Origin of the sequence: Corynebacterium singulare (genome assembly GCF_000833575.1) — a bacterium.
GTDB lineage: Bacteria > Actinomycetota > Actinomycetes > Mycobacteriales > Mycobacteriaceae > Corynebacterium > Corynebacterium singulare.
In genome coordinates this window covers 2639125-2751956 of record NZ_CP010827.1, presented here as the reverse complement: position 1 = coordinate 2751956, position 112832 = coordinate 2639125, and the positions used below count along the sequence as shown (strand labels likewise).

At 60.2% G+C, this 112832-nt stretch carries 107 protein-coding genes, 3 rRNA genes and 5 pseudogenes (2 of these 115 only partly in view); 67 read left to right on the top strand and 48 right to left on the bottom strand.

Features of this window, described 5'->3' with window-relative positions; genetic code table 11:
* The 7 genes from kdpA to metS all read left to right on the top strand — a co-directional run.
* On the top strand, positions 1-1132 hold the 3' portion of the coding sequence (gene kdpA, locus CSING_RS12600) for a potassium-transporting ATPase subunit KdpA (RefSeq protein WP_407637955.1). It extends 581 nt beyond the left edge of the window; the window shows 1132 of its 1713 coding nt (coding positions 582-1713); its start codon lies beyond the left edge, outside the window; it ends in the stop codon at positions 1130-1132.
* Positions 1129-3198, top strand: coding sequence for a potassium-transporting ATPase subunit KdpB (gene kdpB, locus CSING_RS12595; protein ID WP_042532840.1), 2070 nt, complete (start codon positions 1129-1131; stop codon positions 3196-3198). The genes kdpA and kdpB overlap by 4 nt, the downstream gene beginning before the upstream one ends.
* 30 nt (positions 3199-3228) lie before the next feature.
* Positions 3229-3780, top strand: coding sequence for a potassium-transporting ATPase subunit C (locus CSING_RS12590; protein WP_042532838.1), 552 nt, complete (start codon positions 3229-3231; stop codon positions 3778-3780).
* Positions 3781-3803: 23 nt separating this feature from the next.
* A complete protein-coding gene (locus CSING_RS12585; RefSeq protein ID WP_042532836.1) occupies positions 3804-6401 on the top strand; it encodes an ATP-binding protein in 2598 nt (865 codons plus the stop codon).
* A complete protein-coding gene (locus tag CSING_RS12580; protein ID WP_042532834.1) occupies positions 6398-7129 on the top strand; it encodes a response regulator in 732 nt (243 codons plus the stop codon). Before CSING_RS12585 ends, CSING_RS12580 begins: the two co-directional genes overlap by 4 nt.
* 153 nt (positions 7130-7282) lie before the next feature.
* Complete coding sequence (locus CSING_RS12575; protein WP_042532832.1) at positions 7283-8935, top strand: sodium-dependent transporter; 1653 nt, start codon at positions 7283-7285, stop codon at positions 8933-8935.
* Between the two features lie 25 nt (positions 8936-8960).
* Entirely contained in the window at positions 8961-9125 is a 165-nt protein-coding gene (gene metS / locus CSING_RS12570) for a methionine/alanine import NSS transporter subunit MetS (RefSeq protein ID WP_042532830.1), read from the top strand.
* 6 nt (positions 9126-9131) lie between these two features.
* Here metS and CSING_RS12565 read toward each other — a convergent pair whose 3' ends face one another.
* A complete protein-coding gene (locus CSING_RS12565) occupies positions 9132-10097 on the bottom strand; it encodes an acrylyl-CoA reductase family protein (protein ID WP_042532828.1) in 966 nt (321 codons plus the stop codon).
* A gap of 87 nt (positions 10098-10184) precedes the next feature.
* Between CSING_RS12565 and CSING_RS12560 the strand changes: the two genes are divergently transcribed.
* Complete coding sequence (locus CSING_RS12560) at positions 10185-10757, top strand: VanZ family protein (protein ID WP_042532826.1); 573 nt, start codon at positions 10185-10187, stop codon at positions 10755-10757.
* Positions 10758-10761: 4 nt separating this feature from the next.
* Here the strand turns inward: CSING_RS12560 and CSING_RS12555 are convergent, their stop codons facing one another.
* Genes CSING_RS12555 through CSING_RS12545 form a run of 3 tightly spaced genes read right to left on the bottom strand, consistent with a single transcriptional unit; the run spans position 10762 to position 13545 of the window.
* Positions 10762-11781, bottom strand: a complete 1020-nt coding sequence (locus tag CSING_RS12555) for an NAD(P)-binding domain-containing protein (RefSeq protein ID WP_042532823.1) — start codon at positions 11779-11781, stop codon at positions 10762-10764.
* A gap of 5 nt (positions 11782-11786) precedes the next feature.
* Complete coding sequence (locus CSING_RS12550) at positions 11787-12404, bottom strand: response regulator (RefSeq protein WP_042532821.1); 618 nt, start codon at positions 12402-12404, stop codon at positions 11787-11789.
* The gene (locus CSING_RS12545) at positions 12397-13545 is read right to left on the bottom strand and encodes a sensor histidine kinase (protein ID WP_042533487.1); all 1149 of its coding nucleotides are present in this window, start codon (positions 13543-13545) and stop codon (positions 12397-12399) included. The genes CSING_RS12550 and CSING_RS12545 overlap by 8 nt, the downstream gene beginning before the upstream one ends.
* A 115-nt stretch (positions 13546-13660) precedes the next feature.
* On the opposite strand from CSING_RS12545, the gene CSING_RS12540 reads away from it, so the two are divergent.
* The 3 genes from CSING_RS12540 to CSING_RS12530 all read left to right on the top strand — a co-directional run bounded on the left by CSING_RS12540 (position 13661) and on the right by CSING_RS12530 (position 16207).
* Positions 13661-14656 carry an ABC transporter permease gene (locus tag CSING_RS12540; RefSeq protein WP_042532819.1) on the top strand — a complete coding sequence of 332 codons (996 nt, stop codon included), beginning with the start codon at positions 13661-13663 and terminating at the stop codon, positions 14654-14656.
* Positions 14656-15303, top strand: a complete 648-nt coding sequence (locus CSING_RS12535) for an ABC transporter ATP-binding protein (protein ID WP_042532817.1) — start codon at positions 14656-14658, stop codon at positions 15301-15303. Before CSING_RS12540 ends, CSING_RS12535 begins: the two co-directional genes overlap by 1 nt.
* Positions 15304-15430: 127 nt before the next feature.
* A complete protein-coding gene (locus CSING_RS12530; RefSeq protein ID WP_236683986.1) occupies positions 15431-16207 on the top strand; it encodes a YwaF family protein in 777 nt (258 codons plus the stop codon).
* A gap of 142 nt (positions 16208-16349) precedes the next feature.
* Here CSING_RS12530 and CSING_RS12525 read toward each other — a convergent pair whose 3' ends face one another.
* Together CSING_RS12525 and CSING_RS12520 are read right to left on the bottom strand one after the other, a co-directional pair.
* Entirely contained in the window at positions 16350-17921 is a 1572-nt protein-coding gene (locus tag CSING_RS12525) for an NAD(P)H-hydrate epimerase (RefSeq protein WP_042532813.1), read from the bottom strand.
* Positions 17922-17932: 11 nt separating this feature from the next.
* On the bottom strand, positions 17933-18748 hold the full coding sequence (locus CSING_RS12520; RefSeq protein ID WP_042532812.1) for an Fpg/Nei family DNA glycosylase: 816 nt from the start codon (positions 18746-18748) through the stop codon (positions 17933-17935).
* A 93-nt stretch (positions 18749-18841) separates the two neighbouring features.
* Between CSING_RS12520 and CSING_RS12515 the strand changes: the two genes are divergently transcribed.
* The 3 genes and pseudogenes from CSING_RS12515 to CSING_RS14125 all read left to right on the top strand — a co-directional run.
* On the top strand, positions 18842-20338 hold the full coding sequence (locus CSING_RS12515) for a DUF1846 domain-containing protein (RefSeq protein ID WP_042532810.1): 1497 nt from the start codon (positions 18842-18844) through the stop codon (positions 20336-20338).
* A gap of 73 nt (positions 20339-20411) precedes the next feature.
* Positions 20412-20843, top strand: a pseudogene (locus tag CSING_RS14215) (hypothetical protein); the annotation flags it as partial.
* Positions 20844-20880: 37 nt separating this feature from the next.
* Positions 20881-21065 (top strand): annotated as a pseudogene (locus CSING_RS14125) (IS30 family transposase); the annotation flags it as partial.
* Here CSING_RS14125 and CSING_RS14120 read toward each other — a convergent pair.
* Entirely contained in the window at positions 21065-21190 is a 126-nt protein-coding gene (locus CSING_RS14120) for a hypothetical protein (RefSeq protein WP_236684078.1), read from the bottom strand. The pseudogene CSING_RS14125 and the gene CSING_RS14120 sit on opposite strands and share 1 nt — an antisense overlap.
* Here CSING_RS14120 and CSING_RS14115 point away from each other — a divergent pair.
* Complete coding sequence (locus CSING_RS14115; protein ID WP_236684081.1) at positions 21180-21479, top strand: hypothetical protein; 300 nt, start codon at positions 21180-21182, stop codon at positions 21477-21479. The genes CSING_RS14120 and CSING_RS14115 overlap by 11 nt on opposite strands.
* A gap of 15 nt (positions 21480-21494) precedes the next feature.
* Positions 21495-21998: an SHOCT domain-containing protein gene (locus CSING_RS12505; protein ID WP_012714870.1), complete on the top strand. Its 504-nt coding sequence runs from the start codon at positions 21495-21497 to the stop codon at positions 21996-21998.
* A gap of 149 nt (positions 21999-22147) precedes the next feature.
* Here the strand turns inward: CSING_RS12505 and CSING_RS13425 are convergent.
* Positions 22148-23243: pseudogene (locus tag CSING_RS13425) on the bottom strand (IS256 family transposase); the annotation flags it as partial.
* On the opposite strand from CSING_RS13425, the gene CSING_RS13685 reads away from it, so the two are divergent.
* Both CSING_RS13685 and trhO read left to right on the top strand, forming a co-directional pair.
* Positions 23235-24305 carry an IS30 family transposase gene (locus tag CSING_RS13685; RefSeq protein WP_321969368.1) on the top strand — a complete coding sequence of 357 codons (1071 nt, stop codon included), beginning with the start codon at positions 23235-23237 and terminating at the stop codon, positions 24303-24305. The pseudogene CSING_RS13425 and the gene CSING_RS13685 sit on opposite strands and share 9 nt — an antisense overlap.
* 118 nt (positions 24306-24423) lie before the next feature.
* On the top strand, positions 24424-25374 hold the full coding sequence (trhO, locus tag CSING_RS12490; RefSeq protein ID WP_042532805.1) for an oxygen-dependent tRNA uridine(34) hydroxylase TrhO: 951 nt from the start codon (positions 24424-24426) through the stop codon (positions 25372-25374).
* Here the strand turns inward: trhO and CSING_RS12485 are convergent.
* The 3 genes from CSING_RS12485 to CSING_RS12475 form a co-directional block, all read right to left on the bottom strand.
* Complete coding sequence (locus CSING_RS12485) at positions 25337-25813, bottom strand: membrane protein (RefSeq protein WP_042532803.1); 477 nt, start codon at positions 25811-25813, stop codon at positions 25337-25339. The two genes, trhO and CSING_RS12485, sit on opposite strands and share 38 nt — an antisense overlap.
* A gap of 22 nt (positions 25814-25835) precedes the next feature.
* Entirely contained in the window at positions 25836-26816 is a 981-nt protein-coding gene (locus tag CSING_RS12480) for a universal stress protein (RefSeq protein WP_042532801.1), read from the bottom strand.
* A gap of 85 nt (positions 26817-26901) precedes the next feature.
* Positions 26902-27381, bottom strand: a complete 480-nt coding sequence (locus tag CSING_RS12475; protein ID WP_042532799.1) for a MarR family winged helix-turn-helix transcriptional regulator — start codon at positions 27379-27381, stop codon at positions 26902-26904.
* Positions 27382-27578: 197 nt separating this feature from the next.
* Between CSING_RS12475 and CSING_RS13420 the strand changes: the two genes are divergently transcribed.
* From CSING_RS13420 to dnaB, 8 genes are all read left to right on the top strand, one after another.
* Positions 27579-27956 (top strand): DUF5318 family protein, encoded by a 378-nt coding sequence (locus CSING_RS13420; RefSeq protein WP_236683985.1) that lies wholly within the window; start codon positions 27579-27581, stop codon positions 27954-27956.
* Positions 27957-28032: 76 nt separating this feature from the next.
* Complete coding sequence (locus CSING_RS12465; protein WP_042532795.1) at positions 28033-30264, top strand: transglycosylase domain-containing protein; 2232 nt, start codon at positions 28033-28035, stop codon at positions 30262-30264.
* 15 nt (positions 30265-30279) lie between these two features.
* Complete coding sequence (locus CSING_RS12460) at positions 30280-31683, top strand: glycosyltransferase family 87 protein (protein ID WP_042532793.1); 1404 nt, start codon at positions 30280-30282, stop codon at positions 31681-31683.
* Positions 31680-31871, top strand: a complete 192-nt coding sequence (locus tag CSING_RS12455) for a hypothetical protein (RefSeq protein WP_042532791.1) — start codon at positions 31680-31682, stop codon at positions 31869-31871. The genes CSING_RS12460 and CSING_RS12455 overlap by 4 nt, the downstream gene beginning before the upstream one ends.
* Positions 31872-32009: 138 nt before the next feature.
* Positions 32010-32300: a 30S ribosomal protein S6 gene (gene rpsF / locus CSING_RS12450; RefSeq protein ID WP_186302234.1), complete on the top strand. Its 291-nt coding sequence runs from the start codon at positions 32010-32012 to the stop codon at positions 32298-32300.
* A gap of 62 nt (positions 32301-32362) precedes the next feature.
* Positions 32363-32962 (top strand): single-stranded DNA-binding protein, encoded by a 600-nt coding sequence (locus CSING_RS12445; RefSeq protein WP_042532787.1) that lies wholly within the window; start codon positions 32363-32365, stop codon positions 32960-32962.
* 46 nt (positions 32963-33008) lie between these two features.
* The gene (gene rplI, locus CSING_RS12440; protein ID WP_042532784.1) at positions 33009-33461 is read left to right on the top strand and encodes a 50S ribosomal protein L9; all 453 of its coding nucleotides are present in this window, start codon (positions 33009-33011) and stop codon (positions 33459-33461) included.
* A 640-nt stretch (positions 33462-34101) separates the two neighbouring features.
* On the top strand, positions 34102-35541 hold the full coding sequence (gene dnaB / locus CSING_RS12435) for a replicative DNA helicase (RefSeq protein ID WP_042532782.1): 1440 nt from the start codon (positions 34102-34104) through the stop codon (positions 35539-35541).
* Between the two features lie 20 nt (positions 35542-35561).
* On the opposite strand, the gene CSING_RS12430 is transcribed toward dnaB, so the two are convergent.
* From CSING_RS12430 to CSING_RS12415, 4 genes are read right to left on the bottom strand one after another with little or no spacing between them, the layout of a single operon-like run.
* Positions 35562-36026 carry a VanZ family protein gene (locus CSING_RS12430; protein WP_042532780.1) on the bottom strand — a complete coding sequence of 155 codons (465 nt, stop codon included), beginning with the start codon at positions 36024-36026 and terminating at the stop codon, positions 35562-35564.
* 28 nt (positions 36027-36054) lie between these two features.
* Entirely contained in the window at positions 36055-37389 is a 1335-nt protein-coding gene (locus CSING_RS12425; RefSeq protein WP_042532778.1) for an MFS transporter, read from the bottom strand.
* A gap of 11 nt (positions 37390-37400) precedes the next feature.
* The gene (locus CSING_RS12420; protein ID WP_042532776.1) at positions 37401-39620 is read right to left on the bottom strand and encodes a heavy metal translocating P-type ATPase; all 2220 of its coding nucleotides are present in this window, start codon (positions 39618-39620) and stop codon (positions 37401-37403) included.
* A gap of 5 nt (positions 39621-39625) precedes the next feature.
* Positions 39626-39826, bottom strand: a complete 201-nt coding sequence (locus tag CSING_RS12415) for a heavy-metal-associated domain-containing protein (protein ID WP_042532774.1) — start codon at positions 39824-39826, stop codon at positions 39626-39628.
* A gap of 144 nt (positions 39827-39970) precedes the next feature.
* On the opposite strand from CSING_RS12415, the gene trxA reads away from it, so the two are divergent.
* Positions 39971-40345, top strand: coding sequence for a thioredoxin (gene trxA / locus CSING_RS12410; protein WP_042532772.1), 375 nt, complete (start codon positions 39971-39973; stop codon positions 40343-40345).
* Positions 40346-40505: 160 nt separating this feature from the next.
* Positions 40506-41318 carry a PspA/IM30 family protein gene (locus CSING_RS12405; RefSeq protein ID WP_042532765.1) on the top strand — a complete coding sequence of 271 codons (813 nt, stop codon included), beginning with the start codon at positions 40506-40508 and terminating at the stop codon, positions 41316-41318.
* Between the two features lie 165 nt (positions 41319-41483).
* On the opposite strand, the gene CSING_RS12400 is transcribed toward CSING_RS12405, so the two are convergent.
* Positions 41484-42797 (bottom strand): NYN domain-containing protein, encoded by a 1314-nt coding sequence (locus CSING_RS12400; RefSeq protein WP_042532763.1) that lies wholly within the window; start codon positions 42795-42797, stop codon positions 41484-41486.
* Between the two features lie 226 nt (positions 42798-43023).
* Between CSING_RS12400 and CSING_RS12395 the strand changes: the two genes are divergently transcribed.
* The 6 genes from CSING_RS12395 (at position 43024) to rrf (ending at position 51106) form a co-directional block, all read left to right on the top strand.
* Positions 43024-43398: a GntR family transcriptional regulator gene (locus CSING_RS12395; RefSeq protein WP_042532761.1), complete on the top strand. Its 375-nt coding sequence runs from the start codon at positions 43024-43026 to the stop codon at positions 43396-43398.
* Entirely contained in the window at positions 43395-44198 is an 804-nt protein-coding gene (locus tag CSING_RS12390; RefSeq protein WP_042532760.1) for an ATP-binding cassette domain-containing protein, read from the top strand. The genes CSING_RS12395 and CSING_RS12390 overlap by 4 nt, the downstream gene beginning before the upstream one ends.
* On the top strand, positions 44195-45181 hold the full coding sequence (locus CSING_RS12385; RefSeq protein ID WP_042532758.1) for a hypothetical protein: 987 nt from the start codon (positions 44195-44197) through the stop codon (positions 45179-45181). Before CSING_RS12390 ends, CSING_RS12385 begins: the two co-directional genes overlap by 4 nt.
* Before the next feature lie 593 nt (positions 45182-45774).
* Positions 45775-47293: ribosomal RNA gene (locus CSING_RS12380) — 16S ribosomal RNA — on the top strand.
* Positions 47294-47791: 498 nt separating this feature from the next.
* Positions 47792-50866 (top strand): 23S ribosomal RNA (locus tag CSING_RS12375).
* Positions 50867-50988: 122 nt separating this feature from the next.
* Positions 50989-51106: ribosomal RNA gene (rrf, locus tag CSING_RS12370) — 5S ribosomal RNA — on the top strand.
* Together the 16S, 23S and 5S rRNA genes form the textbook arrangement of a ribosomal RNA operon.
* A gap of 384 nt (positions 51107-51490) precedes the next feature.
* On the opposite strand, the gene CSING_RS12365 is transcribed toward rrf, so the two are convergent.
* Both CSING_RS12365 and CSING_RS12360 read right to left on the bottom strand, forming a co-directional pair.
* The gene (locus CSING_RS12365; protein WP_042532756.1) at positions 51491-51739 is read right to left on the bottom strand and encodes a hypothetical protein; all 249 of its coding nucleotides are present in this window, start codon (positions 51737-51739) and stop codon (positions 51491-51493) included.
* A 122-nt stretch (positions 51740-51861) separates the two neighbouring features.
* Entirely contained in the window at positions 51862-52914 is a 1053-nt protein-coding gene (locus tag CSING_RS12360; protein WP_084226221.1) for a pseudouridine synthase, read from the bottom strand.
* Between CSING_RS12360 and CSING_RS13870 the strand changes: the two genes are divergently transcribed.
* From CSING_RS13870 to CSING_RS12345, 4 genes are all read left to right on the top strand, one after another.
* Positions 52850-52996: a hypothetical protein gene (locus CSING_RS13870; RefSeq protein WP_168162211.1), complete on the top strand. Its 147-nt coding sequence runs from the start codon at positions 52850-52852 to the stop codon at positions 52994-52996. The genes CSING_RS12360 and CSING_RS13870 overlap by 65 nt on opposite strands.
* Before the next feature lie 41 nt (positions 52997-53037).
* The gene (locus CSING_RS12355; RefSeq protein ID WP_042532752.1) at positions 53038-53934 is read left to right on the top strand and encodes a universal stress protein; all 897 of its coding nucleotides are present in this window, start codon (positions 53038-53040) and stop codon (positions 53932-53934) included.
* A gap of 133 nt (positions 53935-54067) precedes the next feature.
* A complete protein-coding gene (locus CSING_RS12350) occupies positions 54068-54328 on the top strand; it encodes a GlsB/YeaQ/YmgE family stress response membrane protein (RefSeq protein WP_042532750.1) in 261 nt (86 codons plus the stop codon).
* Positions 54329-54396: 68 nt separating this feature from the next.
* Positions 54397-55005: a TetR/AcrR family transcriptional regulator gene (locus CSING_RS12345; RefSeq protein ID WP_042532748.1), complete on the top strand. Its 609-nt coding sequence runs from the start codon at positions 54397-54399 to the stop codon at positions 55003-55005.
* On the opposite strand, the gene yidC is transcribed toward CSING_RS12345, so the two are convergent.
* Positions 54962-56056 (bottom strand): membrane protein insertase YidC, encoded by a 1095-nt coding sequence (yidC, locus tag CSING_RS12340; protein WP_236683983.1) that lies wholly within the window; start codon positions 56054-56056, stop codon positions 54962-54964. The genes CSING_RS12345 and yidC overlap by 44 nt on opposite strands.
* Here yidC and CSING_RS12335 point away from each other — a divergent pair.
* Positions 56010-56777, top strand: a complete 768-nt coding sequence (locus tag CSING_RS12335) for a class E sortase (RefSeq protein ID WP_042532744.1) — start codon at positions 56010-56012, stop codon at positions 56775-56777. The genes yidC and CSING_RS12335 overlap by 47 nt on opposite strands.
* Positions 56777-56929, top strand: a complete 153-nt coding sequence (locus CSING_RS13865) for a hypothetical protein (RefSeq protein WP_042532743.1) — start codon at positions 56777-56779, stop codon at positions 56927-56929. Before CSING_RS12335 ends, CSING_RS13865 begins: the two co-directional genes overlap by 1 nt.
* Here CSING_RS13865 and CSING_RS12325 read toward each other — a convergent pair whose 3' ends face one another.
* Positions 56930-57559 (bottom strand): DUF2020 domain-containing protein, encoded by a 630-nt coding sequence (locus tag CSING_RS12325; RefSeq protein ID WP_042532741.1) that lies wholly within the window; start codon positions 57557-57559, stop codon positions 56930-56932.
* Between CSING_RS12325 and CSING_RS12320 the strand changes: the two genes are divergently transcribed.
* Positions 57558-58730: a sensor histidine kinase gene (locus tag CSING_RS12320; protein ID WP_042532739.1), complete on the top strand. Its 1173-nt coding sequence runs from the start codon at positions 57558-57560 to the stop codon at positions 58728-58730. The two genes, CSING_RS12325 and CSING_RS12320, sit on opposite strands and share 2 nt — an antisense overlap.
* Before the next feature lie 36 nt (positions 58731-58766).
* Positions 58767-59405, top strand: coding sequence for a LuxR C-terminal-related transcriptional regulator (locus CSING_RS12315; RefSeq protein ID WP_042532736.1), 639 nt, complete (start codon positions 58767-58769; stop codon positions 59403-59405).
* On the opposite strand, the gene CSING_RS12310 is transcribed toward CSING_RS12315, so the two are convergent.
* Both CSING_RS12310 and CSING_RS12305 read right to left on the bottom strand, forming a co-directional pair.
* A complete protein-coding gene (locus CSING_RS12310; RefSeq protein ID WP_042532733.1) occupies positions 59402-59719 on the bottom strand; it encodes a histone-like nucleoid-structuring protein Lsr2 in 318 nt (105 codons plus the stop codon). The two genes, CSING_RS12315 and CSING_RS12310, sit on opposite strands and share 4 nt — an antisense overlap.
* Before the next feature lie 345 nt (positions 59720-60064).
* Positions 60065-60697 carry a DUF6474 family protein gene (locus tag CSING_RS12305; RefSeq protein WP_042532731.1) on the bottom strand — a complete coding sequence of 211 codons (633 nt, stop codon included), beginning with the start codon at positions 60695-60697 and terminating at the stop codon, positions 60065-60067.
* Between the two features lie 74 nt (positions 60698-60771).
* Between CSING_RS12305 and CSING_RS12300 the strand changes: the two genes are divergently transcribed.
* A complete protein-coding gene (locus tag CSING_RS12300) occupies positions 60772-62208 on the top strand; it encodes a TM0106 family RecB-like putative nuclease (protein ID WP_084226220.1) in 1437 nt (478 codons plus the stop codon).
* Between the two features lie 133 nt (positions 62209-62341).
* On the opposite strand, the gene CSING_RS12295 is transcribed toward CSING_RS12300, so the two are convergent.
* Both CSING_RS12295 and CSING_RS12290 read right to left on the bottom strand, forming a co-directional pair.
* The gene (locus tag CSING_RS12295; protein WP_042532729.1) at positions 62342-63634 is read right to left on the bottom strand and encodes a hypothetical protein; all 1293 of its coding nucleotides are present in this window, start codon (positions 63632-63634) and stop codon (positions 62342-62344) included.
* Positions 63635-63645: 11 nt separating this feature from the next.
* Positions 63646-64797, bottom strand: a complete 1152-nt coding sequence (locus CSING_RS12290; protein ID WP_042532728.1) for an MFS transporter — start codon at positions 64795-64797, stop codon at positions 63646-63648.
* A 70-nt stretch (positions 64798-64867) separates the two neighbouring features.
* On the opposite strand from CSING_RS12290, the gene CSING_RS12285 reads away from it, so the two are divergent.
* On the top strand, positions 64868-65758 hold the full coding sequence (locus tag CSING_RS12285; protein ID WP_042532725.1) for a LysR family transcriptional regulator: 891 nt from the start codon (positions 64868-64870) through the stop codon (positions 65756-65758).
* Here the strand turns inward: CSING_RS12285 and CSING_RS12280 are convergent.
* The 5 genes from CSING_RS12280 to CSING_RS12265 form a co-directional block, all read right to left on the bottom strand.
* Positions 65706-66671, bottom strand: coding sequence for an ArsA family ATPase (locus CSING_RS12280; RefSeq protein WP_042532723.1), 966 nt, complete (start codon positions 66669-66671; stop codon positions 65706-65708). The genes CSING_RS12285 and CSING_RS12280 overlap by 53 nt on opposite strands.
* The gene (locus tag CSING_RS12275; protein ID WP_042532721.1) at positions 66662-66919 is read right to left on the bottom strand and encodes a cory-CC-star protein; all 258 of its coding nucleotides are present in this window, start codon (positions 66917-66919) and stop codon (positions 66662-66664) included. Before CSING_RS12275 ends, CSING_RS12280 begins: the two co-directional genes overlap by 10 nt.
* Positions 66909-68615: a carbon starvation CstA family protein gene (locus tag CSING_RS12270; protein ID WP_042532719.1), complete on the bottom strand. Its 1707-nt coding sequence runs from the start codon at positions 68613-68615 to the stop codon at positions 66909-66911. The genes CSING_RS12275 and CSING_RS12270 overlap by 11 nt, the downstream gene beginning before the upstream one ends.
* Before the next feature lie 853 nt (positions 68616-69468).
* A complete protein-coding gene (locus CSING_RS13410) occupies positions 69469-69702 on the bottom strand; it encodes a replication protein RepA (protein ID WP_239181277.1) in 234 nt (77 codons plus the stop codon).
* 290 nt (positions 69703-69992) lie between these two features.
* The gene (locus CSING_RS12265; protein ID WP_042532717.1) at positions 69993-70595 is read right to left on the bottom strand and encodes a superoxide dismutase; all 603 of its coding nucleotides are present in this window, start codon (positions 70593-70595) and stop codon (positions 69993-69995) included.
* A gap of 176 nt (positions 70596-70771) precedes the next feature.
* Between CSING_RS12265 and msrA the strand changes: the two genes are divergently transcribed.
* Positions 70772-71422, top strand: a complete 651-nt coding sequence (gene msrA, locus CSING_RS12260; RefSeq protein ID WP_042532715.1) for a peptide-methionine (S)-S-oxide reductase MsrA — start codon at positions 70772-70774, stop codon at positions 71420-71422.
* A 25-nt stretch (positions 71423-71447) separates the two neighbouring features.
* Here msrA and CSING_RS12255 read toward each other — a convergent pair whose 3' ends face one another.
* On the bottom strand, positions 71448-73289 hold the full coding sequence (locus CSING_RS12255; RefSeq protein ID WP_084226217.1) for an alpha/beta-hydrolase family protein: 1842 nt from the start codon (positions 73287-73289) through the stop codon (positions 71448-71450).
* Positions 73290-73430: 141 nt separating this feature from the next.
* Here CSING_RS12255 and CSING_RS12250 point away from each other — a divergent pair, with 141 nt between their 5' ends.
* The 3 genes from CSING_RS12250 to CSING_RS12240 are packed head-to-tail and all read left to right on the top strand — an operon-like array spanning position 73431 to position 76033.
* Positions 73431-74378, top strand: a complete 948-nt coding sequence (locus CSING_RS12250) for an L-lactate dehydrogenase (RefSeq protein WP_042532713.1) — start codon at positions 73431-73433, stop codon at positions 74376-74378.
* Positions 74378-75082: a glycerophosphodiester phosphodiesterase family protein gene (locus CSING_RS12245; RefSeq protein WP_042532711.1), complete on the top strand. Its 705-nt coding sequence runs from the start codon at positions 74378-74380 to the stop codon at positions 75080-75082. The genes CSING_RS12250 and CSING_RS12245 overlap by 1 nt, the downstream gene beginning before the upstream one ends.
* 21 nt (positions 75083-75103) lie before the next feature.
* Positions 75104-76033: a DUF5926 family protein gene (locus CSING_RS12240; protein WP_042532708.1), complete on the top strand. Its 930-nt coding sequence runs from the start codon at positions 75104-75106 to the stop codon at positions 76031-76033.
* A gap of 14 nt (positions 76034-76047) precedes the next feature.
* Here the strand turns inward: CSING_RS12240 and CSING_RS12235 are convergent, their stop codons facing one another.
* The 3 genes from CSING_RS12235 to CSING_RS12225 form a co-directional block, all read right to left on the bottom strand.
* Complete coding sequence (locus tag CSING_RS12235) at positions 76048-77454, bottom strand: LCP family protein (RefSeq protein WP_042532706.1); 1407 nt, start codon at positions 77452-77454, stop codon at positions 76048-76050.
* Between the two features lie 76 nt (positions 77455-77530).
* The gene (locus CSING_RS12230) at positions 77531-78232 is read right to left on the bottom strand and encodes a CPBP family intramembrane glutamic endopeptidase (protein WP_042532704.1); all 702 of its coding nucleotides are present in this window, start codon (positions 78230-78232) and stop codon (positions 77531-77533) included.
* A complete protein-coding gene (locus tag CSING_RS12225; protein WP_042532703.1) occupies positions 78229-79374 on the bottom strand; it encodes an amidase in 1146 nt (381 codons plus the stop codon). The genes CSING_RS12230 and CSING_RS12225 overlap by 4 nt, the downstream gene beginning before the upstream one ends.
* A gap of 33 nt (positions 79375-79407) precedes the next feature.
* Between CSING_RS12225 and pheA the strand changes: the two genes are divergently transcribed.
* Both pheA and CSING_RS12215 read left to right on the top strand, forming a co-directional pair.
* Positions 79408-80316, top strand: coding sequence for a prephenate dehydratase (gene pheA / locus CSING_RS12220; protein WP_042532701.1), 909 nt, complete (start codon positions 79408-79410; stop codon positions 80314-80316).
* A 10-nt stretch (positions 80317-80326) separates the two neighbouring features.
* Complete coding sequence (locus CSING_RS12215; RefSeq protein WP_042532699.1) at positions 80327-80974, top strand: histidine phosphatase family protein; 648 nt, start codon at positions 80327-80329, stop codon at positions 80972-80974.
* Here the strand turns inward: CSING_RS12215 and CSING_RS12210 are convergent.
* The 3 genes from CSING_RS12210 to CSING_RS12200 form a co-directional block, all read right to left on the bottom strand.
* Positions 80971-81318, bottom strand: a complete 348-nt coding sequence (locus CSING_RS12210) for a metallopeptidase family protein (protein ID WP_042532697.1) — start codon at positions 81316-81318, stop codon at positions 80971-80973. The two genes, CSING_RS12215 and CSING_RS12210, sit on opposite strands and share 4 nt — an antisense overlap.
* Positions 81319-81347: 29 nt before the next feature.
* Positions 81348-82460: a septum formation family protein gene (locus CSING_RS12205; RefSeq protein WP_042532695.1), complete on the bottom strand. Its 1113-nt coding sequence runs from the start codon at positions 82458-82460 to the stop codon at positions 81348-81350.
* Between the two features lie 81 nt (positions 82461-82541).
* Positions 82542-83273, bottom strand: a complete 732-nt coding sequence (locus CSING_RS12200) for a GntR family transcriptional regulator (RefSeq protein WP_042532693.1) — start codon at positions 83271-83273, stop codon at positions 82542-82544.
* Positions 83274-83339: 66 nt separating this feature from the next.
* Here CSING_RS12200 and serS point away from each other — a divergent pair, with 66 nt between their 5' ends.
* From serS to CSING_RS12165, 7 genes are all read left to right on the top strand, one after another.
* Positions 83340-84605: a serine--tRNA ligase gene (serS, locus tag CSING_RS12195; protein WP_042533475.1), complete on the top strand. Its 1266-nt coding sequence runs from the start codon at positions 83340-83342 to the stop codon at positions 84603-84605.
* Between the two features lie 87 nt (positions 84606-84692).
* A complete protein-coding gene (locus tag CSING_RS12190; protein WP_042532691.1) occupies positions 84693-86417 on the top strand; it encodes a lysophospholipid acyltransferase family protein in 1725 nt (574 codons plus the stop codon).
* A 356-nt stretch (positions 86418-86773) separates the two neighbouring features.
* Positions 86774-88498, top strand: coding sequence for a glycerol-3-phosphate dehydrogenase/oxidase (locus CSING_RS12185; RefSeq protein ID WP_042532688.1), 1725 nt, complete (start codon positions 86774-86776; stop codon positions 88496-88498).
* 77 nt (positions 88499-88575) lie between these two features.
* Positions 88576-89313, top strand: coding sequence for an MIP/aquaporin family protein (locus tag CSING_RS12180; protein WP_042532686.1), 738 nt, complete (start codon positions 88576-88578; stop codon positions 89311-89313).
* Between the two features lie 24 nt (positions 89314-89337).
* The gene (gene glpK, locus CSING_RS12175; RefSeq protein WP_042532684.1) at positions 89338-90885 is read left to right on the top strand and encodes a glycerol kinase GlpK; all 1548 of its coding nucleotides are present in this window, start codon (positions 89338-89340) and stop codon (positions 90883-90885) included.
* Between the two features lie 83 nt (positions 90886-90968).
* Positions 90969-91805 (top strand): HAD family hydrolase, encoded by an 837-nt coding sequence (locus CSING_RS12170; protein WP_201773957.1) that lies wholly within the window; start codon positions 90969-90971, stop codon positions 91803-91805.
* A gap of 45 nt (positions 91806-91850) precedes the next feature.
* Positions 91851-92915, top strand: coding sequence for an HNH endonuclease signature motif containing protein (locus CSING_RS12165; protein ID WP_042532679.1), 1065 nt, complete (start codon positions 91851-91853; stop codon positions 92913-92915).
* 91 nt (positions 92916-93006) lie between these two features.
* Here CSING_RS12165 and CSING_RS12160 read toward each other — a convergent pair whose 3' ends face one another.
* Positions 93007-95043, bottom strand: coding sequence for an N-acetylmuramoyl-L-alanine amidase (locus CSING_RS12160; RefSeq protein WP_052471431.1), 2037 nt, complete (start codon positions 95041-95043; stop codon positions 93007-93009).
* Positions 95044-95198: 155 nt separating this feature from the next.
* Here CSING_RS12160 and glf point away from each other — a divergent pair, with 155 nt between their 5' ends.
* Together glf and CSING_RS12150 are read left to right on the top strand one after the other, a co-directional pair.
* Positions 95199-96395 (top strand): UDP-galactopyranose mutase, encoded by a 1197-nt coding sequence (gene glf / locus CSING_RS12155; RefSeq protein WP_042532677.1) that lies wholly within the window; start codon positions 95199-95201, stop codon positions 96393-96395.
* Between the two features lie 25 nt (positions 96396-96420).
* A complete protein-coding gene (locus CSING_RS12150; RefSeq protein ID WP_042532675.1) occupies positions 96421-96747 on the top strand; it encodes an ArsR/SmtB family transcription factor in 327 nt (108 codons plus the stop codon).
* On the opposite strand, the gene CSING_RS12145 is transcribed toward CSING_RS12150, so the two are convergent.
* From CSING_RS12145 to CSING_RS12110, 8 genes are all read right to left on the bottom strand, one after another.
* Positions 96744-97622, bottom strand: coding sequence for an urease accessory protein UreD (locus CSING_RS12145; protein ID WP_042532673.1), 879 nt, complete (start codon positions 97620-97622; stop codon positions 96744-96746). The genes CSING_RS12150 and CSING_RS12145 overlap by 4 nt on opposite strands.
* A complete protein-coding gene (gene ureG / locus CSING_RS12140; RefSeq protein WP_042532671.1) occupies positions 97623-98237 on the bottom strand; it encodes an urease accessory protein UreG in 615 nt (204 codons plus the stop codon). It lies immediately after the preceding gene.
* Positions 98238-98285: 48 nt separating this feature from the next.
* Positions 98286-99005, bottom strand: a complete 720-nt coding sequence (locus CSING_RS12135) for an urease accessory protein UreF (RefSeq protein WP_042532669.1) — start codon at positions 99003-99005, stop codon at positions 98286-98288.
* Positions 98986-99462, bottom strand: a complete 477-nt coding sequence (locus tag CSING_RS12130) for an urease accessory protein UreE (protein WP_042532667.1) — start codon at positions 99460-99462, stop codon at positions 98986-98988. Before CSING_RS12130 ends, CSING_RS12135 begins: the two co-directional genes overlap by 20 nt.
* A 107-nt stretch (positions 99463-99569) precedes the next feature.
* Positions 99570-101282 carry an urease subunit alpha gene (gene ureC / locus CSING_RS12125; RefSeq protein WP_042532664.1) on the bottom strand — a complete coding sequence of 571 codons (1713 nt, stop codon included), beginning with the start codon at positions 101280-101282 and terminating at the stop codon, positions 99570-99572.
* Positions 101283-101350: 68 nt separating this feature from the next.
* Positions 101351-101662: an urease subunit beta gene (locus CSING_RS12120; protein ID WP_042532662.1), complete on the bottom strand. Its 312-nt coding sequence runs from the start codon at positions 101660-101662 to the stop codon at positions 101351-101353.
* Positions 101663-101711: 49 nt separating this feature from the next.
* Positions 101712-102014 (bottom strand): urease subunit gamma, encoded by a 303-nt coding sequence (locus CSING_RS12115; protein ID WP_042532659.1) that lies wholly within the window; start codon positions 102012-102014, stop codon positions 101712-101714.
* Positions 102015-102170: 156 nt separating this feature from the next.
* Complete coding sequence (locus tag CSING_RS12110) at positions 102171-103307, bottom strand: DMT family transporter (RefSeq protein ID WP_042533471.1); 1137 nt, start codon at positions 103305-103307, stop codon at positions 102171-102173.
* 401 nt (positions 103308-103708) lie between these two features.
* On the opposite strand from CSING_RS12110, the gene CSING_RS12105 reads away from it, so the two are divergent.
* From CSING_RS12105 to CSING_RS12085, 4 genes and pseudogenes are all read left to right on the top strand, one after another.
* Positions 103709-103978: a hypothetical protein gene (locus tag CSING_RS12105; protein ID WP_042532657.1), complete on the top strand. Its 270-nt coding sequence runs from the start codon at positions 103709-103711 to the stop codon at positions 103976-103978.
* A gap of 114 nt (positions 103979-104092) precedes the next feature.
* Complete coding sequence (locus CSING_RS14110) at positions 104093-104332, top strand: hypothetical protein (protein WP_042532656.1); 240 nt, start codon at positions 104093-104095, stop codon at positions 104330-104332.
* Between the two features lie 45 nt (positions 104333-104377).
* A complete protein-coding gene (locus CSING_RS12095) occupies positions 104378-104986 on the top strand; it encodes a three-helix bundle dimerization domain-containing protein (RefSeq protein WP_042532654.1) in 609 nt (202 codons plus the stop codon).
* Between the two features lie 354 nt (positions 104987-105340).
* A pseudogene (locus tag CSING_RS12085) lies at positions 105341-106534 on the top strand (IS3 family transposase).
* A 39-nt stretch (positions 106535-106573) separates the two neighbouring features.
* Here the strand turns inward: CSING_RS12085 and CSING_RS12080 are convergent.
* From CSING_RS12080 to CSING_RS12070, 3 genes are read right to left on the bottom strand one after another with little or no spacing between them, the layout of a single operon-like run.
* Positions 106574-107350: an ABC transporter ATP-binding protein gene (locus tag CSING_RS12080; protein ID WP_042532650.1), complete on the bottom strand. Its 777-nt coding sequence runs from the start codon at positions 107348-107350 to the stop codon at positions 106574-106576.
* Positions 107350-108279, bottom strand: coding sequence for a FecCD family ABC transporter permease (locus CSING_RS12075; RefSeq protein WP_084226242.1), 930 nt, complete (start codon positions 108277-108279; stop codon positions 107350-107352). The genes CSING_RS12080 and CSING_RS12075 overlap by 1 nt, the downstream gene beginning before the upstream one ends.
* 56 nt (positions 108280-108335) lie before the next feature.
* A complete protein-coding gene (locus CSING_RS12070; protein WP_042532646.1) occupies positions 108336-109334 on the bottom strand; it encodes an ABC transporter substrate-binding protein in 999 nt (332 codons plus the stop codon).
* A 170-nt stretch (positions 109335-109504) separates the two neighbouring features.
* Here CSING_RS12070 and CSING_RS12065 point away from each other — a divergent pair.
* The 4 genes and pseudogenes from CSING_RS12065 to CSING_RS12050 form a co-directional block, all read left to right on the top strand.
* Positions 109505-109663: pseudogene (locus tag CSING_RS12065) on the top strand (three-helix bundle dimerization domain-containing protein); the annotation flags it as partial.
* Positions 109664-109757: 94 nt separating this feature from the next.
* Positions 109758-111710, top strand: a complete 1953-nt coding sequence (locus CSING_RS12060) for a glycosyltransferase (RefSeq protein ID WP_042532644.1) — start codon at positions 109758-109760, stop codon at positions 111708-111710.
* Positions 111700-112227 (top strand): phosphatase PAP2 family protein, encoded by a 528-nt coding sequence (locus CSING_RS12055; RefSeq protein ID WP_042532642.1) that lies wholly within the window; start codon positions 111700-111702, stop codon positions 112225-112227. Before CSING_RS12060 ends, CSING_RS12055 begins: the two co-directional genes overlap by 11 nt.
* On the top strand, positions 112224-112832 hold the 5' portion of the coding sequence (locus tag CSING_RS12050) for a decaprenyl-phosphate phosphoribosyltransferase (protein ID WP_042532640.1). It continues 393 nt past the right edge of the window; 609 of the gene's 1002 nt are visible here — the first part of the coding sequence; its start codon is at positions 112224-112226; its stop codon lies beyond the right edge, outside the window. Before CSING_RS12055 ends, CSING_RS12050 begins: the two co-directional genes overlap by 4 nt.

The following is a 112832-nucleotide window of genomic DNA, read 5'->3' as shown; positions in this document are numbered from 1 at the left end:
ACTCATCATCTCCACCGTGCTCATTCTCGGCGGCACCATGCAGACCTTTGGCTCGAACCTGGTTACGGAGTCCGGTGTAGATATTTCCCGTGCTCCCGTGGCCAGCCAGGAAGCCATTAAGCTCCTGGGTACCAACGGCGGTGGCATCTTCGGTGCCAACTCGGCGCACCCGTTTGAGAACCCGACCGGCTTTACCAACCTGGTGGAGATCTTCTCCCTGCTTGTCATCTCTTTCTGCATGATCCGCATGTATGGTGTGATGCTTAAGTCGCAGAAGCACGCGTGGACGCTGCTCAGCGTGGCTGGTGGTTTGTGGACCGTGATGGTTGTTCTGGTGACTTGGGCACAGCACACCCTTGTCGGCGGTGCGTCTCAGTTGGCAGGCGCCAACATGGAAGGTATCGAACAGCGACTAGGCATTGATGCCTCAGCCCTTTTTGCGGTGTCTACCACCGGTACCTCGACGGGTGCGGTGGATTCTATGCACGATAGCTATTCCCCACTGGGCGGTGGCCTGCTTATCCTCAACATGCTGTTGGGTGAAATCGCGCCGGGCGGTGTGGGTACGGGCCTCTACGGCCTTTTGGTTGTGGCTATTCTCGCTGTGTTCATCGGTGGCCTCCTAGTGGGCCGCACACCGGAGTTTATGGGCAATAAGATTGGCCGCAAGGAAATTTCAGCGGTCAGCCTGTACATCCTCACCATGCCGGTTCTGGTTCTCGTGGGCGTTGGTGCATCCGTGGCGCAGCGCAAGCTCGTGGAAGCCTCAGCGACCAACTTCGGTGCACCGGGAACGGCGGATAATGCCCACAGCCTGTCGGAAGTTCTCTACGCCTTTACCTCGGCGGCGAATAACAACGGTTCTGCTTTTGCTGGACTGACGGTGACTGAGCCCTGGTGGCAGATCACTTTGGGCTTGGCCATGCTGTTAGGCCGGTTCCTGCCCATTGTCTTCACCCTTTACCTAGCTGGAAGCCTGGCAGGACAGAAGCGCCAGGCCACCACCGCAGGCAGCTTACCCACCTCCGGCATTACCTTCTCGCTGTTGACTATCGGAGTAATCCTGCTGGTCGCAGCGCTCACATTCTTCCCTGTCCTCACTCTGGGTCCCATTTCGGAGGCACTATCATGACAACCCAAACCATCACCGCTGAGTCGGATAAGACTCCTCGCAGCAAAGCTCCGGAGAAGAGCAGTGGCCTCGCGGCTGCGGCGCTGAAAACGCTTCCGAGCAAAATGTCCCCGCTCGCCCAAGCACGCAACCCCGTGATGTTCGTCGTGTGGGTGGGCGCGGCACTGACCACTGTGTGGTCCATCATCAACCCCAGCTTTTACGGATGGGTCGTGACGGTATGGCTGTGGTTCACCATTGCCTTTGCCGCCTTCGCCGAGGCCTATGCCGAAGGCCGTGGCAAGGCCCAAGCAGACAGTCTGCGCTCTGTGCGCGATGATGCAACTGCCAATCTCATTACTGACTCTGGCATTGAAGTGGTCCCCGCGTCCGAGCTGACCAAGGGTGCCATCGTGCGTGTAGAAGCAGGGGAGACCATCCCGGGTGACGGTGACGTCATCGAAGGTGCTGCCACCGTGGATGAATCGGCTATTACGGGTGAGTCGGCCCCTGTGGTCCGCGAAGCCGGCGGTGACCGCTGCGCCGTGACCGGCGGCACCGTGGTGCTCTCTGATTCCATCAAGGTCAAAATCACCTCCGAACCGGGCTCCACCTTCGTTGACACCATGATCGCCTTGGTGGAGGGCGCGGAACGCCGCAAGACTCCGAACGAGATTGCGCTGAGCATCTTGCTCTCCACGCTGACCATTCTCTTCCTCGTCGCCGTCACTGCGCTTGCCCCGATGGGTCTGTTCACCGGCGCGGAGCTTTCGCCACTATCCCTTATCGCTTTGTTGGTCTGCCTAATTCCTACCACCATTGCCGCCCTACTTTCTGCAGTTGGTATCGCCGGTATGAACCGCCTCGTTCGTCACAACGTTCTGGCCACCTCCGGCCGTGCGGTGGAGGCGGCTGGTGACGTCGCTACGCTCCTCATGGACAAGACTGGCACCATCACCTACGGAAACCGCCAGGCAACCGGCCTGATTGTGGCTTCGGGAGTTAACGAGCGCGAGGCAGCAGCGATTGCTCGCATTTCCTCCCTGGCGGATGAAACCCCAGAAGGCCGCTCCATCGTGGCCTGGCTGACTGAAAACTACTCTTTGTCCAGTGAAGGAGATGCAGAAGCGCGGAGTGCGGAGGTCGTTCCATTCAGTGCGTCGACGAGAATGTCCGGTCTAGACCTGGCTCACCGCAAGCTGCGCAAGGGCGCTGGCGATGCCGTACGTAAGTGGGTTACTGAAGCAGGCGGCACCTGGCCGCAAGAGATCGAGGACTCAGTAACCCAGATTGCACAAGACGGTGGCACCCCGCTGCCTGTCGCCGTGGAAGAATCCGATGGCAGCCGCACGGTAATTGCGGTAGTGCAACTGAGTGACGTCGTCAAGCCCGGCATGGCCGAGCGTTTCGCTGAACTGCGTCAGATGGGCATCAAGACCATCATGGTTACCGGTGACAACCCGCTGACCGCAGCAGCTATTGCCAAGGAAGCCGGCGTCGATGATTACATCGCCGAAGCTACGCCGGAGGACAAGCTCGCCCGCATCCGTGAGGAGCAGGCACAAGGCCGCATGGTGGCCATGACCGGTGACGGTACTAACGACGCCCCAGCGCTGGCCCAGGCGGACGTAGGCGTGGCCATGAACACTGGTACCTCCGCGGCGAAGGAAGCTGCGAACATGGTGGACCTGGATTCCGACCCGACAAAGCTCATCGATGTTGTTCGAATTGGCAAGCAGCTGCTTATCACCCGCGGCGCGTTGACTACCTTCTCCTTGGCCAATGACTTGGCGAAGTACTTTGCCATCCTGCCGGCGCTCTTCTCCACACAGTTGCCGCACTTGGAGCGCCTCAACGTCATGCACCTGCATTCTCCTGAGTCCGCCATTGTTTCCGCAGTTGTCTTCAACGCGCTCATCATCGTCGCGCTCATCCCACTGGCGCTCAAGGGCGTGTCCTACAAACCGGCCTCCGCGTCCTCACTGCTGCGTCGAAACCTCGGCATCTGGGGTCTCGGCGGTGTCATTACCCCCTTCATCGGCATCTGGGTTATCGACCAAGTCGTCTCCCTCCTTCCCGGCCTATAAAGAAAACCTGCAAAGAAAAAGGAAACGATAATGCGTGTTTATCTGCGTAATCTCATCGCCGGATTCGTCGCCGTGCTCTTATGCGTCGTCGCACTCGGCATGATCTACCCGGCCGCAGTGTGGGGAATATCTCGCATCACCCCGAAATCTGCCGAGGGCAACCTTGTCTACCAGGGTGAATGCCTGGTCGGTTCCAGTCAGATTCAGGATGGCGTGGACGATGGGCCCTACTTCTTCACCCGCGCGGAAGGTATGAGTAACTACGGCACATCAAGTACTGAGCTAGAAAGGGCCATCCGGGAACGCCGAGAGGAAATTGCTCAGCGCGAAGGCGTATCCGTGGAGCAGGTGCCTGCCGACGCCGTTACCGGATCCGGTTCCGGCGTGGATTCCGGCATCAGCCCCGAGTACGCGGAGCTGCAGGCTCCGCGTGTGGCCCGGGAACAGGGGATGAGCGTCGAAGACGTGAAGAAGCTGATTGCAGACAATACTGAGCATGCCAGCCTGGGTTTCCTGGGCGAGGACACGGTAAATGTGACCACACTCAACATTGCATTGCCCACGCCTACCCCCTGCCCATAAAGATCAGCTCATAAGATGAAGCAATGTTGACCGAACCGACAACACCCCCGACGCGAGTCAAGCGCGGCACCCTAAAGATTCTGTTGGGCGCCGCTCCCGGCGCGGGCAAAACCTGCGCCATGCTCAGCGAAGCGCACACGCTGGTCGACCAAGGCCGCGACGTTGTCGTTGGGGTAGTGGAAGACCACGGGCGCGCGTACACCAAGGCCCTGTGCGAGGGGCTGGAGATTGTTCCGAGGCGCACTGTCGAGGGCATTTCCGCGGGTGAAATGGATACCGCGGCGGTTATCCAGCGGCGCCCGGAGATCGTTCTCGTCGATGAGTTTGCTCACTCTAATCCGCGAGACGAGGTTCACGAGAAGCGGTGGGAAGACATTGAGCAGATTCTAGAGGCCGGAATAGGCGTTATGTCGACTCTCAATATCCAGCATCTGGAGAGTCTTAACGACGTTATCAAGCAGATCACGGGCATCGCGCCGCAGGAAACGGTGCCGGACGAGGTAGTACGTGCTGCCGATGAGATTGAGCTTATCGACGTCTCCCCGCAGCTTCTGCGCACCCGTCTGAGCAACGGCCACGTGTACCGCGAGGCACGTATTGAGCCTGCCCTCAACAACTACTTCCGTGTGGGAAATCTTACTGCGCTGCGCGAACTAGCTTTGTTGTGGTTAGCGGATCAGGTTGATGAGGCCCTCATCACTTACCGCTTAGACCAGAAAATCACAGATACGTGGGAAGCACGTGAGCGGGTGGTTGTGGCGATTCAAAACGTGGCGCACGCAGAGACCCTCATCCGCCGCGGGCGGCGCATCGCGACAAAATCCTCGGCGGAATTGCACGTAGTTCACGTTGTTTTCGGTGATTCCTTCACCTCTCGTTCCTCCTCGGTGGGAGGATCAGCGCAACAGCTCGCCCGGCTGCAGTCCTTAGCCCAGGATGTGGGTGCACGACTGCACCAGGTTACCGGGGACAGCGTCCCGGAAGCTCTGCTCAATTTTGCCCGGAGTGTCAACGCCACCCAGCTCGTAGTGGGAGTCTCGCCGCGGCGTCGCTTCGGCGTGCACTGGCACGGTACGGTGGCGGAAACGGTGCTGCGTGAATCCGGCTCGATTGACTGTCACATCGTCAACCTTCCCCCGGAAAAACCACTTCCGCTCACACGGATGCTGCATCCTTTCCGTCCCTTCCCGCAGCGCGCCATTGCGTGGCTCAGCTCAGCGTTGGCTTTCGTGGGGCTCACTGCACTGTTGGTGCAGGCGGACGGCCAGGATTTGGGAACAGGCACCTGTTCCGCGTTCTACTTTGCACTCATCCTGCTTGTCAGTTTGCTGGGAGGCCTGTGGCCGGCCGTAGTGGTGGCAGTTGCTTCCGGCCTAGCGGTCAACTGGTTCTTCACCGAGCCGATCCATACCTTCGATATAGCTGATCCGGCTAACGCCGTGATCGCCGTAGTAATGGTGGCTATTGCGCTGGCCGTCGGTATCCTCGTGCGCCGCGCCAAGATTGAGCGTGCGAACGCAGCTATTGCTGCGCGCGATGCTGAGTTGCTCACAGTGTTTTCTCGCGCTGCCTTGAATCGCCGAGCGGATTCTTCCCCGAAAGATGCCGTGATGCGCAAGGTGGGGGAGGCTTTTAATTGTCGTAGAGCAGAGCTGCTTGATGAAAACGGTGACGTTCTTGCCACCTGGCGTGCAGCTAGCCCCGAACGCACCTCGAAACACCTTCATATTCCCGAAAAGGTGCGCCATGAACGGGCGGTGGACACCGTTGTTGCGAGCGCAGATGGCACGGTTCAGCTGCGTCTCGAGGGCCCCACGTTGTCTGCTCGTGACCGAGGTTTGGTTACCGTGGTAGCGGGCTATCTGGCGGGTATTGTTCGCCGCGAAAAGCTCTCTGCTGAAGCCGCGCGCGCAGATGCGATAGCCGCTGCTGATGAGTTGCGCCGAGCGCTGTTGTCGAGTGTGAGCCACGACCTTCGTACCCCGCTGGCGACGGCCAAGTTGGCGGTATCCTCGTTGCGCAACGCTGACATCCAATTCACTCCCGAAGACCAGGACATGCTTTTGGCAGAAACTGCGGCGAGCATCGAGGAATTAACCGGATTAGTAACCAACTTGCTGGATTACTCCCGGCTCACAGCCGGTGCCATAACCGCCCGCCGAGACATCGTCGAGGTGGCCGACGTGGCTAATCGCGCCATTGCTTCCTGTGCCTTTGGACATTCCCGAGAACAAATTGGGCGCATTCACCTCGACCCTAGCGTGCGCGGAGTTACGTGTTGCGCGGATACGGCGCTCATGGAGCGCGTCTTGGCCAATCTCTTCGATAACTCCTTGCGCTATGCGCCAACCGGCGACGTTACCTTGAACGCCCAGACCACCACTGAACAGGTAGAACTGATCGTCGTCGATGAGGGCCCGGGCATCCCACCGGAGAAGCAGAAGGAACTGTTTCAAGCGTTTCAGCGTTTGGGTGATACCAGCAACGACAACGGTGTAGGCCTTGGCCTTTCTGTTGTTCAAGGCTTTGTAGAGGCCATGGGCGGTAGCATCGAGGTGGCTGCCACCCCGGGCGCAACCTTTATTTTGCGGTTTCCCGTCGCGGGAGGAGAACAGAAATGACGACGAAGAAAACCAGCATCGCCATAGTGGACGATGACCCCCGCCTGCTTAACACTCTAAGCATAAACTTCAAGGCTCGTGGCTACGAGGTTTACCAGGCGCGTACAGGTGCAGAGGGACTGCAAGTGGTTTCGCAGCAGCAGCCAGGTGTTGTGATTTTGGACATGGGGTTGCCGGATATGGATGGCACCGTCGTGTTGGAAGGAATCCGCGGGTGGTCGGCGGTACCGGTCATCATCCTGACGGCGCGCTCCGATCCGCTGTTTAGCGCCGCAGCTCTCGACCGCGGCGCGGACGACTATGTGACCAAGCCCTTCTCTATGGAGGAGCTTTTGGCCCGTGTGCGAGTGGCGCTGCGGCATGGCAGCCCGCAGAGTCCCGTGAGGCGCGCCGAGACCGCTGTGGTCCGCGCCGGGGACGTCGTGATTGACGTTCCACGCCATTCCATCACCAAAGGCGGCGAGCCGCTGCATCTGACACCCACCGAGTGGGGCGTGTTGACCACATTACTTCGTGCACACGGCGGTTTGGTGCGCAAGGAGGACCTGCTTTCTGAGATCTGGGGTCCTGGCTTCGAGGGGCAGGGGCACTATCTGCGCATTTACACCTCTCAGTTGCGTCGCAAGCTGGAGGATGACCCCGCCCACCCACGGTACCTGCTCACAGAATCTGGGTTGGGTTATCGTTTCGTAATCCCAGAGACGGGACAGGAGAGCGACCTAACTTAAAGGTGGCGAAAAATGAGACACAATTCTCAAAAAGGGTACCTATTGGTTGGCAGGTAGTATAAACTCCTCGCTAATACTCGTCCGCATGTGGATGCTGAAGGTTCCTCTTTCAGGTTCATGCGGACGGGATGTGCTCTACAAGAAGGTGCTCTCATGTCCTCAACAACCACAACAAAGACCAAGTCGACGCGCGATACATTCAACACGCGTTTTGTCTTCCTCATGGCCGCGATCGGCTCCGCCGTCGGCCTCGGTAATATTTGGCGCTTCCCGTATGTTGCCTACGACAACGGCGGTGGTGCCTTCCTCATCCCGTACATGGTGGCACTGCTCACTGCGGGTATCCCGATTCTCTGGTTCGACCTGGCCATCGGCCACCGCTTCCGTGGCTCGGCGCCGCTGGCTTTCCGCCGAATCAGCAAAGCGTGGGAAGGCGTGGGGTGGTTCAAGGTGGGCGTGAACTTCTTCATTGCCATCTACTACGCGGCGATTATCGCCTGGGCAGCCCTGTACACCGTCAAGTCGGTGAACCAGGCGTGGGGAGAGGACACGGCGACCTACTTCATGAGTGACTTCCTCCAGTCGGACCCGGAGAAGACGTACTCGGGCAACGTGGTCCCGTCCATTCTCGGCGTCATGATCGTCGTGTGGATCATTTGTATCGCGACCCTGGCCACAAGCATCAACGAGGGTATCGGCAAGCTGACCTCCATCTTCCTACCTGTGCTGGCGGTCATGTTCATTGTCTTGGTCGTCCGCGCCTTCTTCCTCGACGGCGCGGCTGAGGGTCTCAACGCTTTCTTCACCCCGGATTGGTCGGTGTTGAGTAACCCTTCCGTGTGGATTGCGGCCTACGGTCAGATCTTCTTCTCCCTGTCCATCGGCTTCGGCATCATGATCACCTACGCGTCCTACCTGAAACCACGCACCAACCTGACCAACACTGGCCTGGTGACCGCGTTCGCGAACTCCTCCTTTGAGGTTCTCGCAGGTATTGGAGTCTTTGCCACCCTGGGCTACATGTCTGCCCAGCAGGGCGTCGCAGTGGATGAGGTGGCCTCCTCCGGTATCGGTCTGGCGTTCATCGCCTTCCCGACCATTATCAACCTCATGCCCTTCGGTGGCCTCTTCGGCATCCTCTTCTTCGGCTCACTCTTCCTCGCTGGCGTGACCTCGCTGATTTCCATCATGGAAGTTGTGGTCTCCGCAGTGGCCGATAAGTTCGATGTGTCCCGTCGAGTGTCTGCCATCAGCGTCGGCAGCATCATGGCAGTCGTGTCCTGCTTCCTCTTTTCCACATCGTCCGGCCTAGTCACGCTGGACATCATGGATAAGTTCACCAACAACCTGGGTATCGTCTTCGGCTCCATCTGCGCACTGGTGGTCGTGGGCTGGATTACCGGCCGCCGCAACGAGATCCAGCAGCACCTCAATGCAGTCTCTCACCTTAAGGTCGGCGGATTCTGGCAGGTCCTGGCCTTCATTGCTACCCCGCTATTGCTGGTCTACTTCCTGGTCAACGAGATCATCACCATCGCGAGGGAAGGATACGAGGGATACTCCTCCAGCCAGATTGGGCTCTTTGGGTGGGCTGTGCTGGGCATCATCCTCCTGGGCAGCTTCCTCATGCCGCTCGTGGCCTTCCGCGGCAACAAGTACCTAGACGGCATGGAGACCTCGGACTACGGTGTGCCGGTCGGCGGCCGCCCGGCCGGCACCCCGAACCCGCTTTCTGCAGGTCAGACGGCAGACACTGCCACTGCACGTGTCAGCCACAATGCTGTGCCTGTCTCGGGCGAGAAATAACCACTACTAAGAAAGGACAACGACAATGACTACGAGCGCAATCCTGCTTTTCATCCTCTTCGTCGTCGTCATCTGGGGCGGGTTGGTGGTCTCCTCCATCTGGCTGGCCCGCAGCGATGATGACACCACGGGCGAGCTCGGCACAGCTCCCGGTACTGATGACGAGGCCTTGTCCCACCGCGTCCACTAAAGCGGACTAGATCTCAACGACAGTGCGCCCGTGACGGGATCCGGCGCGCAGCTCTTCGGCGGCTGCAGCAACATCCTTCAGCTGCACCGTTTCCGTGATGGAGCGCAGCAGGTCGAGGTCTAGGTGATCGTCGAGAAGCTGCCACGCGGCCTCACGTACCGCACGCGGCGCATCCACGGAATTGCCACCGGCCAGGACGATTCCGCGCAAGATAAAGGGCAGCACCGAGGCCGGCAGGTCTGGGCCTGCAGCCATGCCGGTGGCGGCAACCACGCCGCCCCAGCGTACCTGGGCCAAGACGTTGGCCAGGACGGTGGACCCGGCGGTGTCCACGGCGCCGTCGTACAGCGCCTTCTGCAGCGGACGGCCGGTCTCGGAGAGCGCTGCGCGGTCGAGGACGTGGTCCGCGCCCAGCGTGGTGAGGTACTCCGACTGGGAATCAACGCGGCCGGTCACCGCGGTTACCTCGTAGCCTGCGGATTTGAGAAGTTGCACCGCGATGGAGCCCACGCCACCCGTGGCGCCCGTGACGAGGATGTGGCCCTCGGTCGTGCCGTGGGTGCGCAGCTGATTCACGCAGATGGCCGCGGTGTAACCGGCCGTACCAATCGCGGCGGCGTCGCTAGCGCTGAAACGCTCTGGCACGGGGATGGTGGCCTCACCGTTGACGCGCTGCTGGGTGGTGTAGCCGCCGTGGCGGAATTCCCCCAAGCCGTCACCAAACGCGGCGACGAGTTGGCCTTGCTTCAGACGCTCATCCGTGGTCTCTTCCACGGTGCCCACGACGTCAATGCCGGGAACCAGCGGGTCAATGCGCATAACACCCTTATTGCCCTCCAAGGCCATGGCGTCCTTGTAGTTGAGGGACGAGTACTGCACGGTAACGAGCGTATCGCCCTCTGCCAGTAGCGGTTCGTCTTGGAAGGAGTGGGATACTCCGGAATCAGTGCGTGTGACAATCAGTGTGCTCATGCGCACTATCCTACCTGTGCTGTGAAGCAGCATTTTGGCAGAAAATGATCCAGGAACTTGGCAGCAAGTGCCTTTACAGTGAGCACCATGAGCACGACAGAGCTTCGTCATCCCCGTAACCGGCTCGCGCCCGTGCCGGATCTGAATCGGCACATGCTTCGCGACGCCCTCCTCATCACCCTCCTTGCCCTCCTCACCGTGGGCCTCGCCACCCTCGGCAAACCCTTCATGGATATCCCCGGTGTCGTGGACGGTTCTGCCCATGCCGTGCGCAGGGTGAACCTGCACCTCTTCGGCGGTTTCACTACCTCCTCGGTGTGGTACGGCGCCTGGAGCGACCTCTTCGGCAACATCCTTCTCTTCATGCCTTTCGGCGCGGCCGTGTACGTCATGGGGCGTTCCCTTCGTCGGGTGCGCTGGGGCCTAGGCGGTGCCCTGCTCCTCGGTGTGGCAGTGAGCGTGGGAATCGAGAGCGCCCAGTACGTCTTCCGCCTAGGTTTTAGCGATATCGATGATCTCCTCTACAACACGGTGGGAAGTGTTCTTGGCGCGCTGCTTATGGCGCGGCTGAGCCGTGAGAAACAGAAGCAGATTCTGCACCGCTTAGGTTTTGTCCTTGCGCTGGCGGTGGTGGGACTCATCGGAGCGATACTGCTCTAAGCCGCTAGGCAGACTGGTCTCGAACGAGTTCTGCGATATCGGCCGCGACCTGCCGCGCATACGGCGAGACACCGGCAATGGTGGCCGAGCCCGGTCCGGTCCACGTTCCATAGCCCACGGGGAAGAACCCTTCCACCGTGGGCTTTCCTTCTGCCAGCAGCCCGGTGAAAGGGCGCAGAGCGGGGCGGAAACCGGTGGCCCAGACGAGATCGCTAAATCCCTGCTCGGTGAGTTCATCGAGCGAGGTAAACATCGGCGTGGAGCTCAGCAGGCCGCTATCCCGAGCCTTGAGCACCGGCGGGACCATGACGATGTCCCCCAGTTCCGATTCCGGTCCGGGATCGGGTTCGCCCTTGGCCAGCGCAAGCATGCGCTGGCGGTTGCGGCTAAAGAGCACGCGGCCATCGACGTCATCCGGCATCCACCGCGGCGGATGCGTGGTAAACCACGTGGTGTCTACGCCCTTCAAGGCAAGCTCGGCGGCGATTTGGGCCCCCGAGTTGCCCGCGCCGACGACGGCGACACGCTTCGCATCGGGCTGTGCGCCAGGGAGAAACGGTGCGGGGCCGGGGTAGTTCGTGGTGTGCCACTGGCGGCCAGCAAACGCGCCGGGGTAGAAGGGGATAAACGGTGCGGACCACGTGCCCGTGGCGGCGACAACGGTGCGGGCGAGAAACTCCCCGCGGTTCGTGGTGAGGCGGAAGGAGGCGGCGTCATGAAACACAGCGGTGACCTCAACGCCATGCTGAACGGGCAGTCCGTAGCGCTCCTCGTAGCGCGTGAGGTAATCCACCACATGGGTAGCCGGCGGGAAACCGTCATAGTGCGGCATGGGCCAGCCGGGGAGGGTCGAAGACTCGGAATCGCTGAAGAGCGTGAGAGAGTCCCACGCGTGCTGCCAGGCGCCGCCGGGGGAGTCGTTGGCATCGAGGATGAGGAAGTCGAGCTTCTTGCGGCGCAGGTAATAGCCGGTGGCTAGGCCTGATTGGCCACCACCGACGACCACGCAATCGTAGATGTGCATTTTACTTAAATGAGTTTGCGCTCGCGGGCGGCGGAGACGGCCGCAGTGCGGGTGTCCACCCCGAGCTTCTGATAGACGTGAATGAGGTGAGTCTTGACGGTGGCCTCAGAAATGAAGAGCTGCTGCGCAATCTGTTTATTGGAACGGCCCGTCGCCAGCGATTGAAGAATCTCCAGTTCACGGGCGGACAGGGCGGTCTCCGGCTGGGCAAGACGCTCCGCCAAGAGGTTGGTCACCTCGGGTGCTAGGGTGCGCTTGCCCGCAGCGGTATCGAGCACGGCAGTGTGCAGGGCTTCCTCGGGAGCATCCTTGAGCAGGTAGCCCATCGCGCCGGCTTCTACTGCGGCGAGGATATCGGCCTGCGTGTCATACGTGGTGAGGATGAGCACCGGCGGGCCGTCGAGTTCACGCACGCGCCGAGTAGCGGCGATGCCATCGACATCCGGCATCTGGATATCGCAGACGACGACGTCGATCGGGGGGACGTCGCCAAGCGCCAGCTTCTCCACAGCCGAGCCATCCGAGCCCTCCAGCACCACCTCAATGTCGTGAAAGGTGTTGAGGATTGAGCGCAGCCCGGCGCGGACCACGGGGTGATCATCGATGAGCATCACGTTAACCATTGCGCTTGCTTCCTGTAGGGATTCGCACCGCGAGCGCGGTGCCGGCAGGTGAGGATTCTACCTGGACGGTGCCGCCAACGCTGCGCACACGCTGCTCGAGGCCGGTCAGGCCGAAACCACGCGGGCCATCGATTCCGTGGCCGTCGTCAACGACGTCCAAGGTGACCGCATCCGCGAACGCTCCCAGCGTGACCACCGCACGGTCGGCATCGGCATGTTTCATCACGTTGGTCAGGCCCTCGCGCGCACAGCGCAGAATAACATGGTGGAGCTCGGTGGGAACTTCACCACGTCCGGTGAGTTTGAGGCTGAACTGCGTGTGCAGGCCCAGGCCCTTCGCTTGGGCCTGGAGCTCGTCCACGAGGGCGCGCAGGCCTTCATCGATAGAGGAGGCGGGGGAGGCGAGCTCTTTAACAAAACGGCGGGCTTCCGCGAGGTTGTCTTGAGCCACCTTCTCAATGAGGCGCAGCTGCTCCGCCTTTTCTTCTGCGTCCGGGGTGTTCTTGGCGGCGCGGCTGAGCAGCACAATGGAGGAGAGGCCCTGAGCTACGGTGTCGTGAATCTCGCGGGAGAGGCGCTCGCGCTCCTCCAGGCGGCCGGCCTGGTGCTCGGTGGCGGCGAGTTCCTCCTGGGTTTCGCGCAGCTGCTTGGCGACGGCCGCGTGGTGCACCGCCTCCGCTTGAATCTTGCGCGCGGCATGGTAGACGAGCACGGCGAAACACGTGCCGATGAAGGGTCCGATGGCGGCAGCCGCCGTCCATGCTTGGGGATGTAGCCAGGCGGGGATGAAAGCGGCGATAGCCCACAAAATGGCGCTGGCGAGGATACCGGGCCAGAACGGAAGAGCATGGACAAAGACGAAGACCAGCGGAAATTCCATCCACATGAAGTCTTGGGCATGCACCATGAGGCCTATCCACAGCAGGCACAGTGCGGCGAGCCACAGCGTGGTGGGCACGGGCTTGGCGGGCTTGCGGGCGGCGTAGAGCACGAAACCGGCGTAGACCACCGCGAGGGCAATCGCGAGGCCGAAAACCCGGGCATCGAGGCGATCATCGGCCCAGGCGCGGAGCACGCCGAAGACCAGCAGGAATCCGAACATGGCGTGGAGGCCAAAGGTCCACAAGCTGTTTCGCATCATCACGCCGATCCAGCCTATCGCCTTAGCGGTTGAGGCCGAATCAACCAACTGGTTGATTGGAGGTTCAACTAGGTGCCCGATTACTTTCACTGAGCGCATGAGCAGTATGAATACTATGTTCCTTGCATTGAGAGAGATAGTCACCGCCCGCGGTCGTTTCTTCCTGATCGGCGGCGTCGTGGCTCTAATTACGTTGTTGCTCGTTATGCTGTCCGGCCTTACCCAAGGCCTGTCCAAGCAAAATACTTCTGCGCTGGAGGCACTGGGTGAAAACACACCGAACGTGACCTTCTCCGCGGAGGACCCGTCCTTTACGGAATCGGAAATCTTCGCTGAAGACGTCACCGACGGCGCTATCCCGCTGGGCGCTACCCAGACCAAGCTCGATGGCCAAGGCGGCGTAGCTGTCTTCGGCCTGCCGGCTGGCACCCAGATTCCCGGTACGGACACCCTCATCCCGGACCGAGGCATGGTCCTGAGTGAGTCCGTCGATGAGGAGATGAACGCCCCCTCCCAGGCAACGCTCGGTGGAGTCGACCTAGAGGTGCGCGGAGCGGTGCCGGACGAGTACTACTCCCACTCCCCGGTGGTGTGGGTAGACACCGCCACCTGGCAGAAGGTCTCCCACGCCCGCGAGGGCATGGTCGGTGTTGCCCTGTTGAGCGCGGAACCGACTGAGACCTCCGTCTCCATGGGTAAGGCCCTGTCAGGCCTGCCGGCCTACAACTCGGAGCGTGGCTCCCTGCTCACCATGCAGGCTTTCCTCTACGGCATCTCCGCGCTGGTCACCATCGCCTTCCTGAGCATCTGGACCATCCAGCGCACCCGCGATCTGTCCATCCTGCGGGCCCTCGGCGCGAGCGTGACGTACCTGCTCAAGGACGCGATTGCCCAGGCCGCGATCATCCTGGCCGCCGGTGTCGGCGCGGGCGCTCTCGTCGGCTGGCTACTCGGCCTGGCCGCCCAGGGAACCGTGCCCTTCGAGGTCTCCGTAATGACCGTCATCGTCCCCGCGCTGGGAATCTGGCTGCTCGGCATCGCCGGCGCCTTCCTGGCCACCCGCCGCGTTAGCAAGATCAACCCGCTCGATGCCCTAGGAGGCAACGCCTAATGACTAGCACTACTTCTCCCGCCCTGTCGCTTCGCGACGTCGTGGTCACCTACCCGGACGGCCAATCCCGCATCACCGCCCTCGACGGCGTGAGCCTGGATGTGCGGCCCGGCGAGCTCACCGCCGTGATCGGCGAATCCGGTTCCGGCAAGTCCACGCTACTTTCCGTAGCCGCCGGCCTTATCGAGCCGGATTCCGGCACCGTGGAGCACACCGGTTCCCGCGGCCTCATCTTCCAGCAGGCCAACCTTCTGGCTTCCCTCACCGCACGTGAGCAGCTGCTCATCATCGACCACATGGAAGGCCGCAAGCCCCGCCAGGACCGCGCTGATGAGCTGCTCAGCTTCGTGGGCTTGAAGGACTTTGGTAACCGCCGAATGAACCAGCTGTCTGGTGGTCAGCGCCAGCGCGTCAACATCGCCCGCGCTCTGATGGGCCAGCCTTCCGTGTTGCTGGCTGACGAGCCCACCTCCGCCCTGGACTCCAAGCTCTCGCGGGACATCGCCAAGCTGCTGCGCGGAGTCACCGAGGACTTCGACACCGCAACACTCTTCATCACCCACGACCGTAGCCTGCTGGACTACGCCGACCGCGTCGTCGAGGTCAAAGACGGCAAGGTTTCCGCCTACTCGGAGGTTGCGGCCTAGCCCCGTCATTAATTCAAGGAACTAATTTTCCTCCTTGGCGCACGAAATAGGCGAATGCGGAGTACATTAATACTTCGATATGCTTCGACCTCGCCGACCACGGGTAACCCCCACCGATTATGAGCGCATGCAGCAATGGACCCCGCTGCATGCGCTCATGCTGACGATAACCGTCGCTGCCTGCGGCGTCTTTATCGTTGGCGCTCGCCGCGTCAAAGGGACAAGCCGCGAAAAGTTTGTCCGGCAGATGGTGGGCTGGGCCCTGCTGGTCCTCGGTACTGCGTGGACGGTCGTATCCTTGGACCCGAAGCAGTTCGACATCCGGGAATCCCTGCCTCTGCACTTGTGCGACGTGCTGCGCCCCATCTTGGCGCTGGGTCTTATTACTGACAATGAACACGCGCTGACCCTGACGTACTTCTGGGGCATCATCCTTAACCCGCAGGCCATCATCACCCCGGACGTCATCTACTACTTCTCTCCGCGCTGGCTGCGCTTTGCCACCTATTGGTTCTTCCACATCGTGGCCCTGGCCGTGCCGCTAGGCCTTACCTTTGGCCTGGGCTACCGCCCCACCTGGAAGGGATACCGCTTCGCCGTCAAAGTCACGCCCGTGTGGATGGCCATCGCGATGGCGGTCAACGCGAAGACCGACGGCAACTACGGCTTCCTCAACCACGCGCCGGGAAGCCCCTCCATCATCAACCTGTTCGGGCCCTGGCCCGGATACATCGCGGTGGAAACCCTCGCCGTCATGGCTGCTTGGGCCGCAATGACATGGCCGTGGGAAAACACCTCGCTGCGCCGCGGCACCACGGCCGTGGGCACTCGGGGACTGCTGCGCAAGTCCGTCGGCACCGCCTCCGGGATTCTGCGCCGGGCCACGGTACGTTTTCGTAAATAGTCTCCCCAAAACCGCGAATTTTTAGCCCTTGTGTGCGAGAACGTACCGCCGTGAAGGCTTCGGACTACGGATCGATCAAATAGGGGCTTAGATCTCTAAGTTTTTCGGACTCTTTTTTGATCGAAACGTACTTTTCAGCGCGCTAGCGTTCCGCATTGAGGAGCCGCGCAATGGCTTGCGGGATGGCTGCGGCGATCTGGGAGGCCGAACAGGGGGCGAGGCCGTCGGGGGTCTCAGCCGCGATGGCCGCCGCGTGTGCGTGGATGGCCCCGGCGTGGAGGACCTCGGTGATGACCTCGACAGGAGTGTCGGCAGACAGCTGGGCGATGACCGCGCCGAGGATCCCAGAGAGCACGTCGCCGGAGCCAGGGGTCGCGGCAAAAGAATGGCCGGCGTTGAAGGAATAGATTGGCTGATCCGGAGCGGTGACGCGGGTCAGGCGGCCCTTGAGCAGGATGATGCTGTTCAATTCCTCCGCAAGTCGGTGCAGAGCTTCACCCCACGCGGCGGATGGCGCAGCTGAGAAGGCGGCCTCGTACAGGCGGGTGAACTCGCCCTCGTGTGGGGTGAGGATGGTGAGCGGGTGCGCGGCCACGAGCTGGCGCAGTGAGGTGTTGGTGGCCAGGAGCGTGAGGGCGTCGGCATCGATAACGGTGGGCAGGCCTTGTGCCAGTACCTTTCGCAGTTCGGTGGCCGCCGCCGAATCGGTGCCGCGGCCGGGACCCACGACCCACGCCTGGGCGCGCCCGGAGGAGGGGACGTCTGGGTGGCAGACCAGCTCGGGGAGAAGCGAGGTAATGGTGTTGTCACCGATGAAGCGCACCATCGACGGCGTGGCACGCACCGCCGCGGTGGCGCAGAGGACGCCCGCGCCGGGATAGGTGTCGCTGCCGGCGGCCAGGGCGACGACGCCGCCGGAATACTTATCAGAGCGCGCGCCGGGCGTGGGATCTGTAATGGGACCGGTGCAGCCGACCGGCCAGGGGCGGGTTGCACGCCCACCAGGAAGATCGAGTTCACCCGGTTGCCACTCCCAGGGGGAGGAAAGGGTGGGCTCGTGGGCGATGTAGCCTGCGGGTTCGTCAAGGTCCGCGAGGGTTTCTGCGAAGGAAGGCGCGCCGGGCAGGAAGAGATTGGAGACCACGACCTGTCCGCACTCAGTGGCCAGCGCGTGGCCCAGGCGGGGAAAACCGAAGGTGACGGTGACATCTGCCTCGACGGCATCCACGGCGCACACTCCGGTATCGGCATCGACGCCGGTGGGCATGTCAACGGCCACGACCGCGGTGTCGGCAGCGGTGGCCTGCTGGTAGAGGGACAAGGCTGCGCCGGAGAGGCCGCGGGCGGAGCCGAGGCCGGCGATGGCGTCGATAAGCAGTGCGGTGCCTGTCGGCAGAGCGGCATCGGAAGGAAGGACCGTGCCACCCGCAGCGAGGAACGCATCCAGTGCAGCGTCGTGGTGCTCTTGGGGGACTAGGGCGTGAACGTCCACGCCGCGCTCAGCCAAGAGTGCACCGGCGTAGAGGCCATCGCCGCCGTTGCCGCCTGGGCCGGCCAGGATGAGCACCGTGCCGGGGCGGGCGGCCAGCATGGTGTCGGCAGCCTCCGCCACCGCTGCGGCGGCGAGCCGCATGAGCTGATCCGGCTCCGATTGCTGGGCTAGAAGCCGCTCTTCAGCAGCACGAACAGTGGCAACGGTGTAGGCAGGGCGCATAACTGACCACCCTAGCGCGCGGGTTGGCAGGTGGGGCACCAGAAGAGGTTGCGGCCCTGCATGACCTTCTCCTGTATCTCCGTGCCGCACACATGGCAGGGCTGCCCGGCGCGGCGGTAGACGTAGACCTCGCCGCCGTGGTCATCCTTGCGGGGCTCGCGGCCCATGGCCTCTGGCGTGTGGGCATCCCGGACGGTGTCGATGCGGCCGTGCTCCACGCCGTAGTCCATAAGTTCCACCAGGTCAGACCAGATGGCGTCGAACTCTGCGCGGTCCAGCTGGTTGCCGGGGATAAAGGGAGAGAGCTCCTGGCGGAAGAGGGTTTCGGCGCGATAGATATTTCCCACACCGGCGAACAGTCCTTGGTCCATAAGCTGAGCGCCGATGCTGCGTCGTGAGGCATGCACACGGGCCCACAGAGCATTCGAGTCGGCATCCTCACGCAGAGGATCCTGCCCCACTTTCGCCACCTTGGCCTGGTACTCCTCTTCCGTGATGAGCGTGCAGAACTGCGGGCCGCGCAGGTTGGCAGCGGTGCTCCCGTTATCCAGGCGAAGCCGAATCTGGCCCCACACATCCGCCGAGGGTTCGAAGCGCAGCGAGCCAATGAGGCCTAAGTGAATGTAGATGACGTGGCGCGGATCCGCGGCGTCGAAGTGGATAAAGAGGTGTTTGCCAAAGGCCTCGGCGAGGGTGAGTGAGGAGCCGTCGACAAGCACTGCTTCGGAGGCGAACCTACCCTGCGGGCTGCTCACGGCCAGGGGGCCGCTGCGGAAGTCGGCGTTGAGCGTGCGGGCGAGGCGGTGAATGACATGTCCCTCAGGCATAGGGAAAAGTTTACGCGGCCTTGGTGTTCGGGCCACGTCGGGGTGCTGCTGTAGACTTCATGAGTACTATCCCGTTGGACGGAAGGGCCCATTATGAGGCGCGCGCTCGGTTTTGACCGTGAGAAATATATTGAACTGCAGTCGGAGCACATCAACGCCCGCCGGGAGGAGATCGGCGGCAAGCTCTACCTGGAAATGGGCGGCAAGCTCTTTGATGACATGCATGCCTCCCGTGTTCTCCCCGGATTCACCCCGGACAACAAGATCGCCATGCTGGAGCGCATCAAGGACGATCTGGAAATCCTGATCTGCATCAACGCCAAGGACATCGAGCGTCAGAAGATGCGCGGTGACCTGGGTATTCTTTATGAAGATGACGTGCTGCGCTTGGTGGATGTCTTCCGCGGCCGCGGCTTCTTGGTCAACAACATCGTCATGACCCAGCTGGAGGACGGCAACAGCCAGGCCGAGGCGTTCATTGAGCGCCTGGAGCGGCTGGGGCTTAAGGTGGCGCGCCACCGCGTCATCCCGGGCTATCCCTCCAACATCGACCTCATTGTCTCGGAAGAGGGGCTGGGCAAGAACGACTACGTGGAGACCACTCGTGACCTTGTGGTGGTTACCGCGCCGGGGCCGGGCTCCGGCAAGCTGGCCACTGCGTTGTCGCAGGTCTACCACGAGAACGTCCGCGGCGTGCAGGCAGGCTACGCCAAGTTTGAGACCTTCCCCATCTGGAACCTCCCGCTGGATCACCCGGTGAACCTGGCGTACGAGGCCGCGACGGTGGACCTTAACGATGCCAACGTTATCGACCACTTCCACCTCTCCGCCCACGGCGAGTCCACGGTGAACTACAATCGCGACGTCGAGGCCTTCCCGCTGCTCAAGTCCCTGCTGGAGCGCCTGACCGGCACGGTGCCGTACCAGTCCCCGACGGACATGGGCGTCAACATGGCGGGCTTCTGCATCACTGATGACGCCGTGTGCCGCGATGCGTCCAAGCAGGAGATCATTCGCCGTTACTTCAAGGCGCTGGTGGAGGAGGCCCGCAACGGCCTGGACTCCACGCAGTCCGAGCGCGCGGCCGTGGTCATGGCCAAGGCCGGCATCAAGTCCACCGACCGCCCGGTGGTGCTGCCGGCGCGGGCGAAGGCGGAGGAGACCGAGGGGCCGGCGTCGGCGCTGCAGCTGCACGACGGCACCATTATCACCGGCCGCACCTCCCCGCTGCTGGGCTGCTCCGCGGCCACCCTGCTCAACGCCTTGAAGCACCTGGCGGGCATTGACGACGACCTCCACCTGCTGTCCCCGGAGTCCATCGAGCCGATTCAGACTCTGAAGACCAAGCACCTGGGGTCTCAGAACCCGCGCCTGCACACCGACGAGGTGCTCATCGCCCTGTCGGTCTCGGCGGCGAAGGACGAGAACGCGCGCCGCGCGCTCGACGCACTCAAGGAGCTCGAGGGCTGCGACGTGCACACCACCACCATCCTGGGCTCGGTGGATGAAGGCATCTTCCGCAACCTGGGCGTGCTCGTGACCTCCGACCCGGTCTTTGCTCGCAAGAGCGCGCTGTACCAGAAGCGCTAGACCCGGCAAGGCCCCTGCCCCGCATTTCCCCAGACCTGCACCCCGAAAGTCCCTGCGTGCTGTCAAGGGGTGAATGCGCCACTTCGACCGGGAGGTAGTTGTGACGCGTTGGACTCCGAAGGATGTTAAGGATGTTGCTATTGAGCGCGTGGTGGCAGGCGAGGCAGTTTGTCTGGTTGCGCGTGATGTGGGTGTGGGTCCCGATACGGTTTACGGTTGGTTGAGGGTTAGAGGTGTCGAACCTCCTGGCAGGCGTGCGAGTCGTCTGCGTGATCCGTTTGTCCGTGAGGCTGTTGGGTTGGTGCGTGCAGGTATGTCGATCAATCAAGCAGCACAGACTGTTGGATTATCGACTGGCGTGCTTCACAGCAGGTTGAAGAAAGCTGGTGTAATCGAAGTGCGGCCTAGACGCGCACGTTTGTCACCTGATGAGCGTGCCCAGGCCGTGGAGCGAGTGCTTGCTGGTGAGAGCTGTCAGACTGTGGCTGATGCTGTCGGTGTGCATCCTTCTACCGTGTATGAGTGGATAAGGAAGCAACGGTATGCGCAATTACGCCGGCAGCGACACCGCAGAACGCCTGATGAGGCGGTGGTGTCTATGCCAGATACAGGCAAGAAGCTGGGTAAAGATACTGTTATGCCAGCACCGTTGAAAACTCAGGCCGTTGATGGATTTCCTAGCGCCGCTTTAGATAAACAGGGCATGGTAGGGCGTGGTCGCAGGCTTCACTGACGTCGCTTTATTAGGTGTACTGACCGGGTACGTTGCGGGCACGCCGGTTCGGCGCACCGCCACAGCCGCTTGCGCCACACCAGCAGCACCGGCCGCCCCGCCGAGGGGATGTCACGCACCAGATGCTCACGCCGGCCGTGGGCCACCGCGACCACCCCGCACCGCGGGCACCCGGTCACCGACTCGGAGGTCTCCACCAACAGCTCCAGCTCACCGCCGTACTCACCGACGGCAAGCACCACCAACCCCGAGATGCCGAGCATCGCAGCGGGCAGGACGGTAGCCTCAACACTCACCTGGGACTCCTCTCGATCCGTTGCTTGGTCGCTACGAATCGTGGAGTCCCAGGCCCGTCTTCACCAGCCCAACTCGGTCAGCGCGTCGCAACCCGGCTACCACGCTTGGTGAGGAAAAGCTGCTAACATGGTTCGGCGACGGCCCGGGCACGTCCTTGTTCCTAACCGTCGTGCGCTGGGGTCCGCGTGGACCGCTCGGCCAGCGTCCATCCAGTCAGGAGGCAGTCAGCAAATGTTCGACGACAACGGCTCATTCCTACTCGCCATGTTCGAGTTCTTCATCTTCTTCGCATGGTTCATGTCCCTGTGGTGGATCTTCGGAGATCTCTTCCGCAGCAAGGACCTCGGCGGCTTCGCGAAGGCGCTGTGGGTGGTGTTCATCCTCGCGCTGCCGTTCATCGGAATGCTCGCGTACCTGCTTGTTCGAGGTCGGGGGATGACCGACCGCGCGGTCGAGGCGCGCCAGGAGCTCCAGCAGCGGCAGGATGAGTACATCAAGTCCGTCGCCGGCGGCTCCGCCGGATCGAGCCCGACCGATGAGATCGCCTCGGCGAAGGCCCTTCTCGACTCGGGAGCGATTACCCAGCAGGAGTTCGACCAGATCAAGGCAAGGGCGCTCTCCTCGGTCTGACCCTGGTCCGCTCCCTCGCCAGCCGCAGCGTCGCGGTCCGAGGGCGGCCATCCGGCGCGGCCTAGGTATTCGCCAAGTGTGCGGCTTGCGCGCGCGAGCAGGCGCATACCGGGCAGAGGGTGTCCGATTGTTTGTGTGCGGGGGGTGGTTTACAAGTAGTCCGCGAATCGGTCGGGGTAAGCCACGGCTAGTTGGTTGATGGCTTGTTTCCACCCGGTGGCTTTCGCTCCTTCAATATAGCCGTTGCACTCAATGTTGCGCTTTGCTTTCTTCGCTCGCTGGGCGGCACGCTTGTTCGATGTTGCAGATCATCAGCCACAGCGTTTTCTGCGCCGCGGTATCGTTCGGGAATTGGCCCCTGTTGCGGGTAGCTTTACGCAGTTCAGCATTCAGCGACTCGATTGAATTGGTGGTGTAGAGCACCCGGCGTGCCGCCGGCGGAAACTGCAGAAACGGCACGAACCGCTCCCAAGCGTCGCGCCAGACTTTGACCGACTGCGGGTATTTCCGGCCCAGTTCACTGGCTTCGAACGCATCCAAGGCGGCACGGGCGGTGTCCTCGTTTGCGGCCGTGTAGACCTCACGCAGCGCCCGGGAGACACCTTTGCGGTCCTGATACGACACCCACCGGTTCGTAGCCCGAATCAGGTGCACAATGCAGGTCTGCACCATGGAATTCGGCCAGGTTGCCTCCACGGCTTCCGGCAAGCCTTTGAGCCCGTCGCAGCACACAATGAACACGTCCTGGACACCGCGGTTGGCCAGATCCGCGCACACCGATGCCCAGAATGCAGCGCCTTCATTGTCGGCGATCCACAATCCCAGGATGTGCTTGATGCCGTCCATGTCGACACCAACCGCCATACAGCAGGCTTTGTTGACCACGTGGTGGCCGTCACGGATTTTCACGCGTAGCGCGTCGAGGAAGATCACCGGGTAAAACTCGTCGAGCTGGCGGTTTTGTCAGATCATGACCTCGTCTAACACCGCATCGGTAATGGTGCTGATCGTATCCGGGCTCATATCCACCCCAAGGGTGGTCGCGAGGTGATGCTGGATATCGCGCACTGTCATCCCGCCGGCGTAGAGCGAGACGATCATGTCGTCGAGTTCTGTGAGCCGGCGTGCGCCCTTGGGCACCATCCGGGGAGTAAACGTGCCGGCACGATCCCTGGGCACGGTCACTTCCACCGCGCCGTAGCCAGAATTGACGGTCTTGGTGTACGACCCGTTGCGGTGATTGCTCTCCTGCGCGGTTTCCACCTGGGCTTTGGCCTTGCGGTCGGAATGGCTATTGAAGCGGGATGTCGTGTCGGTGATTCGGCACGTGCCATCGCGCAGAAAATCAATCGGCACCACAGTGTTGTCGCCCGTGAAATCACCCGTAATGGGTGGAAGATTATCGGTGAAGACGGCGAAGAGCAGTTGCGGTATAACGCCCACAACGCTGCTGTTTCTACTGCTGGTCGGATGGTGCGGCCAAAACTACGCAAGCTCGATGAAAGCCCAACGCTTCGGGGTGTAGTGGTCGATTGCCTTGCCCGCAGGTGGTCCCCTGGGCGCATTAGTGCATGGCTTGAGCATGTTTTCAGCGATGATGAAAGCATGCGTATTTCCCACGAAGCGATTTACAGTGCCTTGTACATTCAAGGCAGAGGCAGCCTGCGCGCCGAGCTTGAAGAAGTCATGAAGACCAAAGACGTACTTATCCGCGGCGGCGTAACCCGCAAACGTCGTGCCCGAAACGCTGGCGTGTTAACTGGTCGCCCTTGGATCAAAGGTGCTGAGATTACCCACCGCAGCCCGGAGGCTGATGACAGGACTATCCCCGGGCACTGGGAAGGCGATCTTGTCATTGGTAAAGGTGGCAAAAGCGCGCTGATTACCCTAGTAGAGCGCACCAGCCGTTACACCCTGCTTGGGCGCCTTCCCGATGAGCACAGTTCACACACCGTGGTCGCAACCCTGCAGAACATGGTCAAAGACCTCAACATCGAGCAGCTAAAGACCATCACGTGGGACCAAGGGGTGGAAATGGCTGTCACAGCACAAGTCCAGATCAAAGACGGCTGCCAGGTCTTCTTCTGCGACCCGCACTCACCGTGGCAGAGACCAACCAACGAGAACACCAACGGCGAGATCAGGCGCCGGTTCTACAAAAAAGGAACCGACTTTGCCACCGTCGCACCCGAACATGTCGCGTGGGTGCAAAACGAGCTCAACGAAACTCCCCGGCAAATCCTCGGTGGCGCAACCCCACGTGAAATACTAAACGAACTATTCAAGCGTGGCGCATCCACCGCTTGATTCCGCCCTGGTGGGTGGTGGGGCGTCGGCAAGCGCTTGGCGACGCTGAACTGCATGTTTCGGGTTCCAGGTCTGGGGGTTTGGGGCTTTGCTCTTTGCGGGGCCTAGACTTGCGAGCGTGACTATTGGCAAGATTCTCCTCTACTACTGCTTCACTCCCATCGAGGACCCCACCGCCATCATGCTGTGGCAGCGTTCCCTGTGCGAGAAGCTGGGGCTTAAAGGCCGCATCCTCATCTCGGAGCACGGCATCAACGGCACTGTGGGCGGCGACATGGACGCCTGCAAGCGCTACGTGCGTGAGACCCGCGAGTACCCGGGCTTCAAGAAGATGGAGTTCAAGTGGTCCGAGGGTAGGGCGGAGGACTTCCCGCGCCTCTCGGTCAAGGTGCGCGAGGAGATCGTGGCCTTCGGCGCGCCGGGCGAGCTCAAGGTGGATGAGAACGGAGTCGTCGGGGGCGGGGTGCACCTGAAGCCGGAAGAGGTCAACAAGCTGGTGGAAGAGCGCGGCGATGAGGTCGTCTTCTTCGACGGCCGCAACGCCATGGAGGCGGAAATCGGCAAGTTCAAAAATGCCGTCGTCCCGGACGTGAAGACCACGCACGATTTCATCGCGGAGCTCGAATCCGGCAAGTACGACTGGATGAAGGATAAGCCGGTGGTGTCCTACTGCACCGGCGGTATTCGCTGCGAGATCCTGTCTTCGTTGATGAAGAACCGCGGCTTTAGTGAGGTCTACCAGATTGATGGTGGCATCGTGCGCTACGGCGAGAAGTACGGCAACGACGGGCTGTGGGAAGGCTCCATGTACGTCTTTGACAAGCGCATGCACCACGAGTTTGGCCAGGGCCTGGAGGATCCGGGCTTCATTCAGCTGGGTCACTGCGTGCACTGCGGGAAGGGGACGAACACCTTCCACAACTGCATCAACGAGGACACCTGCCGGCAGCAAGTGCTCATCTGTGATGACTGCATCCAGCACGTAGAAACCCAGCACTGCGGGCGTGAGGACTGCGCGGAGGTTGCGCGGGCTAGAGCTCAGGAGCCAGAAGGATCTGAATATCGTTGATGCCCCACAGCATGAAGTTGCCGGCCATCACCCAGAAGATGGCCATCCAGCCGCGCCAGCGCACATAAGACTTGAGCTTGCGCACCATAATGAGCGCGCAGCCGATTAAGCCCGCGAAGGGGATGATCATTGTGGTGGTGGCGAAGATAGTGCGCTGAGTCTTCGTGCACAGCCACGTGGCATAGACCGCGGGATGGCAGTCAGTAGTGCTGCCGGTGAACTTAAAGATGCCGGCAAGGATCAACGCATAAAGCGCGGAACCGGCGAGGATGACCACCATGAACCACACGGCTTGGCGGGTGGAGCGGCGGTTGGCTTCGGCAACGGCGAGGGGATCGGGGGCGTCGGCAAGCTCGTCGAAGCTCTGTGGTTCGGGGCGGCGCAGGTTAGCGTAGTCCGCGTCCGAGGTCAGATCGTTTTCAGGATGCTCAGCTGCCATGGTGTGCAGTCTAACGCGTGGCTCAGGCGGCAGTCTCCGGATCCGTGGGGCACACGAGAACCGGCACGCGCACATGGGGAAGAAGTTCGGTGGCGGTGCTGCCGATGAAGACGCGGGCGATGGGGCCCATCGGGGCAGAACCTAGGCAGAGGAGATCGCCCTTCTTCCACTTGAGTGAATCCACTGCGCCGGCCCAGCCATTGCCGTTGCCAATCGCTGTGGTGACCTCAAGGTCGGGGTAGTGCTTCGCAACGAGGTCATGGGCGCGGTCCAACAAAGACAAGGAATGCTCGTGCCAATTGGGGGCGTCGGTGGGGAAGGTAGGGGAGTAGTCCAGGGGGACGTCGAGAAGCCCCTCGGGTGAAAACGCCAGCACGCGCAGAGGCAAGCCGCCGCGCTGCGCCATGCAGGCGGCGTGGAGGAGTGCGGAGTCTTCGTGGCAGCCGCGGTCTGTAAAGGCAAAGTTGATGCGGGTCACGCCATGCTTGGACAGTTTGACGCTGCGGGGGCTCAACCCCAGGGGAAGCGGAGAGTAATGGAGGAGGGCATCCGCAGTGGAGCCGGAGAAGAAACGGCCCTTCGGTGCGGACTGATTCGCGCCGAGCAAGATGACATGGGCACCAAAATCTTGTGCCATCTCCTCCAGAAGTTGCGGGCGGGAGGGCCCAGCTACGAGAACAGAGACGTTCTTATCCAATTGAGATTTGTGGACGCCCGCGGCAACCAGTACGTCGCGGACAGCTTCCTCGCAGACGGCGCGCTCCTTCTTAAACCACTTCTTGTAGGAGCCGTTGAGTTTGCTCAAGGAGGTGACGGTCAGCGGCTGCGAAATGGTTGAGACAACGCGAATCTGTACCGGTGTGGACCGTGCGATCCACGCGGCAAAATCGATAGCCTCGGTGCCTGCAGAGCTAGGGCTCCACGACACGAGGATGCGGATCGGATCGAGAGGAACCTCTGAGGTTGTCTGCCCCTCCGCGGGGCGTGAAGATTTCTTAGCCATTCAGTACAAGTTTCGGGGTAGTTTTATCCATTATCGACCCCGGCGGCCATAAAAAGAAAATCTGAATATGGCCATAATCTATGGTCTATTTGCCTTCCATGATAGGGCGGTACACATCGGCCAGTTTGGATATGAGATTCACCAGGGAGTCAGCGTCCTGGATGTCCTCGGGTTCGAGCCAGCGCAGAATCTCCGCCAAAGCGGCTGCACGCTGGCGGGAGACTATGGTCAACTCGGCCTCACCGAGTTGCGTCAGAGCAACGAGGACACCACGGCGGTCCTTTTCATCGCGGTGGCGCTCCACAAAACCGTGTCGCTCCAATTGGTACAGAGCATTGGAGGCGGTGGGCATGCGAATCAACTCAGCTTGCGCGATGGTGCTCACACGGGAGGGGCCGCGCATGCGGAGCTGGTTCATGATAGACACTTGGGACGTGGTTAGGGATGTGCCCTCAGTGGTGCGCTGGAAAATCAGCATGAGCTTGTTGAGCGCGGGCTGAATTTGGCGGGCGACCTCAAGGGCATCCTCGTAAGAAACGGGGGACTCACTATTTTCTTCACTCATGGAAAATAAGTTTAGCGAGTTGCGCGTCACAATGGTAGTTAGCTTGCTGAAAAATTTAGTTTTTGCAGCGTGAACTGCCCACAGTGGGGACGGAGCCCGTAGAACAGTGAGATCGAGGGGCATAGATCGTTGTCACAGCCCCTACTAAAGTAGGTTGGGTACATTCTGCGTCGATAACAGCAAAGGAGGCAGGACAGGTGGCAGCGAATTCACCCGTGGCGTATCGCAACGAGGTCTCCTATGAATGGGAGCGCGCGCAGCATCTGCGTGACCTCCGCGCGGGACGGATGAGCCGTGAGGAGTTGTGCGACGCCGATTTCCTCCTTCGCGCCGCTGCAGAGCATCACGGCGTCGATATGCACAAGCCCTGCCCCATCTGCGAGAGCCAGATGCGGCTTACACGCTGGGTATATGGCGAGTCCTTGGGCCGCCGCGCCGGGAGCGCGCGAAGCGAGTCGGAGATAGCCGAACTCGCGGGCGAGGGGTTGGAATTTACCGTCCATACGGTGGAAGTGTGCCCGGCGTGCCGCTGGAATCATCTTCTACGAGCAGCCACGGTCTATGCTTTAGAGTAGTTTTGGCTTCCCAGTTCACGCCGGTAAGCTGCATGTATTTACAGTTTCTGTACAGGATTGATGAGGACACGGATCAGTGACCGAAAAGGAAACGTCTCGGAGCAAGCACGGCAGTCAAAAGACACGCAAGCCGGCGAGGAAAAAGCACACTAAGCGCCGCTGGCCATGGATTGTGCTGGTTGTTCTGCTTATTGTTGTGGCTGTCCCAGCCGCACTTTTTGGCTATGCCTATACGCAGTATGACGTCCCCGACTCCGAGGAGTTGCAGCCCAGCCAGATTTCCACCATCGTCGCCCGCGATGGTGAATCACAGCTGGCCAAGCTCGTGCCGCCGGAGGGTAACCGCCGTCAGGTCACCTTGGAGGAGATCCCCGACTATGTCGAGGATTCGGTTCTGGCTGCGGAGGATCGTGAGTTCTGGACGAACTCCGGCTTCTCCTTCACGGGTCTCGGCCGCGCTGTATTGGGCAAGCTCACCGGTGATGCCAGCGCTGGCGGTGGTTCCACCATCACTCAGCAGTATGTGAAGAACACCCTGGTGGGTGACGAGTACTCCTATGTTCGTAAGATTCGCGAGCTCATCTACTCCGTGAAGATGACCAATGAGTGGTCCAAGGAGGAAATCCTTAACGCTTACCTCAATACCGTCTACTTCGGCCGCAACGCCTATGGCATTGAGGCAGCGTCCAACGCGTACTTTAATAAGGACGCTAAGGACCTCACGAAGGAAGAAGGCGCGCTGCTCGCAGGCGTTATCCAGTCGCCGTCTGTCCTCGATCCGTGGGTAGATGAGGAACGTTCTCATGCTCGTTGGGACTACGTCATGGATGGCCTCGTTGAGATGGGTGACCTGGATCAGGCTGAACGCGATCAGTTGGTCTTCCCGGAAACTCGCGATCCGTCTGAGTATTCCGCTTACACCGAAGCGCCAGGCGCTTATGGCCACATCAAGAACCAGGTCATCGATGAGCTGTCCCGTGTGGGCATCACTGAGGATCAGCTGGCCACCGGTGGTCTGAAGGTGACGACGACCATTGATATGACCGTCCAGAATGCATCGACGGATGCTGCCCACGCAGAGCTGGGAGTGCTGCAGGAAGATGCACGCGCGGCAGCAGTCACCATTGACCCGGCCACGGGTGCCGTGCGTGGCTACTACGGCGGTGACGATTCCAACGGCTGGGATTATGCCAACTCCCCACTGCAGACCGGTTCTACCTTCAAGATTATGACCCTGGCCGCAGCTCTCCAGCAGGGCATTAGCCTCGATACTTACTACTCCTCGGCGCCCTACCAGCTGCCTGGATCGCAGCTCGTGACCAACGACGTGGGTGCCGGCTGCGGTAGCTGCTCCATCGCTGAGGCAATGAAGAATTCTTATAACACGTCCTTCCTGCGCCTCCAGGATGACCTGGAAAACAAGACGCAGGACACCGCGGATATGGCGCATGCGTTGGGCGTGCCGCGCAGTCTTCCGGGGATTGAAAAGACCCTCACTGAAAATGGTGGAACGCCGTACGAGGGCATCGTGCTGGGCCAGTACCAGTCGCGTCCGCTCGATATAGCGACGGCAATGGCCACCTTGACCAACCAAGGCATATGGCATCAGCCGCACTTCGTGGAAAAGGTAGAAAACGCTGCCGGCGAAGTCCTCTACGAGAACCCGACCGACGGCGGTGAACGCCGTGTCTCCGCCAACGTGGCCAACAACGTGATCTCCGCGATGCAGCCAATTGCCGCATGGTCCAATGGTGCGCTAGCTGGCGGACGCCCGTCTGCCTCCAAGACTGGTACGACGCAGCTGGGCGATACGGGCCAGAACAAGGATGCGTGGATGGTCGGTTCCACGCCGCAGCTGGCTACAGCAGTGTGGGTAGGCACGGCCGACAACACCTCCGCAATCTTTAATCAGTGGGGCGGCATCATGTACGGCTCCAACTCGCCGACGAAGATCTGGAAGTCCATCTTGGACACCTCGCTTGCTAACGTCGAGCAGCAGGCCTTCCCGCAGGCGTACCCCATTAATTACGGCGTGGGCAGCTGGGGTTCCGGCTACAGCTACGACCCGAGCCAGACTCAGACCTGGCAGCAGACTCCGGTCACTCCGGGAGGGGAGACTGCGGAAGGCGGCGAGGGCAACGAGGGCGAAGTCCATGAGGGCGAGGGGCAGGACGGCGGCCCCGATAATGTTCCGGCGCAGCCGGAGCAGCCGGCCCAACCCGAGATGCCGGAACAGCCGGAGCAGCCGAATTCCCCGTCGATCGATCAGTTGATTGATGATGGCCTTAACCAACTTCTCGGCCAATAGGAGACAGATTCCCCAGTGAGTCAGCAGACAACTCAACAGCTTGTTCCCCTCTCCTCCGAGTCGGTGGCGCGCGGTGCGGTCAACGCTCTGGGCGGCCGTACGGGCCGTTTCGCCCGGTCCGGAAACGCTGGCTGGTGGACGCCGCTGCGCGTCATCATCACCTTGGCATGGACATTCTTGGCCTTCGGTTTCATGAGCAAGGCCACCTGTGCGGGAAGTCGTCGAGGTGACGACGGCGTCATCAGCCTCAACTGGGACGGCAACCGCCAGTACACTTCCTTCTGCTACAACGACATTGTGCCGCTCTACGGTGGGCGTGGCTTGGATGAGCCGGGCTTTCCCTATGCCTACTCATGGGTGGAAGGTGATCTGACGCGCTACATGGAGTATCCCGTGCTCGCGGGCCTGTTCCAGGGGGCCATGGGGTGGCTAGCGCGCAACACCTATGCTGCTGTTGAGTGGATTGGCATAGCGGATGTCAGCTGGTACTTCGGATTGACCGCGTTCTTCATGGCCCTCATGTGGGTCGGTGTCGTTGTCATGGTTTTTCAGCTCACTGGCAACCGTGCGTGGGATACCATCCTCGTGGCGGCCAGCCCGCTCGTTGTCATCCATGCGTTTACCAACTGGGACATTCCTTCCGTGGCGTTCATGGTGGGCGCTCTCCTTGCAGTGACCAAGCGTAAGAATCTGCTTGCCGGTGTCCTCATTGGATTGGGTACGGCGTTTAAGCTGTGGCCCCTCTTCATTCTTGGGGCTTTCTTGGTCCTCGCCATGCGGAACAAGCGTTGGGCACCGTTTGTCACGATGTTTGTTTCCACGATTGTCACGTGGGGCGTCGTCAACCTTCCGGTGGCGTTGAAGTACCCGGAGGCGTGGCGCGAATTCTTCCGCCTTAACCAGGAGCGCGGTGCGGAATGGACCACGATTTATGCGCTCATCAACCGGATTACGGGGGTGGACTTCACGCCGGAGTTCCTGAACACGTTCTCGTTGGTGGCTTTCCTCGTCTCCTGTGCAGCCATTGCGGTTCTGGGTCTGAAGGCGCCGCGCACTCCCCGTGTGGCCGAGCTGGTCTACCTCATCATTATGGCGTTCCTCATCTTCAACAAGGTGTGGTCGCCGCAGTACTCCCTGTGGCTTGTGGTGCCGGCGGTACTGGCCCTGCCTCGTTGGCGTCTCATACTGAGCTGGGCGCTTGCCGACGCCCTCGTCTGGCCCATCCTCATGTGGCACATGCTCGGATCTGAAAACAAAGGCCTGCCGCATGAGATGCTTGACATTGCTGTCATGACGCGCGATGCCTTCATCATCGCTATTGGTGTGCTCGTCATCCGTCAGATGTGGGGCAAGACCGAGGACAAGGTTCGTGCGGCGCATAGTGGGCGCGATCCCCTTGCCGGAGGGTTCGGCACATGATCATCACGATTGTCGGCATCGTGTCGATTTTCCTGGGATTCTTGTGCGTAAGCACGGCCTACTATCTTTTTCAGCGTACTGAGAACCGCATGTGGCCTCTCGTTCTCGGGTTGCTGGCCCTCCTATTTCTCACTGTCATTCCGGCGAGTACCGCTATTTTCTTCGCGGCGACGACCAACGGCATGTAAAAGCTGGGGAGTGATTTCTTTTCCGCCGGTCAGTGCGGTACTGTGTGGGGGTTGCTTGACGCAACAGACCCTCCTGCCATATCCGCAAAGGTGATATGGCCGATACCAATTACTAGACCATAGGAGGTGATGAGGTCCGTGCGTCACTACGAAGTCATGATCATTCTGGATCCGAATCAGGATGAGCGCACCGTAACCCCGTCCCTGGATAAGTTCCTCGACGTCATCCGCAAGGATGGCGGCAAAGTCGACAAGGTTGACGTGTGGGGCAAGCGCCGTCTTGCCTACCCGATCAACAAGAAGGAAGAAGGCATCTACGTCGTCGTAGACCTGGAGTGCGAGTCCGAGTCGGTACTCGAGCTCGACCGTCGCCTGAACCTGAACGACTCCATTCTGCGTACCAAGGTTCTGCGCACCGACAGCAAATAGCGGATACTGGGTTTCGAGCATTTCTACACGAATCCACGTAACCGATATTAAGGAGTAAAGACATGGCTCAGGGAGATACCAACATTACGGTTGTCGGCAACATTGTTGCTGATCCGGAACTGCGCTTCACCCCGTCGGGTGCCGCAGTAGCAAACTTCCGCGTTGCCTCCACCCCGCGTCGCTATAACCAGCAGACCTCTCAGTGGGAGGACGGCGAGGCCATGTTCCTCACCTGCAACGTGTGGCGTCAAGCTGCAGAGAACGTTGCGGAGACCCTGACCAAGGGCATGCGTGTTATTGTCACTGGCCGTCTGCGCCAGCGGTCATACCAGACCCGTGAGGGCGATAACCGCACCGTCTTTGAGATTGAGGTCGATGAGGTAGGTCCGTCCCTGCGCTACGCGTCCGCACAGGTCACCCGCAAGTCCGGCAACGGCGGCAATGGTGGCAATTACGGCGGCGGCCAGCAGCAAGGCGGCGGCAATTTCGGCGGCGGCAACAACTACGGTGGTGGTAGCAACCAGGGCGGTTTCTCTGGAAACCAATCCCAGTCTTCTGCCCCGCAGCAGTCTCAGCAGCAGTCGGCTCCGAGCAACGATCCGTGGAATTCGGCACCTCAAGCAGGAAGCTATGACGGTGCGGATGCAGAACCCCCGTTCTAAGACTGTCACGCAAGTATTCATTTAACTCAATTGAAAGGCAGGGATCATGAAGCTGATCCTCACCGCTGCCGTTGAGAACCTCGGCGCCCCCGGCGAAATTGTTGAGGTTAAGGACGGCTACGGACGTAACTACCTGCTTCCGCGCGGCCTGGCTATTGTTGCCACCCGCGGTGCTGAGAAGCAGATCGAGGGCATCAAGCGTGCCCAGGAAGCTCGCGAGATCCGCGACCTGGATCACGCACGCGAGATCCGCACCCAGCTGGAGGAGCTCAAGGACGTCAAGGTCCCCGTGAAGACCTCCGAGTCCGGCAAGCTCTTCGGCTCCGTGTCCGCTGAGGACATTGTTAACGCCGTTGCCGCCGCTGGCGGCCCGAAGCTGGACAAGCGCATCGTTGTGCTGCCCAAGGGCCTGGTCAAGAAGACCGGCAACTACCAAGTCGAGCTCAAGCTGCACGCTGATGTTCTCGGCAAGGTGAACTTCTCGGTCGTTGCTGCCTAAGAACTAAGGCGCACGACGGTCAACTCCGTCCTTCCCACGTGTGAGGCGTGGCAGTAGGACGCAGACATGACCCACTGACAACAGCAAGGCGTAAAGGCCGTGTTTCTCCCACTATGTGAGGTGGTGGAGAGGGCACGGCCTTTCGCTGTTTTCCCAGTCCAGCAGCCGAGCCACCGGTACTGTGCAGAGATGTGGATAACTGTGAAATTCTGTGGATAACTCTTCGGCTAGTTTACGATGAGTTTACTCACACGGGTCGTTGTTAACCTGCTGGTAGCTGCGATTTAGCGCGAATAGTCGTACTTTTCCACCGAATCTGTGCACTTTTTCACACCGCAAAAAACTAGCTTTGACCTGCGGTTATTATCTGTGCAGGTCACGGCGGGTATAAGTTATCCACAGCTCTGACCTTGGCCTTCCGGAGACCCAAGTCGCCTGAGCTGGTAATTCCACAACCTCCTGTGGATAAATCTGGAAGTTATGCCCAAGGGGGAGTGTCCGAGGCCTCGGCTAGACTGTTGTGTACTTCGCTGCTACGCCTTCTCGCCGGATCCAGCCAACATGCCACAAGGTTTTCGGGAGGGAGATAGCGGGCGGGACACGTGTAGGCAAATACGAGCACCCCGGGGGTTGATGAGAAATGACTAACGCCAGTTTCGACGATGACTCTGTACCACTGCCGCCGGAGCCCTCCGAGGATGAATCGCGCCGCTCCTATCGCCGCGGCCACTCACGCCCCGAGGAACCGAAGCGCTATGGAGAATTCCGCCAGCCACCAGCAGACCGTGAGGCAGAGCAGGGCGTCTTGGGCGCGATGCTGCTCAGCCCGAATACGGTGATGGAGGTCATTGAGGAGCTTGAGCCCGAGGACTTCTACTACCCAGCCCACACGCTCATCTATCAGGCGATGATTGACCTGTATGCCGGCGGTACGGATATTGACGCGGTTATCGTGGCCTCCCGCCTGGACCGCTACAACAACTTGGAGCGCGTCGGCGGCGCGCCCTATCTTCATACTCTGCTGGCCACAGTTCCCACGGCGGCTAATGCGCGCTACTACGCTGAGATCGTCGCGGAGAAGGCTGTGTTGCGCAAGCTGGTTGACGCCGGTACGCGAGTGGTCCAGTTGGGCTTCGAGGGCTCTGAAGACCTCGAGATTGAATCAGTGCTGGACCGCGCTCAGCAGGAAGTCTTCGCGGTAGCGCAGAAGAAGACTACTGAGGACTATCGCTCGCTGACTGATCTTATTGACCCCACGATCGATGAGCTTGCTGCCCTCCAACAAAATGGCGTGGAAGCCGGCGTTCCCACCGGGTTCATTGACTTGGATAACCTCACTAACGGTCTGCGCGCGGGCCAGATGATCATTGTGGCGGCGCGTCCGGGTGTGGGTAAGTCCACCCTAGCCATGGACTTTATGCGTTCGGCGTCCTTGCAACATAACAAAACCTCCGTCGTGTTCTCCCTTGAGATGTCCGCCTCGGAGATCGTTATGCGCCTGCTCTCGGCGGAGGCGGAGGTCAAACTTTCCGATATGCGTGGTGGGCGTGTCTCTACGGAGGATTGGGCCAAGATTGATGACACCCTCAACCGCATCCAAGACGCGCCCCTGTTCATTGATGATTCCCCGAACCTCACCATGATGGAAATTCGTTCCAAGGCGCGCCGCCTGAAGCAGCAGCACGGCCTCGACCTCATTGTTTTGGACTATATGCAGCTGATGTCCTCGGGCAAGAAAGTGGAGTCCCGCCAGCAGGAGGTTTCGGAATTTTCGCGCCAGCTCAAGCTGCTGGCCAAGGAACTTGAAGTTCCGCTGATTGCAATCTCGCAGCTTAACCGTGGTCCGGAATCCCGTACAGACAAGAAACCGCAGCTGGCGGATCTGCGTGAGTCTGGCTCGCTGGAGCAGGACGCCGATATGGTCATGTTGCTCTACCGCCCAGACTCACAGGACCGCGATGATCCTCGCGCGGGCGAAGCGGACATTATTTTGGCCAAGCACCGTGGTGGTCCGATTGACACGGTCAAGGTGGCCCACCAGCTGCATTACTCCAAGTTCGTCAACATGGCGCACGGCTAGGGAGAAAACCGGCCCCAGGTTTATAGGTCCACCACCGCGTTGGGGTCACCCAACCGTGGGCCAAGAATCACCAGCACCAAGAAAACCGCAGCTGCGGCCAGCGCCAGCCATCGCCACAGCGGGAAGAAACGCTCGCCACTAAGGCGAGCTAAGGCTGCTCCGATGAGTGCGCCCAGGGTATTGAAGATGAGATCATCAATATCCGTGCGCCCGAGCGCGAAGGCATACTGCGTAGTTTCGAGCGCTAGGCTCAGAGCGAAGCCCCACGCGGCCGTCTTAGGCAACGACCGGCACAGGGCAAAGACCAGCATGCCGAAGGGAATGAAGAAGGCGGTATTGCCCGCGTACTCAAAGAGCGGGCCAAACCAGGTGCCGCCTGAAAACTCGTCGAGCGGTACCAGCCGCAGGTCCCTTACACGCTGGTTTTCCGGCTTCCACAGGTAGCCGATCTGATAGAAGGGCTTGAGCGTGGTGAGAGCGACCATCACCGCTATCCATGCGGCGAGGGATACTCTATTGAGCAAGGGCCTTGCCTTTCAGCTCGGGGAGGCTGAGCGCAGCGAGTGCCGCTATGGCGAAGGCCGCGGCGAAGAGCACGAAGAGCCAGCCGGTACCTGCCGCAGCAATAAGAGGCGGGACAATGAGCGGGGCGAGGATGGAAGCGAGGCGTCCGAAGCCGGCGGCGGCGCCGGTGCCGCGGCCGCGAAGTGCCGTGGGGTAGAGCTCTGGGCCGATGGCGTAGAGCGCGCCCCATGCGCCCAAGTTGAAAAAGGATAGCAAGCAGCCGGCCAGAATGATCATGGCCTCGCTGCCGGCGAAGCCGTAGAGACCCGCGGACAAGGCGGAGCCCACGAGGAAGGTAGCCAGTGTGCTGCGGCGCCCCCACACCTCAATGAGCCAGGCAGCCGCAGCGTAGCCAGGCAGCTGTGCCAGCGTGATGATGAGCGTGAAGCTGAAGGATTTCACCAGGGAGAAGCCGTCAGCAACAAGCAGAGACGGAATCCAGATGAAGGCGCCGTAGTACGACAGGTTGACGCAGAACCAGATGGTCCACAGTGCCAGTGTGCGTCCGCGCAGGCTCTTCGACCAGATGCTGGTGGCGGTGACGTCTTCTTCGGAGTACGTCGGTGGGGGCGTCGTGCGGTCGATGTCGGCGTCATCGACCTCGGCTTCAAAGGAAGCGACGATCTCCTCGGCCTCTTCGTGGCGCCCCTGAGATTCTAGGAAGCGCACGGACTCAGGAAGCTTGAGCCGCACGAACAGAGCGTACATGGCCGGTACCATGCCGAGGGCTAATGCCCAGCGCCAGCCGCTTTCCGACGCCCCCACGACAAACGTTCCGATAACAGCCGCAAGAATCCAGCCCAAGGCCCAGAAGGCTTCGAGCAAGACGACCATGCGCCCGCGTACCTTGAGCGGTGCAAACTCGGAAATGAGAGTGGAGGCCACGGGAAGCTCCGCACCAAGCCCGAGTCCAATGAAGAAGCGTAGGACAATGAGAATCGTCAGCCCGGTCGCTAAGGCCGATGCGCCCGTTGCCAGTCCGTAGACCAGCAATGTCAGGGCAAAGATGTGGCGGCGGCCAAACTTATCGGCCAACAAGCCACCGAACGTGGCGCCCAACGCCATGCCGATGAAGCCGACAGAGGCAAGCCAGGAGGACTCGGTGGGCGTGATACCCCAGTGCACGGCGAGGGCTGCCATGATGAAGGAGATGAGGCCCACATCCATGGCATCGAGCGCCCAGCCAATGCCGGAGCCGAAGAGGAGACGTTTGTGCTTGGGAGTAACTGGAAGCCGGTCAAGGCGTTCCGTGCGGGAGATAGTGTGATGATCAAGACGATTCATGCACCGTTATGCTACTCCGAAGAGGTAAAGCTTTTTAGGCGAAGTGAATTCGTGACAACGAATACGGAGCTCAACGCCATGGCCAGGCCAGCAAGAAGGGGATTGAGCAGGCCGAAGGCCGCAACCGGGATGAGAATAATATTATAGGCAAAAGCCCAGAAAAGATTGCTCTTGATGATGCGCAGCGTGCGGCGAGCAAGGCGCACAGAGTCAGCCACGGAACTTAAGTCGTTGTTCATCACGGTGATATCGGACGCTTCGATGGCCACGTCCGCGCCGGCGCCCATGGCAATGCCGAGGTCTGCCTGTGCAAGTGCGGCGGCATCGTTGACGCCGTCGCCCACCATGGCCACAACCTTCCCCTCGGCCTGAAGGCGCTTGACGGCATCGACCTTGTCTTCCGGCATGACCTCTGCCAGGACGTCTGACGGGGCGATACCTACCTCGCTGGCTACGGCACGCGCTGCGCCAGCATTATCTCCGGTGAGCAGGTGGGGCTCGAGTCCCAGCTCTTTCAGGCGGGCAATAGCGGAAATGGAGGAATCCTTGATGCGGTCATGCAGTTCGATGGTGCCGGCTAGGTCACCGTCGACATAGACACCGACCTGGGTGCCCGTGCCCTCGTATCCAGCAGGCGGGCGGCCGACGCGAACCCGGGAGCCGTCGATAGTCGCTTCGATGCCCTGGCCGGGGAGTTCCTCATAGGCTTCCGCGGCGGGTAACTCGCCCTCGTAGGCGCCAACGATGGCGCGGGCGATGGGGTGCTTGGAGCCTTTCTCCACGGCCGCGGCAAGGCGCAGGAGTTCATCTTCCGTGAGGGTCGTGGTGGTCGACGCTGACGAGGGGGTTACCTCCGTGACAGACATCCGGCCTTCGGTGATGGTGCCGGTCTTGTCGAGCACGATGGTGTCGATCTGCCGGGTTGATTCCAGGATTTCCGGGCCCTTGATGAGGATGCCCATTTCGGCGCCCCGGCCGGTGCCGACGAGGATTGCGGTGGGCGTCGCCAAGCCCATGGCGCACGGACAGGCAATGATGAGCACGGAGACCGCGGCGACAAACGCTGGGGCGACGCCACCGACGATGAGGTGCGCGGCGAGGGTGAGAAGCGCGATACCGATGACGATGGGGACGAAAACGCTGGCGATGCGGTCGGCAAGACGCTGGATAGGTGCCTTTGAGGCCTGGGCGTCGGTGACGAGCTTGCCCATCTGAGACAGCACCGTATCGGACCCCACACGGGTGGCGCGCACTTCCAGGCGGCCTGAGGTGTTGATGGTCGCGCCCGTCACGCGACTGCCTGGGGCGACCTCGACCGGGAGGGATTCGCCCGTGAGCAGTGACTCATCAACGGCGGAGTGCCCAGCGGTGACGACGCCATCGGTGGCGATCTTTTCACCGGGCCGGACAACGATGGTGTCACCCACGCGCAGGTCGGAGACGGAAATACGCTGTTCCGTCTCGCCTCGCAGAACGGTCGCGTCCTTCGCGCCCATGGTGAGCAGAGTCGTGAGCGCTTCCGAGGAGCGGCCCTTGGCCTTGACCTCGAACCAGCGCCCCAAAAGTAGGAAAGTGATGACCATTCCAACTGACTCAAGGTAGATATGGTCCATCTGGGCATCGTTGGAGCGCAACGTCATGTGCATGGTCATTCCGGGCATGCCGGCATTGCCCAGGAAAAGGGCGTAGAGGGACCAGACATAAGCCGCAGTGGTGCCCAAGGTGATGAGCGTGTCCATCGTGGCTGAGCCATGCTTGAGGTTGGCCCACGTGGCTCGGTGGAAGGGCGCGCCACCAAAGATGTACACGATGGTTGCCAACACCAAGCAGGCCCACTGCCAGTGCTGAAACTGCAGGGCTGGAACCATAGACAGCACCATGAGTGGCAGTGACAGCGCACCGGAGACGACCGTGCGGTGCAGAAGATCGGCGGCTTCGGCATCACGCGCGGATTCCGTCGGTGTGGTCCCGGATTCAGTGTCGTCCTCACTACCCATGGTGAAGGCCCCGTATCCTGCGCCTTCGACAACCTCAATGAGATCGGCAGGTGTAGTGGTGTCAGGGTCATAGCTCACGGAGGCGGACTCCGTGGCGAAGTTGACCGTGGCCTCAACGCCTTCAACCTTGTTGAGCTTGCGTTCGACGCGGGAGGAGCATGAGGTACATGTCATCCCGGTGACACCGAGGTCGAGGTGGGCTAGGGGGCCGGCGGGCTGGAGGACGTTAGTCATGATAGTTAGGCCAGCTCGTAGCCAGCTTCGGCGATAGCGGCAGCAACCTGCTCGTCAGTGAAGCCCTCGCCACTGACGCTGACAGCGCCGGTAGCGTGGTCAGCGGTGACCTCGGTGACGCCGGCAATCTCGCCAACTTCTTCCTTGACGGACATCTCGCAGTGACCACAGGTCATGCCGGTAACGGTGTAATTCTTGGTAGCCATGGTGGAGGTTCCTTTCTATTGGGAATGATCTAAATCCGAGGGTATACCCCCCTAGGGTATTCTTGCAAGGAATAGAACGGTGTTGTGTACCGTTGTGGGGAGAAGAACCTAAGAATGAACCCGAATTGATAGGGAGAATGACCAATGGCAACGATTGATATTACTGAGGACAAGTTCAAGGAGCTTATTGAAGGCGAAGGCATTACGCTTGTCGATGCCTGGGCGGAATGGTGCGGTCCCTGCAAGCGCTTCGGCCCGATCTTTGAGAAGGCCTCCGAGGAGCACCCGGACGCTACCTTCGCCAAGCTCGATACTGAAGCTAACCAGGAGTTCGCAGCCAAACTGCAGATTCAGTCCATCCCGACCCTGATGGTCTTCCGTGACGGCATCATGGTGTTCCGTGAGGCAGGCGCACTTCCGCCGGCAGCATTGGAGGACCTCATCACCCAGGTCAAGGCTCTCGATATGGATGAGGTCCGCGCCCAGGTGGAACAGCAGCAGGGCGAGCAGGCTGAATAATCCCTAGCCCGCATCACGCGCGCTTTTCTGTGAGTATCGCTACACTCGCAGGAAAGCGCTTTTTATTGCGCCACTACAAACGACATAGATAATTCAGACGACTGCATTCAACAACCGCGGCGGGATGCTCTGCCGCAGGAAGCATGAAGGAGTAAGCGCGATGGCTAATCCATTCAGCAAGGGCTGGAAGTACGTGATGGCATCTTTCGATCAGAAGATTGATGAGAATGCCGACCCGAAGGTCCAAATCCAGCAGGCAGTGGAAGGTGCAAAAGAACAGCACCGTCAGATTTCCGAGCATGCCGCGGAGATCATTGGCCGTAAGTCCCAGCTGGAGATGCAGCTCAACCGCCTGGTGAAGTCTCAGAAGGACTATCAAGATCAGACGCGCCGGGCTCTCGAGCTCGCTGAGAAGGCCGAGGATCCGCAGGTAGCGTCCGAGTACAACCAGGCTGCTGAGGTTGTAGCAAGCCAGCTCGTTGCGGTGGAGAAGGAGCTCGAGGGAATTAAGGCCCAGCACGAGGCTGCCACCCAGGCCGCTGAGCAGGCCAAGGCTCAGCAGCAGCAGTCAGAGGCACGCCTCAAGGAGCAGCTGGCACAGGTGGATCAGCTCCTGGCGCAGGCTGACCAGGCCGCTATGCAGGAGAAAAACGCTGAGGCTCTCGACTCCATGAATGAGTTGAAGCCAGACGATTCCACGCCGACGTTGGATGGCGTGCGCGCCAAGATTGAGAAGCGCTACGCTGACGCCCTTGGCGCCCAGGAGCTGCACCAAGCCTCCGGCGGGGATCGCATTCAGGAGATTACTGCCGCAGGCCACGATATGGCCGCGACCTCTCGCCTCGATGAGATTCGTGCCGAGATGGCCAAGGACAAGGAGCTGGAGTCCGGTGCTGGCGATAAGCCCGCGGACGCTATTGAAGCTGGTTCCGATGGCGAAACCGACGCCACCGAGGGCCCCGACGGGAAGTAGCAGAGGAACCACAGTAAAGGGACCTTCTAGGGCAAGGGATTGGGTAAATCCCGGGTCGCGGATAGCGACAAGCCCTAGAAGGTCCCTTTACTGTGGTCCTGGTGAGGCACACAGGCAGCAACGCGTGTGCTGCTATGGCTTTCAGCCGCGGCGGGTACCGCCGCGTTAGCCGTCTTGGCGGCGGATGTTGATGAGCACGCCACGGATGCCGGAGTGGAAACCATCACGAAGATTCACGCGCTGGGTCTCGGTCAGGGTGTACTCATGAAGCGTTTCGCAGGCGAACTGCAACAGTGGGCGGTCGATCTCCGGGGGCAGGCCGCCGCCGGAGAGGAGGTGGGCCTGATCGCGCTGATCGGCGCTGGCCGCGTTATCGAACCACCAGGAGGCGTACTGCTGACCCACGTCGAAGGGCGATTGGAAGCCGGCGGAGCTCCAGACCTCTTCAGGTAGTGGGACATACTTCGAGCGCAGCTTACGGCGCGGGGCCATCATGGAAGGCTTTGGCGCTGAGGGCTTCGGCCCCGGCTTCGGCGCCGTATTCATATCTGAGGCCTGTGCATCCGCGGGCTTGGCTTCGGAAAATTCTTTGTTGGTGACGTCGTCCGCGTCGCTGGAGTCCTCCGTGGACGCCGCGGCGGCGGGCGAGCGACGGCCGGAAAGAATGGGCTCATCCTCGTCGATGGGCGCCTCGGCGGTCGCAGCGTCTGGTGCGGCGGGGGCCGCAGCGGAAGGAGTGGAGGGACCAGGCTTCGGCGCCGAAGGGAAGGCGGCTTGGGCTTCCGTTGGCTCTTCAGGCTCGTGGTCCTCACCGTCCGTGGTGCTGTCGGTGGGGGCGGAGGGTTGGTCGGCGGGGACGTCGCCAAGCACCGCGTCAGAATCGGACTCCTCGTCGGACTCGCGCGGCTCACGGATTGTCGGCGGCAGTGGCCCCTCGAGGACTTCGAGTTCCATGGCGTCGGCGAAGTCCTCGCGCGGGTCGAGGATGGTCGTGGAGTCACAGGCGTGGCGAAGGGCCGAGGACATGGAATCCCATCCGAAGCCGTAGAGGTGCACGCGTACGCCGTTGTTGACGGCCTCCTGGACGCCGGGAATCATGTCGGCATCACCGGAGACCAGCACAAAGTCGGTGACCTGGCCCTTCATTGCGGAGACAATCATGTCTGCGACGAGGCGTGTATCCACGGCTTTTTGTGTGCGGCGCTCCCCCCATTCGATGAGCTGGCCGGTGCGCAGTTGTACGCCATCGCACACGCGTAGCGCGCGCTGGTAGCGGTGGGGGCCGGTATCGGGGATTCCGTCGTACCAGTACTGACGGTGAATACGGTTGCCCACCTGGTTTTCAATCATGCAGCCGAGAGAACTAACAACCTCGGGCAAATCAATCTCTAGCTGGGCCCGAGCGCCGGTCTCCCAGGAGTTATAAAAACTAGCGAGTAGGTATGACGTGTCAACGAAAACAAGTGTTCGTTCAAGCATGGCTCCTAAATTCCGTTCTATTGTTTCTAACTAATTTTTCTATGGTCACATTCGTGTGGTCCCCAGCCTAAGGCTAGTGGGTTCCAGTGTGCCCCATTGGTCACAAAACGTCGATAACCTTAAGGAAATTCGCAGGTCAAGAGGGTGTTAAGAGGAACTCTTGCGGGCGATATAGGGTCGGTTATATGGTTAGTTACATGAGTAACCAACCAACTAGGAGGCGTGCATGGACAATTCCGCGCAGCCCCTCTTTCGCCAGATAGCGGTGCTTATCGAGGACGCCATCATTGACGGCACTCTCGCTGAAGGTGCCCAGGCGCCGTCCACGAATGAGCTCGCCGCTTTCCATAGCATCAACCCAGCCACCGCCCGCAAGGGCCTCACCCTCCTCGCGGATCTCGGGATCCTCGAAAAACGCCGAGGCATCGGAATGTTCGTCACCTTTGGCGCGGCCGAACTTATTCGTGCACGCCGCCGCCAGGACTTTGCGGCCGAATACGCCGCCCCGCTTATCGACGAAGCCGTGCACCTGGGCTATACCCGCCAACAACTCCACGACCTCATCGACTTAGTCGCAGAAAGCCGAGGACTCTACTCATGATCAAGACCCCAGATTTCACATTCAGCGACGGCCTCACCCACGGGCTTGTCGGCCCCAATGGCATTGGTAAGACCACTCTGTTGCGCAAAATTGCCGGTCAACTGGGTGGTTCCGGTATCACGGTCGACGGTGAGAAGCCCTTCGACAATGAGAAGGTGCTCAACAAAGTTGTGCTCATGGGCATTGATAACCCCTTGCCCGAAGGTTGGAACATGAAGAAGGTCTTCACCGTGTCCAGTCTGCGGTGGCCCACCTGGAATAAAGAGCGCGCCGAAGAGCTGGTCGAGCGCTTTGAGCTGCCCATGAAGAACTACTCGGGCCTGTCCCGGGGGCAGAAGTCGGCGGCTAGCTTCATCGTTGCGGTGGCATCGGGGGTGCCGATCATGCTTCTCGACGAACCCTATCTCGGCCTCGATGCCGCTAAACGGGAAGTCTTCTACGACGTGCTGCGCGAAGAACACGGGCGCACCATTATTGTCTCCACCCATCACCTCAACGAGCTGTCCGGCCTTCTCGATACCGTGGCGCTCATGGGGGAGAACCCACTTTCCGGTCCTATCGACGAGTTCATTGAGGGCGTCGTCAAGCTCACCGGCCCTGCCGAGGCACTCGATCGCGCCTTGGGGCGCCTGTCCCTCCCGGTGCTCGAGCGTGAAAGCTCTGCCGTAGCGGACCGCGCGCTTGTCGACGCCCGCCCGAACCACTCCACCAACGTCTTCGACATGGCGCAGGAGATGGGCCTGCGTGCTTCTGAGGTTTCCCTTGAACAGGCAGTGCTGGCATTGGGGGAGACGCGATGAAGCTCTATAGGCACATGGCGCTCTCGACATTCAGTGCAATCTACGCAATATGGATTATCGTCTTGCCGTTTCTGGGGCAGGACCGCGGAACTGGCTGGGCCATCGGCTATTCACTCTTTATGCCCCTCATGCTTTACCTTTCCCAACCTGACTTCTCGCGTTACCTCACTTTTGGTCTCAGTACACGCGTGTGGAATGGGCATCGGAGAATCAATGTTTCTTTAGCGCTTGTGCTCATTCTTGTCAGTGCACCTTTTGCGTTTCCCTGGTGGGTACTCATTGCCCCGGTGTTGGCATGGATAGTCTGCATGGTGAAGCAGTTTGAACCATCGCGTTTGACGGCGAAATCACTCATCGCTGGCAGCGATGGTGATTCTTCAACCGGCTTATTTGCCGCTTCCCCGGTCTCTCAAATCGTTCTGCGCCCGCAAGTTCGCGCATGGATGTGGGTGGCGTTCGGCGCCTTCCTCGCTATTGCGGCGACTGTTGCGATTATCCAACTGTGGGGCAAAAACGTGGGAATCGTGGGTACCATCGTCACCTTGATTGTCGTACCGATCCTAATGGACTCAGTGCGAAGTTCCTTGAAAGATGCAGTGACCTTCGGGCTGCCCCGCGCTGCCTGGGCTAAAACCACCCTGCTGTGCACCGTGATTCCAGTGGGCTTAGCGGCGGTGGCTGACCTGATATTCGCCGTGGTGACTGGGAACCTTGCAGGATTCACCGTTGTGTTCCTTGCTGCAACCTCACTTCTGTTGAGTTTCGCCATTACTGATAAACAGACGTGGCTCTACACGGTGGTCCTTGCAGGACTTATTGCGGCCATATTTCTCACCTGGCTCATCAATTCCACGGTTCCAATGGAGTGGGCACTTGCCGGCATGGCGGTCATCTACCTTGCGTGGATAGTGGCCTATCCCCGAATGGCAAAGCGCGCCAACGTCTTCAGCTCGGGTGTCATGGGATGGTTTGGGGCGAGCTAGAAGCTGCTCGTAGACAAGCACTATAGACCCAATGACGTGCACTTCTTGAGGGGTTAAAAACCTCCAATGAGGTGCATGTTTGTGTTTTATTGAGCCCGTGTGTAACTTTATATGAGTCAGCGCGACCGACAGCGCCCCACAGGAACCAGAGTTCTTGAAGAGTGGCGGTAGGAAAACAGGCCCTGACAAACAAAAATTTTCTTTACTCGCAGTACTGCGTTTCATCGAAAGATGTTCCGTATGGCTGTGTGGTGATGATGTGTGAGAACTCAATAGTGTGCCAATGTACTTTTTTGTGTTGGTTGGTTTTTATTGTTCTGGCTGTGTTGTGCTGTGTGTGCGGCATGGTTGGTGTATGCCGGATGGCGCTTTTTCAAGCGGCGTCATTGTAAATAACAGTTAAGTTGTTTGGGCGTATTGATTTAAATCTTCTAACTAGGCCAGCCCCTTTTTTGCCCCGTCGGGTTGGGGGTTGGTTGTTGATTTTTTCTTTATGTAATTTTTGGATGTGCCAGTTCAGATGATGCTGCTTTTGTGGTGTTGTTTGTGTTGGTTTGTCTTTTTTGTCTAGGTTTGGGCTTTTCACGGCCTTTTTTGTGGAGAGTTTGATCCTGGCTCAGGACGAACGCTGGCGGCGTGCTTAACACATGCAAGTCGAACGGAAAGGCCCTAGCTTGCTAGGGTGCTCGAGTGGCGAACGGGTGAGTAACACGTGGGTGATCTGCCTTGTACTCTGGGATAAGCTTGGGAAACTGGGTCTAATACCGGATAGGAACTGCCTTTAGTGTGGTGGTTGGAAAGTTTTTTCGGTGCAAGATGAGCTCGCGGCCTATCAGCTTGTTGGTGGGGTAATGGCCTACCAAGGCGTCGACGGGTAGCCGGCCTGAGAGGGTGTACGGCCACATTGGGACTGAGATACGGCCCAGACTCCTACGGGAGGCAGCAGTGGGGAATATTGCACAATGGGCGGAAGCCTGATGCAGCGACGCCGCGTGGGGGATGACGGCCTTCGGGTTGTAAACTCCTTTCGACAGGGACGAAGCTTTTTGTGACGGTACCTGTATAAGAAGCACCGGCTAACTACGTGCCAGCAGCCGCGGTAATACGTAGGGTGCGAGCGTTGTCCGGAATTACTGGGCGTAAAGAGCTCGTAGGTGGTTTGTCGCGTCGTCTGTGAAATTCCGGGGCTTAACTCCGGGCGTGCAGGCGATACGGGCATAACTTGAGTGCTGTAGGGGAGACTGGAATTCCTGGTGTAGCGGTGAAATGCGCAGATATCAGGAGGAACACCGATGGCGAAGGCAGGTCTCTGGGCAGTTACTGACGCTGAGGAGCGAAAGCATGGGTAGCGAACAGGATTAGATACCCTGGTAGTCCATGCCGTAAACGGTGGGCGCTAGGTGTAGGGGGCTTCCACGTCTTCTGTGCCGTAGCTAACGCATTAAGCGCCCCGCCTGGGGAGTACGGCCGCAAGGCTAAAACTCAAAGGAATTGACGGGGGCCCGCACAAGCGGCGGAGCATGTGGATTAATTCGATGCAACGCGAAGAACCTTACCTGGGCTTGACATACACCAGATCGCTGCAGAGATGTAGTTTCCCTTGTGGTTGGTGTACAGGTGGTGCATGGTTGTCGTCAGCTCGTGTCGTGAGATGTTGGGTTAAGTCCCGCAACGAGCGCAACCCTTGTCTTATGTTGCCAGCATTTTAGTTGGGGACTCATGAGAGACTGCCGGGGTTAACTCGGAGGAAGGTGGGGATGACGTCAAATCATCATGCCCCTTATGTCCAGGGCTTCACACATGCTACAATGGTCGGTACAACGCGCAGCGACACTGTGAGGTGGAGCGAATCGCTGAAAGCCGGTCTTAGTTCGGATTGGGGTCTGCAACTCGACCCCATGAAGTCGGAGTCGCTAGTAATCGTAGATCAGCAATGCTGCGGTGAATACGTTCCCGGGCCTTGTACACACCGCCCGTCACGTCATGAAAGTTGGTAACACCCGAAGCCAGTGGCTCAAACTTGTTAGGGAGCTGTCTAAGGTGGGATCGGCGATTGGGACGAAGTCGTAACAAGGTACCCGTACCGGAAGGTGCGGGTGGATCACCTCCTTTCTAAGGAGCATTATTTTTTAACACCAGTTGGTGTTTAACCATCCAGACCCCCTTTCTTTTTGTGGGTGTGTGGTGGTTGTGGTGGTTGATGTAGACGCGTGTTCTGCTGCCACCAATTTTTTTAATCGGGTGGAGATACACCTTAACCAGAGTCTTAATTTATCTAATCGACGCAAGTTACTTTTTTCTTTTGTATGTTGGTGCATTGTTGGGTGTCTGGGGCATTATCCCCTGGTTGTAACCCATGCTGGTAACACACTGTCGAAGCCTTGTTGCTTGGTGGTGGTTGTGGTGTGGGGTGTTGTGTGAGAACTGTATAGTGGACGCGAGCATTAAACTGCATGCTTGCCACTGCTTTTACTGACTTTTGTTGGTGTGCTTTGTGGTGGTGGGTGTGTGGTTTGTGTGATTTCTGTTCTTTTGTGTTTTGTGTAGTTCACGCCGGCCGCATACGTGGTGATGGTGCTTTTGGCATTGTTGTTGTGTGTGGTTGGTTGTGTGTTCGTTATTGAGGGCGCATGGTGGATGCCTTGGCATGCTGAGCCGATGAAGGACGTGTAAGGCTGCGTTAAGCCTCGGGGAGTTGTCAATAAAGCGTTGATCCGAGGATGTCCGAATGGGGAAACCTGGCACCTGTTATGGGGTGTTACCCTTCAGTGAATTCATAGCTGTTGTGGGGGTTTACGCGGGGAAGTGAAACATCTCAGTACCCGTAGGAGGAGAAAATAAAATTATGATTCTGCTAGTAGTGGCGAACGAACGTGGATGAGGCTAAACCGTATGCATGTGATACTTGGTAGGGGTTGTGTGTGCGGTGTTGTGGGGCCCGATTTTAAGCTAGCTACCACTGGTTTGCGTGGGTGTTGTTGTTAGGCGAAGTGGTGTGGAAACACTAACCGTAGAGGGTGATAGTCCCGTAGTTGAAGACTTCAGCATCTGTGTGGTTGGGTGCCCGAGTAGCAGCGGGCTCGTGGAATCTGCTGTGAATCTGCCGGGACCACCCGGTAAGCCTAAATACTTAGTGTGACCGATAGTGTATGAGTACCGTGAGGGAATGGTGAAAAGTACCCCGGGAGGGGAGTGAAATAGTTCCTGAAACCATGTGCTTACAATCCGTCAGAGCACCTTTTTTTGTGTGTGATGGCGTGCCTTTTGAAGAATGAGCCTGCGAGTCAGCGGCATGTCGCGAGGTTAACCCGTGTGGGGTAGCCGTAGGGAAACCGAATCCTAATGGGGTGTTTTAGTGGCATGTCCTGGACCCGAAGCGGGGTGATCTACCCATGGCCAGTGTGAAGCAGCAGTAAGATGCTGTGGAGGCGCGAACCCACGTAGGTTGAAAACTGCGGGGATGAGCTGTGGGTAGGGGTGAAAGGCCAATCAAACTCCGTGATAGCTGGTTCTCCCCGAAATGCATTTAGGTGCAGCGTCGCATTAGCTTGGTGGAGGTAGAGCTACTGGTTGGTTGAGCGGGACTACAATCTTAGCAATGTCAGCCAAACTCCGAATGCCATCAATYGTGTTGTGCGGCAGTGAGACTGTGGGGGATAAGCTTCATAGTCGAGAGGGAAACAGCCCAGATCGCCGGTTAAGGCCCCTAAGGGTGTGCTAAGTGGAAAAGGATGTGGGATCGCGAAGACAGCCAGGAGGTTGGCTTAGAAGCAGCCATCCTTGAAAGAGTGCGTAATAGCTCACTGGTCGAGTGGTCCTGCGCCGACAATGTAGTGGGGCTCAAGCACACCGCCGAAACCGCGGCAATAACTTGTTATTGGGTAGGGGAGCGTCGTGCATGTKTKGAAGCGTTACCGTAAGGAGGCGTGGAGTGTGTGCGAGTGAGAATGCAGGCATGAGTAACGAATTGGAAGGTGAGAATCCTTCCCGCCGGATGACTAAGGGTTCCTGGGTCAAGTTCGTCTTCCCAGGGTGAGTCGGGACCTAAGGCGAGGCCGACAGGCGTAGTCGATGGATAACCAGTTGATATTCTGGTACCCGTATGTCCGCGCCCATGATAAAGCACTGATACTAACCACCGCGGATATGATTGATGTGTTCTTTGAACACGTTGGTTGTTGATGTCGTGGGGCCTGATGTGTGGTTCAAGTGATGGGGTGACACAGAGTAGTAGCCATGCCGCTTAGTGGATTGTTGGTGTAAGCGTGTGAGGTGGTGTGTAGGTAAATCCGCACACCGTATAGCCTGAGGCGTGATGCGTAGCCCGATTGGGGTGAAGTTGGTGATCTAGTACTGTCGAGAAAAGCCTCTAGCGATGTGGATGTATGGCCCGTACCCTAAACCGACACAGGTGGTCAGGTTGAAAATACTAAGGCGTTCGGGTGAACTGTGGTTAAGGAACTCGGCAAAATGCCCCCGTAACTTCGGAAGAAGGGGGACCACACGACTTAAACCAGTCTKTGCGCTGGTGGTGGGTTGTGGGGTCGCAGAGAATAGAGGGAAGCGACTGTTTATCAAAAACACAGGTCCATGCGAAGACGTTAAGTTGATGTATATGGACTGACGCCTGCCCGGTGCTGGAAGGTTAAGAGGACCGGTTAGTCAACTTTGTTGGCGAAGCTGAGAATTTAAGCCCCAGTAAACGGCGGTGGTAACTATAACCATCCTAAGGTAGCGAAATTCCTTGTCGGGTAAGTTCCGACCTGCACGAATGGCGTAACGACTTCTCTGCTGTCTCAACCACAGGCCCGGTGAAATTGCACTACGAGTAAAGATGCTCGTTACGCGCGGCAGGACGAAAAGACCCCGGGACCTTCACTATAGCTTGGTATTGGTGTTTGGTTCGGTTTGTGTAGGATAGGTGGGAGACTATGATACGCGTGCGCCAGCACGTGTGGAGTCGTTGTTGAAATACCACTCTGATCGGATTGAGCATCTAACCTTGGCCCATGATCTGGGTTGGGGACAGTGCCTGGTGGGTAGTTTAACTGGGGCGGTTGCCTCCCAAAATGTAACGGAGGCGCCCAAAGGTTCCCTCAGCCTGGTTGGCAATCAGGTAGCGAGTGTAAGTGCACAAGGGAGCTTGACTGTGAGACAGACATGTCGAACAGGGACGAAAGTCGGGACTAGTGATCCGGCACCTACTTGTGGATGTGGTGTCGCTCAACGGATAAAAGGTACCCCGGGGATAACAGGCTGATCTTCCCCAAGAGTCCATATCGACGGGATGGTTTGGCACCTCGATGTCGGCTCGTCGCATCCTGGGGCTGGAGTAGGTCCCAAGGGTTGGGCTGTTCGCCCATTAAAGCGGCACGCGAGCTGGGTTCAGAACGTCGTGAGACAGTTCGGTCTCTATCCGCCGCGCGCGTTGAAACTTGAAGAAGGCTGTCCCTAGTACGAGAGGACCGGGACGGACGTACCTCTAGTGTGCCAGTTGTTCCGCCAGGAGCATCGCTGGTTGGCTACGTACGGAAGGGATAACCGCTGAAAGCATCTAAGCGGGAAGCCTGTTTTAAGATGAGGTTTCATTTGAGGTCCCCTACAGACGATGGGGTTGATAGGCCAGACCTGGACACACCGCAAGGTGCGAAGGCTACTGGTACTAATAGACCAAAACAAACACACCAAACAAACAATGGTTTGGGGAATAAACACAAACACGAAGACAAAAAATCACTGTCGCTCGCGTCCACTACACAGTATCTGACACAACACACACAACCAGACCAGGTGTGCTCTACGTGTTTGTCGGTGGCCTATAGCAGCAGGGAAACGCCCGGACCCATTCCGAACCCGGAAGCTAAGCCTGCCCGCGCTGATGGTACTGCAACCGGGAGGTTGTGGGAGAGTAAGAAACCGCCGACATTAAACAACAAACAAACAACTAAATACAACGAAAAGGGACCGTTGAAGCAACACCGCTTCAACGGTCTCTTCCGGTTTTCCACAAACCCACCGCACCCACGCCGGGACACTTCATCAACCCCGCCGATGTAAAAGTGCAGACCTAAAAGGCGACACACCCAGCTGGCGAAAGACCCACCCAACAGCCCCGGCACACCACCACCTGCAGGTCTGCACTTCCACGTCTGGACACATAGAATCCACACCAAAAGAGGAGGTGCTGATACGTCCAGAGCTTTGCTGGGAGAAGTGGCAAAGGGCGTCACATGGATACCCGCCAACCCAAAAGCTGGGCTAGCGGGCTATTTGTATAAAGGTAAAAGCTGGAGGTCGGGCTTTGGCTCCTTAACCCCTCTTGCATCCGCGGGTGTCATGCAAACCGCACTGAGGAATACCAAGGAACGACAGCGCGATAGATGAGAGCGTGACTGGGATAGCGATGATGCCGTAAATGGGGGAGTCGACGACGAGCTCATTGAGATCGGTGGACGAGCCCTGGTTGGTGTTGTGCAGTGTGCTGTTTTCAGCGTTGGCGGTGGGGGCTGCTGTCACAAGCAGTGCGGTGGCGCCGATGAGAGCTAGGGGCTTTTTCATCGTGTCAGGTCCTTTCGGATAGGGAAGTATAGGGGATTCCTAGGCTATCGGACCGAAAAGTTAAAGCAATGGGTCGTTGGCACTTTCCGTCGGCGCTGAGTGAAGCGGTGTTGTAGCGGTACTTAATGGGCAATCAATCTATGGGTATAAAGGGGCAATTGTGAGCTGAATCCACGGGTATCACCGGTAACGGGGTCAATGAAGGAAATGTGTGTGGCGGTCAAATGCATTGGAATGCGCATGTCCTCGGCCTCGGAGGGGTAGATGACGGGGTAGATGGGGTCGCCAATAATGGGAATGCCTGCCTGAAGCATGTGGAGGCGCAGCTGATGCGTCTTCCCGGTGTGCGGTTTGAGAGTGTATTTCGCCAGTGGCGGAAGTGGGCCGTGAATGGCTTCGTAGGGGGTCTTTTCTATTGGTTCTACGGCAAGGACCTCAGTAATGGCGTTCACCTCACCATCAACGATGCGTCCTTGTAGTTCACCGGGAGTCTTCTCCATGCGGGAGCGCCAGAGGGTGCCGGGGGAGACGTCGGCAAGCGGGGCGATGGCTTCGTAAGTCTTGGTGACGCGGCGCTCGGCAAACAATGTCTGGTAGGCGCCCCGAACGGCGCGGTCCTTGGTGAAGACGAGGATCCCTGAGGTGAGGCGATCCAGGCGGTGCGCGGGGGAGAGCTCGTTGTTGCCGGTCATCCGGCGCAGGCGCACGGTTGCTGTCTCTGTGATGTGTCGGGCCCGGGGCATGGTGGCCATGAAGGGCGGTTTGTCCACGACGAGGAGGTGCTCGTCCTCAAAGAGAATGGGGATGTCATAGGGAACAGGGACCTCTGGCGCAGGGATGCGGTAGAAGTACACCACCGCATTAGTGTCGAGGATGCTGTCAGGGTTAAGGGCCGTTCCGTTTTGGGTCACAACCTCGTTCGCGTTGAAGCGGGCCTGTAAGGCTTGGTCGTTATCGTCGGGGTGACGGTGGCGCTGGGAGGTGATGAGACCACGGACGAAATCCCACGCAGAAATCGGGCCCTCCGGAACACGGGCTTGGGTGGGGTTTAGTCCATCGCGGATGGGAAGTGGGGTTGCGCCACGCCTTTTATGGACTATTCTTTTTCCCATGGATTTTAACTCGATTCTCGCACCCGCCATTGATTTCTTCTCTAATGGTATCGGTGCCGTCATTCGTGACATTGCTGTGGCTCTCTACAACATTCTCTTCCCCGCCAATGCGGATGCTGCGACCGCCCCACAGGCCGGTCAATAGGTATTAGACTGGAGATGTAAGCACGTCGAAAGGAAAAGGTCATGGCCAAGGAAGACATTGTCGTCGTAGCCGTCGATGGTTCGGAAGCGTCGAAGAACGCCGTCCGTTGGGCTGCTAATACTGCAACGAAGCGCGGAATCCCGCTTCGCATCGCATCGAGCTACACTATGCCGCAGTTCCTCTACGCCGAGGGCATGGTCCCTCCGAAGGAGCTTTTCGACGATTTGCAGGCAGAAACCCTGGAAAAGATCGAGGAGGCCCGCGCTGAGGCCCACAGGGTGTCGCCGGAGTTGAAGATTGCCCACACCGTGGCTGAGGGTTCCCCCATTGACATGCTGCTGGAGATGTCCAAGGACGTCACCATGATTGTCATGGGCTCCCGCGGTATGGGCGGCCTGTCCGGCATGGTCATGGGTTCCGTTTCGGCTTCTGTGGTCTCCCACGCTTCGTGCCCAGTTGTGGTTGTCCGTGAGGATAACCAGGTCACCGAGTCCACCAAGTACGGCCCTGTCGTCGTGGGCGTTGACGGTTCTGAGGTTTCCCAGAAGGCCACGGACTACGCCTTCAAGGAGGCTGATGCTCGCGGCGCTGAGCTCATCGCGGTACACACCTGGATGGATATGCAGGTGCAGGCTTCCCTGGCTGGACTTTCCGCCGCCCAGGCCGAGTGGGCAGAGGTCGAGCGCGAGCAGGCAGACCTGCTTACTGAGCGTTTGGCTGAGCACCAGAAGGAATACCCGAATGTGTCGGTTAAGAAGCTCATCGCGCGTGACCGTCCGGTTCGCGCACTAACGGATGCTTCCGAGGGGGCCCAGCTATTGGTCGTCGGTTCCCACGGCCGTGGCGGTTTCAAGGGCATGCTCTTGGGCTCCACCTCTCGCGCGCTGCTGCAGTCTGCGCCGTGCCCAATGATGGTGGTCCGCCCGGACTCCGAGTAACCCTCCTATAACTCCGCAATAACGATTCGGCCGCATCATGCTGTGAATATGATGTGGCCGGGTCGTTTTGTGGTTTTCGGACGTACCATGGTTGATGGAAACAACAAATCATCGAAAAGGAGTTGTGTACACCATGGGACTTGGTCTCGGATTCTTTGGCTCAATCATCGTTGGTATCATCGCCGGCTGGCTCGCAGAGAAGATCATGAAGCGCGATCAGGGACTGTTCACCAACCTCATCGTCGGTGTTATCGGCGGTCTTATTGGTGGTGGACTGCTGGCCCTCTTCAACAAGGATGTGAGCGATAGCTGGTTCCTCATGATTATCACCGCCACAGTCGGTGCCTGTATCCTGCTGTGGATCGTCGGAGCGATTACGGGCCGCAAGAAATAAAATTTCACATACATACCGGTTTGTCTATATTGTGTAGATGAACCGGTTTTGTCATGTGAGGAGAAAAAATGGCCGAAAAGAAGTCGCGCCGCAATCGCCCGAGCCCGCGCAGCCGACTACTTGATTCCGCCACGCGGCTCTTTACCACTGAAGGAATCCGTGTCATTGGAATCGACCGCATTCTGCGCGAAGCTGACGTGGCCAAGGCATCGTTGTACTCCCTTTTCGGCTCCAAGGACGCCCTCGTCATTGCGTACGTTGAGGCGCTTGATGAGCAGTACCGCGCGGACTGGCACCAGCGCACCGAGGATGTCACGGATGCGGAGAGCAAAATCCTCGCCTTCTTTGACAAAGCCATTGAGGAACAGCCCACGATTGAATACCGCGGCTCGCACTTCCTCAACGCTGCGGGAGAATATCCGCGTCCGGAAACCGATGCGGAACGCGGCATTGTTGCCGCGTGTGTGGAACACCGTTCGTGGATGCACTCCACCATTACGGCACTGCTCAACGCCAAGAATGGTTACCCCTCAGAAGACCAGGCCAGTCAGCTCCTCATCTTCCTTGACGGAGGGCTTGCCGGCGCACGGCTCACTCGTGAGTCAGCTCCGCTGGTAACTGCGAAGCAGCTGGCTATTCAGCTGCTGTCGGCCCCTCCTGCCGATTATTCGATTTAACAATCTTCTTGGCCTCAGCCAGGATTTTGGCATGGCGTTTTCGGGCCGCCGCGGATGCTTCCTTCTGCTCGGGGTTCGCCTTAAAGCGCTCCTTTGCAGCTTTCTTCTTCCTCTTCTTTTCCTTTGTGCGCCACCGCTCAATGCTTTCTCGTCGCTGCTCATGCACGGCCTCGGGAAGCGGGTAGCGCTTGCGTAGGATCGCCTCGTAAACCAAAGTCTGGAGCAGCGTGAAGAGGTAGGAGCAGCCCCAGTAGAAGATGATGGTGACGGGAATCGGGCCGTGCCAGGCTACGGTCCACAGCATCCACGGGATGATGACCACCATGATCGCCATCAGCCAGAGCAAACGGCGCGGGATCTTCTCATCGAAGAGCGTGGTGAGGTAGCCACGGTACAGCGTGATGAGCGTGTTCAGTGAGGTAAACGTCAGCGCGGCAATGAGCATCGGCAGCACAAGGTCGTGGTGCTCACGCGCAAAATCCGTGAGGGGCACGCCGAAGATGGTGGAGGCGCGGAAGGAGGAGACGTTGTCAAGCGTCAGCATCCCCACCGGCTCGTTGGCGGAGCCGGATACCCGGAGGACAACCTGGTAGAGGCCGATAAAAGCAGGGACGATAATGAAGGACGGGAAGCACCCCAACATGGGATTGTGGCGGAAGCGTTCCTTGAGTTCGCGCTGCTGGGTGTAGAGCTCGACAGCTTGGTCAACCTCCGTGACCTCGCGGAGCTGGGCGTTGAGCTCCGTCATCTCAGGCCGCATGAGGGCACCGATGCGGCCTTGTTTCACAGCGAGCCAGTTCAACGGCGCGATGATTCCGCGCACCGTCACCACCAGGAAGACGATGGTGAGGATCCAGGCCAGTGAACCATCCAGGAAGGAAGCAAAAAGCAGGTGCCACAGTTTCATGATTCCGGAGACCGGGTACATGAATAACTCGAGCATCGTGGACTCCTCTTCGTCCTGAGTGGGGTACCTATACGGTACAGGGGCTAGTGTAGGAACCATGCCACAGCCCACGACGCGCAGAAAGACAACGGTGAGCTCAGTCATTGGTGAGCTTATGCTCACCGTCGGCGTGCTGCTCTTGCTCTTTGCGCTTTATGAGTCTTATTGGACCAATATTGAGTCCGGTCACCTGCAGGAGGAAGCCAACGAGACCCTGCAGGAGGAGTGGCGCAACCCGCGCGGCCAGGGGCACGCGCCCAAGCTGGGTGAAGCCTTCGCGCGTCTTTATATCCCAGCGTTCGGTTCGGACTTTGCCTTCGCCGTGCTGGAGGGCACCAACGAGGATGATCTCTTGCGCGGGCCAGGGCGCTATCCGGACACGCAGATGCCTGGTGAGAAGGGGAATTTTGCCGTGGCAGGCCACCGCGTGGGGAAAGGCGCGCCGTTCAATGACCTAGGTAACCTTCAGACGTGTGATGCCATTGTCATCGAGACGTTCACGGAGTGGATTACCTATCGCGTGCTACCGATTGACGGCGCTTCGGCGGACTGCTTCAGCTCAGAGCAGCGCGAGAAACCGGAATACCAGAAGATTCAAGGCCGCCACATCACCCTTCCTGGTGATGTCAGCGTGCTGCAGCCCATCCCTGGAACACCGCCGGAAGCTGGGATCGAGGCCAGCGAGGGCTTGTTGACCCTCACCACATGCCACCCGCAGTTCTCCAACGCGGAGCGCATGATTATCCATGCCATGGAGACCGACCGCGAGCCCAAGTCTTCTGGCTCGGATGACAACCACCGCCCCGCCGTCCTGGAGGAGAACTAATGTACCGCGCCCTGTGGAACCTGTTGCCCGGCCCCACTGCCGTCAAGGCCGTGCTGGCGGTAGCTCTGCTTATCGCTGTGTTTTTCTTGCTCATGGAGGTTGTTTTTCCGTGGGTATCGGCGATGATGCCGTACAACGACGTTGCGGTGTAGCTAGAGCCCCAAGCGGGAGATGGCCTCCTGCGCGATGAGTTGCGGCTTGAGTGTCTGCAACTGGTTCGACCACACGAGAACCGCGTGGGTATCTTTCTGCACGGCGAAGACAGAGTGCTCCTCAAACACGCCCCGCCCACCGGACCAACCGTCGAACTCAGCCAGCTCCGTTTCATTCACCGGTGCAGCGGCGTCAACGACGGCGCGCGCCTCGTCCACGCTGGGCATCTCGCGCACAATGACGGTGGCTTGGGGTTCCTCCGGGTAAGACCAGAACACGCAGGCAGGGGTGCCAAAGCGCTTGTCGACGCCCCACCGAGTCATCCTCTGCCCATTCGTATCCGCTACCCATTGGGTGTCCAGGTAGGGGCAGTCTTCCCAGTCGGTCACCTCGGCAGAGGCAGTGACGGGGAGGCCGTCGCCGGTGACTGCAGGGGAGTCGGGCGCGTCATCGGTGGCGTCGTCCGTAGTTGCCCCCGTAGCCCCCGTAGCTCCCGTCGCCCCTGTCGCCGCAGTGGGGGCGCTGGGCGGTGTCGCTTCCGTGGGCCGATTACCGTCTGTGCAGCCGGTGGTGACAAGGCTGATACCGATCAGACAGGCAGCAAGGCGGGGCAGTAGGCTGTGGCGCATGACCTCCACACTAGACCACCGTTCGGTTGACTCGGATGCGTTGCGCAACGGTATTCACATCCTGACCGCAACGCTTCTGGTGGTGGCCATCCTCACCACCGTGCGTTTGCCGCTGTGGCAGGGCGTGCTTAACCTGCTGCTGCTCGTGTCCTTCGCCGTGGTCTACTTTGGTGGCTCGGTCTACTTAGAGACACTGCCGCGCATCGCCCGCTATGGCTGGCTCGCCATCCTCACGGTGTTGTGGCTGGCGGATATGGTGGTGGCGCCGGCGGCCATCTACCTGGTCTTCTCCCTGTACTTTGTGTACCTCTACGTGCTGGAGATGATCCCCGGCATTGTGTGTGTCCTCGTAGCCACGGTGGCGGCGGTGCTCGTGCAGGTGCCAGGCGGGTTGACCTTCGGCGGCATCATGGGGCCGGCGGTCTCGGCGCTCGTCACCATCGCGATTTCCTATGCCTTCAGTGCCCTGAACAGGATGAACCGTGAGCTTATGGAAACCCGCTCCCAGCTAGCAGAGTCCGAGCGTGAAGCGGGCATGACGGCGGAGCGCCAGCGCATCGCTCATGAAATCCACGACACCCTGGCCCAGGGCCTGTCTTCGATTCAAATGCTCCTGCATGCCGCCGATCGTGACCTGGACTCAGAAAACATCCCCAAAGCCCACGAACGAATCGAACTTGCGCGTCGCACCGCCGCGGATAACCTGCACGAGGCCCGCGCGATGATTGCTGCTCTCCAGCCGGCGGCTCTCTCGGAGACTTCCCTTGGGGCAGCGCTGGGCCGCATGGCGGAGAACTTCGCCGCCACCGGTGACGTGGAGGTCATGGTGGACGTCGAGGGCGAGCCACAGCAGCTGCCCATGAAGGTGGAGGCGGCGCTGTTGCGGATTGCGCAGGGCGCGGTGGGGAACGTCGTCAAGCATGCTCACGCGACTAAGGCCCGGGTGACCGTCACGTATGAGCCGGACGAGGTGCGCGTGGACGTGGTTGATAACGGGCGGGGTTTTGATGTGGAAGCCGTGGAGAATAGGCCGGCCGGATTAGGCCATATTGGGCTCAGTGCCATGAGCCGCCGCGCGGAGGAGCTTGGGGGTGACGTCGTGATTGAATCCACACCAGGGACGGGCACGGCGGTCTCAGTTAGTGTGCCCTTAAATAACGATGTAGATTAAGAATTTGACCGGACCGTACCAATGAGGAGGAAGCCCGTGATTAGGGTCTTGCTTGCCGATGACCACGAGATCGTGCGCCTGGGCTTACGCTCTGTGCTCGAGGGCGCTGAGGACATCGAGGTGGTGGGCGAGGTCGCCACGGCTGAAGCCGCGGTCTCCGCTGCACAAGCAGGTGGTATCGACGTCCTCCTCATGGACCTGCGCTTTGGTGCGGGCATTGAAGGTACCCGCGTTATGGGTGGCGCGGAAGCCACCGCCGCCATCCGCTACTCCATGGATAACCCGCCCAAGGTCCTCGTGGTGACGAACTATGACACGGACGCCGACATCCTCGGGGCTATTGAATCCGGTGCAGTGGGCTACCTGCTCAAGGACGCGCCACCCGCCGAGCTCCTCGCAGCGGTGCGCTCCGCGGCGGAGGGCGACTCGGCACTCTCACCCGTGGTGGCGGACAAGCTCATGACGCGAGTGCGCACCCCGCGCACCTCCCTCACCCCGCGCGAGCTTGAGGTGCTCAAGCTGGTTGCCGCCGGTTCCTCAAACCGCGAGATCGGTGTGGAGCTCATGCTGTCCGAGGCAACCGTGAAATCCCATCTCGTCCACATCTACGACAAGTTAGGCGTGCGCTCGCGCACTTCTGCTGTGGCGGCTGCCCGCGAGCAGGGAGTTCTTTAAAGATTGTTGGCGTCGCGGTAGGCCAAAATAACGTCATTGCGAATCTTGCCGCGCTCTGCCACGTCGTAGCCGTGCTTGGCTGCCCATTCGCGAACATCAGACGGCTTGTAGCGGCGAGTTTCCGTCTTTACCGGGTGGCGTGCCGCCTTGACAAAAGGCTCCAACGCGGCATGAAACTTGTCCGCATTTTCGCGGGAAACATCCAAGAGGTAGTCCTTGCCATCAACGCTGAAACGGATGACGGTAAGTTCTTCCTCAGTAAGCGGGCTATTATCAAGGTCATCAAAGAACTGCGTTACTTCACGGCGTGCCATGGTTCTCCATTCAGTAGTGTCCCAGCCCTGTGCGCTGGGTTAGAAGAGCACTTTTACATAGTAGTTACTTTTTGAGGTGTGGTTTTAAAACCGGTTATCCTCGTCACCGACTATATCTCAGAAATAGGGTTGGCGAGGTCTCATAACCTTAAAGTAATAGGGGAGTTTGGGAAAACGGTGTGGAATTCCCTGGGTGGATCGCTGGCGTTTGCAATACTGATTGAATGCTGTGGTTCTGCATTTAAAATCCACGTTTAAAGGTTAAGGGTGGCGGGCTCCAAAAGCATCGGAAATGCAGAAAAGCCGCGACCCAGGGAAGGCCGCGGCTACAGGAGACGCTGGAGTTTAGGCGCGCAGCTTGGCCTGGATATCGGCGTTGATGGAGTCAATCTCGCCGGAGATCGAGCGGTGTGCGCGCTGGCGCTGCTGCTCGGTCATGTACTCGGCGTTATCAATTGCCGCATCAAGCTCGTTGAGGCGCTCCTTGACGTCACGCTTGAAGCCCGCCGGCACGTTGGCGTCCTTGAGGGAGTTGCGCACGCCGGCGGTGCGAGCCTTGAGCGGTGCGCCGTGGCCAGCGAAGGACGCGAGCTGGTCAGCGGACACGCCGGCCTTCTGCGCGCGCTTGTTCTCAATTTCGCGCTGGGCTGCGGTAATTCCACGGTAGATAAGCGGCAGCAACAGCGGAGCAGCGGTGCGCAGGGCACCGGCGTAGCGCTTGACGTTGTTCTTGTTAAATCGGCCTTCTTTAATACGCTCGAGTTCTTTTTGGGCCATCTTGTACTCGTGCTTGCGGCGCTTCTTCAGGCCCTTTTCCTCGGACTTGATGAGGGCCTTCTCTTGCTTGGCCAGCAGCTTCTGTTGACGGTGCTTGGCCTTGTCGGCGGCCTTGACCTCGGCCTTGGCGCGGGTCTTAGCAGCCTTGACCTCAGCGCGCGCCTCACGGCGGGCCTTGCGGATCTTCTTGATCAAGCTCATTGAAACGTCCTTTATTTTTCATCGGTAGGGTCTCGCTACAACTTTAGCAAGGTGGTCTACTAAGCTCACCTGGTGTGAAAGATGTGCTCGTCGCCACGGACCTCGTGGGCTGCCGCTATCGCCTCGTGCAGCGCCGCGCACATCCGGATACCCCGCGCACCCCAACGGGCCAGGCTCGGGCCGAGCGTCACGCCGCGGCCATTGAGGCCGCCCTTGCCCTGATTCCGCGCACAGGGCCCGGGCGCTTTCGTCGCATTGACCTTGAGGGCACAGATTTTGAGCGGGCCATGGCCACGCTTGAGGCGCTTGCGTACGGCTATACCCACATTACGAACGCGGTCTTTTCCACCGACGAGTGGATGGTTCGCGTGGAGCTGCTCGTCCGCGATGGTGACAACTACAGCCCCGTCATCGTGTCTGACCACCGCGTGGCCCGGCCGAATGAGAATGGTCGAACTCTCGTGGTTCCCACGCACCGCCTGGGGCTGAGCGAGCCTTTGCCGGCGAAATACAAGGTCAAGCATCATGCGATTGATGGTTATCGTTTGGCTCTCGCCGCCCGTGGCCTCGAGGAGGTGGGCTTGAACTCCGGGCGCGGCGCCACGATTGGACAGGATCGCAGCCAGGCTTTTGTTGCGGAGACTGCACATTATCCCGTCGATGCTGCACTGGCCCAGCCCCTTCCGGAGGGCCCGCGCCGCGTCAAGGAGTGTGCCTCCTGCCGCTTCTGGCACCTGTGTCAGCCGGAACTTGAAGCCCGCGATGATATCTCGCTCTTCCTTCCGGGGGACCGCGCGAACCCTTATCGTGAGCGCGGAATCACAACGGTGCAGGCGCTTATCGACGCCTCCCTCGGCACCCCCTCCGCCCTCGCCGCCGCCTGGCGCGACGGCATTCCGCTGCTACGCCGCAGTACAATCAGCGTTCCCCGGGCCGACGTCGAGGTGGATGTCGATATGGAGGCTTACCTTGACCAAGGTGCCTACCTGTGGGGCGCGCGCCTCAATGGCGAGTACATCCCGTTCGTGACTTGGGAGCCGCTGGGCGGCCGTGCCGAGGCGGAGAACTTCGCGGAATTCTGGGAGTGGCTCATGGGCGTGCGTGCCCAGGCCCACACGGAGGGCAAGACCTTCGCCGCGTATTGTTATTCGGCCCATGGTGAAAACCACTGGATGCGCCGCTCCGCGCAGCGCTTCCGGCATCCTGGCCTGGAGGAGGTGGAGGAGTTCATTTCCTCGGAGGAGTGGGTGGACATGTTTGTTCATGTCAAGCGCAGTTTCGCGGGCACGGCTGGCCTCAGCCTCAAGACCGTGGCCCCCGTTGCGGGGTTTGAGTGGCCGGAGGAGTTCGACGGCGAGGAATCCGTTAATGCCCGCCGCGCCGCCCTGGCCGGTGACGCGTACGCCCGTGAGCAGATCCTGCGCTACAACGCCGGTGACGTGACCGCCACCTCTGTGGTCCGCGAGTGGATGTCTGCCGGCGCGCCGGGCGTCCCACCGTTGGACGCCTAACCGCCTCGTTCCATTTCCCCAGACCTGGGCCCCATACTCCCAGGTCGGGATTTCCTGTGTCCCGCGCGCTTGGCGACGCCCACCTGCACGTTTCGGGTTGCAGGTCTGGGGGCTTGGGGAAGGGGCAGAGGGCCTAGAGGACGAAACTGAGAGCGCCGACGAGGACGAGGACACCAAGTGCAATCAACGCTTGGTTCCAATCCGTGGCCGTCGCGGGGGCAGGGCCCTCGGCTTTCTTCTGGAGCACAGCCTTTTGTGCCTTGACCGCGCGGGCGGTGAGGACCGGGAGAAGCGCCATGGAGCCGAGGCTGAGCAGGGAGGCTATGACCATGGTGAGAGAGCTGGACGTGGCCAGCCACAGCGCCAAACCGCCATTGATGAAGACGGAGCGCCCAATCCCCCAGCGGTTATATTCCTGCAGGCCAGCCCGGACCGCGGAGGGACCGCCGCCCATCGTCGTGGGCATAAGATAGCTCATCACACCAACAAGGAGTTGGGCGGCAAAGCCAACGACGAGCGCGAGCATAGGAATCTTCGGTTCGTCGGTGAAGAAGTGCTGCGCGGTGTAGTACGTTAGTCCCCCTACCAGCCAGAATGCTGAGAACAGTACGGAGAGAGCGGGGAAGGTGATGCGCCCGCGTGGTTCCTCGGCCACAGTGAGGACGTTGACCAGCCAGCCTTCCAGGCTTGCTAGCCAGCCTAAGCAGTAGATGATGAGGCCGACCTCAGGGATATTCCACACCGAGCCGATGAGGGTGGCGATAACGCCCAGGCTCAACAGCGCAAAGCTTAAGTTCATGCGTGGGTTCACGCCCTTGGTGCGCCAGATGGACGGGAACAAAATGGTGAGTGAGCCCGCCGCGGCCAAGCCCACGAAGCCACCGACGTTGGCGGTGACGTGCGCGATGAGCAAACGCGGGTGAGAAGGGTGGACAGCCAGCAGCGCGCCAAGGACGGCGCCGACGGCGAGGAAGAACGCCGAGGCCACGTAAGCGGCGACGACCGGCCGGAAGCGCTTGGACTCTGCCTGGCGCCACAGGCCATAGAGAACCACGCCGTGCCAGAGCACAGCGGCGGCAACCAGCGTGGCGCCAATCTGAGTCAGTATCCAGTGTTTATCCCAGGCTTGCACGAGCAGCTGGCCTAGAAGAACCACGATGACGCCTGCGTTGAGCAGGTAGATGCGTGCGAGCTGCCGTGGTCGCGCCGAGTCAGGAAGTCGCAGCTGCACGAATTTCTCGGTGAGGTGCTGGGACCACACGATGATGCTGTTGGTGAGGATGCCCAGTGTGAAGAGGTGGATGAGCACCCAGCGGTAATTGGGGATGAGGATGTGAGACGCGCCGGCGACGAGAAAAACCATCATCCAGATGCTGACCGGGCGGGATGCTTTTCGATGCCACGTGCGGGGCGACCACTTATCCATAAAACCCGAGTTTATCCGTTTTTTCTCACAGCCCAACTCATGCCCGCAATGCCTAGGGCCAGCACGGCGTAGACACCGATGAAGCCGGGCCAGGGGAGGGCGTCGAAAAGCATGCCGGACAGTGCGCCCAGGACGGAACTGCCCAGGTAGTAAAAGAAGACATAGAGGCTGGAGGCCTCGGCGCGGTCATGAGTCGCAATGTGGCCTACCCAGCCTGAGGCTGTCGAGTGCGCGGCAAAGAAACCGATGGTGAGCAAGATAATTCCCAGCAAGGTGGGGATGAGGGGACCGGCGCACAGCACAATCCCCGCTGCGAAGAGCACGCAGGAAAGCAGGAGAGTAGTAGCGTGGCCCAGCTGCGAGACAAGCCGGCCCGCTCGTGCCGAGGACCACGTGCCCGTGAGATAGAAGAGGAAGACCAGGCCAGCTAGGCCGGGTGAGAGGTGGAAATGGTGGATGAGCCGAAAACCGAGGAAGTTGTAGAGCGAGACAAACGTGCCCATCGCTACGAAGGCCACGATGAACAGAGGAATGAGGCGGGTGTCGTGCCCGTGCCGGAAAATGGCGCTGAGCTCCGAACGGAAGTGAATTTCCTTGGGCGTGAAATTCTGCTGGTGGGGAAGAAGGATCGCGGCGATGATGGCCAGAATGAGTGTGACCAGGCTGGAGCCCAAAAGCGCCCAGCGCCAAGAGGTGAGTTCAAGCAGGCCGGTGGGGATGAGACGGCCGGTGAGGCCGCCGATGGTCGTGCCGGCGATGTAGAGGCCCATGGCGCGGGCGACGTAGTGTGATTCCAACTCTTCCGAAATCCAGGCCATGGCGGTGGCCGGCGCGCCGGCAATGACCGCGCCTTGGAGGGCGCGGGTGGCGATGAGAATTTCCGGATTGGGGGCCAAGGGCACGAGCATGCCGATGAGCGTTGCTGCGATGCTGGAGGCCAACAATAGTTTTCCACGGCCGATGCGCTCGGAGATGATTGAGACGGGGATGACGCAGATGGCGAGCGCGCCGGTCGCAGCGGAAATGGTCATGGCGGCTTCGGTGGAGGACATGCCCATGTCGTCCACCAAGGTGGGCAGCATGGCTTGGGTGGGGTAGAGGCAGGAAAAAATTGCCAGGCCCACGAAGAGCATGGCGATGGTGGCGCGCCGGGTTCTCGTCATGAATCAAGCATGGCCTGCCCGCGGTTATGTGTAAAATGTGTCAAAAGCAAGTAAATCATACGAGGTATGCATGAATCTGGAGGATGTGCGCGGCGTTGTCGCCGTGGCTGACCACGGGCTCGTCGGCGCGGCGGCGGATTCCCTCGGACTCTCCCAGCCCGCGCTAACCCGCCGCGTCCAGCGTGTCGAGGCGGAGGTCGGCGCGAGCCTCTTCCAGCGCAGTGGGCGGCGTCTCGCGCTCAACTCGCGGGGGCGGGCCTTTGTTGATCAGGCGCGGCGCATGCTCAACGCCGAGGCCGCTGCGCGCGATGCCGTGGCCCGCCTCATGGATCCGGAGCGGGGCACGGTGCGGCTGGATTTTATGCACTCCCTCGGCACATGGATGGTGCCGGAGCTGCTCAAGGCCTACCGCACCGAGCACCCACATGTGGATATCCGCCTGCACCAGGGGGCGGCGCGGGTGCTTGTGGAGCGCGTGCTGGCGGGCGAGTCGGATCTCGCACTCGTGGGACCGCGCCCGGGCACGGACTCCGCGGTGGGCTGGCACCAGCTCAAACTGCAACGCCTCGGTCTCGCGGTGCCGGAGGGGCACTGGGCCGCGGGCCGGGCGAGTGTGCGCCTCGACGACTTCGCGGATGAGCCTTTCATCGGCATGTTGCCGGGCTATGGAACGCGCATGCTTCTCGATGACCTCACGGCCCACGCCGGCTTTTCGCCCCGGCTTGTCTTCGAATCAATGGAGCTGACCACCGTGGCCGGCCTGGTGGCCGCGGGATTGGGCTCGGCGCTCTTGCCGCTTGATGACCCGTATCTCCACACCAGCAACCTTATCCCGCTGGAACCCGCGGCCTACCGCGAGCTGGGACTGGTGTGGCGCATCGGGGATGAAGCCCCGCCCGTCGAACGCTTCAAGGACTTCGTGGTAGGGAATCCGCCAGTGCACTCAACGCGTCCGGAGTAGAAACTTCATACGGCAGCCAGGGGATTTCCACGACCCGCTGACGGGGGAGCTTCTGCATCAGAAGATCCAGTGCCTCATCCTCGGAGGCTCGACGCTGCTGCAGGAAGTCATCCTCGCTGTTCGGCGTGCGGCGGTTGACCACGAGGCCGCCCACGTGCACTCCGTTGGCGGTGAGGTCCTCGAAGAACTCGGCAGTCTCCAGCACCGGGGTGCGGTCGGCGGTGAGGACGAGGAAGAAAGAGGTGGTGGAGGAATCGGTCAGTGCGCTGCGCAGGTGTTCAAACCGGTGCCGCCGCTTGAGCAAAGTGGAGCGAATCTCCTGGTTTCGGCGGTCCACCGGGTCCATGGAGCTGGCGGATACGGACTTTTCCGCCGATGTCATGCCGCGAACCACCGCGCCGAATTTATCGGACTTCTCGCGCCGCGCGAGCAGTCCATCGGTGTAGGCGGCCATCAACTCAGGGAGCGCCATAAGCCGCGAGGTATGTCCTGAAGGTGCGGTATCGAAAACAATGTGGTCGTAGTCCGCACGGCACTCTAGGAGTTCCGCGATGCGCTCCAGCATCGCCGCCTCGTGCGTGCCCGGCGAATGCCGGGCCAGGTCCAGGTGTCGATCGACTTCGCGGTGTAGGCGCTCCGGCATAAACCGTCGCATGTGCTTGGCGACGCCCCCCAGGTGCTCTTCCGTTACCCGCGCCGGGTCGATTTCTATGAGGTCGAGGTGGGGGTGGACAGTAGTGGGGACGTCGGAAAGCACAGCGTCCCAAATGTGGCCTAGGTTGTGGGCCGGATCCGTGGAGACGAGCAGGACGTCCCTGCCCTCCTGGGCCAGGCGTAGCGCGGTGGCGGTAGCCAGCGTGGTTTTGCCCACGCCGCCCTTGCCTCCGAAAAACATGATGGGGGTTAGCAGCATGAAATTCCGTTCAACGGTGAGCGCTCCATGCCCATGCGCGTGTGCCAGGCATGGACATCCTCGTACAGTAGCGGTAGCAGCTCGAGGGTGTAAAAGCTGGCGGGATTCGGCACACCGAGGGCCTCGGACATGACCAGCATCATGAAGAGATCGTCCTCTTCCTGCTGAGCCCTGGCGAAGGAACGGCGATAGGGCGCGGAGTAGAACTCGGTGAGACCGCGCCCAAGGGCCCTGAGCTTATCGCGCATCTGCCGGAAGAGGGGGCTCGACGTCCTCATCGTTCCACGTCACCTGCGGCGCCTTGCGCGCGCGGGAGATGGCAGCAATGGCCTCGCCGATGACCCACACGGCGGCGACGATGATGACGATATCGATGGCCAAGAGCAGCCAGTTCTGCGCCTGGAAGAGAGTCTTGAGCTGCAGGACCGCGGCCCACAGGGACATCACGGTGACGAGGACCAGCGGGATGATAACCGGCCACGTTGGGCGACGCAGTTGGGTGAGGATGACCACGATGATGGACAACGTCAGACCAGCCATGAGCTGGTTCGTGGTGCCGAATAGCGGCCAGATCAGCATGCCGCCGGAACCATCGGCACCCGTGGAGAAGGTCAAGCCCAGCGCGCAGCCCACCGCGATGATGGTGGCGACCAAGCCGCTGAGCTTGATACCCATGAGCTCGGCAGCCTCGGAGACCACCATGCGCTGCAGGCGCACGCCGGAGTCCATCGTGGTGGCGGCGAAGAGGACGGCCATGGTGGCCAGGATGGTGGCAGACAGTGAGGTGGGGATTCCCAGGCCCTCGTTCATGAGCGAGCCACCACCCTGGACAAAAGCGTCCACGCCGCCGGCATTCCATTCGTTGTAGACGTTTTCCCAATCAGCAACCGTTTTGAATCCGGAGGTGGTCGCCACGATAGTTCCCAGCGCTAGAAGGCCTTCGCCGACGGAACCAAAGTAGCCCACGAAGCGGGCATCTGCTTCCTTGTCCAGCTGCTTGGAGGAGGTACCGGAGCTCACCACGCCATGGAAGCCGGAAATAGCGCCACAGGCAATGGTGACGAAGAGCAGCGGGAAGATGCTTGGTGTATCGCCCGGAACGTGGTCCGAGACGCTTGGGGCAACGACCTCCGGGCCGGTGATGAGGAAGGAGCCGTAGAGGATGGCCAAGCCGACGAAGAGCTGGAGGCCGTTGATGTAATCACGCGGCTGAAGCAGTACCCACACCGGCAGCAGGGACGCAATGAAGGCATAGACGAAGAGCAGGATGATCCACACGCCGCGGTCCGGGATGCCCATGACAGTCTCCGGAAGGGCCAACGGGAAACGGTCACCGATGATCATGAGCGCGTAGAGCGCGGCCACACCAACGACGGAGACAATCGGCAGGTTCCAGTTCAGGCGGTAAATGGCCTGGCCAATAAGCAGGGCAACGAGGATGGCGCCCCAGGTTGGGATAACGGCCGTCGGGGTGGAGATGAGCAGGTTGGAAATCACCACCGCGAATGCGGCGTTCACCATGAGGAGCAGTAGGAAGATAACCACGAGGAAGAGAGCGCGGCCGCGCGCACCGATGTAGCGGCCAGACAGCGTGCCGATGGACTGGCCGCGGTGGCGCTGGGAGGCCCACAGCGCGCCGAAGTCGTGCATGCCGGCGAAAAAGACGGTGCCGAGGGTGACCCACAGGAAGGCTGGCAGCCAGCCCCAGATGACGGCAACCGCCGGGCCAATAATGGGCGCAGCACCGGCGACCGAGGTGAAGTGGTGGCCCCAGAGAACGTACTTGTTGGTGGGGACGTAATCGACGCCATCTTCCATGGTGTGGGAGGGCGTCGTGAAGTTATCTGAGAGCTGGTAGACCTTCGATGCTAGGAAGCGGGAGTACAGCAGATAGCCCGCCAGCATCATGGCGAGTCCAATAAAGACAAGGATGAGTGAGTTCACAGTAACCACCTGTAGAGATTCTCGGGGCAACGGCACAAAGTGAGGTGCCACCGCATGTGCAGGTGATGTGAATTATGCCATAGTCTCTGTGTGGAGGTGCAGTTAATTTCTATATCTCTATAGGGAAAGTTGTGGCGGGTGGCCTAGGTGCCCTAACTGACGGAGATTCCCTCACTCCCTCATATGGGAAAACAGAAAGACAAAAGCATCAAACGTTGAGTACTAGTTCAACACTTGATGCTCTTTCTGTGAAACATTCAGTCAGTGAGCTGAATGGTCAGAGTAGGTTTTCCGAGTCTATTTCTTTCCATCGTTGAGCTGCCGTGCCACGTTGTTTAAATGCGCTTACGAGGTCGCGAGCTACTGCGGGATGTCCTACGATGTGGCTTACTTTTGATAGTAGTTCGTTACTATCAGTCGCTTCTGAGTTGAGGAAATCTAGGATTTCTTGTCGAGTCCTGTATTCTTGTTCGAAGGTGAGGTCATGGCGTAGGCACGCTTTATCCCACGCTTTATGCTCTTCGGGGGCTGAGTTGAGTAGGATTGCGAGCCGTGTTTGGTTAAGTTCTAATTGGGAAATGCGATGCTCGATATTGTCCATGTTTTTATAGGGCCAGCCAAGCAATAACGTCTGCGATCATCAGTGAGGCGATGCGGTGTTGTTGTTTTGCATATTAAATATGCTTTCCGTAGATATTGGCAGTGGTGCTAATAATGATAACTTCTACCGAGCTATCGCGCAGGCCGAATTTCGGCGATCTAAGATTGCTTCGGTAACCAACCTTCAACTTCCTCACACCTAGTGAACGGGGTGAAGGAAGTCAATTGAAGTGCCCCAGATTTTCCCATCTGCTCAGACGGAACTAAACCCAGGACGCTTCAGTCTGTTGAGCTGGCGCAATACATTGAGGTCGATAGGGATGGGGGATTCAGCTACATGGCGGAAGAACCGGTTCGTTAAAACCAACTCTGATTCCATGAAGCTGCCTTGGTTTGGGTCGCGCGCGTCAAACCAAAGGTTCCAGGCATCCAAGATTTGAGTGTTTGCACCTCGAGCGTGCACTCCATCATCGCTTTGGACGGTGATAATCGAGCTGGCTAGTCGTTTGATTTGCTCACGCAGTAGAGTGACGTTCCCTCGTTTTCCCCGTTAGCGCGGTTATCAATTCCAATTGCTTGGAGGAAGTGACTCATAGAGTGGCCGAGTGGAATGGCGGGCTGAGATTTTCCGTCAGTTAGGGCCCTTGTGGTCAGGCACGGGCCCATATTGCTCAGTCGCAGGCACCTGAAAAACGGCGAAACCGCGCCGGGCCCTCAGAAAATCCGAGGGGCATCGGCGCGGTGTAGCGCTAGCTGGCCCTAAGGCCGGTGAGCTGCTTACTTGGTGGCAGCAGCGTAACGCTCAGCAACGTCCTCCCAGTTGAAGACGTTCCAGACTGCCTTGACGTAATCAGCCTTCACGTTCTTGTACTGGAGGTAGAAAGCGTGCTCCCACATATCCAGCATGAGCAGCGGGGTGAAGTTCACGGAGATGTTGCCCTGCTGATCGGTGAGCTGCTCAATAACCAGGCGGCCAGCAATGTGGTCGTAGCCCAGAACTGCCCAACCGGAGCCCTGCAGGCCGGTAGCAACAGCGGAGAAGTGAGCCTTGAACTTCTCGAAGGACCCGAAGTCGCGGTTAATAGCCTCAGCCAGGTCACCGGTCGGCTCGCCGCCACCGTTCGGGGAAAGGTTCTTCCAGAAGATGGAGTGGTTGGCGTGGCCACCCAGGTTGAAGGCCAGGTTCTTGGACAGCGCGCGGATGGCATCAGCGTTAGCCTCGCCGTTGCGCTGCTCCTCCAGAGCCTCAAGCGCAGCGTTAGCGCCAGCAACGTAGCCAGCGTGGTGCTTGGAGTGGTGCAGCTCCATGATCTCAGCGGAGATGTGCGGCTCCAGTGCGTCGTATGCGTAGTCGAGTTCCGGAAGTTCGTAAACAGCCATTGTTGAAATCCTTTCTATTGGGTTCGCGGCCCATGGTAGGGGCAGATTGAGAATTTGGCCACAATACTTTTAGTCGCCACGCTTAGTCGCCGGTCCGAGGCGGTGAACAAAAACCTGGCTCGCGTACAGCGTGGGAGAGTATAAGTGGTGCAACAACACGTAAAGGAGAATCCTGCATGTTCCTCTACAAGCCCGAACCGAAGCTCGTTTCCAAGGAGCAAGCCCTCCCCGGCCGGGCGGAGCCCATCCTGGACAACCCGCAGCCCCACGCCGTGCTGGGCACACCTATCACTGGCCCGTGGAAGGAGGGACAGAAGTCCCTCATCATCGCCATCGGTTGTTTCTGGGGTGCGGAAAAGATGTACTGGGAGACCGAAGGCGTGGAGTCCACCTCCGTGGGATACGCCGGTGGAATCACCCCGAACCCCACCTATTACGAGGTCTGCCGCGGGCTGACTAACCACGCAGAAGCCGTCCAGATTACCTACGACCCAGAGCGCGTAAGCTTGCGCGACCTCGTCGTGAAGGCCTTGGAGGCCCACGATCCGACTCAGGGTTTTCGCCAAGGCAACGATGTGGGAACCCAGTACCGCTCTGCCTTCTATCCAGAGACGGAGGAGGAGCGCGCGGAGATCCAGCAGCTGGTGGATTCCTACGCCGCCAAGCTTGTCGCCGCCGGCTTCGGCGCCACGACTACCGACGTCACCCTGCTCAGTGAAACGGAGGCTGGTGAGTACTACTTGGCCGAGGATGAGCACCAGCAATACCTTCACAAGGTGCCCAACGGCTACTGCCCGCACCACAGCACTGGTGTGAAGTGCGGCTAGGACTGTGGGCTGCACGCGTGTGCGGCTAGAACTGTTTGCGCACCTGCGTGCGGAAGTCGGTCGGTTTGTTGAGCTGGTCGCGCGCGACGAATTCCCGCATGCGCTCCGCGAGCTCGGGGGTGAGCTGGGTGCGGGTCTGCGAGCCGAGAACGGAATCCCAGTACCAGAAGGTTTCCTCGAAGTAGTTGTGGCCGTGGCCGCCGGGAACGTTGAGCGAGTTGATCTGGTCCAGCGCTACCTGCCAAAAGGTGATGAAGGGGTACCAGTGTAGGTTCTCAAAAGTATCGGCATGCAGGGCCTTCGGCGTGGGCTCGTGAATCCAGTTGGGCCGAGCGTAGATGAGTTTGTTATCCCACCACACGATGGGATCGGAGGCATGCTGGCCCACCGTCACCCGGGGCCGTTCCCACGGGCCATAGGGTTCGCCGAAGGCATCGTGGGTCATGTGCTCAGGGGAGGCGGCGAAGCGGAGGTGGCGGCCGCCGTCGATAAGCGGCAGGCGCTCCAAGGAGCCGCGCTCACGGTGAAGGCGGCGCATGAAGCTCGTCATGCGCGGCGGCCCAGTGAAGACGGCGCCATCGCAGTCGGCGAGAAGATCCTCGACGGTCTCGTAGTTTTCCACGATGGCGTAGCAGCCTAGGGATTCGCCGCTGAGGTAGAACTTAGGGCGATTATCTTCCGGGAGAAGCTCGAGGCGCTCGTGCACGGCGGTGATGAGCTCGCGGGCAAATGTGCGAGAGAGGTCCTTGTCTACCAGGTAGGAAAACATTGAGGGCAGGTAATCAAACTGCACAGCTACAGTGGCGCAGTTGCCGCGGGTGAGGAACTCGTAGGCGCTCACGGAATAGTTGTTAATCCAGCCTGAGCCGGAGGGCAGCTGCACCACAATGGTGTTGCGGTGGAAAGCACCCGTGCGATCCATCTCCGCCACTGCCTGGCGGGCGGCGGCCTGCGGACCGCGGCCGCGGATAAGGCCAATGTAGACACGGATCGGCTCACGCGCTCGGTCATAGTGCATGACTTCCCGGATATCCTCGGCGCGCGGGCCGCGGTCGAGGAAAGCCCTGCCCTGTGAGCCAACGGCTGTCCACGGCTCATGGGACCAGGGGCTGCCGGAGCGCTCCGGCTCCCACGGCATGGACGAGCCGGGGTAGACCAACCGGTTGAGCTCAAGGGCGTTGATGGAAGCCGAGTGGAGCATGCGGCGCCACACCATGCGGTCACTCAGGACAGCTGCGGCAAACCCTACGGCGCTGCCTGCGAGTGGCCAGGCGATCCATCGGGGAAGCCAGCGCTGAACCTGATGGGAGAGTTGTGTGACGGTGAGCTGCGTGGCCTCGCCGAGGACGAGCAGCGTGCCGTAGCCTGCGGTGCCCACAAGCATGCCGAGGGCTGCCGTCTGCGGGCCACGGTCGTTGAGCTTGCTCACGAGACGAGCCTGGGCGGTTTGGTTCTTCAGCGAGCGCAGTCCCGCGATGAAGGTACCGAGCCCCAGCGCGTAATAGGAGTAACGGCGGGTGGTGGGGCCGACGTGATCTTGGGGACGTCGCCCAGCCATACTCAACCCCTGTTTGGTGAGGAAAGCCAGAGTCGTCGCGGCGAGGTGCCCGGCGCCTTGCCCGATGGCCACATTCGCTGCCGTAACCCACCATGGGCGGGGCAGAAGGGATGGGGAGATGGCTGCCCACGTGGCAACCTCGGCGCCGAAGAGGCCGGGCCACATGTTCTGTGGCAGACGTCTCCTCCCCGTCATGCGTACGCCGGGGGTAAGATCGCTGACCAGCTCCAGGCTAAAAATTGCAGCGTGAAGGCCTTTTCGGGCGGCCTTCAGGGCGACGCGGCGAGCGAAGTGACGCATGCCCGCCATTGAACCAGCTTTAGTGCCTCCGTGCAGATGACCCTGGCAAGGTGTCTGATCGGGCATCTGAATTGTGAGATCGGACTACCGAACCTGTGAATTCGGGCGCATAACGAGCAATATTCGGACATTGGGGGCAGAATAGGAGTCATGGGAAATCATGTTGGAAACAAAGTAGTACTCATCGGCGCCGGCGACGTTGGAGTTGCCTACGCTTACGCTCTGGTCAACCAGGGCACCGTTGACCACCTAGCCATCATCGACATCGACGAGAAGAAGCTCGAAGGCAACGTCATGGACCTCAACCATGGTGTTGTTTGGGCCCCGTCCCGCACCCGCGTCACCAAGGGCACCTACGAGGACTGCAAGGACGCCGCCATGGTCGTCATCTGCGCCGGCGCGGCGCAGAAGCCGGGCGAGACCCGCCTCCAGCTCGTGGACAAGAACGTCAAGATTATGAACTCCATCGTGGGTGACGTCATGAAGAACGGCTTCGACGGCATCTTCCTCGTCGCCTCCAACCCCGTGGACCTGCTCACCTACGCTGTGTGGAAAGCCTCCGGCTTCCCGCACGAGCGCGTCATCGGCTCCGGTACCGTGCTGGATTCCGCTCGCTACCGCTATATGCTCTCCGAGATGGACGATGTCGCCCCGACCTCCGTCCACGCCTACATCATCGGTGAGCACGGCGACTCTGAGCTGCCGGTTGTGTCCTCCGCGAACATCGCAGGTGTGTCCCTGTCCCGCCGCTCCCAGAAGGACCCGGGCTACAACGAGCGCATTGAGAAGGTCTTCGAGGACACCCGCGATGCGGCGTACCACATCATCGACGCCAAGGGTTCCACTTCCTACGGCATCGGAATGGCCTTGGCCCGCATTACCCGCGCGGTCATCCAGAACCAGGCCGTGGCACTCCCGGTCTCTGCTTACCTGCAGGGCGAGTACGGCAAGGAAGATGTCTTCATCGGCACCCCGGCCATCGTTGACCGCAGCGGCGTCAACCGTGTCATCGAGCTGGAGCTTGATGAGCATGAGAAGGAGCGCTTCGAGAACTCCTACACAACGCTGAACACCATCAAGGAAGAAATCTTCGGCTAGTGAAGATTGTCGCCCACAGGGGATACTCCGGGAAATATCCGGAGTTATCCCCTCTTGCCTTTGAGAAGGCGCTCGAGCTGCCCATCCACGGCATCGAGTGCGATATCCGCCTGAGCAGTGACGGCAAGGTGGTGGTCCACCATGACCCCACCGTGGACCGCACCACGAACGGTTCGGGGCGCGTGTCCCGTCAGACGTGGGAGGAGCTGCGACGGCTGGACATCGGAGATGGCCAGCGCATGCTGCTTTTCGACGAACTCCTCGACATGCTCGACGGCAAGAACCACCATCTCTACGTGGAGACCAAGCACCCCTCGGGCCAGGGCGACATCCTTGAAGAGCAGATGGTGCTGCGTTTGCGCTACGCAGGGCTTATCGACGACCCCCGTATCCACATGATTTCCTTCAACCATCACGCCATCCGCCGCATGACGGCCTTGGCCCCACATGTGGATCGCATTTACCTGCGCCGCGATTGGGAACGCCACCTCAACCGATCTGATTTCCTGTTATCCCAGCCCACGGGTTTAGGCATGTCCATTTTGCGTGCCAAACTCCAGCCTGATGCCATTGGCGCATATGGTCTGCCGACGTACATGTGGACCGTCGATAAGCCGGAGGACATGAAGTGGGCGTGGGCCAATGGGGTGGATATTCTCGCCACGAATGAGCCAGAGGTGGCCCTCCACGCCATCGAGCTGTAGCAAGCAGGTAAGTTGTTCAGTATGGCCAAGAAGAAAAAGAACAACGAACAGCTGCCGGAGGGCATGTCCCGCCGCCAAGCCAAGCTCGCTGCCCGCGCCGCTGAGCGCGCCGCCCTAGAAAAGGACCCCCGCCCGTTTGGCGGCCTCGCCGCTGAGGCTAGCCTCGTCGCTCTGCAGGAATTCGTTCCTTCCGCAACGGCAAAGCTGTCGGTCAAGGGCTTCGACAAGGACGTCTACGTTGCCACCGTGCTGCCGGGTGCTTCCGCAGCCCTCATCCGCGATGAGGAGTCCGGCGGTGACGCCTTCGTGGGCCTGCAGGTGCAGTCCCACACCCACAACCCAGGTCGCGACCTAGCCTTCGCCCTGAACTGGGTGAAGAACAACGCGCCGGGTTCCACCCTGGAGTCCACCGCAGCGGATGGTTCCCAGCCGGAGCTCTCTGAGCTTCTCGACGAATCTGCAGAGCTCGATATCACCGTCTACCAGGACTTCTCCTGGTGGATGCCGGAGGGCGCACAGGTTCCGCCGCACATGGCCACCGCCCTGCAGCGCGCCAATGATTCCGTCATTGAGTCCTACCAGGTAGGCCAGGAGGCTGAGGGCTTCATCGGCACTGCTTTCTGGGCCAACGCCGGTGGCGGCAAGGCGCATATCCGCTGGGTACGCCCCTGCGATGATGAGAACGCCTTCCTCAACGCCCTGTCCCGCGTCGCTGCCCGCGGTGAGCTCAACCTGGGTGAGAACACCAAGTTCGCCGGTGTCTTCCGCACCCACGGCCTCATCGCCCCCGTCTTCGACCTAGACCCGGAGGTCGCTCACGATTCTTATGAGTCCGAGCTCTCCCGCGTGAACAAGGCTCTGACGGAGGAGATCTCCAACGATGCCAACCTGACCGCCGATGAGCGCAAGCAGCTGCAGAACATTAAGTCACGTCAGGTGACCTTGCGCTAGTCGTGTCGGCGCCCCTAGCGCAGTGAATCCCAGAGGGCCTGCGCTTGGGCGTCGTCCCACAGCACCACGTTGCCTACCACGGTGTCCTGGAATCCGCCGATGGGGACGGTGACCGTCTCGACGCCGGAGGACATCGACAGCGCCACGCGCGCCAGATGCCAGACGTGATCTTTCTGGCCCACGATGAAGGAATCTGCGGTGTGATTGACCAAGGAGATCGCCTTGAACGGGTTGGCGATGGTCGCCGGTGACGTGGTCTTGTCCAACAGTGCCGCGAAGAACTCGCGCTGACGCTGCACGCGGTCAAGGTCACCCATCGCTGTGGCGCGGGTGCGCACATAGCCCAAAGCATCTGGGCCGCGCAGTTTCTGGCAGCCTGCCTGCAGGTCAATGCCGGCGAGGGGGTCGTTGATGGGTTCTTGGACGCAGATCTCCACGCCTCCTACTGAATCAACGACGTTGGCGAGTCCGCCCATACCGATCTCCGCATAGTGATCGACGTGGAGGCCCGTAGCCTGCTCCACGGTCTGGGTCAGCAGCTGGGGGCCACCGTAGGTGAAGGCTGAGTTGACCTTGTCCATGCCAAAACCGGGGACGTCGACGTAACTATCGCGCGGAATGGACACCAGCGTGGCCTTGCCGGACGTAGGGATGTGCAACAGCATGATGGTGTCCGTTCGGCCGACACCGACATCACCACCGGTACCTAATTCTGCCTGTTGCTCCTCGGTGAGGCCCTGGCGGGAGTCGGACCCCACGAGCAGCCAATTTGTGCCGGAGGTGGACGCCACCTGCTCGGAAGGCAGCGCATCTATGCGGGTCAGGCGGGAGTCTGTCCACAGGGTAAAAGCTACCGTGAAGACGAGCGCGATGGCGATGAGCCAGCCTGCGCAGCCGAAGACCTGCTTGAGCGGGTTGACCTTCTTGCGGCGCCGGTGTGGGCGGCCGTCAGCGCGACGGCGGACACTGCGTGCTGGCGCATCGGGGTCATAACTGCGCGGTGGTGGGGCGGCAGCAGCGGGCGCGGCGTTGCGGCGCGGGTAGCGCTGGCCGCTGTGCTGAACTGGCTGCTGGCGCGGTGCGGACTGGCGGGGCGTGTGCTGCGCCATGTAGGCGTCCACATCGAAACGTGTCTCCTCCGGCCGAGCCGCGGGAGGATTGCCGCGGTGGGCTGAGGTGTGGTGGCCCTGCGAGCCGTGACGGTTGCCACTTGCGGACTGTGGGCGGCGGCGCACCGGGCGGCCATAACGGTCGCGTAAGGGCTGGCCGTCCGCGCCGAGGACGAAGTCGCCGGACTCGGAACCGGCGGCGTGGGCACCGGATGGGCCGGCAGAGCTGCCGAAGCTCGCGCGGCGGGCATCGCTGGGTGGCTCGCCGGCGCGCCGGGTTTCACGCTCAGGATCGCGTCCTCGATATGTCATGGGGAATACTGTACCGCTAAATCACTCCTGTCCCAGAGTTCACATTGGGCCAATGGGCGCCTTTTTCAGTGAATTGTTAAGCGCCGATGAGGAGTGCGTAGCCAACGAAGGCGACGGCGTCGATAAGAAAGTGCGCGATGACCAGCGGCCACACCTTCCCCGTGCGATGGAAATACCAGCCGTAGAGCAGCCCCATGAGGATATTGCCGAAGCCTGCTGATACGCCCTGATAAAGATGATAAGAGCCGCGCAGGATGGATGAGGCCGCCAGTGTCGCCGGAAGGGCCCAGCCACACTGCTTGAGCCGCGTCATCAGCCAATACACCACGACGAGCTCTTCCGCCCACGCGTTAGCGAAGGACTTGAGGAGCAGAACGGGGATCTCAATCCACGTGTCGAAGGCTCCCGGGATGACCTCCTTGGTCCAGCCCCAGTGGAGCGCCGTGTAATAGAGCGCCAGGCCCGGCAACCCAATAATCGCGGCCAAGGCCGCGCCGTGCAGGCCATCGCGCCAGCGCGGCCGTGGCGGCATTGCGAGGAGATACAGCACGAGTGCTCCCCACGCCACCAAGACAGCGGTGCTGCACAGCTGAAACGCGAGGTCGAGCAGCGTCGTGGTGGACTGCGAGGAGTTGATGGTGACGGACTGTTCGTTGAGCGGCGCGGGGTTCAGCAGGGCATCGGTCAGCCGTAGCATCGCACGAACCCCGGAGATGCCGAACGTGATGGTGAGGACAATGAAGATTTCCGCACGCAGGCGGGATCGCGTGAGGCTCATGGGTGCAGTACGTGGGCGAGGCCGAGGAGGGAGGCGTCGTCAAGCGTGATGCCTCCGAGGTGGACGCCCACCGGCGGGTGATGCGGCACGGGCCACGGTACGGAGATAGCAGGCAGCTTGGCCACGTTGAACAGCGACCCCCACGGTGACCAGCGCGTCTGCTCGTCGAAGTTCTCCTGGTGATCCAGCGCGAGGAAGTGTCCGCGGCGCGGCGGGTCGAACGCTAATGTGGGGGTCAGGATGGCGTCGACCTGCCAGAACTTCGTGAGAACCCCTGGCAGAACAATGGCGTGCCAGCGCGCCAGGGAATGCTCAAGGTCGGTCACTCGGCGGCCTTGGGTGCGAATCCACTCCGCGTAGCCTTCCGCGAACTCCAAGCCTGCCAGGCGGTGGGTGAAGATGTGCTGGAAGGCCTCGAAAGTGGCAGCTGCCTGCGGATAGGGCGAAATTGCCACGGTTTCGAAACCAGCGCCCTCCAATCGCGCGGCGGCCTCGCTGACCGCACGCAGCATGTGCGGGGCCACTTCTACTTCGGCAAAGAGCGGATCGGTAAGCACCCCGATGCGAGCGCGCGGCGTGCGGGGCTGAAGGCCGTGGAGCGTGGCGGCGTCGGCGACCGAGCGGGTAATAAACCCAGGCACGGAGAGGTCCTCCCCGGAAGGCTTGAAGCCCACCACACCGCAGGCAGCGGCCGGAACGCGGATGGAACCACCGCCATCGGAGGCATGAGCCGCGCGGAGCAGACCGCGCGCCACCTGTACGGCCGCACCGCCGGAGGAGCCGCCAGGCGTGTGCCCAGGGTAAAGCGGATTATCCGGATGTGGCAGGCCCACCGGTTCGGTATCGACGCGCAAGCCCAGTTCGGGAGTGGCGGACTTGCCGATGATGAGCGCGCCGGCGTCGATAAGCTCCTGCACGAAAGGATCCGTTTCCTCCGCCATGTAGGTGCGCTCGACGTGGCCGAGGCTGGTGGGCATGCCGGCGACGTCAGTGAGATCCTTGACAGAGAGGATCCAGCCGCTTAAACGCCCGTGGTGCTGCGGCCGCCGCTCCACATCGAGATAGGTGAAACCATGCTCTTCGGGGCTGAGGCCCGCGAGATCCTCACGGAGCTGCTCCAGGGTGAACTCGTTAACGTCCATGGCGGCCCAGTCTAGTGGGCTAAAGTTGCGTGCATGAGCACCACCATCGCATTCCTTGGTCCCGCCGGAACGTTTACGGAGGCGGCGATGCAGCGCTTCGCCGCAGACCTTGGTGAGACCCAACCGCTTCCGGTCGGTTCGCCCAAGGAGGCGCTCGCTGCCGTGCGCTCGGGAAAGGCAGACTATGCCTGCGTGGCCATCGAGAACTCCGTGGACGGCCCTGTCACGGCCACGTTTGATGCGCTTGCGGATGGAACGCCAGTCCAGATTTACCGCGAAGTGGACCTTCCCGTGTCTTTCTCCATCCTCACCCGCGGGAAGTCCGCGAAGGAGATTAAGACATTGTCAACCCATCCCGTGGCCTATCAGCAGGTGCGGGGCTGGTTGGAGGAGAACCTGCCGGGCGTGGAGTACGTTCCGGCGGCGTCGAATGGCGCGGCGGCTCAAGCCGTGGCGCGCGGTGAGGTCGATGCCGCTGCGGCCCCCGCGCGCGCGGGCGAGATCTTTGAACTGGAATCACTAGCGGAGAACGTTGCGGACGTGGCGGGCGCAACCACACGTTTCGTGCTCGTCGGCCCCGCCGGCAGACCCACCGCGCGCACCGGGCATGACAGAACGTCCGTCATCTTTACTCTGCCCAATGAGCCGGGCTCCTTGGTCGGTGCCCTCCAGGAATTCGCGCACCGCGGGGTGGATCTCTCCCGCATCGAGTCTCGTCCGCTGCGCACCGTCTTTGGGAATTACCGCTTCCACGCCGACCTCATCGGGCATATCGAGGACCAGCCGGTAGCGGAGGCATTGCGGGCATTGTGGTTGCGCGCAGAGGAGGTTGTCTTCGTTGGTTCATGGCCTTCGGCGGTGGCCACGTCAGCGCCCCAGTTGGATCTTGCCCGCCTGAAAGAGGCCGATGAATGGGTAGCGAAGGCGCGCACCGGGCAATAATGTGTGAAGCATGACCGGAAGAATCATCCTCCTGCGCCACGGCCAGACCTTTTCCAACATTGACCGCATCATGGATACCCGCCCACCAGGTGCCGAGCTCACCGAGCGTGGCCGCGGCCAGGCAGAGGATGTCGGCCGCGAGCTGGCGGAGCTGTGTGAAGGCCGCCGCGTGCGCTTCATCTGCTCGATCGCGCTGCGTGCTCAGCAGACCGCGATGCTGGCTGCCCGCACCTATGCCGAGGCTGCCGATGAGCGTGACGTCCCCGTGGAGGTCCGCGTAGGCCTGCACGAGGTCTTCGCCGGCGAGCACGAAATGAGCGGCAGCGAGGATACCCACCGCGAATACATGGTGGCCTTGCGCGGCTGGCTCGACGGTGACGCTGAGTCCCGTATGCCAGGCGGCGAGAGCTACGCGGATGTACTGGAGCGCTACCAGCCGGTGCTGGAGGATATTGCGCAGGAGCTTGATGATGACGAGGATGTCGTCGTGGTGAGCCACGGCGCTGCCATCCGCGTGGTCACGACCCATGCGTGCGGCGTCGATCCAGACTTCGCTTACACCGGCTACATGCCGAACTGCCGTTTTACCCTCATCGAGCCGCAGGGCCAGCCCTTTGGCCACTGGACGCTCAAGCGCTGGGCGGACACCGAGGTTTAGCCCCAGCCGAGCTCGTGGAGACGGTCCTCCTCAAAACCGAAATAGTGGCCCACCTCGTGAAAGACGGTCACCATGACCTCGTGGGCTAGCCCCTCTTCCGAGTTGCTGATGGACTGCAGCGGCTTGCGGTAAATAGAAATGGTGTCCGGAAGGTAGCCGGTGTGCGTCGCCGTGCGGTGCGTGAGCATCACGCCCTCATAGAGGCCGAGGAGGTTCGGGTTCTCCGGATGCTGGTCTTCTACGAGGATGACAACGTTGCGCATCTGGTCGACGAATTTGTCTGGAATCTTGTCGAGGGCCTCGCCCACGAGCTCTTCGAAGCGTTCCTCGCTGACCTCGTACATCGCTGCTCCTTCGTAATGATTGGGGCCGTTTACTGCGCGGCCACTGGGACGTCGACAGGTGCTGCGGGATCAGCTGGGGCCTCGGAAGGGTTCGTATCACCTGGCTGAGCATTCGGATCACGCAGGGGGTTGCGCTTGGGTTGCTCGGTGGGCGGGGCTCCGTCAATGCTCAGGCCGTCGCGACCGTCCTTGGCGGAGCCCGTCACGGTGGAGAAGAAACCATTGTTGACGTGGATCAGTGAGCAGTTGACCGAGCGTGAGCCGCCTTCCCAGGATTCGCGGGTGAGCGCGCCCCAGAACGGTTGCAGCGTGGATTGGTAGAGGTTTTCCTCGCCACCGAGGTAATCCATGGCATCTTGGGTGCACGTCTCAGATAGGTGCTTGTCCAGCTCCTCATCGCTTGGGTAGCCGCCGGGGAAACGCTCTGCCACGTTGATGACGGAGACGGTCTCCATCTGGTGCGGCTCGGTGCAGGGAACGGTGCTGATCACCTTATTCTCATCAACCTTGCGGCATTCGCCGGGCTTGGCGACGACCGCCTGGTCCACCTCCGACACCTTGCCGGTGGACTCCTGTGGAATGCCTGCCGAGTCCGTGGTCTGCAGGCCGCACAACAAGGTGCGGTCGCCCTTCTCCCAGGAGGCTGCTGGCGGCAAGATGGAGGCGATGTCATAGCGACCATTGGGGTCCCACTTGCCGTTGAGGTAGCTCACCGTGGGGGCTTCGCAGAGCTCATCGCGGAGGGCGTTTTGGCGGGTAATGTCGGGGCGCTCGGCGTTGCGGCCAAACTCACTGGTGGGGTAGGCGCTCAGGTCCTCGCGGGCCGAGATTTCAAAGCGGTGCGGTTTGTCGCAGCTGGTCTGCTCAAAGCCGGTGGCCGTGCCATCCTCTGCGATATCCCACGTCACGCATGCGCCGGCGGAGGCGCTAGTGAAGGATGCGGCCTGTGCAGGCGGGGCCGAAGGATCGGCGGCCTGGCTGCCGTCAACGCTGGGGGTGGCGGACTCGCTCGCCGCGGAATCGGTACCGGTAGACTCGCCGCTAAACACGCCGTAGGCAGCCAGAAAGGCGGCCGCAGCCAAGGCGGCCACGAGGACGACGCGGATGGCGGAGGCGGAGCGCCATGCAGAAGAAGTGCTCATAGAACTCCCCATAGTACTCCCTTCGTTGTACTCGCTTCGTTCCGGCGACTATGCGGGGCGTGAAACTGGGGACAGGGCTGCTTAGTCCACGGCGCGGGCGACACGGGTGGTGAGGCGGTAGCGGTCGGTGCGATAGACCGAGGAGCACCATTCCACGGGCCGATCCCCGGAACGGGCGAAGCGGGTGATGTGGAGGAGGGGGGTGGCTGGGGGGACGTCGAGAAGCTCGGCGATCTCCTCATCCGCCGCCACAGCCGTCACTGTTTGTTCGGCCTCCGTGATGGGGACATCAAAGGTCGAGCCCAGAATGGCGTAGACGGAGTTGTAAATATCATTTTCCAGCAGCGTGGGCGCGAAGGTGGAGTTGTACCAGCCATCATCAATGGAATAAGGCTCGCCATCGCCCAGACGCAGGCGGCGCAGGTGAGTATGGGCCACGGTGGACTCGGTGTTAAAGAATTCGCACACGTCCTCGGGCGCGGTGCTGCGCTCACCGAGCAGGATCCTCGAGGAGGCCGTGACCTTTTGCAGGCCCATCTCATCGGAGAACGATGCCAAATGGAGGTGGGAGACCAGCGGATTCGGGGCGACGAACGTGCCTTTGCCGCGCACGCGGCGCAGGCGGCCTTCCGCCACTAAATCCCCAATGGCGCGGCGCACCGTAATGCGGGAGACACCATAGGTTTCTTCCAGAATGCGTTCGCCGGGCAGGATGTCACCGGGTTTGAGTGTGGTGCGGCAGAGCTCGGAAAGAATATCCCGCAGCTGCGCGTGCTTGGGCACGGGGCCGTCGGTGATGATGTGAGGTGCCATAACACCTATGATATGCCACTGGTTATGACCACCGCAAAGGTTTCGCTGTGCGCTAAACTGTTCGGCGTGATTGATCTCAAGTTTCTTCGCGAAAACCCCGATGTAGTCCGCGCGTCCCAGGTCAACCGTGGGGAGGATCCCGCGCTGGTGGACCAGCTACTCGCTGCCGATGAGCAGCGCCGCGCGGCGATTGTGAAGGCGGACCAGCTGCGCTCGGAGCAGAAGGCCTTTGGCAAGAAGATTGGCCAAGCCTCCCCGGAGGAACGCCCGGCACTGCTTGAGGGCTCCAACGAGCTCAAAGAGAAGGTCAAGGCAGCCGGCGAGGAAGCGGCTGCTGCAGAGGCCAAGGTGGAGGAGCTGCAGTACCAGCTCTCGAACGTGGTTGAAGGCGCGCCGGCCGGTGGCGAGGATGACTTCGTCATCATTGAGGAAGTAGGCGAGAAGCCGCAGTTCGACTTCGAACCGAAGGATCACCTGGAGTTGGGTGAATCGCTGGGGCTTATCGACGTCAAACGGGGAGCCAAGGTCGGCGGCGCCCGCTTCTACTACCTCACCGGCGATGGTGCCTTCCTACAGCTGGGCATGCTCATGCTGGCCGCACAGAAGGCCCGCGAGGCTGGCTTTACCCTCATGGTGCCGCCGGTGCTCGTGCGCCCAGATGTCATGCAGGGAACCGGCTTCCTGGGTCAGCACTCGGATGAAATTTACTACCTCCCGGCGGATGATCTGTACCTCGTCGGAACCTCCGAGGTAGCTCTTGCTGGTTATCACAAGGATGAAATCATCGACCTGTCCAACGGCCCGGTGCAGTACGCCGGCTGGTCCTCCTGCTTCCGCCGCGAGGCCGGATCTCATGGCAAGGACACGCGCGGCATTTTGCGCGTGCACCAGTTCGACAAGCTGGAGATGTTCGTCTACTGCAAGCCGGAAGAGGCAGAACAGATGCACCAGAAGCTCCTCAGTATGGAGAAGGACATGCTGGCTGCGATGGAATTGCCCTACCGCACCATCGACATCGCCGGCGGAGACCTCGGTTCCTCCGCTGCTCGCAAGTTCGACAACGAGGCGTGGGTGCCTACGCAGGAGACCTACCGCGAGCTGACCTCAACGTCGAACTGCACCACCTTCCAGGCCCGCCGCCTGTCCACGCGCTACCGCGATGAGAACGGCAAGACTCAGTACGCCGCTACCCTCAACGGCACCCTCGCCACCACCCGGTGGCTCGTGGCCATCCTGGAAAACCACCAGCAAGCGGACGGTTCGGTCGTGGTTCCGGAGGCTTTGCGTCCTTTCGTAGGCAAGGACGTGCTTCACCCCGTAAACTCCCAGTAGAACGCTGCGCGCGGGGTTTCGTGCGCAGTGCCCCTTGTCCCTCCTCGCCGGCTCGGGCCGGCGAGGGCCTTACCTGTTTGGAGCACCATGAGCGCTGTGAGCAACGTTGTCTACCGGCAGATTACCCACGTAGGTCGCGGGCTGACCTTGGCCCAAGGGTTGAAGATGCGTTTGTCGGGTGTGGAGAATATCCCGGATGAAGGCGGCGCGGTGATCGTGTGCAATCACACCGGTTACATGGATTTCCTCTTCGGGGCTTTCCTGGCGTACCGCAAGAAGCGCCTTGTGCGCTATTTGGCCAAGGCTTCCGTTTTTAAGGCCCCCGTGGTGGGACAGCTCTTTCAGATGATGGGCCACGTTCCGGTGGACCGTATCGATGGTGGTGCGGCCATTGTTAAGGGCACCGAGCTGGCTAAGAACGGCGAGCTCGTGGGCGTCTTCGCGGAAGGCACGATTTCTCGCAGCTTTGAGATCCGCAGCATGCGTAATGGGGCCGCGCGGATTGCCCATGCCGCGGGTGTGCCCATCATTCCGCAGGTGATTTTCGGCTCGCAGCGTTTGTGGACCAAGGGCCAGAAGAAGCACCTGGGCCGCACGAAAACCCCGATCCTCATCACGGCCTTGGAGCCGTACTACACCACGGGCGATCATGATGCGGACATCGCTGAAGTGCGCCGCCGCATGCAGGACGCGCTGGAGAGCCTCTGGGAACAGTATGAGGCCGAGTTTGGCCCAATGCCGGCGGGCGAGTATTGGGTGCCCGCGCGCAAGGGGGGCGGCGCGCCGACTTTGGAGGAGGCCGAGGCCCAGGACACTGAAGTGGAAAGCGAGCGCTATCGCGTGCGCAGGCTTCGTGATGACCTGACCAGCCTCAAGGGGCACGTGTCTGCGGCCACCATTGAGCTTGTGCGCGACCGCATGGCGCTGATGAAGTCCTCCACGCCTGAGGCTGCCGATGCTGACGCCGCGCTTGGCGACGTCCCCCCTACCGCCACCACCGACCCCGACCAAGGCAAGGATCGCCCCCGCACCGCGCCGGAGACCCTCGACTGGATCAAGGAGAACCTCAACTCCGTCGTTGAAGAAGCTACCCGTGGCCTGGAGGAAGGCCGCGAGAAGGTCACCGAGGTGATGGCGCAGCTGAAGTCTGACGTTGCTGAGGCTCAGGCTTCCATGACGGCGAGCGGCAAGGAGATTTTTGCGGGCTCGGTTGTGGAGCAGGGTCTGCTCTCTGCAGCGACGCAGTCGCGCCTCATTGTGTCCCGCCTCCCGCACCGCATCAAGGCTGAGTACTCGGCGGTCCCGCGCGTCATTGTGGCGGACCAAAGTGCGCTGAGCATGGACGGCGGTGAAGTGTCGAAGCGTCTGCAGGAGGCGCTGGCTGAACTGCACCCGCAGGCAGAAGAGCTGGTCATCATTTCGCAGCAAGGCACCGTGCTCGATGCCGCAGCGCTGGACGCTGTTCCGCAGACCGTGTGGCGCATTGCCTGCAGCGAGCGCGCAGAGGCCGTGCAGTTCAACGATGCCCCTGGCGGCGATGTCGTTACGGCGGCTTCACCGGCAGAGGGGCTCGCAGCTGTGGTGAAGAAGATTGGCGCTGAACCCAAGGACCTGCTTTTCTTTGCCAACGAGCCGGGCGATGAGACCTTTGCCGAGGGTGGAGAGGGAGTTGCTGTGCACATGGTGGCCCTGGAAACCGCGCCCATTGAGGTAGTTAAGGCGGCTCAGGCCGTGACCTATTCGGCGGAGCGCTTCGGAATTGCGGAAGTTCTCGAGGCGATGGCTCGCCTGCAGCAGCCGAAAAAGAAATAAGTCAGGACATCTCCCACTTATTTGACGCAGTCCCTGCCCTTTAATGCCCCCTGATGGGGGTATTTTTCGTTTTGCGATCCTACTGAATTGGGTGCAAAAGTCCTGCTTACCTCACCGGAACCTACGTGTGAGTAGCGTCTCCAGAAGGAAATTGAGGTGACCTATAACATTGGATTTGGGAGAAAACTTCTTCTTCATCCGTCCCGCGCGGAAGGGCGATCACGGTGTTCAACGCTGCGGAATCGAATCTGGGCGGTGGATGAGCAACACTTGCTTTGAGCTGCGCCTTTGTCACTTGAACAGAACCTTCTGGCTCCGCGCAGTAGTAAGCAGCGAGAGAGGAGATTTGGTCAATCATGACCACGACGAGTAATTACAGCTTCAACCCCGAGTATTTTGAAAAGGCCTGGAACGACTATTCCACTGAGGATTATGACGTTGTCATCATCGGTGGTGGTTCCGTCGGCGCCGGCGCCGCCGTCGATGCAGCAACGCGTGGTCTGAAAACAGCCGTCGTCGAAGCCCGCGACTTCGCTGCCGGCACCTCGTCGCGTTCTTCTAAGATGTTCCACGGTGGCCTGCGCTACCTGGCTATGTTCGACTTCCGCCTGGTGGCTGAGTCCCTCAAGGAGCGCGAGCTCAACATGTCCACCCTGGCCCCGCACCTGGTGAAGCCGCTGAAGTTCATCTTCCCGCTGACCCACCGCGGTTGGGAGCGTGTCATGATGTTCGGCGGATTCACCCTGTATGACTTGATGGGCGGCGCCAAGAGCGTCCCGATGCAGAAGCACCTCACCCGCAAGGGCGTGCTCAAGGTGACCCCGGGCCTGAAGGAAGACGCAGTCGTCGGTGGCGTGCGCTACTACGACACGCTGGTCGACGACGCCCGCCACACCATGACTGTCCTGCGCACCGCCGCCGAGTACGGCGCCAGCGTGCGCACCGGCACCGAGGTCACCGGCTTTGAGAAGGATGCGCGTGGCCGCATCACCGCCGCCCACGTGCGTGACCTCGAGACCGGCCGTGAGACCACGGTCCGCGGCAAGGTCTTCATCAACGCCACCGGCGTGTGGAACGACAAGATTCAGGACATGGCGGGTGCCGAGGGTAAGTTCACCGTTCACGCCTCCAAGGGTGTGCACATCGTCGTGCCGAAGGACGCCCTCGATGCCGAGGCCGCCCTGTGCTTCGTCACCGAGAAGTCCGTGCTGTTTGTCATCCCGTGGGGCGAGTACTGGATCATCGGCACCACCGATACCGACTGGGAGAAGGGCCTGTCCCTGCCGGATCCGGCCCCGACGAAGGCGGATATCGACTACATTTTGGACCAGGTCAACCAGCGCGTGCGCAATAAGATCACCCGCGATGACATCGTCGGCGTCTACTCCGGCCTGCGCCCGCTGCTGTCCGGCAAGTCTGACTCCACCACCAACCTCTCCCGCAACCACGCCGTGGCCCGTGTGGCACCGGGCATGGTTTCCGTGGCTGGTGGCAAGTACACCACCTACCGCGTCATTGGTAAGGACGCGGTGGACCTGGCCGCCAAGGAGCTGGGCACCAAGGTGGCTGAATCCATTACGGAGCGCACCCCAATCCTGGGTGCGGACGGCTACCACGCCTTGGCCAACCAGGTCCCAGCACTGGCCCGCCGCTTCAACCTCAGCGAGGACCGCATCGAGCACCTGCTCGGTCGCTATGGCTCCCTCATCGATGAGGTCCTGGCACCTGCCGCCGAGGACTCCTCGCTCCTCGAGCCGGTTCCGGGCGCTGAGAGCTACATCTGGGCTGAGGTTCGCTATGCCGTCACCCACGAGGGTGCTCTGCACATCGACGACATCGTGTCCCGCCGTCTGCGCGTGGCCATCGAGTTCGCCGACCGTGGCGTTGCCGCTGCTCAGCCCATTGCTGAGTTCGTCGCGCCGCTGCTGGGTTGGGACCAGAGCGACATTGAGCGCGAGGTTGCCCACTTCAAGCAGCACACCGAGGCGGAGCTTGCCGCCGAGGCTGCACTCACCGACCGTGAGGCAAATGACATTCTCGAGCGCGCAGGTAGCGCACGAGCCACTAAGGAAGAAGCCTAAGCGTCACGGGGCCCAGCGAGGACGTTGTGAAGTCACTCGCTGGGCCCTTGGCCTAGGTAAAAGAGAAAGGACCTCTTATGACCGGAACTGATGCATTCCTGTGGGAGTTTATCGGCACTGCAGTGCTACTTCTCCTGGGTAACGGCGTGTGCGCCGTTGTGAACCTGCGTACCTCTGGGGCGCGCGGTGCAGACTGGATCGTTATTGCAATGGGTTGGGGCCTCGGCGTCTTTGTCGGCGCCAGCATCGCCGACCCCTCCGGCGGCCACCTTAACCCGGCGGTCACCATCATGCTTGCTGTGAACGGCTCCCTTGAATGGAGCCTGGTGCCGTATTACCTCCTGGGCCAGATCCTGGGCGCCATGCTTGGTGCCTTCCTGGCATGGGCAGCGTTTAAGCAGCTTTTCGACGCCAACAATGTCGACGAAGCCGGCAACGTCACCGGCGCCAACAAGAGCACTGGCGGCATTTTCTTCACCAACCCGGCCCACCCGAACAATGGTTGGAACGCGGTCACCGAGTTCATCGCCACCTGCGTGCTCCTCATGTTCATCGCTTTCGGCCCGGCCGGCGGCGAGCTTGGCCCGCTGAGCTACTTCGGTGTCGCCTTCGTCGTGGTCTCCATCGGTCTGTCGCTCGGTACCCCCACTGGCTATGCCATCAACCCGGTCCGTGACCTTGGCCCGCGCATCATGTACGCCTTCATCCTCCCCATCAAGGACAAGGGCACCGGAAACTGGGGCTATGCCTGGGTTCCGGTCGTCGCGCCGATGCTGTCGGCCGTGGCTATTGGCCTGTTGTCCATGGCTCTCTAAAACATCCCGACAAGGAGAAAAACTATGTCTACTAAGAGCTACGTCGCAGCGATCGACCAGGGAACCACCTCCACGCGCTGCATCATCTTCAACCACGACGGTGAGCAGGTGTCCGTCGGCCAGCTCGAGCACGAGCAGATCTTCCCGGAAAAGGGTTGGGTTGAGCACGATCCAGAGGAAATCTGGAGCAACACCCGCCGCGCCGTTGGTGAAGCACTGGCTAATGCCGACATCAACATTGAGGACATTGCTGCCCTCGGCATCACCAACCAGCGTGAGACCACCGTCGTGTGGGATAAGAAGACCGGTAAGCCGGTGTACAACGCCATCGTCTGGCAGGACACCCGCACCACCGAGATTTGTAAGGAGCTCGCCGGCGAGGAGGGCGCTGACAAGTGGCGCCGCCGCACCGGCCTCATCATCAACTCCTACCCGGCAGGCCCGAAGGTGAAGTGGATCCTCGATAACGTCGAGGGCGCTCGCGAGCGCGCCGAGGCCGGTGAGCTGCTCTTCGGCACCATCGACACCTGGCTGCTGTGGAACCTTACCGGTGGCGCCGATGGCGACAACGGCCAGGAGGCCCTGCACGCAACCGACGTCACTAATGCCTCCCGTACGCTCCTCATGGACATCGAGAAGCTCGAGTGGGATGAGGACCTGTGCAAGGAGATGGGTATTCCTACCTCCATGCTTCCGGAGATTCGCCCGTCCCTCGGTGACTTCCGCACCGTCCGTGAGCGCGGTTCCCTGTCCGGCGTGCCCATTCGCGCCATCCTCGGTGACCAGCAGGCCGCAATGTTCGGCCAGGGCTGCTTCCGCCCGGGTTCTGCGAAGAACACCTACGGCACCGGTCTGTTCCTCCTGCTCAACACCGGTACCACCCCGAAGTTCTCCGAGAACGGCCTGCTTACCACCGTGTGCTTCCAGCGCGAGGGTGAGCGCCCGATCTACGCCCTCGAGGGCTCGGTCTCCATGGGTGGTTCGTTGGTGCAGTGGCTGCGCGATAACCTGCAGATTATCCCGAACTCCTCCTCCATTGAGAACATGGCTCGCGAGGTCAAGGACAACGGTGGCGTGTACATCGTCCCAGCCTTCTCCGGCCTGTTCGCGCCGTACTGGCGCCCGGATGCCCGCGGTGTCATTGTGGGCTTGACCCGCTACGCCAACCGCAAGCACCTGGCCCGCGCGGTCCTCGAGTCCACCGCGTACCAGACCCGTGACGTTGCTGACGCCATGGTTGCTGATTCCGGCGTGGAGATCACTGAGCTGCGTGTCGACGGCGGCATGACCATGAACGAGCTGCTCATGCAGTTCCAGGCTGACATGCTCGGCGTGGAAGTTCACCGACCGAAGAACGTTGAGACCACCGCCACCGGTGCGGCCTTCGCAGCCGGTCTCGACTCTGGTTTCTGGGATGATCTCAGCGTGCTGGGCTCCCAGCAGGGTGACTTCAAGGTGTGGAAGCCGCAGCGCGACAAAGATGAGGTCGAGGCTCTGTACCGCGACTGGAAGCGCGCCATCAAGCGTTCCCTGAACTGGGAAGACGTGGACGATGATGACGTGATTGCCTAAGCGCTAACGTTCCCTGCGGCCGTGATGAGGTTTCTCGTCACGGCCGCAGTCGTGTCTTCATACCCTGACGTAGACTCATGGTTATGACTTTCCCGGAACGCGCGCCGCGCCTCATTGTGAGCGACATCGACGGTACTTTGTTGGACCGCAACCACCGCGTGCCCAAGCGTAACCGGGAAGCGGTGTCCCGGGCGGTTGCCGCTGGAGCCGAGTTCGCCCTCGCCACTGGACGGCCGTTCCGCTGGATTATGCCCGTTCTAGAGCAGCTCCCCGTGCGCCCCGTCTGCGTAACCTCCAACGGCGCGGTCATTTATGATTCCGCCGAAGACCGCGTCCTCTCCGCACATGAGCTTTCCCCTGAGGCGCTTGCTGAGACCGTCAACGTTGCCACCCGAGTTCTCCAACCCCTTGGCGGCGCGGGCTTCGGCGCGGAGCGCGCCGGAGGTTCACTCCTCGATCCCGTTGAGGAGCTTTTCGTGGTGGAGTCCCATTATTCAGAGAATGCACTGTTCGAAGGCTTTGGCCTGGTGAGTGTGGGGGAGTTGGTGTCCAAACCCGCCGTCAAACTGCTGATCCGCAACACCGATTACTCCGCGCCGGAGCTCTATGAGCTCGTGGCCCCGCACATCGATCCGGAGCTGGCCCACGTCACCTATTCGATGTCGGAAGGCGTGCTGGAGGTTGCCGCACCGAACGTGACCAAGCGCGGCGGTGTTCAGTGGCTCGCTGAGCATCACGGCATCGCCCGTGAAGACATCATTGCCTTCGGTGATATGCCTAATGACATTGAGATGCTGGAGTGGGCTGGTTTCGGCGTTGCCATGGAGAATGCGCACCCCGCGCTTGTCGACGTCTCCGATACCACCACCCTGCCCCATCATCAGGCCGGTGTGGCCACGGTGCTTGAGCACTGGTTTTAGTCCTCCGGTTGCGGGGTGGTGTGTGGTGGTTTAGTCTCCTTTGGCATGGGGGATTTAGAGACCTATTTCTCCTTCCGCAACTCGGGGATGAGATTGGTGCAGCTTGCGGCAGGGGATGAAAAAGACTTACGCGCACGCGGTGCCGCACCTGCCGATGCCGCCGAATTAGCACGCCTGCACCACATCTGGTTCGGTGCTACCAAGTTCACTGGTAAGCAGCGCACTGCGCGTGCGCGTGCGCTGGACCAGGGCCATGATGTGGCCACGCTAAGTCTTATCGAGTCCTACACTTCGAAACTCAAGAATCAGTTGGATGCCTGGAATCTAAGGCTCAGACTTGCCGGCACCGACGCACACAACATTCCAGCAGTAGCCACCAAGCGCTTAAAAGAGCTCAAGCCCAAGCGTGTGCCGAAACCCGGGGTGCGCATGACCTACCGTAAGCAAGGCCCGCACTCGCTGACTATTACTGGTGATGCGTTGATGATTACTGAGATGCACGGCACCTTAGAATCCATCAACCACACCAACCTGCTGGAGGCTTGCAAACAAGTCTTCTTCACCAACAACCACGGTGGAACAAAGCCTGCGGTGCTCACCAGCGTGGTGGTGACCTTGGATAATCTCGACAAGATTGTCTCCGGTGACGGTGACGGCATCGTCCTGGAGCTAACCAATGGTGGGCGTATGACTGGTGCTGAGTTTTTGAACTACAAGTTTGCGGAAATCGGCTACGTCACCCTAATCCACCCCACCATCGGGCCGGTATGGCTACACCGCTTGCAACGCTTCGCTGGGTTTGAGCAACGCATGATGGCTAGTGCGGAGCACCCTACGTGTGCCAGGGAAGGCTGTAACAAACCAGCTGATTATGCCCAGGTGCATCACCTAGTGCCGTGGAAGGCCGGTGGGGAAACCAACCCACCGAATTTAACGATGTTGTGTGCTTATCACAACGGGATTAACGATGATGACCCGGATAAACCCACCGGGGCCGGCTACGTCTTCCGCCTGCGCGGCGAGGTTGGCTACATCCCGCCCTGGGCAGAACCAATCACCACCCAAGCCGCCTACCAACAAGCCCAGAACAACCTGCCCCGGCCAGGCTAACTCCCCACAGCAACACCGCCGACGCGGACGCCCCACGAGGCATCCGCGACATCGGCGATCCCACATACAGGGGCCCGCTTAACGGCACGGTTTAGTCCGTGAAGACCTGAATCTGCTCAGTGGCCGGGTTGTAGACGATGGAACCGCCCTGGAAGTGAACGCGGACTTCCTTGCCGTTGCCAGTGAGGACCTCGTCGGAGGTTGGCAAGCCCAGCTTGGTGGCGTTGGCACCCGTTGCCCACTCCTTGGCAATCTGGCCCACCAGTGCGTGGGCGCCAGTCTCCTCGGAGTAGAGGACTACGCCGTTCTGGAAGAGCTGCGAGATGATGCCCGACGTCTCATCCGGGCCGCCGACGGCCAAGCCCAAGACCGGACCGAAGTTATTGAGCACCGCAGTCCAGGTGTCCTTGAGGCCCTCGTTCTTACTCAAGGACAGGACCTTCGTCACGATGCCTGGAATCTGCTCGACCGGCAGCCCGCCGACCTTTTGGTCCATGTCAATCTGCTGATCGGAGCGGCTGTACATGATGCCGAAGACCGTAGCCGCCAGGCCGACGAGAGCGGTGACGGTGCTGACCGGGATCTCGGAATCACCCACCGAAGACATCGGTTCCTGCGGCTGTGGGTTGCTCGGGCGCGGAGTAGCCGTCACAGTCTCGGTGGCCGTGGCAGCAGCAGTTGTGGACTGCGTGCTTGTGGAATCCTCGTAGTCATCGGTCCAGTCCGTCGACGTCGAGGTGCCGGACTTAATAGCGGCATACTTCCTGTGCGCCGCCGCGCGAATCTGTGGCCAGCGAGCGATGGTGTACTGGCCCGGGCAGGCAGTGGCATGCACGTCACTGTGTCCGAAGAAGCCGTAGACCGAAGCGTAGGTGCCCGCCGGGTACTTCGAGCCGTTGAAGCCTCCGGAGCGCAGCTGCACAGTGGATTCCGGATCGACACCGGAAATCGCGGCCTTCCACCCAGCAAGGTCCGTGACGGACTCCAGCAACGCTGCGGTGGGCGGCACAATCTCGTAGTTACCAATCATCGAGATGCCCCAGGTGTTCTCGTTGAAACCACCGATATGTGCGCCCTGTACGGCCTCGTCGAGCCCACCATAGCGGCCCTCATAAATCGTGCCGTACTTATCCACCAGCGCGTTATAGCCGATATCGCACCAGCCCAGATTCTGTGCGTGGTACTGATATGTGGCGCGGACCTGAGCCGCCGCCTGCGCCCGGGTGTAATTGTTGGAACCTGCTGTGTGGTGCAGCGCAATGGCCTTCACGCCATCGTCGTAGTCCGCCCCCTTGCAGCGAATGCTCTCATCAGCGCCCCAACCCGCACGAGACACCACGCGGGGCATGCCGTCGGTATCGGCAGTCGGCTCGATGACCTCGCCCTCCTGGGCATTGCCGTCCATGAAGACAGCCTCGAGACCTTCTACGTCAGCAGGCTCAGCCGAGGTATCTGCCACTTCTGCTACCGGTGCAATCTCACCCACGTTGTAGGCAACCGGCGCCGGCTGCGGGTTCGCGGAGCGTTCCGCAGCAGCATTGGCGGCGGCGAGGGAGGGGGCGAGATCGGTGGGGGAGGCGTCGGCAAGCGCGGCGTCATCCTCAACTTCCGTCTCCGTGAAGGATTCATCGAGGTTAGACCCCGTCACCAAGTCAACATTGCTCATGGAAACCTGCACATCATTGGTATCGCCCACAAAGATGAGCTCGGTGCCGTTGGTGGCCGAAGGATCATCGTTGGAATCGGACATCGCATCCATGTCGTACCACTCGGACCACGACCCATCCGGCTGCTTTGCTCGGACGAAGGCGGCGACATCGCGCGAGCCTTTCCACGTCACGGCGAAGGAGGAGAAGGTCTCATCGCGGTGGAACTGCTTCACCGCGCGCGGGCCCGAACCTTCACCTTGGGAGGCGATGGCGGGGTCATCGACCACAACCGTTTCGCCTGAACCGAAGGATTCGGAGTGTGAGGCGACTTCGATGGGGCCGCTGCCAGCCTCCTGGGTCTGAAGAATGGTGTGCCCGCCGAGGGCCGCGGTGGAGACCACGGCGATCGACGTGACCGCTGCGATAATCGGCGTGGACCACCGAGATTTCGTGGCAACAAGACGACGTTTCAGGTGCACGGTTACTCCCTAGGGGCTGACTGCAGGTTAAAAAGAGCGCAAAAAGTTAACTAACGGGGCACATGTTACGGCAGTTGTGTGTGGGGAGGAAGGTGTGACACGCGCGTACCCGCCATCAGCCGCACCGGCTGCGGTGCTGCCTTAAGCTGGTGGCTATGACTGCATATGACCTCATCGTTGTTGGATCCGGATTTTTTGGCTTGACCGTCGCCGAGCGCGCAGCGTCCCAGCTGGGCAAGAAGGTGCTCATCGTCGAGCGCCGCGAGCACTTGGGCGGTAACGCCTACTCCGAGGCTGAGCCGGAGACCGGCATCGAGGTCCACAAGTACGGTGCACACCTCTTCCACACCTCGAACAAGCGCGTGTGGGAGTACTGCAACCAGTTCACTTCTTTTACCGACTACCAGCACCGCGTCTTTGCCATGCACGACGGCACGGCCTACCAGTTCCCCATGGGCTTGGGCCTGATTAACCAGTTCTTCGGCCGCTACTACTCCCCGGATGAGGCGCGCGAGCTCATCAAGGAGCAGGCAGGCGAGTTCGCGGTAGATGAGGCACAGAATCTGGAAGAGAAGGCCATCGCGCTCATTGGCCGCCCGCTCTATGAGGCTTTCATTCGCGATTACACGGCCAAGCAGTGGCAGACGGACCCGAAGGAGCTGCCGGCCGGCAACATCACCCGCCTGCCGGTGCGCTACACCTTTAACAACCGCTACTTCAATGACACCTATGAGGGCCTGCCTGTCGACGGCTACGCCGCGTGGCTGGAGAATATGGCAGCGCACGAGAACATTGAGGTGCGTCTCAATACTGATTGGTTTGAGGTTCGAGATGAGCTGCGCTCTGAGTCCCCGGATGCCCCGGTGGTCTACACCGGCCCGCTGGACCGTTACTTCGACTTTGCCGAGGGTGAGCTGGGCTGGCGCACCCTCGACTTCGACCTGGAGGTGCTCGACACCGGTGACTTCCAGGGCACCCCGGTGATGAACTACAACGACGCCGACGTGGACTACACCCGCATCCACGAGTTCCGTCACTTCCACCCGGAACGCGCCGACTCCTACCCCAAGGACAAGACGGTGATTATGAAGGAGTACTCGCGCTTCGCCGAAAAGGGCGATGAGCCGTACTACCCCATCAACACGCCGGAGGACCGCTCCAAGCTGGAGGCGTACCGCAAGCTCGCTGCTGCGGAAGCCCGCGAAAACAAGGTGCTGTTTGGTGGCCGCCTGGGTACCTACCAGTACCTGGACATGCACATGGCTATTGCCTCTGCGCTGAGCATGTTTGATAACAAGCTGGCACCGTTCTGGAACGAGGGTAAGGCCTTGGAGCAGGAGCGCGGCCACTAGGCCGAAGAAAACAAGGAAGATTGTGATGGCGGGTTTGGATCACCACCTTATGGGTGCCGATGAGTGGGCCCCAACGTTTAAGACGCTGGGTGATCCGACCCGTCTCAAGCTCCTGTGCGCCATTCACTTCGCAGGCCCCTACAAAGCAACGGTGACGGAATTGGCGGAAAGTACGGGGGTACGTGTTCCAACCGCCTCTGCAGCGCTGCGGGCGATGGAACACATGGGAACGGTACACTCCGCCCGAGAGGGCAGGAGCATCCGCTATACCATCGTGGACCCCCGAATCCACGAGTTGCTCCACTGGATGGGGTCCGGGCACGCAGACCCAGACCCCAGTGTGGAGGATTAGTACTTGCGCATCTTGAGGTCAGGCTGACCTCGGAATTCGCGTCGCAAGTGGTTCGCCACATCCGTGATGAGGGCCATGAGTTCCTCAGTACGGTTGCCCAGCGCGCGGACGACGAAGCCCGGGCACTGCGTGGCAGAGAGGGCAGCGGTGATGTCGGCAGTGCCGCCCTGGTGCTTGGCGACGATAGCCCTGACTGCATCGAGGACGTCCTCGGTGACCTCAGGGGAGACGCAGATGATGGTGGAAATGTGCGTGCGGCCGCCCATGTAGAAATCCTGCTCCTTGCCAAACTCGGCAGAAAGCGGGTTTACTCGCAGGTTGTCCACGAGCACGGGGCGAGAACCTACGCGGACCTCGTTGCGTAGGAAAGCTTGATTGTAGAGGAATTGCCCACCATCCGGTGACCAACCCGGCGTGATGATGTCGGACATGAACAGTGAACCTTCCGGGTCCACGTCAGCCGTAATCTTCTGCCGGAAATCAGCGTCGCGGTACAGGATCATCTGATCTGGGATGTACTCCAACACGGCGCCGCGGGCGACGGAGAAGTCGATATTTTGCACTACGTAGTCATCCGGGGTGCGGTACACCTTCGCGGCCGACTGGTCGGTGAGGAGCACGCTGGCGTTCTCCTCGACGTTAAGAGCAATGCGGTAGGCATCGCCACCGACGTAGCCGCCACCGGGGTTGACGATGGTGTAGTACACCTGCCCAGAATCATCTAGGTAGTGCGCACGAATGAGCTTGAGTGCCGCGTAGTGATACTGGGAGGTGGCAATCGACTTTCCGCCGCTTAAGCCCACGGTGAAGTCGAGTTCACCGTTCGGCTCGCGCGGGGGAGTGTGTTCAAAGATTCCTTCGGGTAGCGTCCACATTTACTCGGCCAAGTCATGCATCAGGACGTCGTGACGAATCCAGTTGATGACCTCATCCAGGCCCTCATCGGTCTTGAGGTTGGTGAGCACGAACGGCTTCTCACCGCGGAAGACCTTGGAATCATCAGCCATGACCTGCAGGTCAGCGCCAACGTGCGGAGCCAAGTCGGTCTTGTTAATGATGAAGAGATCAGACTTGATCATGCCCTGGCCAGCCTTGCGCGGGATCTTCTCACCCTGGGCCACGTCAATGATGTAGATGGAGAAATCAACGAGCTCCGGGGAGAAGGTAGCGGAGAGGTTATCGCCGCCGGACTCGACGAAGACGAGCTCCAGGTCCGGGTGGCGTGCTACGAGCTCCTCGAAGGCGGTGTCATTCATGGAGGTGTCCTCACGAATGGCGGTGTGCGGGCAGCCGCCGGTCTCCACACCGATGATGCGGTCCTCGGCCAGGATGCCGTCGCGGGCGAGGATCTTGGCGTCCTCGGTGGTGTAAATATCGTTGGTGATTGCGGCCATCGAAATCTCACCGTCGAGGGCGCGGGTGATGCGCTCGATGAGGGCGGTCTTACCGGAACCAACCGGTCCGCCAACGCCAATCTTGATTACTGCCATGGTAAATCCTTTCTTAAAAAATGACTCTGTGTGAATGGTCTACGTCTTTTAAGACATGAACATTCGGGAGCGCAGGCTCTCGTGGGCCATCTGGGCTACTTCCAGCCTAGGAGCGACCACGCCGAGGTCTGCAATAGTGTTCAACATCGTCCGGGCCGCGGCTTCTTCCACAACGTGATAAGAATCCACCAGCACGCGCTGGCCAGCATCCTGGCCCAGCGGGATGGCGCGGATGGCGTTCTGCGTCATGGAGTTAGCCATCTGCATGAGGTACGCGCGCACGGCCTCCTCGGCCGGCAGACCGGTCGCTGCAAGCACGAGGCCCGCAGCGATACCCGGGTTTCCGGCGAGCTCACGTGCGTTGAGCTTGTCGCGGTAAGCCAGGACCAGTGGGTCGTCGTCAGCCACGATGGCGGCCACGCGGGACCAGCGCTTGCCCATTGAATTCATGGAATTGCGCACCTCCAGCGGGGTCTGGCAGGCGTGTACCAACGCGTCGAGCTCGGCGAGGTGGTCGAGTTTGGCGTCGACAGGCTCGTCACTGTTGTACAGCTCCAGCGCCAAACGCAGGGCGAGTGCCTCATTGAAGCTGGCCTGGTGCAGGTAGCCTTCGAGCCAGTGCGTGAAGGTCGCGGCGTCGTGCACCTCATTCTCCGCGATGTAGCTTTCCAGACCCGCCGAGTGGGCAAAGCCACCCGTCGGCAGAGCAGAGTCGGTGAGGTGCCAAATCACCAGCTCTGCGCGGCGATTAGTGGGTATGTTCTGCATGGCGGAAAGCCTCCGGCATGACGTGCGCGTCCTTGGAGTACGGCACCTCGGCGTGGTCAAGGAAGTGCTCGACAGTGTGGTCCTGGCGAACAACCATCACTTCAGCGCCGAAGGGGCTGTCCTCACCGAAGAACTGCGCCTGCAGGTGGCGGTTGCCCAAGCCGTGGGCAACGGAGAGGGCCTCGAGGATCGAGCGCGGCTTGATGATGATGACCTCGGTGGGCTCAATCCTGGCGATGATGACGGAGTTTCCGTCTTTGTGGAGCACGTCGCCGTCGTAAAGCTCGCGAAAGCCCGGTTCCAACTTCAATGCCAGCTCGGTGCCCTTCGCGGACTTGAGGCGCTGCACGCGTTTGGTACGGCTCTCATTGTCGAACGATACGGTATCGATCTCGAGTCCCGCGCGCTCGCTTTCTGGGGTATCCCAGAGGTTCTCGTTGATTTGATTGATAACCAACTAGATTCCTTTCATGAAAAGTAAGAGGCCATACGGAACAGGGAGGTGGCTGTTAGACAGCGTCGTCCCTGTTCCGTATGGCCAACGGTGCCGATGGTGACCGGCTACTAGAAGAGGAAGTAGCGCTGTGCCATCGGGAGGACCTCAGCAGGCTCGGAGGTGATTTCCTCGCCGTCAACGGTGAGGACGTAGGTCTCCGGGTCCACCTTGATCTCCGGGGTGGCATCGTTGAGCTTCATGTCCTTCTTGGAGATGTTGCGCATGTTCTTGGCCTCAACCAGGCTGCGCTCGATGCCCAGCTCGCGGCGGATGTCGGTCTCAAGCGCGGCGGTCGGCACGAAGGTGACAGCGGTGCGGTCAACCAGGTGTCCCGTAGCACCGAAGTTGGTGCGCATGGTGCGCGGCTGCGGGGTCGGGATGGACGCGTTGGAGTCACCCATGAGGGTGCGGGCGATGTAGCCGGACTTGAGGACGATGCTCGGCTTCACACCGAAGAAGGCCGGGTCCCAGATGACGAGGTCAGCAATCTTGCCTTCCTCAACGGAACCGATAGCGTGAGAAACACCGGCAGCGATAGCCGGGTTGATGGTGTACTTGGCAACGTAGCGCTTGATGCGGTTGTTGTCGTTGTCCTCAGTGTCACCATCCAGCGGGCCGCGCTGAGTCTTCATGCGGTCAGCAACCTGCCAGGTGCGGGTTACGGTCTCACCGACGCGGCCCATGGCCTGGGAGTCGGAGGAGGTGATGGACAGAACACCCATGTCGTGGAGGACGTCCTCCGCGGCAATGGTTTCCTTGCGGATACGGGAATCGGCGAATGCCACATCCTCTGGGAGGTCCGGGTTGAGGTGGTGGCACACCATAATCATGTCGAGGTGCTCGTCGATGGTGTTCTTGGTGTACGGCAGGGTCGGGTTCGTCGACGCCGGCAGGACGTTCGGGTAGCCAGCGACCCGGAGGATATCCGGAGCGTGGCCACCGCCAGCACCCTCGGTGTGGAAGGTGTGGATGACGCGGTCACCGATAGCAGCGATGGTGTTGTCCACCATGCCGCCCTCGTTCAAGGTATCGGTGTGGATGGCGACCTGGACGTCCATCTCGTCAGCAACATCGAGGGCGACGTCGATGGCGTTGTAGGTTGCGCCCCAGTCCTCGTGGATCTTCAGACCGATGGCACCAGCCTTAATCTGCACGCGCAGCTGATCCGGGTTGGAGGAGTGGCCCTTGCCCAGGAAGCCAACGTTGACCGGCCACTTGGAGGTTGCGCGGATCATGTTGCGGATGTTGTAAGCACCGGAGGATACGGTGGTGGCGTTGGTGGAGTCGGTATTCGCAACGCCGCCGCCGATGAGGGTGGTGATGCCGTTGTCCAGAGCGGTGTCAGCCTGGTCGTAGGAAACCATGTGGACGTGGGTATCGATGGCACCAGCGGTGACGATCTTGCCTTCGCCGCCAATGACCTCGGTGCCGATGCCGACAACAATGTCGACGTCATCCTGGATATCCGGGTTGCCGGCGTTACCAATCTTGAGGATCTTGCCGTCCTTGATAGCCAGGTCAGCAACGTAGATGCCGGTGTAGTCGATGATCATCGTGTTGGTGATGACCAGATCTGGGATGACCTCGTGGCCGGTGACGCGGGAGTTCTGGCCCATGCCGTCACGGATGACCTTGCCGCCACCGAAGGAAACCTCTTCGCCGTACTTGGTCTTGTCGTATTCGACGCGGGCAATGAGGTTGGTGTCAGCGAGGCGGACGCCGTCACCGGTAGTGGGACCGTGAAGCTCGGCGTAGTTGCGGCGCTCCATTTCAAAAGCCATGAGAATGCTCCTTTAATTAAGAATGAGTGCTGATGTGCAGTGTCGGTGGATGTGGGGCGTGCTGGAAACTAGTCCAGCTTGCCGTTGACCTTGCTGTTGAAGCCGTGGATTTCGCGCTTGCCCACGTAGTCAATGAGGTTGACGCTGCGGGAATCACCGGGCTCGAGACGAACAGCGGTACCAGCCGGAATGTCGAGGCGCTTGCCCATGGCTGCTTCGCGGTCGAAGTCGAGGGCAGAGTTAGCCTCGGCGAAGTGGAAGTGGGAGCCAACCTGCACGGGGCGGTCACCCTTGTTGGTGACCTCGAGGGTGATGGACTCGCGACCTTCATTGAGGGTGATGGGGCCGGTCTCGGCGACGAAGAGCTCTCCAGGAATCATCTTTACTCCTTATATATATGTAGCGTTGAGGGTGGTGGGAGGTGCGGAATTAGCGGATCGGGTTGTGGACGGTGACCAGCTTCGTTCCATCGGGGAAGGTGGCCTCAACCTGTACATCGGAAATCATTTCCGGGACACCCTCCATGACGTCATCACGAGTCAGGTAGGAAACACCTTCGCTCATGAGCTCGGCGACGGTCTTTCCATCGCGAGCGCCTTCCAGGAGCTCACCGGTGATGTACGCAACCGACTCCGGGTGGTTGAGCTTTACGCCGCGCTCCTTACGCTTGTGGGCAAGATCCGATGCAACGACGATGGCAAGTTTTTCCATTTCGCGGTTGGTAAGATGCATGTCGACTCCTTATCGAACGTGGGGGACTATGTGGGGGATTGTCTCTCCCCTAGTGTGCCTGAAGGCCAAGAATGGTGCTATGAAATTGTCTTTTATGGCCCCCGAAAGGGCCTGAAGCGGGCCAACGGTTGAGCTCCGCTGACCCGCTCGGGTTACTTAGTGAGCCGGCCCAGCTGCCTCATTGACAGTCTCAGCGACTACAGGTTCTTCCTTTTTCTTCTTTCCAAGGAGAGGGTCGAACATTCCGTTCTGGAACATGACACAGCCCAGAATGATGACCACACCGAGCCACTGCAGCCAGGACGGGATTTCGCCGAACAGTGGCCATGCGATGATGACGGAGGTCACCGGGGAGAGCAGCAGGATACCGGCGGAGAGAACCGGCTCGAGCCAAACGGTACCCATCTGGACGAAGGTCCATGCCATGGCCTGGCCCAGGACGATGAGGGAGATGAGGTGGACCCAGTTGCCACCGTCAATCGGGTCACCCTGGGAGACGGCCTCGAAGAGGCCGACGCCCTCAGGCAGCTCCGGCAGAACCATCTGGCCGTTGGCATCTTCAACCAAGACACCGGTGGTGATGTTGAAGCCATTGCCGATGATCATGATGATGGTCGGGACAACACACTGAGCCAGCATGGTGAACATCATTGGCTGCACGTAGATGTCATTACGCGGAGCAGTAACGCCAGCCTTACGAGAGAAGTAGAGGTAGAAGGAGTAGCAGATACCGGAGGTTAGACCGCAAGCGGTACCCAGAACGGAGGTCTTGATGCCGCTGATTTCAGCGGGGCCAGCAAGCTCGGCGGCCGGCTCGAAGACGCCACCGGTGAAAAGCACACCGACGATCATGAGCGGCAAAATAACAATGAAGGACTTCGGCAGCTTGTACTTGTCGAAGATGGTGGTCAGAATCGGGACGATAACGACCTGCAGGTTAAGCAGAATGGCGGCCACACCGGAACCAATAAGGAAGATGGAGAAGTTCCAGTTGGTGAAGTCAAGGCCGAGGAAGAGGCCTGCGATGCAGGAGAACATAATGCCCTTCTTCGGGAGGACCATCTTCTTGCGCATCTCGACGATGCCGAAGGGGAGCAGCAAGAGGAAGCCGATGGAAACGCGGAGGAACGCCTGGGTGGCGGGGTCCATGTTGGAGCCCTTGACCCACAGAGGGGTTCCGGAGAGGAACATCGTACCGAGGAGGAGGATAGCGACGGCCTTGCCGTGCGAGAAGGGTTTAACGGGATTACTTGCTAGGGAGGGGTGCGGCGGAGTGCTTACTCCTGCCGTCATCGTGTTATTTGCCATGACTCGAACCATACTCAAAATAAAATATTTCTTTAACTGTAAAAATAAACGGTATGTTCGTACTGTTCGGCCTTTGCCCCGTTGACCACCAAAAATGCATAAAAAATCCTGTGAGTGTCATCGGAATTGGCCACCCTAAAACGGGGGGTTAATCCACTTGGTGCATCTTCTGCTTGGCGTGCCGGATGTTAAAAAATAGGCGTTGATATGCGTAAAAGCCCCTAACGGGAGTGTTATGGATCACCTTATAGGTTTCCTGTCAAGATTGGAGAGTACTGTGAGCCTTCTGCCTGGCGGACGATTTTAACGCAAAGTTTTTGCCGTAAGATGGCGCAAAGAATAAGTGGTCTTCGGTTCTGTTTGGGCTGAAAAAGGAGAGGAAAATAATGAAACTCTGGCAGAAAGTTTCGCTTGCAATATTTGGCGTTTGTTTTTTAATGTTCACCACCACGGCGCTGCTGGGTGACGACCCGTTGATGTGGTTCTATCCCATTGTCGCTCTAGTTGGCATTGGCATTACTTTGTATGATGGCCCTGGTAGGAAGGAGAAGCGGTGCCAGGAGGAAGAAGCTCGCGCCAGGGCTGACCGGGAGGAACTTGCTCGCCGCAAGCAGATGGAGCGTCGCGAGCGTAGAAAAAGAGGCAAAGGGAAATAGCTGCCGCGACTAACCGTCACGGTTTCGGACATTAGAAGGTGTAACCTTGGTAGATTCCGGTGTCGCGATGGCTTAATCGCGACGTGACTTGATGGACATGAAGAGGGTGACGGCATGGCGCGACGTCGGAAAGCGGACCGGAGTATGTGGAAGATGTCTCCAGAACGGCTCGAGGAGCACCTTAAACTTCGGTCTCGGGCAACGCGGATTCCCGATAAGAGAAAACAGCAAGCAAAGAAGGCCTGCCGGAACACCCGGCAGGCCTTTGGCCTTTCTGGGGTCCAAAAGATCGTCGCCGACTTCAATTATGAGCGATGGAAATTAAAACTTGAGGTCATGGCCGCAAGTGAGTAAAGTTAACTCCAGGTTAACAATAGGCGAACTGAAAGTGAGGATAATATGACTTTCCCGAATGCCCGCCGGTTCGACACCCTGCGTCAAGATCTGCTTGCCGATTATGGCCACCAATGCAGCGCTGAGGAAATTAACTCCTTCCTGGATGCCGCCATTGAGCGCCACGAAGCTAACGCGACTCTCGATGAGTTCGTCCCCGTCATGGTGGAGCGCGAGGTGCGTGAGCACTTTGGTAACCACCGCATCCACGTCCGCTTTGCGGCCGGCAACGATAACGCCCTGGCCCAGGCCGCTGTAGCGCTGACGAAGAAGTACGCCGGCAGCGCCTTGCTTGTTGATGCCGCCGTTACTCACCCCGAGAACGAGGCCGATTCCCACATGGCTCACGTCCTCCAGGAGCGCGGCATAGCCGAGCACCCGCATCGTTACCTTGAGGACTTGCGCCTGCTGACGATCCCGGATTACATCGTGTACCTGGGCCGCGACATTCCGCGTGATGAGGCCGGCAAGGATATTAAGATCTGGGATATTTCCCGTGCTAAGACCGTTGAGGAAACCCGTGAGCTGGCCGATGACCTGGGTGCCCGCGTGCACTACATGCTCAACCGTCTGGGCATCGAGCCCATCTCGGAGGATGCTACCGTCAATGTCTGAATCTTCTAAGGTCCCAATTCGGAAGCAATTGGAGGTATACAGTAAAAGCCTCCAGAAATCTTGGAGCTTTTCGTGAAGGAGCCCTTTGTCGGTAATTTGCTGCTTGGACGGTCAAGTCCCGTGTAGTGGTGTAGCCGTTTAGCTTTCGGCTCGGTATTCAGTTCTGTGTTTGAGGTCAGGCGGTTAGCTGGTGTTGTTCACTGTGGTCACCTCCAGGTTGGTCAAGATGACGTTTGAGTTGTTTAGTTTGTTTGGGATTGCCCGCAAATCGTGGACACGTGGGGACCGGACCCCTTTTTGGTAGACACCTGATATCCAGCCCGGTTGGGTTGGGAAGAAAGGTAATCTACCACCATGCCTAGGTACTCCGAACAGTTCAAACGTGATGCTGTGGCCCTCTACGAAAACAATGAGGACCTCTCACTTCACGCGGCTTCAGCAGAGCTTGGAGTCAATCGTTCCTCCCTTTTCTCCTGGCTTAAGCGCTACGGCACCGGCAAACGTGCTCGCACAAAAGCCGTGCACGATCACGCCCAGGTGACGACTGAGTCTGAGCGAATCCGCCAGCTAGAAAAAGAAGTCTCTAAACTGCGCGAAGAACGCGATATTCTGCGCAAGGCCGCTAAGTATTTTGCCGAAGAGACACGCTGGTAATCCGCTTCCAGTTTGTCTATGACCACCGAACCGAATACTCGGCTCACACGGATGTTCCATGTGTTAAAGATCAATCGCTCTTCGTTTTATAAATGGGTCAGCACCCGCGAAAATCGCAGGTTAAAGATATGCTCCGATGCCCTTATTGGTGCAAAAATCAAGACCATCTTCGATGATGAGCACGGGCTTTATGGTGCCAAACGCATCGCTGCAAGCCTCAACGACGATACGGAGCTTACTCCGATCAACCATAAGAAGGTTGCACGCATCATGAAATCCATGGGGTTAAAAGGATTTACCAAACAGCGTTGATACATCACCACCAAGCGCTAACCTGGTCACCGTGTCATGCCAGATCTAGTAGGCCGCAAATTCACCGCTGAAGAGCCGAACCACGTCTATGTAGGCGACATCACCTACCTGCCGTGTAAGGGAGGCAAGAACATGTACCTTGCCACGGTCATTGACGCCTACTCACGCAAGCTCGTCGGTCATGCTCTAGCCGATCACATGCGGGTATCTCTGGTCATCGAGGCGTTGTCCCATGCCAGCAAAGTCCGCGGAAGCCTTGACGGGGCAATTTTCCATTCCGATCACGGCAGCGTGTACACCTCACAAGCGTTTAGGGACCACTGCGCCCAAATTGGTGTGCGCCAATCCATGGGCGCGGTGGGAACGCGTGCCGATAATGCCCTGGCAGAGTCATTTAACGCCACCTTAAAACGTGAAGTGCTACGTGATCGGAAAGTCTTCGACAGCCCAATAAGCTGTCGCCAAGAAGTCTTTCGATGGTGCATGCGCTACAACACCCGCAGACGGCACTCCTGGTGCAACCTTCTAGCCCCCAATGATTTCGAAGCACTCACATCAACTACACTGATCCAAGCAGCATAGCTAACCCCCGACGTGTCCACTTTCTGGGGTCAGGCCCGTTTAAGAATTCAGCGCGTGCTTGATATGAAGTAGCGGCACCCCATCCGTTGCAGTACTTAGTTTGCCTTGTACGCCAAAGACAGTGGCTAGCGTGGCGGGGTCGAGGACCTTGGATGGGTGCCCATCACCGACCAAGTGGCTGTCATGGATAAGCAACAAACGGTCACAGTAGCGCGCTGCCAAAGCGAGGTCATGGATCGCCAAGACTATGACTGTATTGTGCTCACGGGAAAGATGTCGTAGAAGTTCCATCAACGTGTATTGGTGGTGGAGATCGAGGTGATTGGTGGGTTCGTCGAGCAGCATGATGCTCGCCTGCTGCGCCATAGCGCGCGCTACCATGACGCGTTGAATCTGACCTCCCGAAAGTTCGGTGAGTCTCTCGTTCGCAATGTCTTCGAGACTGCTGTGAAAAAGTGCTCGGTCCACAATATGCTTGTCTTCCGTCGTGACTGGTGAAAAGGGAGCGCGAGCAGCGTCGCGACTAAGTTGCACTACCTCACGCACAGTAAATGGGATGTCCTTGTCGGAGTGTTGTGCCACGTAAGACAAGACTCGAACTCGCTGCGTGCGGGGGTAGGAGTGTAAGGGCTTGCCTGAAAAAACCACAGTGCCCTTGAATGGTTGCACACCAGCAATGGCCTTGAGCAGCGTGGACTTACCACTACCATTTGGGCCCACGAGTCCCACAAGGCTTGGTGCCGCGACCTTAAAAGAGATGTCGTCGAGGACCGTCTTGCCTGAGAAACCGGAACTTAGGTGTTTGATTTCGAGCATCAGTGTTTCCTCTGCAAGATGAAAAAGAACATCGGCACGCCAATCAGCGCGGTAATCACACCGACGGGAAGCTCCTGCGGGGCAAAAAGAACGCGGCCGATCGCATCTGCCACGACCAGAGTAATGGCACCGACTAAGGCGGAAAGAGGAATAAGGCTGGAGTGCCGTGGAGTGTTAAGCATACGGACCGCATGCGGAACGATGAGCCCGACGAAACCGATGGCACCAACCGATGCAACCGTGACTGCTGTCATTAACGAGACTGCAATGAGCACCGTGTAGCGGAGCGCAACAACAGGCACGCCCATCGTTGAGACGGTAGCGGAGCCCAAAGACAAGGCGTCAAGGTATCGAGAGAGTATCCACATGAGCACCATGCCGATCGTGCCCACGACTATTACTGCGGCAAGAGTATGCCATCGTGCTGCACCGAGCACGCCTAGCAACCAGAACATGATGCCGCGGGTGGATTCAGCATTTCCCGAGGCTGTTACTACTAGCGATGTCAGAGCTTGAAAAAGGAAACCGATGAGTACACCAGTAAGCACCACCTTGGTGGCATCCGCTGCGCTGTGACGCAACAAAAGCATTAGTAGTAGGAACGACACCAGCGCGCCGATGCCGGCACCCACAATGATGCCGTACTGCCACGTGGAGAACAGGATAGCCACCACAGCGCCCGTTGACGCCCCCGAGGACACTCCTAACAAGTACGGCTCCGCCAAGTCATTGTGGGTGATGGCTTGCATCACTACGCCGCAAACGGCCAAAATGGCGCCGACGAATGCTGCCATGAGAACGCGGGGAATACGCAACTCCGTCAAGATTGATGTGCGCAACTCTGAAGGGCGGGGATAAGCAGGGTCAATGTAGCCGCGGAACTCCGCCAACGTCATGGAGCTAGAGCCCATAGTGAGGGATAGCGTCATTGTCACGAGTAGCACGACAATGCTGACCCCTGCAGTAATCCAGGTTTTCCGCACGGTTAACGTGCCTTGTTGCTAAAAAGGTCGTCGGAGATGGATTCGGAGACAATTTCCAAAATTTCATAAGAGCGGCCTGCCGCCGAGGTAGCCACGCCAGGGACGACAATGTACTTTCCAGATTTGACCGCTTCCATTTCTTTCGTGCCAGGAGTTGCTTCGAGGGCATCGACCTTTTCTTGCCACTTATCGCCGGGCTCGCCGCGTTTAGGCAAGTCTGCCAACAAGATGACGTCTGGGTTGGCCTCTGCCACAGCCTCCCAGGAAACCTGCGGCCATTCCTCGGATAAGTCGCCAAAGACGTTAGTCATGCCGCTGGCCTCGCCAATTTCGGTAATGATGGATGGGCCACCTGCCACGTACGGCGCGCCTCCGATGGAAGAGTACAACAGCATGAACGTGGTCCCCTCAGGCGCTTGAGTAGCTGTCTCAAGCGCACGGTTCTGTTTTTCTATGAGTTTTTTGGCAGCATCCTCGCGGCCGAAAAGCATGCCGAGCTCCGTGATGTCTCGTTCGATGAGATCGAACTTGGACTTGCCAACGTTGTCGCCCATGTTAGGGCATTCAACATTGGATTGGTAGGTGCTCACGCCGAGTTTTTCCCATTCCTCACGTGCGCCGGCACTATCGGTTGTCCAACTGAGGGCAAAAGGGGAGTAGATGAAGTCTGTGTCGGCGTCACGCAGTTGTTCGGAATTGGGCACTCCAGGGCTTAGCTCTCGAATCCCTTCCAGATCGAAAGCTTCCGGCGGTGCGTCTTTTTGGTGGCCGTAGCCGGCAATTTGGTCCTTGGCTCCCAAAAGAAGCAGAGTGTCGGTTGCACCTTGTTCTAAAGTGGTCGCGCGTTGCACAGGAACGTTGACGCTGACCTTGTAGCCACAGTTATCGATGATGTGGGTGTTAGCGTTGTGCGTAGACGTCTGAGGCTCAGGGCTGCTGCATGAGGTGGCAATAAGTGGGGCGAGCAAAACTGCTGAGAGGGAAATAGAGATGCGGTGCATGGCATGTCCTGTTCAAGTAATCAATTGTCTATTGGAATATTAACAGTCCAGGGTTGAAGGTAAAAATGTGCGTATCTGGTTCGGCGTGCCGTTTGCGTTAGCTTTCGCCCGTTCTCAGGCTGCTTGATTGGAATCGAGGTCGATTTCCTTTTGGCGCCGCAAACATAGGCGATGAAGCCGGCAAGGACATCAAGATCTGGGGCATCGCTACGGTAAAGACCGTGGAGGAGGCCCGCGAGCTAGTTAATGACCTCGGCGCACGCGTGCTTTACATGCTCAACCGTCTGGGGATCGAGCCCATCTCGGAGGACGCAGCCCTCTCGGCTTAGTTTTCAGCCGCGTGGGATCTCAGCGCAGCACTGGCAAACCACTACTCTTGGGTTCTGAATACTGTCGAAACCTGTGTGGAGAAACGAAGATAACGTGACTGCCAACAATTCTGCTGCGTACGAACCCGTACAGCGCATCCTGCTGCCGAAGCGCGGCGAGCCGGTCGACGTCCGCATGCTCTACCTCATTGAGTCGGAGCAAAACCGTGAGCGCCTCAGCTGGAACGACCGCACCTCCGTGACCATCCCGGCGGGCGAGGAAGCTTCCTTCGAGACCTACTTCAACGCCTTCCCGGCCGCGTACTGGCGCCGCTGGTCCCAGCTCAAGTCCATCATCCTCAGCATGGACGTTGAGGGCGAGGCCAATATTTCCCTTTATCGTTCCAAGCAGGACGGCCAGCGCATCGCGGTGGCCAACCACGTGGTGACCACCGGCCACCACGAGTTTGAGCTGCCGCTGAAGAACTTTGAGGACGGCGGCCTGCTGTGGTTTGATGCCTCGGCGGTTGAGGACACCACGCTTGTCGACGCCGCCTGGTGCGCCCCCCACGCCCCGAACCCGCAGCTCCTGCCGGACGGTAGCGAGTATCCGGCGCAGGAGAAGCGCGTCGCTGTGGGTATTCCAACCTTCAACCGCCCGACCGATGCCGTCGCCGCGCTGCAGGCGCTGGCAGAAGACCCGGTCGTGGACGGCATTATCGACTACGTCCTTATGCCGGACCAGGGCAACCAGCATCCGGCAGATGAGCCGGGCTACGACGACGCCGTGGCGCACTTCGGCGAGCGCTTCCGCGAATTCCGCCAGGGCAACCTGGGCGGCTCCGGCGGATACTCGCGCATCATGTTCGAAGCGCTGGAGAATACGGACTCGCCGTACATCCTGTACATGGATGATGACATCGCTATCGAGCCGGATTCCATCCTCCGTGCCGTTCAGGCGGCGCGTTATGCTGCGAAGCCCATCATCGTGGGCGGCGAGATGCTCAATCTGCAAGAGCGCTCGCAGCTGCGCACCACTGGCGAGCGTGTCAACCGCGCTGACTTCATGTGGGGCGCGGCCGAGCATGCCGTCTACGACCACGACTTTGCCAAGTACCCGCTGCGCGCCATCGGCACCAAGGAATCCCGCTTGGACCCGAAGAAGTATGACTCCCGCGCGCTGCACCGCCGCATTGATGTGGAATACAACGGCTGGTGGATGTGCCTCTTCCCGCGCATCGTGGCAGAGACCAACGGCCAGCCCCTGCCACTGTTCATCAAGTGGGATGACACCGAGTACTCCCTGCGCGCGGCCGCCAATGGCTTCCCCACGGTGACGTGGCCGGGCGCCGCCATCTGGCACATGGCCTGGGCGGATAAGGACGATGCCATCGACTGGCAGGCCTACTTCCACCTGCGCAACCGCCTTATCGTGGCGGCGCTCTACCACGAGGGCGACCCGCGCGGCATTACGCGCAGCATCTTCAAGTCCACCCTCAAGCACACCATGTGCATGGAGTACTCCACCATGGCCATCCAGCTTGAAGCCATGAAGGACTTCCTCGCCGGCCCGGACCGCCTCTTCGACATCCTGGAGTCTTCTCTTCCGCGCATCGCGGAGATCCGCAAGGGCTATTCCGATGCCGTCATCATCGAGTCCGCCGACCAGCTGCCCGCCCCGACGGGCGCGCCGGGAGTGCCCACCCGCAACATCGGCGGCCGCTTGGGCAAGCTCAAGAAGATCCCGTGGCTTCTCAAGTCTGCCAAGCACCTGGTGAGCAAGGAGGACCCGGCGCACCACGAGGCCCCGCAGCTCAACCTCACCCCGGAGGAGGCTCGCTGGTTCACGCTCTCCCGCGTTGATTCGGCGACTGTTTCCACCGCAGGTGGCACCGGCGTGGCCTTCCGCAAACGCGACCGCGACCTAGCCAAGGAACTGGTGCAGTCCACCCGCGAGCTGCTCAAGGAGATCGAGGACAACTTCGATGCTTTGCGCGCGGAATACCGCGCGGCCCTGCCGGAACTGACCTCCCGTGAGTCCTGGCGAAAGGTCTTCGATGCCCAGTAAACTTTCCGTCGCTGAATCCCACGTCCTAGAAAAGATCCAGGATGTGGCCTTCGACGCACCCGGCATCCTGCCCGCCGCCCGGGGCTTAAGCCACTTCGGTGAGCATGCCCTGGGCTGGATGGCCCTATCTGCTCTTGGCGCAGCGGTGAACTACTCGAAGCCACAGAAGCGCCGCCAGTGGGCCTACGTCGGCGTCGGTGCGTTTACCGCGCACGCGGCCAGCGTTGTGATCAAGCGCATTGTGCGCCGCAAGCGCCCGGACTATGACTACGTGAAGGTCGGTGTGAAAACGCCGTCTAAGCTGTCGTTTCCGTCGTCACACGCGACGTCGACAAGCGCGTTCCTCGTGGGCGCCGCACACGTCCTGGGGACCCCAGCGCCGCTCGTGGGCGTGCCGGTCATGATGGCCTCGCGTATGGTGCTCGGGGTACATTATCCGTCCGATACCGCGCTCGGCGCCCTCCTCGGCGCCGCCACCGCGGAGGCCTGTCACCGCTATGAAAGGAAGAGCCGATGAGCACCCGACGCGTTGATGACGGCGAGCAGAAAGTCTTTCATTCGGAGCCGCACACCTCCGGCATCGATACTGGCCGCAAGCGCAAGCCGCCGAAGAACCTCGCCGATGGCATGGTCAAGGCCCTGCGCCCGAAGCAGTGGGTCAAGAACGTCCTGGTCCTGGCTGCCCCCGCGGCGGCCGGTGCGGACGCGCTGTTTCATACGCGCGTGCTTCTCGACGTCCTCCTGGCCTTCGTCGTCTTCTGCATGGGCGCCTCCTCGATTTACCTCATCAATGACGCCCGCGATGTGGAGGCTGACCGCGAGCACCCAACGAAGCGTTTCCGCCCCATCGCGGCGGGCGTGCTGCCAGTGAGCCTGGCCTATGTGATGGCCGCGGTGCTCATCGTCGGCTCAATTGGCCTGTCCTTCCTGGCTACCGCGGGCCCGCAGCTGGCCATCGTCATGGCTGTCTACATCGGCCTGCAGTTGGGCTACTGCTTCGGGTGGAAGCACCTGCCGGTCATTGACATCGCCCTGGTGTCCTCCGGCTTCATGCTGCGCACCATGGCCGGTGGCGTGGCCGCCGGCATCGAGCTCTCCCAGTGGTTCTTGCTGGTGGCTGCC

Bases quoted from the DNA above. Each gene is read 5' to 3' on its own strand.
- CSING_RS12585 (WP_042532836.1), top strand. From the start codon at position 3,804: ATGTTGACCGAACCGACAACACCCCCGACGCGAGTCAAGCGCGGCACC.
- CSING_RS12505 (WP_012714870.1), top strand. From the start codon at position 21,495: ATGGTTCGGCGACGGCCCGGGCACGTCCTTGTTCCTAACCGTCGTGCG.
- CSING_RS12145 (WP_042532673.1), bottom strand. From the start codon at position 97,622: ATGTGGACGCTACCCGAAGGAATCTTTGAACACACTCCCCCGCGCGAG.
- CSING_RS12535 (WP_042532817.1), top strand. From the start codon at position 14,656: ATGACTAGCACTACTTCTCCCGCCCTGTCGCTTCGCGACGTCGTGGTC.
- CSING_RS12455 (WP_042532791.1), top strand. From the start codon at position 31,680: ATGATCATCACGATTGTCGGCATCGTGTCGATTTTCCTGGGATTCTTG.
- CSING_RS12250 (WP_042532713.1), top strand. From the start codon at position 73,431: ATGGGAAATCATGTTGGAAACAAAGTAGTACTCATCGGCGCCGGCGAC.
- CSING_RS12540 (WP_042532819.1), top strand. From the start codon at position 13,661: ATGTTCCTTGCATTGAGAGAGATAGTCACCGCCCGCGGTCGTTTCTTC.
- CSING_RS12120 (WP_042532662.1), bottom strand. From the start codon at position 101,662: ATGATTCCTGGAGAGCTCTTCGTCGCCGAGACCGGCCCCATCACCCTC.
- CSING_RS12365 (WP_042532756.1), bottom strand. From the start codon at position 51,739: ATGAAAAAGCCCCTAGCTCTCATCGGCGCCACCGCACTGCTTGTGACA.
- CSING_RS12565 (WP_042532828.1), bottom strand. From the start codon at position 10,097: ATGAGCACACTGATTGTCACACGCACTGATTCCGGAGTATCCCACTCC.
- CSING_RS12350 (WP_042532750.1), top strand. From the start codon at position 54,068: ATGGGACTTGGTCTCGGATTCTTTGGCTCAATCATCGTTGGTATCATC.
- CSING_RS12105 (WP_042532657.1), top strand. From the start codon at position 103,709: ATGAAACTCTGGCAGAAAGTTTCGCTTGCAATATTTGGCGTTTGTTTT.
- CSING_RS13865 (WP_042532743.1), top strand. From the start codon at position 56,777: ATGTACCGCGCCCTGTGGAACCTGTTGCCCGGCCCCACTGCCGTCAAG.
- CSING_RS12415 (WP_042532774.1), bottom strand. From the start codon at position 39,826: ATGGCTACCAAGAATTACACCGTTACCGGCATGACCTGTGGTCACTGC.
- CSING_RS12285 (WP_042532725.1), top strand. From the start codon at position 64,868: ATGAATCTGGAGGATGTGCGCGGCGTTGTCGCCGTGGCTGACCACGGG.
- pheA (WP_042532701.1), top strand. From the start codon at position 79,408: ATGAGCACCACCATCGCATTCCTTGGTCCCGCCGGAACGTTTACGGAG.
- CSING_RS12550 (WP_042532821.1), bottom strand. From the start codon at position 12,404: ATGGTTAACGTGATGCTCATCGATGATCACCCCGTGGTCCGCGCCGGG.
- ureG (WP_042532671.1), bottom strand. From the start codon at position 98,237: ATGGCAGTAATCAAGATTGGCGTTGGCGGACCGGTTGGTTCCGGTAAG.
- CSING_RS12225 (WP_042532703.1), bottom strand. From the start codon at position 79,374: ATGGACGTTAACGAGTTCACCCTGGAGCAGCTCCGTGAGGATCTCGCG.
- CSING_RS12360 (WP_084226221.1), bottom strand. From the start codon at position 52,914: ATGACGGCACCGATACCATTAGAGAAGAAATCAATGGCGGGTGCGAGA.
- metS (WP_042532830.1), top strand. From the start codon at position 8,961: ATGACTACGAGCGCAATCCTGCTTTTCATCCTCTTCGTCGTCGTCATC.
- kdpB (WP_042532840.1), top strand. From the start codon at position 1,129: ATGACAACCCAAACCATCACCGCTGAGTCGGATAAGACTCCTCGCAGC.
- CSING_RS12420 (WP_042532776.1), bottom strand. From the start codon at position 39,620: ATGACTAACGTCCTCCAGCCCGCCGGCCCCCTAGCCCACCTCGACCTC.
- CSING_RS12580 (WP_042532834.1), top strand. From the start codon at position 6,398: ATGACGACGAAGAAAACCAGCATCGCCATAGTGGACGATGACCCCCGC.
- CSING_RS12590 (WP_042532838.1), top strand. From the start codon at position 3,229: ATGCGTGTTTATCTGCGTAATCTCATCGCCGGATTCGTCGCCGTGCTC.
- CSING_RS12395 (WP_042532761.1), top strand. From the start codon at position 43,024: ATGGACAATTCCGCGCAGCCCCTCTTTCGCCAGATAGCGGTGCTTATC.
- CSING_RS12525 (WP_042532813.1), bottom strand. From the start codon at position 17,921: ATGCGCCCTGCCTACACCGTTGCCACTGTTCGTGCTGCTGAAGAGCGG.
- CSING_RS12200 (WP_042532693.1), bottom strand. From the start codon at position 83,273: ATGGCACCTCACATCATCACCGACGGCCCCGTGCCCAAGCACGCGCAG.
- CSING_RS12095 (WP_042532654.1), top strand. From the start codon at position 104,378: ATGACTTTCCCGAATGCCCGCCGGTTCGACACCCTGCGTCAAGATCTG.
- CSING_RS12115 (WP_042532659.1), bottom strand. From the start codon at position 102,014: ATGCATCTTACCAACCGCGAAATGGAAAAACTTGCCATCGTCGTTGCA.
- dnaB (WP_042532782.1), top strand. From the start codon at position 34,102: ATGACTAACGCCAGTTTCGACGATGACTCTGTACCACTGCCGCCGGAG.
- CSING_RS12235 (WP_042532706.1), bottom strand. From the start codon at position 77,454: ATGACATATCGAGGACGCGATCCTGAGCGTGAAACCCGGCGCGCCGGC.
- CSING_RS12320 (WP_042532739.1), top strand. From the start codon at position 57,558: ATGACCTCCACACTAGACCACCGTTCGGTTGACTCGGATGCGTTGCGC.
- glpK (WP_042532684.1), top strand. From the start codon at position 89,338: ATGTCTACTAAGAGCTACGTCGCAGCGATCGACCAGGGAACCACCTCC.
- CSING_RS12150 (WP_042532675.1), top strand. From the start codon at position 96,421: ATGGCGGGTTTGGATCACCACCTTATGGGTGCCGATGAGTGGGCCCCA.
- CSING_RS14110 (WP_042532656.1), top strand. From the start codon at position 104,093: ATGGCGCGACGTCGGAAAGCGGACCGGAGTATGTGGAAGATGTCTCCA.
- CSING_RS12275 (WP_042532721.1), bottom strand. From the start codon at position 66,919: ATGCGCGATAAGCTCAGGGCCCTTGGGCGCGGTCTCACCGAGTTCTAC.
- CSING_RS12290 (WP_042532728.1), bottom strand. From the start codon at position 64,797: ATGACGAGAACCCGGCGCGCCACCATCGCCATGCTCTTCGTGGGCCTG.
- CSING_RS12515 (WP_042532810.1), top strand. From the start codon at position 18,842: ATGAGGCGCGCGCTCGGTTTTGACCGTGAGAAATATATTGAACTGCAG.
- CSING_RS12390 (WP_042532760.1), top strand. From the start codon at position 43,395: ATGATCAAGACCCCAGATTTCACATTCAGCGACGGCCTCACCCACGGG.
- CSING_RS12215 (WP_042532699.1), top strand. From the start codon at position 80,327: ATGACCGGAAGAATCATCCTCCTGCGCCACGGCCAGACCTTTTCCAAC.
- CSING_RS12295 (WP_042532729.1), bottom strand. From the start codon at position 63,634: ATGGATAAGTGGTCGCCCCGCACGTGGCATCGAAAAGCATCCCGCCCG.
- CSING_RS12325 (WP_042532741.1), bottom strand. From the start codon at position 57,559: ATGCGCCACAGCCTACTGCCCCGCCTTGCTGCCTGTCTGATCGGTATC.
- CSING_RS12345 (WP_042532748.1), top strand. From the start codon at position 54,397: ATGGCCGAAAAGAAGTCGCGCCGCAATCGCCCGAGCCCGCGCAGCCGA.
- CSING_RS12265 (WP_042532717.1), bottom strand. From the start codon at position 70,595: ATGGCTGTTTACGAACTTCCGGAACTCGACTACGCATACGACGCACTG.
- CSING_RS12185 (WP_042532688.1), top strand. From the start codon at position 86,774: ATGACCACGACGAGTAATTACAGCTTCAACCCCGAGTATTTTGAAAAG.
- yidC (WP_236683983.1), bottom strand. From the start codon at position 56,056: ATGACTGAGCTCACCGTTGTCTTTCTGCGCGTCGTGGGCTGTGGCATG.
- CSING_RS12475 (WP_042532799.1), bottom strand. From the start codon at position 27,381: ATGAGTGAAGAAAATAGTGAGTCCCCCGTTTCTTACGAGGATGCCCTT.
- CSING_RS12135 (WP_042532669.1), bottom strand. From the start codon at position 99,005: ATGCAGAACATACCCACTAATCGCCGCGCAGAGCTGGTGATTTGGCAC.
- CSING_RS12230 (WP_042532704.1), bottom strand. From the start codon at position 78,232: ATGAGCCTCACGCGATCCCGCCTGCGTGCGGAAATCTTCATTGTCCTC.
- CSING_RS13870 (WP_168162211.1), top strand. From the start codon at position 52,850: ATGGATTTTAACTCGATTCTCGCACCCGCCATTGATTTCTTCTCTAAT.
- CSING_RS12485 (WP_042532803.1), bottom strand. From the start codon at position 25,813: ATGGCAGCTGAGCATCCTGAAAACGATCTGACCTCGGACGCGGACTAC.
- trxA (WP_042532772.1), top strand. From the start codon at position 39,971: ATGGCAACGATTGATATTACTGAGGACAAGTTCAAGGAGCTTATTGAA.
- CSING_RS12110 (WP_042533471.1), bottom strand. From the start codon at position 103,307: ATGACGGCAGGAGTAAGCACTCCGCCGCACCCCTCCCTAGCAAGTAAT.
- CSING_RS12520 (WP_042532812.1), bottom strand. From the start codon at position 18,748: ATGCCTGAGGGACATGTCATTCACCGCCTCGCCCGCACGCTCAACGCC.
- CSING_RS12055 (WP_042532642.1), top strand. From the start codon at position 111,700: ATGCCCAGTAAACTTTCCGTCGCTGAATCCCACGTCCTAGAAAAGATC.
- CSING_RS12480 (WP_042532801.1), bottom strand. From the start codon at position 26,816: ATGGCTAAGAAATCTTCACGCCCCGCGGAGGGGCAGACAACCTCAGAG.
- CSING_RS12190 (WP_042532691.1), top strand. From the start codon at position 84,693: ATGAGCGCTGTGAGCAACGTTGTCTACCGGCAGATTACCCACGTAGGT.
- rplI (WP_042532784.1), top strand. From the start codon at position 33,009: ATGAAGCTGATCCTCACCGCTGCCGTTGAGAACCTCGGCGCCCCCGGC.
- CSING_RS12555 (WP_042532823.1), bottom strand. From the start codon at position 11,781: ATGCACATCTACGATTGCGTGGTCGTCGGTGGTGGCCAATCAGGCCTA.
- CSING_RS12355 (WP_042532752.1), top strand. From the start codon at position 53,038: ATGGCCAAGGAAGACATTGTCGTCGTAGCCGTCGATGGTTCGGAAGCG.
- CSING_RS12165 (WP_042532679.1), top strand. From the start codon at position 91,851: ATGGGGGATTTAGAGACCTATTTCTCCTTCCGCAACTCGGGGATGAGA.
- CSING_RS12205 (WP_042532695.1), bottom strand. From the start codon at position 82,460: ATGAGCACTTCTTCTGCATGGCGCTCCGCCTCCGCCATCCGCGTCGTC.
- CSING_RS12385 (WP_042532758.1), top strand. From the start codon at position 44,195: ATGAAGCTCTATAGGCACATGGCGCTCTCGACATTCAGTGCAATCTAC.
- CSING_RS12305 (WP_042532731.1), bottom strand. From the start codon at position 60,697: ATGAGCTTGATCAAGAAGATCCGCAAGGCCCGCCGTGAGGCGCGCGCT.
- CSING_RS14115 (WP_236684081.1), top strand. From the start codon at position 21,180: ATGTCACGCACCAGATGCTCACGCCGGCCGTGGGCCACCGCGACCACC.
- CSING_RS12430 (WP_042532780.1), bottom strand. From the start codon at position 36,026: ATGGTCGCTCTCACCACGCTCAAGCCCTTCTATCAGATCGGCTACCTG.
- CSING_RS12545 (WP_042533487.1), bottom strand. From the start codon at position 13,545: ATGATGCGAAACAGCTTGTGGACCTTTGGCCTCCACGCCATGTTCGGA.
- msrA (WP_042532715.1), top strand. From the start codon at position 70,772: ATGTTCCTCTACAAGCCCGAACCGAAGCTCGTTTCCAAGGAGCAAGCC.
- CSING_RS12070 (WP_042532646.1), bottom strand. From the start codon at position 109,334: ATGCACCGCATCTCTATTTCCCTCTCAGCAGTTTTGCTCGCCCCACTT.
- CSING_RS12255 (WP_084226217.1), bottom strand. From the start codon at position 73,289: ATGGCGGGCATGCGTCACTTCGCTCGCCGCGTCGCCCTGAAGGCCGCC.
- CSING_RS12560 (WP_042532826.1), top strand. From the start codon at position 10,185: ATGAGCACGACAGAGCTTCGTCATCCCCGTAACCGGCTCGCGCCCGTG.
- CSING_RS12425 (WP_042532778.1), bottom strand. From the start codon at position 37,389: ATGAATCGTCTTGATCATCACACTATCTCCCGCACGGAACGCCTTGAC.
- CSING_RS12075 (WP_084226242.1), bottom strand. From the start codon at position 108,279: ATGACGCTATCCCTCACTATGGGCTCTAGCTCCATGACGTTGGCGGAG.
- CSING_RS12445 (WP_042532787.1), top strand. From the start codon at position 32,363: ATGGCTCAGGGAGATACCAACATTACGGTTGTCGGCAACATTGTTGCT.
- CSING_RS12575 (WP_042532832.1), top strand. From the start codon at position 7,283: ATGTCCTCAACAACCACAACAAAGACCAAGTCGACGCGCGATACATTC.
- CSING_RS12335 (WP_042532744.1), top strand. From the start codon at position 56,010: ATGCCACAGCCCACGACGCGCAGAAAGACAACGGTGAGCTCAGTCATT.
- CSING_RS12080 (WP_042532650.1), bottom strand. From the start codon at position 107,350: ATGCTCGAAATCAAACACCTAAGTTCCGGTTTCTCAGGCAAGACGGTC.
- CSING_RS12240 (WP_042532708.1), top strand. From the start codon at position 75,104: ATGGCCAAGAAGAAAAAGAACAACGAACAGCTGCCGGAGGGCATGTCC.
- CSING_RS12530 (WP_236683986.1), top strand. From the start codon at position 15,431: ATGCAGCAATGGACCCCGCTGCATGCGCTCATGCTGACGATAACCGTC.
- CSING_RS12400 (WP_042532763.1), bottom strand. From the start codon at position 42,797: ATGCTTGAACGAACACTTGTTTTCGTTGACACGTCATACCTACTCGCT.
- CSING_RS12210 (WP_042532697.1), bottom strand. From the start codon at position 81,318: ATGTACGAGGTCAGCGAGGAACGCTTCGAAGAGCTCGTGGGCGAGGCC.
- CSING_RS12310 (WP_042532733.1), bottom strand. From the start codon at position 59,719: ATGGCACGCCGTGAAGTAACGCAGTTCTTTGATGACCTTGATAATAGC.
- ureC (WP_042532664.1), bottom strand. From the start codon at position 101,282: ATGGCTTTTGAAATGGAGCGCCGCAACTACGCCGAGCTTCACGGTCCC.
- CSING_RS12280 (WP_042532723.1), bottom strand. From the start codon at position 66,671: ATGCTGCTAACCCCCATCATGTTTTTCGGAGGCAAGGGCGGCGTGGGC.
- CSING_RS12405 (WP_042532765.1), top strand. From the start codon at position 40,506: ATGGCTAATCCATTCAGCAAGGGCTGGAAGTACGTGATGGCATCTTTC.
- glf (WP_042532677.1), top strand. From the start codon at position 95,199: ATGACTGCATATGACCTCATCGTTGTTGGATCCGGATTTTTTGGCTTG.
- CSING_RS12180 (WP_042532686.1), top strand. From the start codon at position 88,576: ATGACCGGAACTGATGCATTCCTGTGGGAGTTTATCGGCACTGCAGTG.
- CSING_RS12170 (WP_201773957.1), top strand. From the start codon at position 90,969: ATGACTTTCCCGGAACGCGCGCCGCGCCTCATTGTGAGCGACATCGAC.